The sequence below is a fragment of the Candidatus Paracaedimonas acanthamoebae genome (assembly GCA_017307065.1).
Taxonomy (GTDB): domain Bacteria; phylum Pseudomonadota; class Alphaproteobacteria; order Caedimonadales; family Caedimonadaceae; genus Paracaedimonas; species Paracaedimonas acanthamoebae_A.
In genome coordinates this window covers 57,672-156,439 of record JAFKGL010000011.1, presented here as the reverse complement: position 1 = coordinate 156,439, position 98,768 = coordinate 57,672, and the positions used below count along the sequence as shown (strand labels likewise).

The window sequence follows — 98,768 nt, the reverse complement described above, 5'->3', positions numbered from 1 at the left end:
GGTTGAAGGTTTTTCCAACTCAATAGTTTGTGAGGATGTCAAATCAACTACATTCAATTGATCGTCTTCAGTTTGAGCAACTAATCGAGTTCCCTGTAATCCTGTAAGTTCAAATTCTATATCTGGTTGCGTAGATTGAACCTCTGAACCTAGCCCCATAATTAAAGAACACATGGCTATTGATAATATTTTTAAAAACCGACTTTTCATTTTAACTCCTATTTATTTGAAGTGTATGCATGTACTTTTGGCAGCAGAACAGTTTACTTTATTTATTCCAAAAACATAAATTAAAGTTACTTTTGGGTCAAACAATTTTGACACTAGTTTTGAAACAAAATTTTCATATTCTCTACTTAAAAAACAAATTATTTTTTAACGTGTCAAAAACACATGTTTTTGGAACGATATGATCAGGAAAATACCCAATTAGCATAGCATTAAAAAAGATCGTTGGATTTTACAGAATATCTAAGCGAACCCCATATTAAGCAGTATATAGCCGTTCATCTTAAATATATTGCTGAAGGGGCTGAGATACAAGATGAAGAAGAATTTAGGGAGATCATTAGAAAAGGTCTCACCAATTTGATGAGGACAGTATCATGACACTTGCAGAAAAATGGAAACTAGAAGGTCTAGAAAAAGGTCTTCAACAAGGACTCGAAAAAGGTCGTCTTGAAGTTGCTCGTTCTATGTTATTAGAAGGTATCAATAAACAAACTGTTGTTAAAGTTACAGGCCTTAGTGAAGAAGATCTTTCTCAACTCCTTAACTAGGTTTTTTCTACATTATTTTACTTTTGAGAGCTCTTGCCACTTTGTATTTGTATTTGAGGTCTCGAAATGTTCGTATTGGTGAAAAGTCGCCAAAATTTTTAGCGGTCTAATTCAAAACGAACACTTTTGAGGGTTCTTCCACAGGATACCAAGAAATTTGATTTTGAGCCTAGTCCTCTAGATAGCAAGCATTTATTTCTATTATTGAAAGTTATAACTTCTGCAACAATTAATTCCTATCAAAAATTAGAGAAGGTTTCTCCTAATTCTTATTGGTAGATACGTACCTTTATGGGATTTAACCCCTTATTCCCAAAAAAGAGCCCTCTGATGATCCAGAGGGCTTACACGGGGAAAGTTACTTAGTTAAAGCTGTTTGAGCCTTACATTTTAGATATGGAGACTCAAAAATATATTTCAAGGGGAACCAGATAATATTTTTTGAAATTGTTTATTGCCTGGCGATTTGCCTTAATGCAGCCTCAACAGTATTTTCAAGTAATGAAGCAACTGTCATGGGACCAATCCCCCCGGGGACAGGCGTAATGGCACTTGCGACATGAGAAACATTTTCGAAATCAACATCGCCTACTATTTCCATTTGGCCCTTTTGGCCTTGAATATGATTAATTCCCACATCTAAAACAATTGCGCCAGGCTTAACCCATTCTTGTTGAATAAATTGAGGTTGACCAACAGCCGCGACGAGGATATCGGCTGTTTTTGTAATATCAGAAATATTGCGACTCTTTGAATGAAGAACTGTCACGCTACAGTCTTCTTTCAACAAGAGCATTGCTAGAGGCCGTCCAACCAGAATAGATCGTCCCACAATAACGGCGTGGCTACCTGTAATATCCTTCTTATGACTTTTAAGGAGAGTTAAGATCCCTTTGGGTGTACAAGGAATAACTGTTGGCTGCCCAAGACTAAGCATCCCTAAATTTTGCGGATGCAAACCATCAACATCTTTAACAGGATCAATTGCTTCAATCAGTTCAAAAGCATCCAAATGTTGAGGAAGAGGAAGCTGCAAAAGGATTCCATGGATAGTCTCGCTCGCATTTAATTGATAAATAAGCTCAAGGATGGGTTCCATTGGGGTTAGAGGCGGAAAATAATATTCCTTGGAATAAATCCCAACCTCTTGGCATTGCCGGCATTTTGAGGCAACATAACTTTTGCTCGCCAGATTGTCCCCTACCCGAATAACGGCCAATCCAGGCGTAAGATTTTTTGTCTTTTGTATTTCTGTAATTTGAACTTTAAGGTTGTTCTTAAGCTGTAGCGCCAAAGAACGACTGTCCAGCAAAACCGGTGTCATGGGCATGTAAAAATCTGCTTAAGCTACTCCTATAAATTTCAAGATAAGTCTTGAGACAACATTTTGGATAAAGACAAGAATAAAAATAGCAACCATCGGACTGAAATCAAAACCCCCTAGGCCCGGAATAAGGCGCCGAATTGGAGTCAACATAGGTTCAGTCAATCGATAAAGGGCTTCACCTATTACAACAACAGCACGATTATATGTGTTAATAATTTGAAATGAAATGAGCCAACTTAAGATAACGCTCGCAATAAATACCCAAATATAAAGCTGAAGAATAGTCCGCAAAAGCTCAAGCATTGGAATAATCAAAACATCCATGGAAAACCTCTATTTATTTTACTTAAAAATAACGTCGCTATCTCATAATAACAAGAAGAATCTCATTTTGAACCTCTCTTTGTATAAGAAAGTTAGGGGGAAATTTCTATCTCAGACTCAATGAATCTTTTTAAGGCTATGACACGACGTTTTGTTTCTTCTTCTTTTTGACGTCGTTCTTCAGCTGCTTGCTCTTTTTTAGTTTCAATCTCTTTTTTACGTTGCCACAAATTTGGTAAAGTTAAAAGAATGTCAAATGCACTTATTGTTTCTTCTGTTTCAATTTTCTTTTGTCGATCGTGAGGACTCGACATCACAATTTTATGTTTTCTCGGCTCATTTCTGAAGATACCTAACTGGTTAACAAGAAGATGAGAAAATAAAGTGGCGCAATGTGTACTCTTTTTAAGAATATCTTGACTATTATTCGCTAAAGACGGAGAAAAAGCTAAATAACGCTCTACAATCACTTCTTTAAATATTTTAAGTGTGTGTTCAGTAAAAATAATTGTCTTCTCTTTGTTTTTAGTAGTTTCATATTTGTGTTTCTGTAACTTTAAAGAGGTCAATGTATCCTCTATCAATAAATCCAATTGTTTTGGAGTCATATTAATTAAATTAGTTACTTTGTCCTCTTCACTCCCTCCTTTTAAAATGTCAAACGCAGTGTTCAAAAAAAGATCTCCTAAATAAGGAAGAATCTTAGAAGGCTTAATTTCTACATCTTCTTCATATTCTGGAACATTAACAAGAGGATGTGTATTTCCAAATTTTTTGCTAATCACCTCATTTAAAAATTCGAGCAAAGTAACTTTGGTCGATTCAATATCCAAGATAAACTGACTATTTCCTTGATCGGATATTTTTAACTTAAAATCTGGATTTTGTTCAATTTCATTTAACACACGAACAAATGTTTCAAAGACCAATTCAAATTTTTCTTCATTCGTAAACTTAAAATGAGATTCTGATAATTTTTCTTTGAGGAAAACTACTAAAGTTTGAAAATTTCTACGAGCAACCGGGCTTTCAACTTTAAAGTTCTTTAGTGTTTCTTGAAAATTTTCTTCCAAAAATTCGGTTATTATTTCAGCAAATTTAGCCTGGAATTTTCTTGATGCATCCTGAGTTTGTATACCAAAAGTTAAGATCGAATTTATATTCTCTACAGTTAAAGACTCTAAAAAATATTTCTGAAGTTTTTCAGTGATCTCTTTCATTAATCTTTGAACTAAATCACCAGAAACAATTATTCCCAATTGAGTTGCAAAGCTTTCATGAAGTTGTTTCTCATCAGCAACCTTCAAAACATCATAAAAAACTGCAATGAATTTTTTATGGAATTTCTTCACAATCTCGGGAATTTCTATATGTTTATTTTTCAGCCTAAAGCGAAGAAGAAATTCCACGATTAAACTTGTTTCCTTAACAACGAGCCCAGAATCTTTCAAAGATTTTTGGATATCTTTCTGAATGCCTATCACATTTAAGTTAGAACTTTCTTTTTGAACCAGAGGAGGTGGGGGCGGCGGCGGAGGGGGCCCACTACTACTTTGCGCGGAGATAGACACAGGAGGTTGCGGCTGCCTTATGGCTGGAGGCTTTATTTCTTTTTTTAATAATTCTTCCAAAGACTTATTAAGATCTTTAAGTTCTCCGTCAAAAAAAAGTAAATTAAATTCTTCAAGTAAAAGTTTTTTCTTAAGTTGCTTTTTCTCTTTTATCTCTTGTTCAAGTTTTTCTCTTTTTATGAGTCGTTCTTTTAATCCGACCCAATAAGGAAGCGAGAAGAAAAAAACAAATTCTGGAACTTTTAATGGAGATGTTTCTACACGTCCCTTTCCATCAATACGACGTATTTGAATTTTATATTTTCTTCCCTCCATCACTTCTTTTACTAATTGATGTATTTCAAAAGTTTTCTTGGCTTTTTGAAGAGATTTTTTTAAGCTGGGCTCGGTTCTCTCAATCGCGGCAATAAATCCAAAACCGACATCCAAATAATCCTCGATAAGACATTTTACATCTCGATAAAAAGCAGGAGCTAGCTTAAGCGGGGTTCCCTTCAAATCTTGAGAGCCAAGCTCCTCCATAATGGTTTCTATTATGTTGCTATATGTTTTTTTACTGATCTTTTCTTCTTGGCTCTTCAAGGAAATCTTGTCCGCTTCAGAACAATTTTCCATCTTAGTTCTAATTTCTTCAAGTTCCTTATCTTGAGAAGCTATCTTGATTAAGAAATCAATTTTTTCCTTGTAAGACTCACCAGATAAAAGATCAAATAATCTAATAATTAACCAAGAGTCTAACTTTTTGACTATTTCTTTGATAGAAATATTTTCTTTTTCAAAGGAGTTTTCTTGTGAAGGCACATTAACTGGCTCAGACTTTGAACTTAAATCTCTCGCTCGCTCTGAACCATAGAGTTGCCCAACAGCAAGAAGAACATAAGGCTTGAGCCTTGTTTTTAGTTCATCTGAATCTATATCTTCATTTCCACGCGCATTTGTTAAAAGGGGAAACTGAAATGAAGGAACTAAAACGATTAATTTAAACACTTGGGTCAGAATTTTCTTCTTCTCTTCGGTAGAAAATTGGCCCTTTCCTCCCCAAAGTGATGCATCTTTTACATAAGAATTAATAATGATTCTCGCAGTTTGTTTTATTTGAGAATTCAGTTCAGCATGTACTTCGTGATTAAAGAGGTCATCAATAACGTTAGTTATAAAAGGATTAAGATCACTAAAAGAGGGAAGAGATTTTTCTAAGACTCCCAGCCCCTCTTTCTCAATATAATTCATTAATAACTTAGAACGCCACACTTCAAAAACATCCCGGGCAAGCCGCTCAAAGCCTGAGCTAAAATCAACAACTCCTAAAACATCATCTGTTATGATATCATGAGAAGGTTGAATTAATTCCCATATAAGTTTTTCCATTTCTTGAGGAGAGATTTTATAGGTTTTTGTAATGAGATTATCGATACGTTGAGAGAGCTTTTCAATTAACTCCGGAATCTGCGTTATCTCTAATTTTAAATCTTTAATAATTCTTTGAAGAGCGATAGTGATTGATGATTCTTTAGAAAACTTTATTTTATTCTCTTGAAGGGCTTTTTCGATCGCTTCTACATGATTTCGTAGGAGCTTATCATTCTTTAACGGTAAAACTTCACGCAGTTGATTCACTACTTTTTCTTGATCAGGGACCATTAAATCTGAAAGAGGAAGTTCTGTCCTAGTCTCCGAAAAATTTAACTCTACGGCTTTTTCTTTTTTCTGCTCAATCATTTTCTCAGCGGGATGTAGGATTAGCGTTTTAGCTTCATAATCTATTTCAACATCTGGTTCTACTGGTCTATCTTCAACTTCTTCTCTTTCTTGAAAAAGATCTGGGATTAGCGCTTCAGCTTCATGAACTCTTCCAACAACTGGTTCTACTGGTATATTTTCAACTTCTTCTCTTAGCTCAACAATTTCCTCGGCAGGTAGGATTAGCGCTTCAGCTTCATGATCTCTTCCAACAACTGGCTCTACTGGTATATTTTCAACTTCTTCTCTTAGCTCAACAATTTCCTCGGCAGGTAGGATTAGCGCTTCAGCTTCATGATCTCTTCCAACAATTGGTTCTACTAGCCTCTCTTCAACTTCTTCTCTTCGCTCAACCACTTCCTCAGCGGGATGTGGGATTAGCGCTTCAGCTTCATGATCTCCTCCAACAACTGGTTCTACTAGTATATTTTCAACTTTTTCTCTTCGCTCAACCACTTCCTCAGCGGGATGTGGGATTCGTGGCGCAGCTTTAGTATTTAAATGTTTCTCTATATTGTCTCTTTTTCTTTCAACGAATTTATCCATTTCTTGCGGTTCTTCGAATAACTTTTCTTCATCGAAATATTCAGAAGAGATTACAGATTTGATGAAAGTATTTACCTCAGAATAAGAGGTCACTGGAAATCTTAACCCTCTTGGCTTATGGGGAACAATGTCAATTTTTACAGTTTGAAAAACTCGTCCTGCATATTCTTGTTTCCATGCGGAAGAAACTTTCTTGGCTTCTAAAGAATAAAGCGCTCTTGATACACGGGGAAATCTTACGTGTTGTGCTCCTCTTTCATTTTCTTCTTTAAAATTTAAATCGGGAAAAGAAGGCATAAAACGAGGTTTCTCTAAACTTGAAGCTGCTAAAACTGACGGATGAGCGTGCCATGAATATGAGATCTGAGAATTTTTATATCTCCTGCCACCATAGGAAGATAAAGAAAAAGATGTTAACGATTTATTCCCAATACCCATCAGATTTAAAGGGAGCTGATTCTCCTTACTCTGCTTAGGCAATAATTCTTCCAAAATGCCATGTAATGAAGGAAAAAAATGTGACAATATTTTAATTACAGAGGCAAAGGTATCAGACGACAAAGTTTGTGTCAAAAAGGTATCATTAATGGAAAAAGAGGGCTTAGAATAATGAGCCAACAGTAAAAAATATACGATGAAAACCTTGCTAATTTTTTTCATTTTTCTATTTTTTCTCTTAGACATAAAAAAGATTCAAAATTATCTAAAAATTAGCATATATTTTTATGACTAATAAGAAAAGAAGTATTTCTTGATTTATTTGATGTATAATTTATATCCCTTTGAAAGATGCCTTCCACAAAATCAGTTTATTTAAGATCCAACGCTTTATTTATGCCTTGACCACCATTTGAGTTATGAATACCAAGCTGTGCATCATCTTAATTTGATGTCATTTCCCCAACCAAGTTAGTTTTGCAAGCCTAATGTATAAATGTTATATAAAGGAACATCTTTAATGATTTGTACGTTAATAAAGGAATTAATGTGTGCGGTCTGAATGCAATTCTCACTCAAAATAGTCAGGAACATCATCTTTATTATTTAAAGGAAATGCATAAAGGACTCTATCATCGGGGGCCCGATGATGAAGGTTTTTTATCCTGGAACCAGTATGACGACCTAAAACAAAGCACTAATTTTGAGAACCTTTCAACAGGGCAAGTCTTATTGTCTCATCGACGTTTATCCATCCTAGACGTTACATCTCGCGCTATTCAACCAATGCTTAATAAGCACAGAACACTTGCCATTATTTTTAATGGAGAAATTTATAATTTTCTTGAAATTAGGAAAGAACTCGAAACACTAGGACATTCCTTTATCACTTCCTCAGATACAGAAGTACTTCTCACCGCCTATGAAGAATGGGGATCCCAAATGTTACCCAAATTAATAGGAATGTTCGTATTTATTATCTTGGATTTACGTAAATCTTATTTATTTATTGCACGCGATTTTTTTGGGATTAAACCACTCTTTATTGTTAGAAAGAATAAGACATTATTCTTGAGTTCAGAGATTAATTCATTACTTAATATTCCTGAAATTTCCAGAAAAGTTAACCCTCAAGCTCTTTATAATTATTTGCGTTTTGGTCTGACCAATAATAATGTAGAGACTCTTTTTTCTGAGATTAAACATTTTCCAGCCGCTCATTATGCTGAAGTAGATCTTAAAACTTTATCATTTACACTTACTGAATATTGGAAACCTCAGCTAGGAGTTTCCTCTTATTCACAAAAAGAAGCTGTAGAACATTTAAGAACTTTATTTTTAGAAAGTATAAAACTTCATTTACGAAGCGACGTTCCTGTAGGAGTAGCTCTCTCGGGAGGAATAGATTCTTCCGCTGTCATTATGGGAATGCGAGCTATAAAAGGCCCCCATTTAAATATAAAATCATTTAGTTATTGCGCTGAAAATTCAATTTATAATGAAGAACGTTGGATTGATATAGTCGCTACAGCAGCCCAAGCCGACTCTTATAAAACACATATTTCTTCTTATAAACTTTGGGATGATTTAGAAAAATTAATTAAGATTCAAGGAGAACCTTTCGGGAGCACTAGCATTTATGCCCAATTCCGGATCTACGAGCTTGCAAAAACTCAAAATATAAAAGTTATGCTGGATGGGCAAGGAGCTGATGAACTTTTTGCAGGCTATAGACCTTATTTAGCAAGGCGCTTAATTAGTCTCATTAAAGAAAAAAATTTCCCCGATATTTATGCCTTTATTAAAGCAATTATGAAAGTTCCAGATTTAGCAAAATCTCGTTTTTTTGCACAGGTCGCTAGTCATTTTTCCCCTACAATCTTTGAAGGACTAGGTCGAAAGATAGTAGGAGAATCTTTAACACCTCCATGGTTAAATCAAAAGTGGTTTTCCATGCGAGGAGTTGAATTTGATGTTTTACCTCATAAACGCCTCTCTACCCTTAAAGAGGCCCTTTTGGAGAGCCTAACCACAACAGTTCTACCCGCACTTTTACAATATCAAGATCGTAATTCTATGCACTTTTCCATCGAGAGTCGTGTTCCATTTTTAACGCCCCAACTCGTCAATTTTGCATATTCTCTAGATGAAGAACTCTTAATTTCTAAAAATGGTCAATCTAAATTTTTACTTAGAGAAGCCATGCAAGGTATCGTTCCAGATATCATTCTTGAGAGAAAAGATAAGATAGGGTTTGCCACTCCAGAACAAGCTTTTCTAAAACAATTGAAAGCCAATATCACAGAGAATTTTATAGGATCTTTTGCACATCGCATTCCTGCCTTAAATAAGCCAATGATTATTAAAGAATGGGAGCAATTTCAAAATAATTCTACTCCTAGTAATCCCAAAATATGGCGTTGGATCAACATTATAAAATGGTCCGAATTTTATGATGTTGATCATAACATTTAAATGGATGATCATATCCTCTCAATCAATATTATAGGCTTAAATAGATGGAACGTGTTGACTGTATTGTTATAGGAGCGGGAATCATTGGTATTGCAATCGCAAGAGCTCTTGCTATGAAAGGTCGTGAAGTTCTAGTACTTGAAAAAGCAGAAACAATAGGAACAGAAACAAGCTCACGCAATAGTGAAGTTATCCATGCAGGGATTTATTACCCAAAACATTCTTTAAAAGCTAAAAGCTGCATAGAAGGAAAAAAAGCCCTCTATAACTTTTGTCAAGAACGACATATTTCTCATCAAAATATTGGAAAACTCATTGTTGCAACGAATGAAGACCAAATAGAAACACTCTTTCAAATCAAAAAGAGAGCCGAAGAAAATAATGTAAACGACCTCAGGTATCTTAATAAACAAGAAGCTGCCGCTCTTGAACCTAATTTAAATTGTGTTGGCGCTTTATTTTCTCCTTCTACAGGAATAGTTGACACACATGCTTTCATGCTTGCCTTACAAGGTGAGGCTGAAGCCCATCATGCCCAATTCATCTTTCAAACGGAAGTACTGGGAGGTGAAATTAAAGATAATGCTATTGAAATTGAAGTTTTAGGCTTTAAGCTTCAATGCAAAACCTTAATAAATGCTGCAGGGTTATGGGCTCAATCTATTGCCCATTCTATCCGCGGCTTTCCAAAAACCACTATTCCTCTTTCTTACTGGGCTAAGGGGAATTATTTTTCATACAGTGGGAAAAGTCCTTTTCAACGACTTATTTATCCTGTCCCTCAACAGGAAGGATTAGGAATTCATATGACTCTTGACCTCGGCAACAAAGTGCGATTTGGTCCTGATGTGGAATGGGTAGAAAGTATTGATTATACCGTTAACTCCAAACTTATCGAAAAGTTTTATTTTGAGATTCGCAAATATTGGCCAGAACTTCCCGATATGAGCCTTTTCCCTGATTACGCTGGAATTCGTCCTAAACTTTTTGGGCCGCAAGACGGTAGCTTTACTGATTTTTCCATCCACGCTAAAGAAACTCATGGGTTCCATTCAATAATTAACCTTTATGGCATTGAATCCCCTGGCATTACGTCATCGTTGGCCTTGGCACAGCATGTTGCCTGTCTTGCCCAATATTAACTTAATTGAAAGTTCAACCTTGCAAAAAGGAATGGTAGAGATTAAAGAATGATTCTAATAATTATTGTCGCATTTTAGACTTAAAATTTGTAACATTATGAGGAAATCAAATGGATATTAGAGGCAAAAAACTCGTTGTCATTGGAGGTGCTGGCCTTATTGGATCTCACACGGTTGATGCTCTTTTAAAAGAAGATGTAAAAGAAGTCATCGTTTACGATAATTTTGTAAGAGGGACTCCAGAAAATCTTAAGAATGCCTTAAAAGATCCTCGGGTTAGAATATATGAAGTGGGAGGAGATATTTGCCAAATTGATATCCTAGAATCGGCATTAAAAGGAATAGATGGGGTTTTTCATTTTGCTGCACTCTGGCTTCTTCAATGTTATGAATTTCCACAATCTGCTTTTGAAACAAATATCAAGGGAACATTTAATGTTTTGCAAGCCTGTATAAATCAAAACATATCGAGACTAGTATACTCTTCTTCTGCTTCTGTATATGGTGATGCCGTTGAAGAACCAATGACAGAAGGACATCCTTTAAATGGGGATAATTTTTATGCTGCGACTAAAATAGCTGGCGAAGCAATGATGCGGGCTTACTGTGCGCGATATAAATTAAACGCCGTTGGGTTGCGATATATGAATGTTTATGGGCCTCGTCAAGATTATCGCGGCGCTTATATCGCTGTTATCATGAAAATGCTTGATAATCTCGATAAAGGATTAGCCCCCAAAGTCTATGGAGATGGAAGCCAAGCCTATGACTTTGTGTATGTTGAAGATTGTGCTCAAGCAAATGTATGCGCCATGAAAGCAGATATCACTAATCAATTTTATAATGTTGGAACAGGAAAAAGGACCTCAATCAAAGAATTATCTGAAATCGTTTTAGGTCTTACAAATTCAAATCTTTCAATTGAATATGAACCAGCTGGTTTGACGTTTGTTAAAAACAGAATTGGCTGCACTAAAAAGGCCGAAAGAGATATAAACTTTAAAGCCAAAATAGATCTCACCGCCGGGCTTCAAGAGTTGATTTCTTGGCGTAAACAACATGTGGAAGAATTAGAAGAACGTCGGAAAAAAGCTAATTAAATGTGCGGTATTGTTGGAACTTTTGACTTAAGTGGAAAACCAGCATCAACAGTCATTCTAAAATCGATGACTGACTCAGTCGCACACCGCGGCCCTGATGGAGAAGGACACTATGTGGATGGGTCTTTGGGGCTAGGACACCGAAGATTAGCTATTATTGATTTATCTCCTTTAGGACGCCAGCCTATGGCTACCTCTGACCAACGCTATGTAATATCTTACAATGGCGAAATTTATAATTATAAAGAAATAAGAACTCAACTACAATCTTTTGGACATCAATTCCATTCTCAAACAGACACAGAAGTTCTGCTTAAGGCAATTGTTCATTGGGGTACTGATGCTCTCGAAAAACTAAATGGAATGTTTGCTTTTGCCTTATGGGATACCAAAGAAAAAACCTTATTATTATCAAGAGATCGGTATGGAATAAAACCTCTTTATTATACTGTTACAAATAATCTTCTTATTTTTGCTTCAGAGATCAAGGCTATTGGGGTTCATCCAAGCTTTAAGCCTACTTTGGATGCAGAAGCTCTTTTTGAATATTTTACATTTCAAAATTTCTTAACAAACAAAACTTTGCATAAAAATGTAAAGATGCTCCCGGCTGGTTGTTTTGTTAAATTTCAATTAGGAAAATCATCAAACCCTTCCATTACTCAGTACTGGGACTATAATTTTCAACCAGATACATCTTCTCGTTCTTTAGATGAGTATGTTGATCAATTTGACTATTTATTTCGTCAAGCTGTAAATCGCCAATTAATAAGCGACGTAGATGTCGGTACATATCTCTCAGGAGGTATGGATTCTGGATCAATCACGGCTATTACTTCAGAGCAAATTAAAAACCTGAAAACATTTACATGCGGTTTTGATTTACAATCAGCTTCAGGGATTGAATTAAATTTTGATGAACGCGCTTCAGCAGAAAACATGTCTTATCTATTCAAAACAGAACAATATGAAATGGTTTTGAAAGCCGGTGACATGGAGCGTGCTATGAATAATCTAAGTTGGCATCTCGAAGAGCCACGAGTAGGACAAAGTTATCCTAACTACTACATCTCTCGCCTTGCAAGTAAATTTGTTAAAGTTGTTCTAGGTGGTGTCGGAGGCGATGAGCTTTTTGGGGGGTATCCATGGCGCTATTCTCTTGCCTTAGACTCTAAGAATTTTGAAGACTTCAAAAATCGTTACTATAATTATTGGCAACGTCTTTTGACTGATGAGGACTTAAAAAATCTATTCTCACCCATTTGGGACCAAGTAAAACACGTTTCAACAAAAGATATTTTTCTTTCCTGTTTTAAAAGTACTGATGCCCCTAAGGAAAAACTAGATTACATTAACTCATCTTTCTATTTTGAAGCAAAAACATTTTTACATGGTCTCCTTGTCGTTGAGGATAAGTTATCAATGGCTCACTCATTAGAAACTAGAGTTCCTTTTCTTGACAATGATTTAGTCGAATTCGCACAAAAATTACCCCTTCACATGAAGGTTGATGCCGTGGAAGTAGAAAAATTCGATGACAATAGCTATGCTCATCTTTACAAAGAAAAAATTCTTCGAATAGAAAATGGTAAAGTTTTATTACGAAATGCCATGCGTCGATACTTGCCTGATAATATTATCAATAGACCTAAACAAGGTTTTTCTTCGCCAGATGCAAGCTGGTTTAAGGGCGAAAGTGTAAATTACATTAAAAATGCACTTCTAGATGATCGAGCTTACATTTGTAATTTTCTTGACAAAAAAACCATTCACCGCTTAATAGGAGATCATCTTTCTGGAAACGTAAACAGACGTCTTCTTATTTGGTCTCTTTTAAGTTTTGAAAAGTGGGGAAAAAAGTTTGATACAAGTAGCTAATATGAAATTTTTATCTTTTTTGAATCCCAAATTTCTTTACTTTACAACAAAAGAATCTACTCTTTTACTCTGGAAGTATCGTTCTACAATTTTTGAGATGGCAAAAGGTACTTTGTTTCATCGATATGCTGGTCAAGTTTTGGGGCCTTTTTGGGCAATTTTTCATCCTCTTTTTATAACTTGCCTCTACTTGTTTATCTATGGTGTTGTTTTTAAAACACGCATCGGCGGAACGACTGAGATGCCCCTAAGTTACATGGCTTACTTTCTCTCCGGTCTTTTACCTTGGCTCTCGATGAATGCAGGAATGAATGGAGCTTGTGTCGCCCTCACCTCAAATTCAAGTCTTGTTAAAAGAGTCATTTTTCAAATTGAAATTTTACCAGTGAAAGAGATTTTTGCATCTTTGTTTGCCCAAGGTATAGGAACCATAATTTTTCTAATTTACGTTTTTCTTACTCATGGCAGTTTATTTGCAACTTATTTATTGTTCCCCCTTGTTCTTTCTTTGCAAATTATGTTGATGATAGGGCTTGGCAATATTTTAGCCGCTATTGGTATTTTTTTTCGCGATATAAAAGATATAGTATTGGTATTTTTTAGTATGGGTATTTACCTTCTTCCTGTAGCCTATATCCCTACCTGGGTACCCAGTATATTCCGCCCTGTATTGTATTGTAACCCTTTTAGTTACATGATTTGGTGCTACCAAGATATGTTTTATTATGGCCGTTTTGAACATCCGTATGCTTGGATCGTTTTTCCATTTATGAGTATTTTATCTTTTGTTTTTGGATTTAAGATTTTTAGAAAACTTAAACCGCAATTTGGAAATTTTTTATAATGTCTCAAGATACAATACTTATGCCAGGTACTCCTGATTTTGCAGTGCGTGTGGCAGCCCTTTCAAAACTTTATAAAATTTATGCATCTCCACAAGATTTTCTTAAAGAAATTCTAACTAGTAAAGTCTATCATGATGAATTTTGGGCCTTAAAAGAAGTTTCTTTTACGGTTAAACGTGGACAAGTTGTTGGCATCATTGGAAGAAACGGTGCCGGGAAAAGTACCTTACTTAAAATTCTAGCAGGGACCTTAGAAAAAACTTATGGAGAGCTTGAAGTTAATGGCAAAATTTCTGCTCTTTTAGAACTTGGAACAGGTTTTAATCCTGAATACTCAGGTCGACAAAATATTTATTTATCGGGTATGTACATGGGGCTCAGCAAGCAACAAATAGCCCAAAAAGAAGAATGGATTATAAATTTTTCTGAGCTCAAAGATATCATTGACCGACCCTTTAAAACATATTCGAGCGGCATGCAATCTCGTCTCATGTTTTCCTGTGCTGTCAGTATCGACCCCGATATATTTATTGTCGATGAAGCGTTAGCCACTGGAGATGGGTTCTTTGTTAATAAATGCGTTCGCCGCATGGAAGAAATTTGCGCGAGCGGAAGTACTGTTTTCCTTGTAACTCATGGTGTAAGCCAAGTTGCACAATTATGTGATACGGCGATCTGGTTAGATAACGGTGAAATAAAATTAATTGGAGACCCATTAGAAGTTGTAAGAGAATATGATTATGCAATTCACGTTGCTCTTTCTGGGGGAACAGGACGTATAGAAAAATTAGAGACTCCTCTCCCTGAACAATCCGAAATCCTCCCTCTACCAGAAAATGCCCCCGCTGAAATTGTTGTTTCTCCAGTAACTCCCCTCGAAAACAATATTATAGATACAGGAGCTACTGTCGTTGAAGGCGAGCTTACCGTTTTTAAAAGAGGCCCTGTCTATATTGATAAAGTAGAATTTTTAGATGATAATGAAATTCCTATTCAAGTGGTGCGCTTTTGGGATACTTTAAAAATTAGAGTCTGGTACTCTTGTGAAGGGGAAATACCCTCAGAATCTCTGGGAATTGCTTATGGAATTGAAAGAGAGAGCGATCTTGCACTCATATGTCAATTCAATACCGTGAATGTTTTAAGAGATGAGGATTTATTGACTTATCATGATCAACCCTACCGCAAAAAAGGTGGTAGAAAAGGATATATTGATGTCCGTCTCTCTCCCCTTCAATTAGTGCCAGGTGATTATCTTGTGTCTGTTGGACTTCTTGCAAATATTCCGTATACCTCTGACTTTTATGAATATCACCATCGTCTGTACAAGCTTGTTGTTATAAGAAATGGTTTTCCTGCAGTAGGGGCATTTTGTCCAATATCGGAATGGAATCATCAAGTTCTTGAAGAATGAAAACCGTTTGTATTCTTTCTCTTTCTCGACTTTCGATTGATCCTCGTGTCAGACGCCAATGCAAGACCTTTGAAGAATTAGGTTATAGAGTAATTGTAGCATGTCTTGATTCTGACCAAGATAATTTTTTAAATTTAACAGACTTTAAATTGCTTCCAGAACGAAAATTTACATTCACCTCAAAAATAAAGTATGCTTTAAGGTTACTTCCCTCAAACCTACACTCTAAATTAGTTTATCATATCTTTTGGTCAGAACCTTACAATCAAACAATATGGAAAATTGTTCAACATATTCAAGCTGAACTTTATATTGCTAACGATTGGCCAGTATTACCGTTCGTAAGCCGCTTAGCCGAAAAAAATAACGCAAAATTTTTATATGATAGTCATGAGCTTTCTTATCGAGAAAAAAACGATTCTTTACTATGGCGTGTAGTGTTTAAAAAATACATTGTAAGCCTTGAGAGTCGATATATTCCTTCTGCAGATTTTATCTCAACTGTCAGCCCTTCAATTGCGAATGAACTTAAACAAAAATACAATATTTCCAAGCCTATTTACCTTATTCGGAATATCCCTTTTTATGAAGCTTCAAAGTATAGAAGTGTAAAGCCACCTATTAATGTTTTATACCATGGCGCCTTTAATGAGGATCGAGGATTAGAAATGTTAATAGAAAGTGTACAATATTGGAAGAAAGAATATCATCTCACGCTAAGAGGAACAGGAAATCCTAAATATTGTTTAAAACTTATAAACCTAATTCAAAAATTTTCTCTTCAAGAACGGATTAGTTTAAAATCTTCTGTTCCGTTTGAAAAAATTATAATTGAAACGAATAAAGCAGATATAGGTATTCTTCCTCACCCTCCTTTTAAGAATGAAAATCTTGTCTGTCTTCCTAACAAATTCTTTGAATATATTATGGCTGGACTGGCGATCGTTTCAACCCCCCTGAATGATGTTCAAGAGCTCTTCACAAAATATGACCTGGGAAAAATTTTTTCGGAAACAACACCTCTCGGTATCGCAAAAACACTTAATGAACTTGATTTTGAAGAAATTGATAGATATAAGGAGAAATCTCTCCATGCTGCAAAAGAGCTCTGTTGGGAAAATGAAAAATACTTTTTTTCAAAACTAATTCAATTAATATAACAGGTTTATTTTATATAATTTGTTAGTTTTTAGGAGTTATGAATGATTCGAAAAATAAATCTGTTTTTTAAAGAAAAATTAGAAAAATTCATAGCAGAACACATACATCAAAGCATGGTCCCGACCAATAAGAAATTAAATGAGATTGATAACACTCTCAATAAAATGTCTATCACTCAAGATATTCTCTTTGATATTATTGTAAACCAAAATACGGGAATCCAAGGTTTTAGAGAACCTGTTACTGTTCCACCAAGTGATTTTTATACATTGCAACAACAGAAAGATATTTTAGAAAGTAACTTTTCTGTTGCCTATAAATATTGGGAACAAGCATCTCAAGCTGCCGAAATAGAATACTCTGGTGCTCCTGATGGTAGTTGCAGCTCTCAAAACAATCATGTTGCTGTTCTCTTCAAGTATTTTTGTCGTCAATTTCTTAAAGGTAAGGTGCTTGATATTGGGTGCGGCTCTCTTGATATTCCCGTTTATTTACAAGATTATCCTCTTAATTTTATTGCCGGCATTGATCCATTTTTACCTTTAAAGCCGCACCCTTTCATTTTTCATCAAGGATTTTCAGAATTTATTCCGTGGGGAGATGATTATTTTGATTCCATAGTCATTGCAACATCCCTAGATCATGTTTTATCACTGGACATGGCGCTTACTGAAATTAAGCGCGTTTTAAAGCCTGGCGGTACCTTGATTATTTGGGTTGCTTTCGTGCAAGGCGCACTTCCTTATAATCCTCTAGACCCTGCTTTAAAGCCCGTAGATCTTTTTCATCTCTTTCATTTTGACAAAGAGTGGTACGAATCTTTACTAGCGCAATATTTTATCCAAAAGCATATGTTAAAAATTGACGCTGAGAGTTTCTTTTATGTCTATTCAAAATAGTATTAAAATCTATATTTATAATAAGATAGACATTCTAACTAAAAAAATTCTTCATCGTTGCGCTGTATTAGGGAAAAAAAGAACCGAAGCTCGCCTCAATAAAGGTAGAGCAAGATCTTTATGGGGAGTTACACCTATTCTAACTCTTCCCCTAAAAGCAGCTTGTGATGAATTGATTGGGATAAAAGCCCGTTCATGGGTACTCACAACTTATGGTATAAGTTCAAACTTTCACGTAAATCTTAAAAAATTCACACAAATAATTCAAAAGAATCAATATTTATATCAGCCTTATTGTCGTCTTGTCTTGGCTTGGTGCTTATTAAGATATGATATTTTTCATTATTTCTATGATAGAGGTTTCTTAGTCCCCTCAAACTTTTTTGGGGTACATATTGAAGAACTAGAGGCTATAAAATTATCTGGGAAAAGATTATATTTTTACGCCTACGGAGCCGATGTTAGAACTCGTGACAAAACCCTAGCACTCGGAAAATGGAATTTTTGCATTTCATGTCCTTCTCCGAAGAGTTATTGTATTTGTGATTCACAGCAGTTCGATAATGTTCTAGAAATGATGCGCCCTTATACAACAGCTTTTGTAACTATGGGCGATATGGATGTCTATGTCCCCGACTCTTATAAAATTCAGTACTGGCCTATTAACACAAATAAAATTAAGTATGTTGGCGTTAATCGTACAAACAGCACTTTAAAAATTATACATGCTCCCAATCATACTCATTTTAAAGGGTCTCATTTTTTAGAAGATGCAATTCATTCTCTTCGACTTCAGGGTATGAATATTGAATATATTCGTCTTCATGGAGTTTCTAATGCTCAGGTCTTGAAGGCTTTCTCTGAAGCTGATCTTATAGCAGACCAGTTTATAGGGGGGTTTTATGGATACACCGCCCTAGAAGCTATGGCCTTTGGAAAACCTGTGCTGTCTTATATAGGAGAGGGTATGAATGTACCTGAAGGATGCCCAATTATTAATACTAATCCCACCACGATAGAAACAACTTTAAGGTGGTGTATTGATAATCGAGACGCGCTGATTGAAATAGGGGAAAAATCGAGAGAGTTCATTATCAATAATTATAGCTTAGAAGCTATTGCTCTTCAATTTTCTAAATTATATTTGGACACAGGATGCTTTCCAGAAAAACAAACATCAATCATTAAACAATATTCACATATGTTGCAAAATAAACTTCAAACTAGAGAAATATAAATGTTATATAAATTAAAGACTTTCATAAAAAAATATCCTTTTCTTTATAAGATATTTGTATCTTTGTATTTAAAACTTCATCCAAAAATACATTTATCTCTCCCTCATCATTATAAATTACTCTTAAAATACGCTTTTTTTCTAGAGCGTGATATTAATCCTTTAAAACACCGAAACAATAACAATAATAAGATTGTTATGCTTGCTATATCAGAAATCTTCCGTGATCCTCGGATTGAACGCGAAGCTCGGACTTTAAGAGATGCGGGTTTTGAGATAAAAATAATTTATATTGATTATTTTAGTGCTTATCATAACATTCAAGAAATAAACTGGGGAACTGGTATCACATTTAGGCCCATTCCATTTGATGGAAATGTGTTTTGGGAAATATTTCCTTACTTATTTTCTGATCTAATGATCAATGCCGCTTGTGAAGAAGAGGTTTTTGCCATTCATGCTCATGACTTAAGTACCGCTTTAATGGGCGCGATAGCCGCAGAAAAAATAGGCGCTTACTTTGTTTGTGATTTCCATGAATGGTTTTCTGAAAATGTTGGCTGGAATTATAAACTCAAGAAGTATGTCAAACATCCTTTCTTGAAGAAAAAATTATATCAATGGGCCGAAAAAATTTGCTTACGAAAAGCAAATCGCATGATTACAGTATGCGATTCTATCGCTCGAGATATCAACCTAGAGATAATGCCAAAGCCTTTCTCAATTATTCGAAATATTCCATTTTTTGAGGAAGAAAAAAATACTTCTTCTCACCCCTCTTTAAGGGATTTATTTGGTATTAAAAAAGAAAACTTTCCACTTGTGCTTTTATGGCAAGGGGGCGTAGGACCTACTCGCCTTATAGAACCTATTATAGAGGGGGTTTCTCTTGTTCCCGGTGTTTTCTTTGTTATTAGGGGTCCTGGAATGGAATATTATCAAACAGAATATGAAAAACTCATCCAAAAATTAGGTGCTGAGGATCGGGTTAAATGTTTAATGCCTATTCCATCTTCTGAAGTAGTTGCGGGAGCAAAAGGCGCAGATCTCGGTGTATGGAGTTTACCCAATTTATGTAAAAATTTTACATACTCCCTTCCTAATAAAATTTTTGAATATATGGTTGCTGGTGTTCCTATTTTAGCAGCAGATTATCCTGAAGTTCGTAAAATAGTATCTTCTTATGATATCGGCATGTTATTTGATCCTTACAGCCCTAAATCTATTGCTCAACAATTGGAAAAAGTAAAAAATAATCAAGTATTATTAAAAACTTATCAGAAAAATTTAAAAACAGCTCTCGAAGATAATTCTCCTTCCAAAGAATGGGAAAAACTCACATCGCTTTATAATGAATTGAGATCAGAAAATAATGCTTAAAATCCTACACGCTCCTGTGAATATAGGTAATCATCCTTGGGTTTTATCCAGAAATGAAAGAAAGTTCGGATGCTTAAGTGATCTCGTTATAAATTATTCAACTTGGTTGGGTTATCCTGCTGACAAAGTCCTCGGAACATATGGCGAGAAAAATTTCTTAAAAAAATTAAAAAAGATTTTCTTTGCGCTTCAATCACCATTTCGATACGACGTGATCCATTACTATTTTGGCAAGAGCATCCTTTCTTATGATAATCCTCCGAAAAATCCATCTTTTGATTTTTTAGATTTAAAGTTAGCTAAAAAATTAGGGAAGAAAATTTTTTTTACCCTCCAAGGCTGTGACGTACGCTTAGCAAGCGAATCTTCAACAAGAAATTTATTCACCCCCTGCGGAGAAAATAAGTGTTCTGCTTATCAAGTTTGTGTATCAACGCTAGATCAAAGAAGAAAAAATTTTATTAAAAATATACTTCCCTTAGCTGATCAAATTTTTTATTTAAATCCTGAGCTCGGACATTATTTACCTAAAAGTCTTTTTCTCCCTTATGCCAATATGGAAGTTAATAATTTTACAAAAATTCCCCCCAATATAAAACGCACGCCTAAAATCGTTCATGCCCCTAGTGATGCAACAATTAAAGGCACGGACCTAATCTTGAAAGCCTTAGAAAGTCTTAAAGCAAACTATGAATTTGAACTCATTCTTGTACAAAATAAATCTCATCAAGAAGCTATGGAAATTTATCGTGATGCAGATCTCGTAATTGACCAAGTTTTATGTGGATGGTATGGAGGATTTGCAGTTGAAATGATGGCGATGGGAAAACCTGTTATGTGCTATATAAGAAAAGAAGATTTAAACTTTATTCCCAAAAAAATGTCTTATGATCTTCCTATCTTAAATATTCATCCTGCGACCTTAGAGAAAGACATTGCCTCTTTTCTTGACCGCAAAGAAGAATGGAATAAATGGTCAGATTCATCCGTAGAATTTGTTCGAAAATGGCACAATCCCGCTATTATTGCAGAAATTTTAGTCGAAGCCTACCAGCAAGATGCTCCCTACGAGTTTCTCAAAGAAAAATTTAATCAATAAATAAAAGGAATTTTAATATGTGTGGGATCAGTGGTATTATTCATTTTGGACGCATACATGACGCTCCTGAGCGCATAAGATCAAGCATTAATCACATATCTCATAGAGGCCCTGATGGGACGGGTTTTTGGCATAATCAAGATGTAAGCTTCGGGTTTACAAGATTATCTATCGTTGATCTGGAACATGGCACTCAACCAATGAGTAACGAAGATGGTCAAGTAATGGTGGTTTTTAATGGAGAAATTTATAATCACCGCGAATTAAGAAGAGAGCTTGAGAAAAAAGGGCATTTTTTTAAAACAGATCATTCTGATACTGAAGTCATTGTCCATGGGTATGAAGAATGGGGCGATGAGCTTCCCTCTAAATTAAATGGGATGTTTGCTTTTGCGGTATGGGATAATCATAGAAAGCGTGTTTTTTTAGCGCGCGATCGGTATGGCATCAAGCCACTTTATATCACTGAAATACAAAAGAACACATGGATTTTTTCTTCTGAAGTTCGAGGGATTTTCGGAAGTAATCTAGTTGAAAAAGAGGCTACCTCTGATGGTGTCTTAGAATATTTTTCTCTCCAAAATTTTTGGGATGGCCGCACTCCATTTAAAGGTATTCGTTTATTCCAACCCGCAAGTTATGAAATTATTACAGCAACTTCGGTAACGCAAAAAACATATTGGGACTATAATTTTTCAAGAAAAAGCACGTTAACAATTGAAGAATCATCTCAAAGACACTTAGAAATTTTATCTCAAGCTATTCATCGTCAATCAGATACTGACGTTCTTCTTAGCAGTTATTTATCAGGCGGCATTGATAGTACTGCAATCACGGCAATTGCAAAAAACATTAAGAATTTCCAAAGATCATATTCTTGTATCTTCAATCTTAATGAGGTTGGAGATGATATTATTGTTGATGAGCGAGAATATTCTAGAACTGCTGCTGAACATTTTAATATTGAAAGAATCGAGCATGAACTTCCACAAGATGTGCTCATTAATTCTCTTGATAAAACAATTAATGCCTTAGAATACCCACGCATGGGTATGGCCTATGTAAATTATTTAATTTCAGAACGTGTTGCTCAAGACAATAAAGTTGTTTTATCCGGGATGGGGGGAGATGAGCTTCATGGTGGATATCTAGGAAGATATCAAGTAATTCGTCAACTCCTTCTAAACAATAATATCTCCTTCATAGACAAAATTTTCAAGCGCAAGAAGAGACAAATGCATGAAGCTCTTGTGCCATATTATAACATGCTCAACTTTCCTATTCCTGAGAAAGAATACCCTTTAGCCTTTACGCCAGAATTCTTAAGATCGACAAATTCTTTTTCAGCCAATCAAGTTATAACAGATAAAATTATGACTGCACCATATGAAGATACTTGGGATATTTTAATGTATGTGGATGCCAAGACATATATGCATGGCCTTCTTGTTCTTGAAGATAAACTTTCTATGATTCATTCTTTAGAAACGAGGGTACCTCTTTTAGATAATGAATTAGTTGACTTCGTTTCTGAACTGCCTTGGAATCATTTATGTGATGGTAAAACAGGAAAGATAGTTTTTAGAGAATCAGTGAAATCGATTGTCCCTCCTTCAATTTATAATAAACCAAAAATGGGTTTTGGCCCTCCAGATGCTTCATGGTATAGAGGAACTTTAAAAGAATGGATCTCTACAGAACTTTCAAAAGAGAGAATTGCAAAACGGGGCATCTTTAGGCCCGAATATGTTTTAAGAAAATTAGAAGAACATTATACAGGTCAGTATAATCATGTGGCTCTTATTTGGTCATTTTTGAGTTTTGAAAGCTGGTGTCGTGTTCAAAATGTATTTGGAGGAGATCTCTCCAAGCCTATAATTTAAAAGGATAAAAAATGAGATTATCGTCAGTATCTTCGCTTGTTAATATACAAAATAATAATGAAAAACTTGATATAAAAGTTTTTTTACAGCATCAAGATCATATCATTGATGGTCTTCTTTTGACAGAAGATCGAAATACTTGGTATCCAATCATTGATGGTGTTCCTTGTTTTCTTGAAGATAAATCCACGCCGAGAATCCATTCTTTTGCGAAAAAATATTCTCTCGATTTCTCTATCGATCAAGAAATTATTAAAACTGGGCAAGAAATTACGAATGAAACATTCTCAAGTAAATGGACTAAATTTAAAAATTATGGTTTTGATGAAAAACATCAAGATTTTCTTTTTGACTGGTATCAAAAGAAACTAGGTGTGGAAAATCGCACTGAATTGAAAAATTTTTATAAAAATTTTTCAAAAATCCTCGAAGTTGGTCCAGGGTCAGGCTTTAATACGAATTTTATGGCAAATGCCACTGAAGGACATGTGTATGCTTTAGATATTTCAGAGGCTGCTTATACTACCTACGAAAACACGAAGAATCTTGAAAATTGCTCTGTTGTTCAGGCTGATTTAATGAAAGCACCATTTCAAGATGCTTATTTTGATTTTATTATTGCTGATGGAGTTTTACACCACACTCCTTGCACAAAATCTGCGGTATTTTCATTATTTAAAAAACTAAAACCAGGTGGTAAATTCTTTTTTTACATTTATAAGAAAATGGGAGCTGCACGATATTTCTGTGATCAATTTATTCGTGATTCTTTTAGTAAACTCACCACCGAAGAATGCTACCAACAATGTGAAGCTATTACGGAATTTGGACGTGCATTAAGTCATTTAGAAGCCAAAATTACACTTGAAAAACCTATTCCTATTCTTGGTATTCCAGCCGGAGAACATGATGTACAACGTTTAATATATTATAATTTTGTAAAATGCTTCTGGAATGATAATTTTGACTATGAAACCAATAACATGGTTAATTTTGACTGGTATCATCCCCATCATGCATGGCAGCATACTGAAGATGAAGTTAAAATTTGGTTAGATGAGCTTGATTGCGAGAAGTATCAATTTAATAATGCGAATCCAAACGGAATTTCAGTTCTTCTTACAAAGTCAGAATAATGATGAAGAAGATATTACTCACAGGCGCAAACGGGTTTATTGGCCAGGCATTTTTTCATAGCCTTAAACAAAAATATGAAATATTTTCTGTTGTACGTCATAAGCGTCAAGAAGATGAGCAAAACTCACATATTATTGAGTGTGACTTTACATCACCTATTTTTGATCATTTTCCCTCTGACATAGATGCTATAGTTCATCTAGCTCAATCTAATGAATATAGAAATTTTCCAGAAAAAGCCCATGACATTTTTGCAGTAAACGTCGCAAGTACAGCAGCCTTATTGGAATGGGCTACAAAAGAAAAAGTTAAAAATTTTATTCTCGCTTCAACGGGAAGTGTTTATGAACCGTATACAGAATCACTTATCGAGAGCATCTCTTCTGTCCCAGAGAGTTACTATAGTATCACGAAACGATCTGCTGAACTTTTATGCAAACCTTACGAAAAATTTCTCTCTATATGTATCTTCCGCCTATTCTTTCCATACGGTGAAGGACAAAAAGATAAACTCATACCAAATCTAATTGAAAGTATTCAAACTGGTAAAGAAATTACTCTACATGGCACAGAAGGTATGCTACTTTGCCCCACTTATATAAAAGATCTTATCGATATTTTTGACGAAGCATTAATGAAAAATTGGAATGGGATTTACAACCTAGCAAATGCTGAATTAATCTCATTAAAAACTTTATGTGAAAAAATAGGAAAGATTTTAGGGAAACAACCTAAGTTTTTAAGGGGATCAGGCACATCCCTTAAGATACAACCTTCATTAAAAAAGCTAGAAAATGTTTTTGATTTATCAAACTTTCATTCAGTAGATAATGGGCTGAAAAAAATGCTTAAAAATGATACGAAAATTCATTAAATATTTACTTAGCTTCCTTGCTTTTGTAATTTTAGGAAGCGCTAGTTTTTTAGCTCGTTGGCGAAAAAATCCCAAAAAACCAGCTCTTTTATGGGGAACAACACCGCTTAAAAGTATTCTTTTGTGCTCAGAAGCTCTTAAAGAAGAAGGTTATGTAAGTCATACTGTTATTCGGGAAATTTATCCGATTTTGGATAAAAAAGCTTTTGATTTTACTTTATTTTCTTCTAAGAAAAATTTTTTAAGGTCAATTATTAACCAAGTATATCCGTATTATTTCTTTATAATCAGTCTATTTAAATACGATATTTTTCACTTTTTTTTTGATGGAGGAATTCTTGCAAATACACCATTGGTATTTTTAGAATTCCCTTTACTAAAATTTGCAAAGAAAAAACTTGTTCTAATACCTTATGGAAGTGACACTTTTGTTTTTGATAAATTACAAAATCCACTTTGGAAACATGCGCTCCTTATTAATCATCCTCACCTTTCAAAAAAAACAAAACAAATTGAAAATGCAATACACCAAGGTACAAAGTATGCTGATACAATTATAGGATGCCTTGTGCATCTTGCTTGTCTACCTCGTTGGGATATTTTACCTTTAGTTCCCTATCCGATTGATTTGAATCGCTTAGATCCTGCTTTACCAAAAACACAAGGTAACATTTGTATAGCTCATGCACCAAATCATCGAGGCGCTAAAGGTACTGAATTTATTATCAAAGCCATAGAACAACTTAAAACCGAAGGCTATCCCATAAAATTTCTATTAATTGAAAATAAAACAACTAAAGAAAGTTTAGCTCTTATCAAACAAGCCGATATTTTTATAGATCAACTCATCTTTGGTTTTGCACTCGCTGCATTAGAAGCACTTGCTTACTCTAAAATCGTTATCACAGGGGTTGATTTAAAAGATTCTCATTATAAGTTATTCTCTTATTATTCTTATCTGAATGATTGCCCTATCATTCCAACTTCTCCAGAAGATATTTATGAAAAATTACTTAATTTGATTAAAGAAAGAGATCAATGGACCCATTATGGTCAAAAATCCCGCCAGTTTGTTGAGAAATATCATTCATATAAAATCATTGCACAAATGTATAAAACTATTTATCAAAAGGTCTATCATGGAAATGATTCCGTAGACCTTATTAATTATTTTTCTCCAAAGTAATACAGGAATAAAAATGAAAAAAATTCTAACAATAATTGGTGCACGTCCTCAATTTATCAAAGCAACAGCTCTTTCCCGAGCCATTTCTAAAGAACATAATTTATCGGAAATTGTCGTTCATACCGGTCAGCATTATGATAAAAATATGTCTGATATATTTTTTGAAGACTTAGAAATGTCTCCTCCAGCTTATCAACTAAAGCTTCAAGGGACGCAGCACGGCCATATGACCGCAGAAATGATTATTGAAATTGAAAAAATTATCCTTAGAGAAAAACCAGATTTGATGGTCATTTATGGCGATACAAACTCAACACTGGCAGGCGCAATTGCAGCTTCAAAACTAGAATTACCAATTGCTCATATAGAGTCTGGTTTACGTTCATTCCTCAAACATCAACCCGAAGAAATTAATCGACGTGTCAGCGACCATTTAAGTACTTACTTGTTCTGTCCTACGCAAAAGGCGGTTGATAATCTTTCCAATGAAGGAATCTCTAAGGGTGTCTATCATGTCGGGGATGTGATGTATGACGTTTCACTTTTAGCGAAAGAAAAATCTAAAATAAATTCAACAATCATCAATGACCTTGGTTTAAAATTCAAAGAATATCAAATCGCAACTATTCATCGCGCTGAAAATACAGACTCTGAAGAGGCTCTTTTAAAAGTTATCACGTATTTAAAAGAAAGAGCTGAAGACCACCCACTTATTTTTCCAATTCATCCTCGTACTCAAAAGGCTATCTCGAGATTGTCTCTAGATTTAGGTAAAATAGTAGTTATCCCTCCTCTCGGTTATTTTGATATGGCTCAATTATTATCAGGAGCCACTTGTGCTTACACTGATTCTGGAGGCCTTCAAAAAGAAGCTTATTTCCTCAGCGTACCGTGCGTAACTTTAAGAGAAGTTACTGAATGGGAAGAGACTATAGATTGTGGTTGGAACCGTTTATGGCATGTAGAACAATACAAAGAACGACAGACAATTACAGACTATGGAATAGGTAACGCTGCAGAGAAAATTGTTAGTCTTTTTAAATAAATACAGGACGATATTCTTTCTAATGTGTGTGAAAAAATTAACGATTTATCTTTCTTTAATACAAAATTATATTAAAGCTATTTTAGCATCTCATCATTTGAGCCTATTGCTGTGTCGTTTCGTTTTTATAAGTGTTTTAACGTACACTGTCTCAGCAAAAACAGTAGAGAATGATGCTACTCTAAATAATTTCCCACAAAATTATATTGAGCTTAAACCTAGTGAGACTTTTGTTGTTAAAAGAGAAACCCAACCATCTCAACTTTTTCCTACTTTTTTAACAAGCATAAATAACCAAATTTTAATATCAAATTATCAAGACATTTATGTCCTTGATTATGAACAAGCAACTCTATCTAAGCTTAAAAATGCAGATCAAAAAAATTTTAAGTCTTGGACTCCTTCTGGAATGCATTACAATGAAAAAAACAAAGAATTATTTGTTTCAAATGAATTACTTAATAGCATTATTGTCTTTTCATTTTCTGACAAAAAGCAGTTAACTACAAAGTATGTTTATTCAGGATTTAATGAACCTAAAAATATTTACTGCTCAAAAACAGATGAATTAGTTGTGGCCAATTATAGCGCCAATAAAGTTTCTTTTTATAAAAGAAATTTATCAAAATTAACTTTATTATGGGAACAAGAATTGTTTGGATGTCACGGCGTTTGTATACTTGATAATAAAGTTTATGCGTGCGGTGTAGGAACAATTGCTTGTTGGGATTTTGAAGGAAAAGAACTTTATCGTTGCCAATCTATTTTGGGAAAAGATCTTCTATTTCCAACATCCGTCATGCCTCTATCTGATTCAAAAACTCTCGCTGTTTGTGATGCCAAAAGTGGCTACTGCTTCCTTGTAACACCTCAATTAAAAGGGATAAAATATCTCGGTGGAAATGGTATTGGGTTACACAAATTTAATCACCCTTACAGTATCTATTCTCATCATGATGAATTGGTTGTAACTTCAGTTTATCAAGATAGGATTGCTTTCATAAATCTAAAAACGAACAGGGTGCAATCTTACTGTCTTCACCCAAACAATTGGGAATGGCTCAAAAATGAAACTATGGATCCCAATATTACAATCAATCCAACTTCCAATAACCTATCTCAATTAAATGAAATCATGTTGTTTGAAAATCTTTGGTTTCCTGCACGTGACAGACTTCAATATAAAGAAAAGTTTTTATTTATGCCTTCGTATATCGTGCCAAAATCTCTGGGAATTATGGCTCAACCTTGGTATGCAATTTCTTATGCTGAAAACGAGAATAAATTACTCCTACTTGCAAATAACTCAAGAATTGCACTTCTGATCGATAAAAAAACAAATTATATGGAATTTATTGATCTGCACACAATAGATTGTTGGGGAAATGGAGTAGATATTTTAACCCCCCAAGGGAAACGCCATTTAGATAGTTACCATTTTCTAAGGCATACACCCGAAGAGTTTTACCAACAACTTCCTTTTCGAACTCTCCAAGAATTAGCTGAATTTATAGGAATTAAAAGTGAACAACTAGAAATAAAAAGCTCAGCTCCTCCGTTCATACGACTAAACCAGATTATCAAAGAACGCCCTCTCAACGAGAGTGAAAGAGCTGATTTATCCTCTGAGTTCTTTACTTATATGACTGATACTAATAATCCACTATATGCGAATATTTTAGAGGTATTTTCTTTCTACGCTTTAACAAAGTCCAAAAATTATTCTTTGTTGCATTGCTTTGGTGATAAAGCTTATAGAATTTTTCAAAAAATCCCGGAAGAACAGAAGAAAGAATATATTGCATATTTAAAAATTATCCTTACCGCCCAACCAAAATTAACTAAAGCACAACAAGAAAAACTGTTTGATATAATGAAAGATGCGCGATATTTAACAAATATTTTAGCGTATTCTATTGCCTTTATAAAACCAAAAACTTCTTATAAAAATCGTACTGTCTTATTAGAGACGATGAAAAAGTTAAATTTAGAAAATCGCACTCTTCTTTTTAAAGATCTTTTGTATTTTTCTCAGGGGTTGTCTGATAAAAAACTTGATCTATTCATTTACTCTATTATCGATAAAGATAAACTTATTATTGATAGAAAAATCCCGATGATACTTGCAAAACTAGTTGATCAAGGGTTCTCAAGTGTTATTAAAAAAAGTCTTCTAGTTACTTTTTTAAGTTTTTTACCATCGCAACATCAAGAAATTTTCTTAAATTTCATTTTAGATATATCTATAATATTGAATAAAAATATTAATGCAATTTAACTAACACTTTTTTATAGATAAGATATGTCAAAAGTAAGTGATAAGAAATGCAGTTCAATGACTTATAAAAAAGTCTTTCCTCGAGTTTTTCAATAATACAAAAAAAGACTGCAGATGTCATTTATCCAGCCAAAACACCAAAGTGGTGACGATTTTTTACAATTTTTTTCTCTTCTTCTTATGGGATTTTTATGAAAAAAATGGCTATTAAAATTATAAAAAATAAGTTAATGGTTAGCTTTAAATTAGGGATTAATTATGCAATATAAATCCAAATTCTTAGCCTTCTTAGTTTTCTGTTTGATTATTTTCATGGGCAGCCAATTTACCAGATTAAATTTTTATAAAAATACAGAAACTGGATTTGTTCAAATCATACCTGAGGAAATTCATTATATTAATATGATAGGAGGGCATGAGTCATTTCCACCCTATATTGGTCCTTCTATTACAAAGTATAATAATTCTTTATATTTTATGGCTAACTATAGAAATCTTTATCTACTTGATCTGAAAAATTTAGTATCTAAAAAAATTATAATAGTAGGGAAAGATAAGATTCCCAACTGGAGACCTACAGATGTTTTTTATCACCCCTTATCTAATAAGGTATATGTAGCAAATTATACAGGAAATAATATACTTATCTTCTCTATAGCAAAAGCTGAACATCCCATCTTAATTCTTGAGCAGATTATTGATGGTTTTAAAGAGCCTGAAGGAATATATCTTTCCAAAGACGGCAAAAATATGATTGTTGCCAATTATGGTGCCGGAGAAGCTTGTTTTTTTGAATATGAACAAAAAGCCTGGGTGTTAAAATGGAAAAAAAATGGTCTTCCAGCATGCCATGGATGTTTAATACTACATAATAAAGTGTATGTTGCAGGAGAAGGATTTTTAAAGTGTTATGATTTTGATGGGCAACTATTGTTTAATAAAAATGAATTATTTGGTCAAAAATTTAGATTTGTAACTAATGTTAAATCTACACTTGATGAACAAAAATTGTTAATTTCAGATACAGCTTCAGGTTATGTCTTCATAACAACACCGGATTTACAAGAAATTATGTATTTTGGTAAAAATGGTCCTTCTCTTTACAATTTTAATATGCCTTATTCAGCTTTTCAATTTGAGGAAAACAAAATATTTGTTTCTTGTCTTTATCAAGATCGATTAGTTGTGATTGATCTTAAAAATTTAAAAGGTGAATCTTTATCTTTCAGAAGAAATAACTGGGAATGGATGAATAAGAAAGTATTTCCTCAATTTAACACTAAATTATCTAATGACTCCGATAATATTATGGGGCTTACCCCTATATCACTATTCGATTTAACGCTCTCACCTGCATATGCCTCTTTTGTTAATGCAGACCGCTCTATAAGAGTATTTATGAGCTCTTATCTAAATCCTTTAAGTGACGCATATCCACATTATTGGAGTTCTTATGCTATCGATGACAACAATATATTAATTTTGTCTAATTCTTCAACAAGTGGTATTTTGTATGATCGAAAAACAAAATACATTGAATTTGTTGATATGGGTTCTTTTGATTGTTGGGGATATCAAGATAATATTTATACACCATACGGCATTAAGAAAATCCAAGATTTTAAATTTATAAAGCATCAACCATCCGAATTTTTAAAAAAATTACCATTTAAAAATATTAACGAGATTGAAAATTTTCTTGGTTTTCCAAAAGAAACATTAGAGAAACGTTATTCACAATCATTAAAATCTGGATTTCTTAGCAACAAGATGAAAATACAGGATTTCAAAATACCACCTTCACAAGTTTTAAAAGTAGATTTGGTAGAACTTTTTATTAAATATTGCTTAACTTATTCTAATGATAAAATACAATAAATAGTTTTATAGTTTCAATAAAAGTCGTTCTAAAATTTTAACTTTTTCATCCCAAGAGATCGACTTGATTAAAGACTTTGTAAATTTAGTACGCTCCTGGCTAACTGCAATTTTAACCGCTTTAGCCCAAGCATCGGGTGTTTGCTCCTTGACAATCCAACCAACTTTATTTTTATAAACGAAATCTGACTGCTCAGGTTGGTCACTTACAATTACAGGAATACCACAAGCAATTGTTTCACTTAATTTAAGAGGAGAAAGACCTTTAGAAGCTCGATTTTCAATATTTTGGATTGGAACAAGGCTAGCGATTGACTGAGCAACAATCCCTCCAACTTCCTTATAAGGAATGCGCCCTAAATATACAATTCTGGGGTTTGTTTTCGACTTCTCTTCAATAAGAAGTCTCTCTGTACCATCCCCCGCAAACACTAATTTTATATCTTTGGGCCATTCAGGATCTTCCACTGCTCGCAATAGTAAAGAAATGCCATGCCAGGGAGAAAATGTGCCAAAAAAAATTACAAATTGTGGGGGCAATTTGTACTCGGTTTTTGCTTGAGGATTAAAAAGAGAGAGATTAACTCCATTACCAATAACACTCACCCGTTTATGGTTGGCTTCGCCTTCAACAAAACTTTTTAAACCTTGTGTTACAACAATAACATGCTCCGCCCATTCAAATTGTTTACGATACAACATTCGAAAAAAAGGGCGGAAATAACTCGTCCAAGGCCAAGCAATATAAAGATCTTCATAAGGACCATTTACCTCTTGAATAACTTTAATCCCTTTTATTTTAGCCCATACTGCCGTCATAAAACTGAAGGGATGACAACGAATATAAATTAACCTAGGAGAATATCCCGAACTTATTAATTGCCATTGTGCTATGAGCATTTTAAGAATTCGTTTAGGAAGTGGGGGCAGATCTTTATTATCATAATAAGGAGAAAATAATTTAATGTTCCATCCTAATTTTTTTAAACCTTCAACTATTTCAATAACATGGGTATAAGAAGCATGTCCCTCACGTACAGGCTCTAAACATAAGTAAGAAATCTGACTTTGACTTGCATGACGTACTTTCAGCATCATGATAAAACTTCAAATAATGTTAAGATTTCACGCATTCCTTAGAAGAAATTAGAAACCAAGACATCCCTTAAGCCTTGGATATTAAGTCGCGAAAACCTTCGATTATGTAGTCTTGAGTCCTCTCCGGTAAGTAAGGATGCATTGGGAGACTTAAAACACACTCTGCCAATTTTTCAGAAATTGGCAAATTCCCATCAACACTAGGATAATGCTTATAGGCTGTTTGCAAATGGAGTGGTTTTACATAATAAACAACCGAAGGAATTTTTGCCTCTTGAAGTTTTGACATAAATTGCTTGCGATCAATATTTTCAGGTAATTGCACTGTATACTGCGCCCAAACTGAAGTTAATCCTTCAGGAACAGAAGGTGTTTTTACCACATCATGTAGTCCCTTTTGATAACGTTGCGCCACTAAATTGCGAGCTTTAATTTCTTCAGGGAAAATAGCAAGTTTTTGCAAAAGAATTGCTGCTTGTAATGTATCTAAGCGACCATTCATACCAACTCTTACATTGTCATACTTATCGCTTCCTTGTCCGTGAACACGAATTGAACGCATGACGGCAGCATATTCATCATTATTCGTAAAAACTGCGCCACCATCACCATAGCATCCTAAGGGCTTTGCAGGAAAAAAGCTTGTTGTCGTAATTTCACCCAAAGTCCCAACTTGACGCCCTTTATAAGAGGCTCCAAAACTTTGAGCCGCATCGGCCATAATCCACAAAGAGTGAGATTTTGCAATGGATTCAATAGCATCATAATCTGCAGGAAGTCCGAAAAGATCAACCGGTATAATACCTTTAGGTGTTAAAGAAAGTTTCTTTGCAAGAGCAATCCCCTTTTCGAGACTACGCGGATCCATATTGTATGTATCCTCTAAAACATCGATAAAGATAGGAGTTGCTCCAAACCAAGTCACAACTTCTGCTGTCGCCGCAAAGGTAAAAGAAGGAACAAAAACAGCGTCGCCTGGCTCTATCCCAAAGGCCATTAAACCAAATGCTAGAGCATCTGTTCCATTTGAACATGAGAGATTATGTTTTACCCCACAGAAAGTACCCAAATTTTTTTCAAACTCAGCCACTTCAGGTCCCATGATATAAATTCCATGATCAAGAACCTGTTTAATCGCCCGATCCACTTGCGACCTAATTTTTGCTTGTTGGGCTTCGAGATCAATAAAGTGAATTTGAGAACTAGGAACTTCTATTTTTGATCCAAGAGTATTATTACTCATTTATAATCTCCTCAAGCGTATCTATATCTATTTGCCGATAACGACGTCCTTCTCGAGGACAATGCAAATCAGGACCTAAAACTTCCCCCGCATGACTTACCCAGCCTATTCTTCGCGCCGGAACACCGGCCATAAGAGCATGTGCAGGAACTTCTTTTGTAACAACTGCACCAGCAGCAATAAAACTATAAGCACCAAGTGTATTCCCGCAGACAATTGTCGCATTCGCTCCTATTGTTGCTCCTCGCTTGATAAGAGTGGGCAGAAATTCTTCTTTCCGCTCGATCTCCGCGCGGGGTGTATTAACATTCGTAAAAACACAAGAAGGACCACAAAAAACCCCATCTTCAAGAATAGTCCCCTTATAAAGACTGACATTATTTTGAATCTTACAACGATTCCCAATTTGAACATCAGGACCAATCATAACATTCTGTCCAATAATAACTTGTTCCCCGATTTTTGTATCTTTTAGAATATGACTAAAATGCCAGATCTTAGTTCCTTTTCCAACGATTGCGCCCTCATCTACATAAGCTGATTCATGAGCAAAATAATCTTGAGACTGAGATTTTTTAAGTTCAATACGTCTTTCCTGATCCATCGATTCTTGAGCAGCCGTCAATACTTGCAAAACTCTTAAACCTTCTTCTCCATCAGTTATCGGAGGTATTCCTGTTTTAATTGCTTCGACAAAAGATAAACATTCCCTCTTTAGCGGTTCGTCGTTTTCCAGAGGAACAAATTTTTGTTCTCCTTTAATTATCTCAAAAATATTTTGTTTTGAGACAACATGACTATCATAAAAAGATAATTTTTGATCCCACGGCAAGCAATCATCAAAAACTGCCATTCCTTTATCCCCAATTACAACTAACATCTGTTGCTTAAAGGGATGTAACCATGAAACATGGATATGAGCTTTTACCCCATTTGAAAAATTTAGATGAGCTGTTGCTATATCATGGAGTTGAGAATTTAAATGAGCAGCGCCTGTTGCATATACTTCTGTAGGTAACTCATTAACTAACCCTAAAACCATAGAGACATCATGGGGCGCCATATTCCACCAAACATTCTCTTCTGTCCGAATTTTTCCGAGGTTAAGTCGATTTGAATAAATATATTGTAATTTACCCAATTCTCCTTTGGATACCATTTCCTTAAGCTTTAAATAAGCCTTATGATATTGTAAGATGTGACCAACCATTAATATACGTTGCTTTGAGTGAGCAAGCAAACAAAGGGCTTCTGCTTCAGCAATATCAAGCGTTAATGGTTTCTCAACAAAAACATGCTTTCCGGCTTCAAGAGCTCTTTCAGCAAGAGAGGCATGTAAACCCGCTGGTGTTGCGATAACAATACCAGAACATGAAGGATCTTTTAATATATCTTCAAATGAAAAAGCTGGAACTTTATATTCTTGAGCAAATTTTTCTGCAGTTTGTTTATCAGGATCGCAAACGGAATGTAAAAAGCCTAGCTCAAAAAAGTTGCGAACATGATTTTTTCCCCAATATCCGCATCCTAAAACTGAAATTTTAAGTGACACGCTAACTATCTCTCCTTAAGCCTTAAAAATACGCTCTCTATAATTTTTAACTTCTTTTGTTGCATTACGCGTATCAATCACTAGAGAACTATTTTCAACTATAAAATTATAATCTACATTATCATGGTCGGCGCAAATAATAACGGCATCTATTTTTTCAAGTTCTTTTATGGAACATTCAATGCTTTTCATCCCTGCAAGTTCCATATGTTCCCTTGTTTTTTCAATTTCAGGAATAAAAGGATCGTAATAACATACTTCAGCACCTCGTTCTCTTAAAATTTCCATAATTTCAAGAGCAGGGCTTTCACGCATGTCATCAACATTTTTCTTATATGCTATTCCTAAAATCAAGAGCTTAGATCCTCTTAATCCTCGAGAGAAGCGCTCATCTAGAGCTTCTGCAAGCCGCTGGACTATTCTCAATGGCATACTTGTATTAATTTGTCCTGCAAGCTCAATAAATCGTGTAGAAATTCCATATTCATGGGCTTTCCAAGTCAAATAAAACGGATCTATAGGAATACAATGCCCTCCCAATCCTGGCCCAGGATAAAAAGGCATATAACCAAAAGGCTTACTTTTTGCCGCCTCAATAACCTCCCAAACATCAATCCCCATTTTTTCAAAAACAATCTTTAATTCATTTACAAGGGCGATATTAACACTCCGAAAAATATTCTCTGTTAATTTCACGGCTTCCGCTGTTTTGACAGAAGAAACTGTCACAACTCCAGCTGCAATGGCCTCATAAAGCGCTACACACATTTCTAAGGTATCAGGATCATCTCCTCCAACAACCTTAGGGATTGTGCTAATTTTATAATTAATATTTCCAGGATCTTCTCGCTCAGGTGAGTATCCTAAAAAGAAATCTTGTCCGCATATAAGCCCAGATTTTTCTAAAATGGTCTTTAAAACTTCTTCGGTGGTACCAGGATAAGTTGTCGACTCTAAGATAATAAGATGCCCTTTTTTCAAATGAGGTTTAATCGCCTCAGTTGTACTGACCACATAACTCATGTCAGGTTCACGGTGCTTTGTAAGCGGTGTTGGCACACAAATAATGATAACATCCACGTCTCTTAGTTGTGCATGATCAACAGTCGCTTGAAATCGTCCCGTATTATTCATCTCCGCTATCTGGCTTGCAGGTATATATTTAATGTAAGATTGAGAGTTTTTTAATTTAGTAATTTTTGATTCATCAATATCGAACCCTAGAACTGAAAAAGAATTATTGACGAACGCATGAGCTAGTGGAAGTCCTACATATCCCAAACCGACGATACCAACCTTTGCTTTTCTAGATCGTATATTTTCTTTGAGTTGATTTAAATTCAAAACATTATCACTGCTTCTTGATGTCATTTTATGCAATCAGTCCTTTAAAACGATAGACGTGTAATATAGGAAATTTTCGAAATTGTCAATCATCTTGAGGCGTTTTAAGCTAAAATGTGGTGCGCCCGAAGGGATTCGAACCCCTGGCCTTTGCCTCCGGAGGGCAACGCTCTATCCAGCTGAGCTACGGGCGCGCAAAATAGCTTTTATGCATTACACAATGGATAACCCGATATTCCAAAAACGGTTTTTCGGCTTTTTTATATTCTCAATTTTTTAGATTTTCCTGGAGCTGAGAAGCAATTTTATAAAGATAATAACATACTCCCATAAAAGCTAAAATCCCGAGAAGAACTCCCATATGCTCGAAATCAGCAGGTGCGATTTTAAACACATCAGTACTTTGATAAGCGGCAAAAGGAATAGCCAGTAAAATACCAATGATAGATTCACCAGCAATTAAACCTGAGCAAAAAAGCAGTCCTCTTCTGTTAGCATGCTCTTGCTTATGAATATAATCCTCTTTCTTAAAGTTTGGCTGTTCTTTTTTCATTTTAGTTTGGCATAAAGAAGCAATAATCCCCCCCACAAGCAAGGGAATGGTAATATCTAAAGGCATATAAATGCCTAAGGCAACAGCCAAAACAGGTAGACGCCATGAAGACTCATTCACTTTCAAATAATTATCGATGAAGATAAAGATTATTGCAAGAGCCGCCCCAATGCTAAACATCGTCCAATCCAATGAATGAGTAAACACACCTTCAGCAATTGCGGCCATGATTGCGGCTTTAGGGGCTCCTAATGCTTGCGTCGGATCCATTCCTTCACGCGGCAAACTGTCACCAATTCCGTACGCTTGATATAAAACTTCAAGAATAGGAGCCATCACAAAAGAACCAGCAACAACACCCAACATTAGCATAACTTGTTGTTTCCAAGGCGTAGCTCCCACTATTTGACCCGATTTAAGATCCTGAAGATTATCGCCACTGATCGCAGCAGCCGTTGCCATAACAGCTCCGATAATAATTGCTATAGCGGCAGCAGCTAATGAATTAGCCCCCTTAGCTCCGAAATCAATATGTGTACCTAACATGACAAGCAAAATCATGGAGATGAAAAGAATTGCCATAATAGTCACACCCGACAAAGGATTATTAGAAGAACCGACCAATCCTGTCATATAACCAGCAATAGCAGCACATAAAAAGCCAACAATAATTGCAAAAATTGTAATAATAAAAACAGTTGCGAAATGAACTGTCATAGGAAGCTGCATATCTGATTGGCTCAAAATATGATGAAAAATAAATGCCAAAGGAATTGTTAATACAGCAACACCGATTAAAACATAATTTATAGGAATATCATATTCTGTTCTTAATAAAGCACCTTGTGTTCCTAACTTTGTCTTTCTTAATGTCGCAAGGGATGAACGAATAGCTTCAGAAATTGGCTTAATAAGGTAAACTAAGGTCCAAACACCTCCAACAACCATAGTACCGACACCAACCATCCTAATGTTCTTATTCCAAATAGTCACCGCTATCTCATAAGCACTTCCCCCTTCAGGAAGACCAAAGAGCAATCCATGAAGCGGAACAGCTATTACCCACGCAACAATAGCGCCAATTAGCATACTTACACCAACCTGAACACCAACTATATAACCAGCACCGACAAGAACTAAAGAGAAACCGGAACCAAATCCAAAAACAGTTCGAGTTGTTTGAAACCAATAATGGGCGCCTTCGCTCATTATCATTAAGCCAGATTGTGCAAATTTAACTAACCCAGCAAACATTCCACCCATCAATAAATCTTTAGTTCCTTCGCGAGCTTCGCTATCTCCAACTTTTAAGACTTCCCCAGTTGCAATTCCTTCTGGGAATTTAAGTTCTTCATTTTCAACAATGTAAGCACGACGCAAAGGAATTGAAAATAATACCCCTAACAATCCCCCAACAATAATAATCGCTGTTGTAATGCCAAATGGAAACTCTTTCCAATAGCCCATCATAAGAAGAGCTGGAAGTGTAAACACAACTGCCGCGGCGATAACTTCACCTGCTGATGTTGCTGTCTGCACAATATTATTTTCTAAAATATTAGAATTCCGAAAAAATCGAAGAATTGTCATCGAAATAACAGCTGCAGGAATAGTTGCAGAAACGGTCAAACCTATTTTTAATCCTAGATAAGCATTTGAACCTGCCATGATCACGGCTAAAAAGATACTTAGTAGGGTCGCTTTCCATGTAATTTCAGGAAGATTTTTTTCTGCTGAAATATAGGGTTGAACACGACTTTTCGAAGATTGTAATGAAGTTTTTGTCTGCTTCACTTTTCTTCCTAAGGGACTCATTTCAATGCTCCTTGATTCTTTTCTTATTCAATGACAAGTGCCTATGGTGCGGAGAATCTCGTTTTGGGTCAAGAAAAAGATTTAATAAATTGCTGAATTCTTGTTTAAAAATCTTCCAAACATCCAAAAAAATATGACAATTCATTGAAATGTAATGATTTTAAATTATTTCTAAGCTGCCTTAAGATATTTAAAAGTTTGCTCTTTTTGGAATAAACGCAACAGAATACGCAAAGCTTGTCCTTGAGGTCCTAACAAATGAGGATCTTTGGATAAGATCTTTTGGGCATTATCATGAGCCTGTAAAAGTAAATCTTGATGGACAATTGGATCAAAAAATTTAAAAGAAGGCATCCCACTTTGCTTAATTCCAAAAGCCTCTCCCCCACCTCTGAGTTTTAGATCTTCTTCAGCTATCTTAAAACCATCAGTCGTAGAACGCATAACTTTCAGCCTGGCTCTTGCTGTTGGATTGAGTGATTCATCATAAAGAAGCATGCAATAAGATTCCTGAGATCCTCTTCCAATACGTCCTCGCAATTGATGGAGTTGCGCCAATCCAAAGCGCTCAGCGTGTTCGATAATAATCACAGAAGCATCTTCAACATGAACTCCAACTTCAATAACCGTTGTCGCCACAAGAATTTTGATTGATCCCTCAATGAAAGCGTTCATCGTTGCTTCTTTTTTATGACTTTTAAGTCGACCGTGAATCATTCCTATTTGATTTGGAAAAAGTGCTTGCAACATTGAAAATCTTTCCTCAGCTGCGGCGAGATCAAGATTTTCAGATTCTTCAATTAAAGGACAAACCCAATATATTTTATCGCCTTTATCTAACGCACGTTTCAGACTCATCACGACTTCATCTAAGCGCGTTAAAGGAATGGTTGTCGTTGTAATATCTTTACGATTAGCCGGTTTTTGTCGCAAATAAGAACTTGCTAAATCTCCAAATGCTGCCAACATAAGGGTCCGAGGAATAGGGGTAGCTGTCATGGACAATATATCAATGTTTTCTCCTTTTTCTGATAAATAAAGACGCTGCTCAACTCCAAAACGATGTTGCTCATCAATGACTATGAATCCTAAATTTTTAAATTGAACCTCAGGCTGAATAAGAGCATGAGTTCCAACAACAACATTCGTCTCTCCTTCAGCTAAAGATCGATATATTTTTTGTCGGTGTTTAGCGGTATCTTTACTTATTAAGAGCTCAAGACTCACACCTGCCGTTCGGGCCCACTCTTCCATCGTCTTATAATGTTGACGGGCTAAAATTTCGGTAGGTGCAAGCAAAGCAACCTGATATCCCGCTTCAACAGCTTTAAGCATACATAGAAAAGCAACGATGGTTTTTCCACTTCCTACATCCCCTTGAAGTAAGCGAATCATCCGAGAAGAAGACACCATATCCTTTTGTATTTCTTCGAGCGCATTAAGTTGGTCTTGAGTTAATTTGAAAGGAAGTTTTTCGAGAACTTTTTCTTGAAGATGCGCTTCTCCTATGAGAGCACGTCCTTGAGCAACTTCAGAATGACTTCGTGTTAGAATAAGAGCCAATTGATTTGATAAAATTTCGTCGTAGGCTAAACGACGGCGACAGGTATGTCCCAGATGAAGATCGTCCCTCTGAGAAGGAGAATGCAATTTTTGAAGTGCCTCTCTCCACGATGGCCAATGGTATTTTTTAAGAAGCGCCCCAGATAACCATTCTGGCAATTGAGGGCACTTTAAAAAAGAAGTTTTTATGATTTTTTGTAATGTTTTCTGAGATAAGCCTTGAGTAAGAGGATAGACAGGTTCAGCCCCTTCCCAAAAAACTCTAGAAGTTAATGGACCTATATGATCAGGATGCGTCATTTGGAAACGCCCCTTATACATCTCAAAGCGACCACTTATAATCACATCGCTTCCGACAACAAGACTATTTTTAAGATAACTCAGATTTGGGTTAAAAAATACTAACTCAATTGAATCATCAGCATCCGAACAAACCACACGATATGGAACAGAACGTCCCCTTTGTTTACGAAGAGTAGAATGGCTGACAACTTTGACCTGCAAAGTGATTAATTCATGAGGAGATGCAAATTTTATTGAGGGCAAAAATCTTCTTATTTGGACTTCGTGAGGAAGATGCCACAAAAGGTCTCGGATTGTCGTACAATCAAGTTTTTCAAGAAGACGAGCAGTTGTGGGACCCACCCCTTCTAATGTCGTTACAGAAGAAAGTAACGACCTTAAAGGATCACTATCAGAATAAATAGAAGAGCTTGACATATTTTAAATCTAACATAACAAAAAACCCAGCAAAAAGTTTTGCTGGGTTTCTTTAATTATCTAAGATAACGAGATTACTTTGTCTCTTCTGTCTTAGTTTCTGCTGATGCTTCAGGTGCTTGCTCAGCTGGAGCAGCTTCAGGAGTTGCTGGAGCTTGTTCTGCTGGTGCTACTGGAGCTTGAGCTTCTTCAGTCTTTGCTGCTTCTTCTTGTGACTTTTCTTCTGCTTTTTTCTCACAAGCTGTTAAGCTTAAAATAGAAGATACGGCTAATACTGAAATAAGATTAAACTTCATAAATTGGGACTCCTTGTTAAATAAAAAACAATGAAAAATATCACGCTTTTTAAGAAAGCGCAATATCATTAAGTTTTTATGTGGATATAGTGGCCCGGCGCCTCCATGATAGCTTGATACGCCCCTTTTAAAGCCCCTAAAAGAGGCGGTTTTTGCAATTCTTGGGTAGAATTCTTCTTAAGCCAGTCAAACCATAAAAACCACCAAGAACCTTTATTAAGGGGGGTCTGTTGTTCCCATAGATCTGGATCGACATAGTTTTCATGATGGGCCCTTGTTGTCGTTTTATAAGTACGATAAGGATGACCTGGCTCACTTATAATTCCCGCGTTATGCCCTCCATTTGTTAAGACAAAAGTTATTTCAGATTTTGTTAACAAATGAATTTTGTAAACAGAACGCCAGGGAGCCACATGATCTTTTGAAGTCGCTACAGAGAAAATTGGCGTCCTTATATCATAAAGAGTTATGTTTTCTCCTTCAATTTCATATTTTCCCAAAGCAAGCTCATTATGCAAATAAAGCTTTCTCAAATATTCACTATGCATTCTATAGGGAAGTCGCGTTTTATCACTATTCCAAGCCATTAAATCATTCATAGATTGCCGTTCTCCTAAGAGATAGGTTTGAATAATTTTTGAAAATATAAGATCTTGGGAATTTAAAAGTTGAAATGCGCCTGATAAATTATTAGCGTCCAAATATCCTTTAGACCACATATAATTTTCAAGAAAAGTTAATTGACTCTCATCAATAAACAAGCCCAATTCACCTGGTTCCATAAAATCAGTTTGGGTTGCTAATAATGTTAAAGTTTTTAATCTTGTGTCTTTATGTTTTGCCAAATAAGCTTTTGTTATTGCTAAAATTGTTCCCCCTAAACAATAGCCAACGCCATGAATTTGTTTCTGTTGTGTAATGTTCTCTATTGCTTTTATGGCTTCAAGAACACCTAATTTCATATAATCATTTAAACTTAACTGCGCATCTTCTTGCGAGGGATTCTTCCATGAAATGATAAAAACTGTGTGCCCCTGTTCAACCAAATGTCTTACGAGTGAATTATGAGGAGAAAGATCCAAAATATAATATTTCATGATCCAAGCCGGAACAATCAAAATAGGTTCTTTATAAACTTCTGAGGTCAAAGGAGCGTATTGAATAAGTTCAATTAAAGTGTTTTGAAAAACAACTTTACCAGCTGTAACAGCGACATTTTTCCCTGGCACATAATTTTCAGCCCCTTGGGGTAATTGATGATGCGTTTCTCGCTTTACATCTTCCACGTAATTAAGAAATCCTTGAACCAAATTCCGTCCTTGTGTTTCAAAAGTTTTTGTCAATACTTCCGGATTTGTCACGATAAAATTTGAAGGAGACACCATATCCAGCATTTGACGGACAACGAATGTCACAATTTCCGTATGATGTTGAGAAACACCACTCACATCTGTTGTCGCATTCCACCACCATTGTTGGGCTAATAAAAAAGATTGGTAATAGATATTAAAAGGCCAATAGTTCCAAGATTTATGGTTAAAACGCTTATCTTGAGGCAAAGGATCTATACAAGGAGATTTTGAATTTCCGTCATAACATCCTTTCATAAAATTCATTAAATAAACGTATTTTTTATAGGCTTTACGACAAAGATGAACTTGTTTTCCAGGAGAAAATGTGAGATGAAGCAACCAATCTGCAAAAGCATACAAAAGAGCCGCAGGAGAAATACCTTGTGTAACCTGCCCCACAAGAGACGCTAAAAGACGATCATAGTTTTTAAGAGCTTGACTTGATTGACTCTCACCTAAAGGTAAACCTTTATCTGTATTAATTCCTTGCCGAACTTTTGACAGATTTTTGACCTTAACCTTCATTATCATATTCTTCCCCAATTTTAGTTACGAGGGACAGACCTTAATTAATAAACAGAAGGTTTTAAAAAGTCGTTAACGTGTTGCTTATTTATCGTGAATTTTCTGAAGGAAAACTGACGAAAATTTTACGTCATGAACTGACTTCAAGTAAATCTTGGTAGTTCTTATAGCTAAAAGGAAGACTTCCCAGATAAATTACGATTAAAACAGAGAATGTCGCCCACGGTGCACTGACAAGAGAAGCTACAAGTAATCCCACTAAAAGAAGCATTACTGGAACACATTTAGGGGGAATCTGATACGTTTTAAATGAATAAGTTGGAATTCGACTAATAAAAAGAGCCCCTGCTGCAAATAGAAAACACATGACGATAAAAGGAGATAATAAGAATTCGTAATCAATTGCTTGATAAAGTATTAAAGGAAATAAAGCTATCATCGCCCCCGCAGGCGCAGGAACCCCAATGAAAAACTTTTTAGCCCAAACAGGATCTTCCTTAATACTCGAGGCCCGAAGCGTCGTATTAAAACGAGCAAGTCGCAACCCACAACAAACAACAAAAAATAAACTGATTGTCCACCCTAACCCTGCCCAAGCATTCATCGTTAAAATATAAAGGACAACTGCTGGAGCCACGCCGAAACTAATAAAATCTGAGAGAGAATCTAATTCAGCCCCAAAATCACTCGCCGCTCCTAGGAGTCTCGCAAGACGACCATCCATCGCATCAAAGAACGCCGCAACAATGATGGCAATAATTGCATAATCATACCTCGCCAAAAGAGCAAAACGAATGGAAGATAATCCTATGCAAAGCGCGATGACCGTTGCCATATTAGGAAGAAGATGCGCAAAAGAAAGCTTTTGAAGTCTTTCTTTTGAACGCTCAAATTTGCTTACTTTCTTCACCATGATAATTAACGTATAGCCCCAGATCGTGATGATTCTGTGGAATTAAAATCAGCGATAATAGATTCGCCGCCAATAACTCTTTGTCCTTCAATCACAAAAACCGGCGTTTCTTCAGGAAGATAAATATCGACGCGACTTCCAAATCGAATAAGGCCATACCTTTCCCCAGTTTGTACTTGTTGATTTTCTTGGACATCACATCGTATGCGTCTTGCAATAAGGCCTGCGATCTGTACAAAGGCGATTTCCCGATCTTTTTTTACTTCTAACACAAGAGATTGACGTTCATTAAATTCAGAAGCTTTATCAAGCGAAGCATTAAAAAATTTTCCGGGATAATAGATACTTTTTTTAATGCGACCATCCATAGGAATACGATTAATATGAACATCAAAGACATCTAAGAAAACGCTGATACGTTGCCATGCGCCTTCTTTTAATCCGAGTTCTGAAGGGGGTGTCACTTTAATGATCGAAACAATAAGTCCATCTGCAGGACTAACAACCAATCCTTCACGTGTCGGCGTAACGCGTTGAGGATCTCTAAAGAAATAAAGGCACCACCCCGTTAAGATGAAGCCAAGGACTCCCAAAAAGCCTGATAATTGATTAAGCAGGAGGGCACATATAAAAAACAATCCAACAAAAATCCATCCTTCACGATGAACTGGGGCCAATAATGGGGGTCTCATTCATTTTCCTTTCAACTATTTACTGCCTGTGAATCTAAGCTACTTTAGCATTATTGTAAATTTTTTTGATTCTAATAGCTACTTCTCTACAAAAAGAGCCTATTTTTAAAGAGAAAAGAGTCGTTTTTTTAAAACATCAATCCTTAAAAAAGCTTCCTCAAGTTGTGCTCTTGAAAGCTTATTTTCTTTAATCGCCTTCTTAATCACTTGATGAATCTTTTCCGCTAACGAAACAGAGACTTTAAATCCTTGCACCCCTTGGGCAGCAGCTTTATTATTTGAAAAAAGCAAAATATCATTTCCTGCCCGAATGGCCTGGAGGATGATTTCTTCTAAATTATAATGTTGACCTATAGCCCCCATATGCAAATCATCTGTAATAATGATGCCGTCATATCTTGCTCGTTCTCTTAAATAAGTTTTAAGCACACATGAAGATAACGTTGTGGGGTATTGCGCGTCCCATCCTCGATGGATAAGGTGACCCGACATCACGGTATCCACCTTTCCTTCTTGGATAAGTCGATAAAATACGTCTTGTTCCTGAGGATCCGACGTTATGGTAATATCAACCATTCCTTTATGACTATCTTGACGAGCATAACCATGTCCTGGAAAATGCTTCAAACTTGTTATAATCCCCATTTGTCGATGCGCCTTAATAAAGGCAGAAGCGTAATCAACGACCTTATTGACATCCGCCGAATAACTTCTTCCAATTTTACCAATCACAGGACATTCATGCCCCTCAGAATCTGCCTGAAGATCAACAACAGGGCCAAAATTAAGATTAAATCCTGCAGATTTAATCATCTGAGCCATTTCCAAATATGTTTGATAAGCTTGGGTCGGGGATTGAGTCTCGGCGATTTCCTTAGCAGATGGAAAATCTTGGAATCCATTCTGAGAGGAAAGTCGCTTAACTCTTCCGCCTTCTTGATCGATTCCAATTAAAAGACCTGGCTGCGCTTGATAAAATTCTGAGGTTAATTTTTTCACTTGTTCGGGAGTGACGATATTATACCCAAAGAAAATCACACCACCGATTTTACCTTCCCGAGCTAACTGTAACGTGGCTTGAACTTCAGGATCTGTTGGTTTTGTTCCATGAAATCCAACCATAATTATTTGGCCGATTGTTTGCGAGAGCTGGGTCTCATTGATCTCATTTAATGAGCTCTTAACGGGAGAAGTTTGGGACATTTGAGGCCTTTCTTGATGGCAAGCAGAAATCAAAAAACAACAAATGACAGAAAAAATTTTTACCATAATTATTTCAATGTCTTTTCGGAATCTTTTGAAGAAGCAGACTTCTTTTCTTCGTCTCTTTTCCGTTTCAAAATAATCTCTTTGTCTGAGAGGGCCTGAGTGTCCAAAGTAAGAAAATTGCGTTTAAGACGAACTTCTTCTTTTTTTACGCCACTCACTGTTTCATAAGATTTCTCCCATGGCTTCAGAGACTTTCTCTCTTCTTTATTCTCTCCCTTAAAAAAAGCCTCACTCAGTTCACAACTATTCTCACCACAACTGCAACTCACCAGTAAAAGAAAAAAAACAACATAAAAAAACTTAAAATTTCTCATTTGCGGCCCTCTTCTATTAATTACTTTTTCTTTCTACTCGATATCATGCCCGTATTCTTTTCCCAATATTCTCCCACAGTCCTATCTCCCCTTTTAGGAACGGCATGATGTAAATGGGTGTTAATATCATTTCTAGGATGATTGTTATGGGGATTTAAATCTAGGTGAGATCCCTTAGACGTTACTTCAACATTTTTCTTAAAATTAAGCTTTTTTTTATAAGCACATGTTAAATCTATCTTTTTTGACTTATCGAGAGCATGTAATGACGACATACAAAAAACAAAACCTAGAAGATAATAATAACATTTTGATTTCATTCTGTAACCTTTTAATCCGCTTCCCTCATTTTAAGCATCCAAATTTACAACTTTCAATGCATTTGCTTGGATAAATTCTCGACGAGGTTCAACAAGATCACCCATTAAGGTCGAAAACACTTCTTCAGCAGAATCGGCATGCGTAATTTTTACTTGTAAAAGACTACGAGCTTCCGGATTTAAAGTTGTCTCCCAAAGCTGATCATTATTCATCTCTCCAAGACCTTTATATCGTTGAATAGAGATCCCTTTTTGTCCTTGCTCTAAAATAGCCTCAATAAAACGAACAGGACCTTCTAGAATTGTTTGCTTTTCTTTAAATGCAAGAGTGATGGGCTTTTCGAAATATTCTTTAAGCCCTTGGTGAAGTTGAGAAAGTTGATAAGCATCGCCACCTTGCATCATGGAAGAATTGAGTTTTAAGACTTCTGTCACACCGCGAACAGTTCGCGTGACATGAAGCCCTTCTTCTGTAGCTTCCCCTTTCCATTCACCAACCTCATTAATATCTTTCATTTGATTCATGCGATCAGCTAATTTTTGAGCCAACTGAGGCCGAGAAGAAGAGTTGAAAACTGCAGGATCAAAAAGGCCTTCTATAGCTGCATGTTCAACAAGCATGGCATTTCCGACTTTATTGGCAAGAGATTCGATCAGCGTTTTTGCTTTTCGAGAAAGAGTGACTAAATTTTGCAAATCACCTGCGCCAATTTGGCTTCCGCCATTAATTGTAACTTGAGCGCCTTCACTTCCTGCATTCATCAAATAATCATCTAAAGCCCTTTCATTTTTGAGATAAAGGACTGAATTTCCTTTTTTGACGCCATAAAGAGGGGGCTGCGCAATATAAAGGTATCCTTTTTCAATCAATTGAGGCATTTGACGATAAAAGAAGGTTAGTAATAGCGTCCGAATATGGCTTCCGTCCACATCCGCGTCTGCCATGATGATGATTTTATGATAGCGCACTTTATCAGGATTAAATTCTTCGGCCCCAATGCCCGTCCCCAGAGCTGTGATTAAAGTTCCAATTTCTTGTGAACTTATCATCTTATCGAAACGAGCTCTCTCCACATTTAGGATTTTTCCTCTTAAAGGAAGAATTGCTTGAAACCGGCGATCGCGCCCTCCTTTTGCCGTTCCTCCCGCGCTGTTTCCCTCAACAAGAAAGACTTCACTTTTTGCAGGATCACGCTCTTGGCAGTCGGCTAACTTCCCAGGCAAAGATTCAATATCTAAAGCTCCTTTACGGCGGGTTAATTCGCGGGCCCTCCGAGCGGCCTCACGCGCTGTCGCGGCTTCCACAACCTTCTGTACAATTTTACGCGCCTCATGAGGATGCTCTTCAAACCATTGCTGCAGACGCTCAGCCACAAATCCTTCCACCACAGGGCGCACTTCTGACGAAACAAGTTTGTCTTTTGTTTGAGAAGAGAATTTTGGATCTGGCACCTTCACTGAAATAACACTTGTTAATCCTTCGCGGGCGTCTTCTCCTGAAAGTGTCACTTTTTCTTTTTTAGCCGTACCACTTTCATTGGCATAATTATTCACAATACGGGTTAAGGCGGCCTTAAATCCTATAATATGCGTTCCACCATCGCGCTGGGGAATATTGTTGGTAAAGCATAAGAGGGATTCGTGATAACTATCTGTCCACTCCATTGCGATATCAACGGTGATCCCGTCTTTTTCTCCAAAAATAGAGATGGCAGGTTCATGAATCGCATTTTTACTGCGATCAAGATACTGAACGAATGCTTTGGTTCCGCCCTCATAATAAAGTTCACTGACCTTAGGCTCGGCCTCTCTTAAATCTGTCAAGATAAGACGCGCACCAGAGTTCAAGAACGCAAGTTCCCGGAAGCGATGCTCAAGAGTAGAAAAATCAAATACTATCTGGGTAAAGGTTTCAGTTGAAGGCTTAAACGTAATTTGCGTCCCGGTTTTACCGACAACATCTCCGATGATCTTGAGAGGTTCGGCGGGTTCTCCGTGATGAAAACGCATATAATGCTCCTTGCCATTTTGCCAAATTTTAAGCTCTAAGGTTTCGGATAACGCGTTTACAACAGACACCCCCACACCATGCAAACCACCAGAGACTTTATAAGAGTTTTGATCAAATTTCCCTCCAGCATGAAGCTGTGTCATAATGACTTGAGCCGCAGAAACACCTTCTTCAGGGTGAATTCCCACCGGGATTCCTCGCCCATTGTCGCTGACGCTGACAGAACCATCTGCGTTGATAGTAATTTCGATGCGATCACAATGCCCTGCTAAAGCCTCATCAATGGCGTTATCAACAACCTCATAAACCATATGATGAAGACCAGACCCATCGTCCGTATCTCCAATATACATCCCTGGTCTTTTACGAACGGCATCAAGTCCTCGCAGCACTTTAATAGAGTGAGCGCCGTATTCTTCTTCTGAAGGCTGAATTTCAGGGGTTTCAGGGGTGGTCATCGCATTTTCCTTTATAAACTTTAATTCATCGGATGGATTATAGCATTTTCAATATGAAAATGTTGAAATTTCGTCGACATTGATAAAAAAACTGACGGATCGGTTCCCGTCATCCAAGCTTGCATATTTAAGGCCAAAATTTCAGTGAACAAAGCCTGCCGCCTTCCTTCATCAAGGTGGGCAACCACTTCATCTAAGAGAATAATGGGTCTTCTTTGGTCAGAATACGCCTTAAGGCGCGCAGTTGCCAAGATAATTGCGAGCAAAAGAGCTTTCTGTTCTCCGGTAGAACACTGATCAGCAGGGCGCTCTTGTGTTTTAAAATAAACTTTGAGATCCGTTTTATGAGGCCCTTCGCTTGCCCCGCCTGCTTCAGCGTCTCGCTCCCTTGAGAGGGCTAAATGATGCGTAAGGCGTTCTTCCACGGCGAGTGCAGGCTCTGTCTCAAGCCATTCTTCAACTTGTCCTTGAATATGAAGAAGAGGACGTGGGAAGGTGCCTAACGCCCAAGATTGGCTTTGTGAAAACATCTCAACAAAATTTTTCCGAGAAGCCGCTACGGCCACGCCAGAAGCCCCCATATTCTGCTCAAGAGTTGAAAGCCAATGCGGGTCTCTTACCCCTAATTTTAGAACTCGGGCTCTTTCTCGTAAATAATGTTCATAACGCGCAAGCCGGCGGGCATGTTCAGCATCAAGACTATAAATCAAACGATCTAAAAATCGCCGCCGCGCTGAACTTGCTTCTTGAAAAATACGATCCATTTGAGGCGTTAACCAAATAATATTTAAATATTCAGTTAAATTGGCTTGAGAACGGACAATTTCATGATCAATTTTGAGCACTCGACGCTCGGATTCTTGGCCAATCTCGATACCTGTTGAAATTTCATGAGAAAAATTAGGTCCTTCAACAGTCGTTGAAATTCCCCAAGAATGGCCAGATTCTCGATGTCGACTGACTTCTGAAAGCGTGGCTCGCCTTAATCCTCGCCCAGGAGAGAGAAAAGAAATCGCCTCCAAGATATTTGTTTTTCCGGCGCCATTGGGGCCCGTTAGAACAACAGGGCGCGCATCACATGAAAGCTCCGCCTCAGTATAACAACGAAAATCTTTAAGCCGAATCCGACTCAAACTACACTCGAGAAAAGGCTGAGGACTCGAAGCTTCCGATAAGAACGTCATTATACTCGCATAGGCATGAGGAGATAAAAAGCATCATTATTGTCGACTTCTCGCACAACCACAGGTGTTGCAGAATCTGACATTGAAAATTCAGCTTCCACATCATTTAATTGTTGAGAAAGATCTAAGAGATAGCGGGCATTAAATCCAAGCTCAAGCGGAGCAGCCGCATACTCGACTTCAAGTTCTTCTACAGCACTTCCAAACTCCGAATTACTTGCTGTCAGAACAATTTTGTTTGTATTGATTGAGAGCTTCACACTGCGGGATTTTTCCGTGGACACGGTTGCCACACGATCCACAGCTTCAGAAAAAGCCGCCATAGACATTCTTAATGTTTTTTCATTCTGCGTTGGAATGATGGCCTCATAATCTGGGAAAGAACCATCAATTAAGCGAGATGTTAGATAAACATGATTAAATTTGAAGCTTACCTGAGTTTCTGAAAGTGAAACTTCAATTTCACCTTCGGCTTCCCCTAAAATTTTCATCACTTCATTGACAGTTTTTCGGGAAAGAATAACCCCTGGGAAATGAGGAAGATCTTGAGACATTACTAAAGACAAGCGTGCCAATCGGTGCCCATCTGTTGCCACAGCCCGAATCTCACGCGCTTCGACAGGATGTAAATAAATACCATTTAAATAATAACGTGTTTCCTCTGTGGACATCGCAAAACGTGTCCTTTCAAGAAGATGTTGGAAATCTTTTCCGTTGACTGTAAAGCGATGAGGAAGGTCCGTTGTATTAATGGCGGGAAAATCTTCAGGGGGCAAACACGCAAGTTTAAATTCAGAACGACCAGACGTAATTTGGAGGTGAGATCCCTCATTTTCCAAAGAAAGCTGAATCGTGGAACCGTCTTTTAATTTTCGAACAATGTCATGAAGAAGTTGCGCAGAAACGGTTGTTCCGCCCGCTTTTTGAATATCGGCAGAAACGGTTTCAACGATGGCAAGCTCCAGATCTGTGGACGTCAATCGCAATTGACCACTTTCCGCCTCTAAAAGAACATGAGCCAAAATAGGAACTGTCGTGCGTTTTTCAACAACACTTTGAGCGTGACTTAAAGCCTTTAAAAATTGATTACGTTCGAGAGTCAATTGCATATTCTAAATTCCGCTTTACTTGTTTCTATGAATGTATAAATCATACCTATCATAAAAATTTGTCTGCGCCTATAGAGGATATAGCTCTCACCACAAAGCCGCCTGATCAGCTTCCTTGCTGTAACATGCGCTTCAAAAGATCTAAATCTTCAGCCAAAGTTGTATCACTTTGTTGAAGTTCCTCAATTTTTTTCACCGCATGCATCACCGTTGTATGATCGCGTCCCCCAAATTTTCGACCAATATCGGGCAAGGAATAAGAGGTCAACTGTTTCGCCAAATACATCGCGATTTGGCGAGGACGTGCCACAGAACGAAGACGCTTCGGCGAATGCATATCTGTCAGACGGACATTAAAATGTTCTGAGACTTTTTTCTGAATATCTTCAATGGTTACGCGTCGATCATTCGCCCGCAAAACATCTCGAAGCACTTCTGTTGTCGTCTCAAGGCTTATTTCACGTCCCACCAACATGGAATGAGCAATAATGCGATTTAAGGCGCCTTCAAGTTCACGGACGTTAGACGTAATTTTATGAGCTAAAAATTCAAGGACACGGCTCGGAATAGGTTTTTCAAGCTGTTCTGCTTTAGACTGTAAAATCCCTAACCGAAGCTCATAGCTTGTGGGATGAATATCAGCCACGAGCCCCCATCCTAGCCGGGATCTCATTCTTTCTTCTAATCCTTCAAGATCAGACGGCGATTTATCTGCGGAAATGATAATCTGATGATTTTGATCAACTAACGCATTGAAAGTATGAAAAAATTCCTCTTGAGTTGAATCTTTCCCGCTAATAAACTGGAAATCATCAATCATGAGAACATCGACCGAGCGGAATTGCTCTTTAAAAGCCATCACATTTTTAAATCTTAAAGCTCGAATAAAGAGATACATAAACTTTTCAGCTGAAAGATAAATAACTTTGCGTTGAGGATGATTTTTACGGATATGCCAGGCAATTGAATGCATCAAGTGCGTCTTTCCTAAGCCAACGCCCCCATATAGAAAAAGGGGATTAAAAGTGACGCTCCCCTCTTCTGCGACACGGCGAGCCGCAGCGTGAGCAAGTTCATTAGGTTTTCCAACAACAAAGGCCTCAAATGTATAACGGGGCTCAAGACGAGAAGAAACGTCGTCTAATCCTTCTTCAAAAATAAGGGGAGACTCTTCAGAAAATGTTTCACGTGAAACATTTTCCTGAGCCGGTTCAGGCTCAGCAGATGGTGCCTCAACAATGAAATCTAACGCTAAAATTGTTTTATCATGTTGTTGTAAAAAACTTAAAATTTTCTGTAGACAGTTTTTTTGAACCCAATCACGAACAAATCTTGAAGGAGCTGCGACAACCAGACGACCTGTCAAGAATTCTTTAACCCGAAGCGGGGCAATCCAATTTTGATAGGTATTTTCCCCAAATGCTTCTAAGCAACGTGGTTGAATTTGTTTCCAAAGATCTTCCAGGGTTGTGGACATCAAGTCCTCGTATTAGTCGCGTTGAGAAAGATAGAGATAAAAAAAGGCTCTCTCATTTAACTCTCTACAATTACAAAAAGGTCTTTAGGCCGACCTTTAAAAGCCTTTAGAGAAAATGAAAAGCGCCTCTTTAGAGACTCACAAAAATATTTTCGTGAGCTATTTAAGATGCCAGCGCATTAACTCGGAGAGCGAGTCTTGAAACTTTGCGAGAAGCTGTTTTGTGATGTAATACACCTTTGACAGCGCCACGAATAATTTCAGGTTGAGCGACTTTTAACGCTTCGACAGCTTCGGCCTTATTGCCTGTTGCAATTGCTTCTTCAACCTTACGAACGAAGGTACGTACACGTGAAATGCGCTCACGATTGCGTTCTGTCCGAACGATACATTGAAGAGCTCTTTTCTTTGCTGAACGAATATTTGCCATAATACTTTATCTTCTCATATTAAATTTATCTAGGTGCTTATACCTGACTTCTCGGGAATCGTCAATATATGTCTTTACCACAACTTTTCTAAAAGTAATCTAATTTTTCCTAAAACCGTTCTACGTCTCTGAAATTGCTGATTAAATTTTATCTGCTCGTGTTTAACTTTTTCATCTTGGAGATAATCACGCAATTCTCTCGCTTGAGGCTGTCCTACATAAGCACCATACTTCCTTAATAATCTTTCCCCTGCCTCAAATTTTCGCATAACAACACAGGATTGTAGGGCCTGCTGAAGAGTCAGAAAAGTTGGATGTACTTTTAAAATTTTAAGCCGAATTAAGCGCTCACTTTCATATCGACCCTCATCAAAATATTCTGTGGCTTGGCTTTGCAAGCGGATAAGTTTTTTTTGGTCATCCGACGAAAGGTCAGAAGCAGATGCAGTATTAAAGAAAGAAAATATAACAATTAGACATAAAACATTTAGGATTTTTATCATTATTTAAGTCTTTATTTTTATTGTTTTTATTGTTGTTTTACGCCCCCATATAAATAATAATTTTTCTAACTGTCAATGGAGAAAAATTATTAATTTTTAATCCTGCAAAAGATTAACTTTTCTTGAGAGCAATTTTTTTCTTAATCTCGCCAATTGCCTTGGCGGGGTTTAGGCCTTTAGGGCATGTATTGGTACAATTCATAATCGTATGGCACCGATAAAGCTTAAAGGGATCTTCTAGATCATCCAGACGCTCTTCTGTATAGGTATCGCGACTGTCTGCAATCCACCGATAAGATTGTAAAAGCGTTGCTGGTCCCAAATATTTATCGCCATTCCACCAATAAGAAGGACAACTTGTCGAACAACACATACACAAAACACATTCCCACAATCCATCCAATTTTGCCCGTTCTTCAGGGCTTTGAAGGCGCTCTTGACTACCTTCTTTAGGGAGAGGAGCCTTTAACCACGGCTCAACAGACGCCAATTGTTCATAAGCCGTTGAAAGATCAGGAACAAGATCTTTAATTACGGGCATATGGGGCAAAGGATAAATCGTTATATTATCTTTAATGTCTGCGATGGGTTTAATACATGCCAAGGTATTGATACCACCTATATTCATAGCGCAACTTCCGCACACCCCTTCTCGACAAGATCGACGAAAGGTCAACGTTGGATCTATCTTATCTTTAATATAAATCAACGCATCGAGGATCATTGTGCCACTTTGATCCAAATCAATTTCATAATAATCCAAGCGTGGATTAACTTCAGGATTTTCAGGGTCCCATCGGTAAATCGCAAAAATTTTCTTATTTTTAGCTGAGGGTAAAGCCTTATGCGTCTTTCCCGGTGTTATTTTTGAATTTTTAGGTAATCTAAAGTCAACCATCAGAAAAACTCCTTAATAGACGCGTTCTTGCAAAGGAACGACATCAACCTCATCTGTCAGCGTAAACATATGCACAGGACGATAGTCCAGCTTGATGGTGGCCTTATCATCCACCCAAGAAAACGTATGCTTAAGCCATTGCTGATCATCGCGCTTGGGGTAATCATCTCGAGCGTGACTTCCGCGGCTTTCTTGACGTGCTAACGCTGACGCCAACGACACGAGAGATTGCCCCATCATATTTTCAAGCTCAAGCGCTTCCATCAAATCAGAGTTCCAAATTAAAGAACGATCAAAAAGGGCAATATCTTGTAGGGACGCATGGATGTCTTTCATCTTAGAAAGGCCCGCTGCGAGAATATCTTCACGCCGAAATACCGAGCAATGCGCTTGCATTGTTTTTTGCATTTGTAGACGGATTTCAGACGTTTTAAGAGACCCTTTGGCATGACGAAGACGATCTAATCTGGCAAAAGAGGAGTCCCCTGCGCCTTTAGAAAGCGAGCGATGGGGCGTATTTGGTTGAATAAGAGATTGCGCTCTTAACGCCGCAGCTCTTCCAAAAACAACGAGATCAAGCAAAGAGTTGGTCCCTAATCGATTCGCGCCATGCACAGAGACACAAGCCCCTTCACCAATCGCCATTAATCCTGGCACAACGGCTTCGAGATCTCCACCGCGCGGACTCACGACTTCTGCATGATAATTGGTCGGCACGCCCCCCATATTATAATGGACGGTTGGTGTCACGGGAATTGGCTCTTTGGTGGTATCCACCCCCGCAAAAACCCGGGCCGTCTCTGAAATTCCCGGCAAACGCTCATGAATGGTCGTGGGATTAAGATGCTCTAGATGAAGATCGACATAATCTTTATGAGGCCCACATCCGCGGCCTTCTTGAATTTCAATGGTAATCGCCCGACTGACGACATCGCGAGAAGCTAAATCCTTAGCATGGGGTGCATATTTCTCCATAAAGCGCTCGCCCAGACTATTTGTGAGATAACCGCCTTCGCCGCGGGCTCCTTCAGAAATCAAACATCCCGCGCCATAAATCCCTGTCGGATGAAATTGAATAAACTCCATATCCTGGAGCGGTAGACCCGCGCGCAAGACCATTCCATTACCATCGCCTGTGCAGGTATGGGCCCCTGTGCAGGAAAAAAATGTTCGTCCATGTCCGCCGGTCGCTAACACAACCATATGAGCTGCGAAACGATGCAATTTCCCATCTTCAAGACTCCACGCCGTTACGCCCCGACAAACTCCGTCGTCATCCATAATGAGATCAAGCGCTAAGTATTCAATAAAGAAGCGTGTTTGATGTTTTAAGGATTGTTGATAAAGCGTGTGTAAAATGGCATGACCTGTTCGATCTGCTGCGGCGCAAGCTCGCTGAGCCATTTTTTCGCCTTTATTAATCGTGTGCCCGCCAAAAAGACGCTGATAAATTTTTCCCTGGTCTGTCCGCGAAAAAGGCACCCCATAATGTTCAAGCTCAACAACCGCGTCCATGGCATTGCGGCACATATATTCAATAGCATCTTGGTCGCCCAACCAATCAGAGCCCTTCACGGTATCATACATATGATGACGCCAATGGTCGCCATCTTCCATGTTGTTTAAGGCGGCACTAATGCCCCCTTGAGCAGAAACTGTATGACTGCGTGTTGGAAAAACCTTTGTAATACAAGCAGTTGAAAGGCCGGTCGCACTCATTCCCAAAGCCGCGCGTAAGCCAGCTCCTCCGGCCCCCACAATCACCACATCATAGTTGTGATCAATAATTTCATAGGCTTTTGTCATTGTATAATAAGAACTCCTGTGAGGCTAAAGGGGATGAAAATGGATCTTAAGGACACAAAAACAAGCCAAAATAAAGAGACTTAAGGCCACGGCCTTCAGACTATAAACAAGGCTTACGGTAAGCGTTGGACGATGGATATAATCCTCAATAACCACTTGAATCCCAAGTTGAGCATGATACAGAAGAACCCCTATCAGCAGAACGATCCCTGTCGCTGACAGAGGCGACTTCAACCACATTACAATGGCTGCATACTCACTGGGAGAATAAATCAACAACGACCCCAAAAACCAAAGACTCAAAGGAAATAAAGAGATTGCCGTCAAGCGTTGAGCTTTCCAATGATCACTTCCATGAGGATTAGAAGCCATGGTTTCCTCCTTGAAATAAAATCCAATAAAGCAAAGTTAAAACAAAAGAAGCCCCAACAACAAGCCATCCTGTGCGATATGTTGTTTTAAGATCAAAGCCATATCCAGCATCCCACATCAAATGGCGAAGGCCATTCGCGAGATGATAGAAAAAGGCATACACCATTAAAAAGAGAAAAACTTTTCCCCAAAAGGTTTGCCCCATCGCAACCAGCCAAGAAAAGCATTTAGGCTCATTGGCGACCCCATAAAGCCATAGAATAATCCCCCCCACGCCCATACATAAAAAGGCGCCGGAAAAACGGTGCATGATGGAAAGAACAGACGTCAATTGAGGTTTGTAAATTTGAAGATGCGGTGACAGCGGTCTTTTAGACGGCATCATGATAAAATCTTCCCTCCTCACTTTATAATTGAGTGATTTTGAAACAAATTTTTGCTTTGTGCAAGTTTATCAATAAATTTTGATAACTTCATAAATTTCTCGCCTTCTTTCCTGACTTATCAAGAGGATTTCATATTTCCATGAGATGATTAAAATTTTATGAAATTTTTAAGTCATTTTGACCCTAAAGTAGCAATACTCAAATAAAGTACTCACTTTATAAAATCCATCTTTCTTGACTTAATTTTTATTATCTATTATTATTTACTTTTGAAATAATTATCTTCAGCAGAAATTAATGCGAAAATTATTACTTAATATTTTAATTATTTTTAATTTATTAACTTTTCTCTCTCATGCAAGCGCGCCTCTTATTGAAGAAGATAATTCAGAAATTCCTTTAAAAAATTCTATTCTCAAAGGCTTAGATGAGACGAGATTTAAAATTTTTGGGCAATTTATTATTTCGACGCCAATATTTTTATTGGATGAAAGAGGATGGTCGGGAAATCTACCAGAACTTAAGGAAAGAACCCTTGTTGAATTTCGGGAAGAGGGACTTCTTTATCACCATAATGAAATTTTAGATTCAAATGAAATGGGGTTATGGGCTTTAAGCTCAAAAGGGGACCTGTGCATTTACTTTCCACATAAACATCCCGATATTACAGCTGTCCATCATACTTTTTTCTTCAAAAAGGAAGGGATAGGTCAAGCGATTGCCTGTGTCGGTCACATCGAAGTTCGCAACGGTAAAATCACAAGCCTCAGTAATGATAGTGGAAGATATCAACCTATAGATCTTCAGTTGCTATTAAGTGTAAAGTATCTCCATTCTAAAAATGTTTTAGACCCTCAGATTAAGGTCAAAACATACGCAGAAGAGGACAAACAACTCTCATTAGATAACGCCTTAGAAATCGCAAATTCTATAGGGTTAAATAGCTAAAAATCAAAAGATGGTTCTTTTAATGAATTTCTCTTTAAGAAAAATAGAGATCTTATCTTCCTGAAAATGTTTCACGTGAAACATTTTTACTTTCTTTTTTTTCTTCCTTTACCATCCTGGTTTTTATTTGTTTTTTTAGGGTTTTCTACCGGAGTTCTTATTCTCTTATCTTTCTGAGTCATAAATTGTACCTTAAGCTCTCCAGAGGATGCTGTAGGCCCATAAAAGCTAAGGTTACGCGCATTATCCTTTTTATTTCTTAAAATTCTTTTTCTATTTTTTAGGGTAACCCTCCATCCGCCTTGCTTACTAATAGAATGAATCTCTTGAATATAAGGGGAAAATTTTTTTCTTATGAGATAGTCGTGACATATATTCCACAAAGTCCCCATCTTTCCTTGTGGGTTATGCAGACCTCTTCCTGTGATAATTTCAACACTGTGAAGATGCTGATAAAAAGATTTTCTAATAAACTCTTCAATCCATTTATACTTAAGAGGTAAGGAAACTCTTGCATGAAGATCAAGCGACGGATGATAAGGGTTCCATCGGGGTAACATTAAATCTTTATTTTCTAAAAAAATAATCAAACCTTGATTATCTGCGATTGGAAGAGTGCTTTTAACGATACTTTTAAAAAGAGGGGCTTTCAAAAAAACTAAGGGGCTGATCTCTTGAGAAAAAGATTCGGGGACCCTAAAATCTAAAAGGGTATATTCTTTTCCATTATTTGCCAAATCATTTAGATATATATGCGTTTTCTTGGCAGAGGAAGAGACATCAATAGGAATCGAGGATTGTTTTTTTTCACAAAATTCCCGCTCAATTCTCTCAATTTTTTCTTCATATGCAATCTTTTTTTGCATTTCTTTTTTATCTTCAAACAACGTCCCTTTTGCAGAGCGGATCTTATGGTATTTTATACCCAACAAACGTGCTTTTTTAAAATGGGACCCATTCAGAACTGCATCTTTTAACTCGACTCTTGTGAGGTTGGCCCGCTGAAAATTAACTTTTGTAAGAATTGTTCCTTCAAATACGGCGTCTGTCAGATCTGCATCCGAAAAATCAGCACCCCTTAAGTTTGCCCCAGAAAAATCTGCTCTTTTGAGATCTAAACCTTTAAGATTTGCCCTTCGTAAGTTAAATCCGACAGCAGAAATTCGTTGACCAGACTCTAATTGTTCATGAAAATTTCTTAAATGCTCCCGATTAAAAGCGTATGTAAGCTTTAAGGGGATTACGAAGAAGAGAAAAAGTATATACTTCATACTTTACTGTAAAATTAAAAATCGGCTAAATCAATATTTTAAAATCAACTATTTTCAAGTAGTTAGACTATTAAGCCTTAAAGAAAGAGCTTCAGCCATATCAATTTTACGAATGGTTTCGCTTTCCCCCAAATCGGCAATTGTCCGCGCAACCCGAAGAAGGCGATGATAACTACGCGCGGAGAATCTCAATTTTTCAGCGGCCTGATTGAGTAATCCTTGGCTTTCTTCCTCTATCTGAAGAATGGCTTCCAACTCCTTTCCTGAAGCTTCTGCATTCACGCGACTTGAACTGTTGGGTATCTTCTTTAAAAACCGTTGACGCTGCCACAACCGCGCTTTTGCAACACGTTCAGCCACCGTTTCTGTCGATTCTTTTCCTGACAGTAAAGCAAGCTCTAAAGGTTTTACAGCCGGCGTAAAAACATGAAAATCGATTCGATCTAAAAGGGGTCCAGAAATCTTTGCTTGATAATCAACGGCACATTTTGGCGCCCGAGAACACGCTTTTGAGACCTCATCTAAATAACCACATCGGCATGGATTCATCGCCGCAATCAATTGAAAACGGGCGGGATACGTAATGTGGGCATTGGCCCGCGCAATCGTCACTTGTCCCGTCTCAAGAGGCTGCCGTAAAGATTCAAGCGTGCTTCGTGAAAATTCTGGGAGTTCATCCAGAAATAAAACACCGCGATGGGCGAGCGTAACTTCGCCAGGTAAAGCTTTAAACCCTCCCCCAACCAGAGCGGGCAACGAAGCCGAATGGTGGGGATCTCGATAAGGACGCTGCTTAATCAGCGTTCCTTCGGGGAGCTTCCCGGCGATACTATGAATCATCGTAACTTCAAGCGCTTCTTCCGGTTCAAGAGGTGGAAGAAGGCCTGGCAAACGAGCCGCTAACATTGATTTTCCTGCCCCAGGCGGCCCCATCAGGAGAAGATTGTGCCCTCCCGCCGCCGCAATTTCAAAGGCTCGTTTTGCTGTTTCTTGACCCTTAACATCGATGAGATCGAAAGCGTGGTGAGAATTCTCCGTCACCCCAGGCGACGGCCGAGGCAAAAGCTGAAGCCCCTTAAAATGATTGATGAGGGCCAATAAAGTTGACGGCGCTAAAATATCAATCTCCGGGGCCCAGGCTGCCTCTTTTCCACAGGGTTCAGGACAAATGAGCCCCTGTCCTTGGCTTGAGGCATGAAGAGCTGCTGGCAACACACCAGAAATAGAGGAAATCCGGCCATCAAGTGCCAATTCACCTAAGGCTACATACTGATGGACTTCCTCAAAAGGAAGTACTTCCAAAGCCACCAAAAGCCCCAATGCAATGGGTAAATCATAATGGCTGCCTTCTTTTTGGATATCCGCAGGAGAAAGATTCACGATAATGCGCTTTGGGGGCAAAGCCAGGCCCAACGAATGAAGAGCAGCCCGCACTCTTTCTCGAGATTCTGCCACCGCTTTATCGGGCAATCCTACAATGGAAAAAGATGGTATCCCTGTGGTGATCTGCACTTGAACATCAATTGCAAGAGGCTCAATTCCCTGAAAAGAAACAGTATTAATGCGCGCGACCATCTTATTTTCTATTTTTTAATTTTAGTGTCTAGATATAGAGATAATCTTAAAAATCTTGAGCTTTAACAGTCAATTATTTTCACTCCTTTGGGCTAAAAATTCTTCTTTAGAGGAAAAATAAAGGTGTCGGCTCAAGCGAAGAAAGAAGAGATAAGTGAGTCCGCACCTGATGATTATCTCACGTTACGTGGTGCAGCCCATAAAAATAAAGTTCATACCTTCAGTGGACGCCTTAAATATCAACGCGACTGTCGTATCCGCCGCCTCATTTAAAGAAGACAGCGGATCCATTTGCAAGGCGACTTTAAGCGTCATCTTTCCTCTCCTCCCATCGATCTTTTTATTGGAAAGAAGAGCCCGTGTTGGGTTCATCGAGCGTTTGAGGCGTTAACGACTCACCTGATGCTTCTACACTTGGAAAATCTTCTAAAGTCACTTGTCCTTGGGAATGAGGGGTTTTCTCTTGAATCTCCCCAGACGTCTGTGACTTAATCGTCACATAACTTGTTACTTTTCGGACTCCGCCGATATGGCGTGCATAATTAGTCACTTTATCAAGTTCTTGTTGGTTTTGGGCAATCCCCATGAGATACACCGTTCCATTCTCAGTATGCAAATTGTAATTCAATGACCGAATGTCATCATCTTTTAAAATCTTTGTCTTGAGTTGCGTTGAAATCCATGTATCGCGGGCATATTGTTGAAAAGAAGATGTTTTTCCCACAGTTGTTTCATCTACAACTTCTTTCACACCGGGCACTTGCCACGCATATCGAACCGCATCAATTTGTTGTTCAGTTGTCTCAAGTTCTCCCGTAATCAGGACACGTCCTTGTCGCACAACTACATTTGTGGCCATCACAAGCTCTGGCCTTTTATCCATCCATTTAGATTGAAGATGCGCCTTAATTTTAGCATCTGAGAAGACCCCTTTCACACCACGTTCTTCAGAGGCACTGGTCGTAACAGATGTCGCGCCCCCCATAAAAGCAACAGGGGCACATCCTGAGAGCATAAAAAGCCCCATGAGTGTTGAAGCAGAAACAAGCATCGTTTTCATATTAATCTCCGTTTTATATAATCCACATATTTTGAAGATGAGTCCATCGCCATGGAAGAACTAAGATTATATCGAAGCGAACCTGAAGACCAGTAAGTTTTGGATTTTTTGTTAAAAACCACGTGGCGGCGCGCTGAATTCTTTGTTGTTGAGTCTTTTGCAGCGATTCAAGGGCTAAGGCTTCAGTCGACCGAGCCTTAACTTCAATAATAGCCAAAATTTTACGGCGTTTTGCGATAATATCAATCTCTCCAACCGGAGTTTTATAGCGAGTTTCTAAAATCTGATACCCTTTTAGGCGTAATAAAATCCGACTTATTCTTTCGGCCCACCGCCCTTTACGTTCAGCTTGAATTTTGCGATGAACTTTGTTCGTATGTTTACAATGGGAAGAAGAGCCATTACTGTTTGTTTCACGTGAAACATTTTTGTGAAGGATGTCCTGGAATGAAACCATGCTTTAAAGCCTTTGTTATCAGTCTATTATTTGGCCTTACCTCTTGCCAAACCACCATAACTCAAAATCAAGCTGATCAACAAGTCCCTCTTTCACTTCAGGGAGAGCCTCTTGAGGCAGAAATCTCTTCTCCAACGCAACGCCGTAAAATTGGCGTTCTCCTTCCTCTTTCAGGATCTCATGCTTCTCTTGGAAAGTTCTTAAGGCAAGCGACCGAGCTTAGCTTCTTTGAGCATCCTATGGAAAATGTTGAACTTGTGTATAAAGATACAGAAGGAACTCCGCAAGGGGCCTTTAAAGCCGCGCAAGAGGGCCTTCATGAAAATATAGAAGCTTTTATTGGCCCTGTTTTTTCCTCAGAAGTGAAGGCTTTAAAGCCGTTGATTAAATCTCGTCAAGTGCCCATGCTTTCCTTTTCAAATGATATCAAAGTCGCCGAGCCAGGGATCTTTATGCTTGGTTTTTCACCACAAGCCCAAGTTCGCGAGGTTTTGGCGTATGCCGCTCAGCAAAATATCCGAAGAATCGCGGCTCTTGTCCCCAGGACAGCCTATGGAGATAGCATCAGCTATGAACTTAAAAAAGAGGGCGCAGCAAACCATATGACTCTCGTGGGATTGGTTCCTTATGAAGGACAGGGCGAAAATCTTAAAACAGAATTAAACCATCTCAAGCACATTTCCTATGACGCTCTTTTTATTCCGGTAGGAGGAATAGATTTAACAAATCTTTTCAATAACTTAGATTATTATGAATTTAATTATTCTCAGGTTCAACTTTTAGGAACCTCGTTATGGGAAAGCAAAAAAGCGCCCGCCCCCCTTTTAGGGAGCTGGTATGCCGCAGCGACCCCTGAAACGTATCAGGCATTTGAAGATCGATTTGAAAAAATCTATGGCACGGCGCCTCAACGAATGGCAAGCCTTGGGTACGATGCCATCGTCGCCTTATTTTATGCCTTTCAACAATCATCTGGCAAACGACTGAATTTTCATGATTTTATCAAAAAAGAAGGGTTTTATGGCGCCAATGGTTTCTTTTTCCTCAAAGACGATGGCACCGTTGACAGAACCTTTTTCATTTTTAAATGGACGGACCAGGGGCCAAGACCTATAGCTTCGGCCTTTTAGACAGGTTGTTTTTATACATTTTCACGGGGATAGAAGTATTTTACTATTACAATAACCATGCATAATAGAGCCGATTTATTAGGGAAGGACATTTAATGAATAATAATAAGACTGCTATGTACTACAAAATAGTACATATTTTTGCTTTATTTTTTATAGGAAGTTATTTTTCAGCCCTTCAAGCCTCAGTTGAAGGTGTAACTGAAGTTCTTTATATGCGCCCAGCAAAAAGTTCTGATCTAACTTCACTCACTGCAGATCAAATAAAAACAGCAACATTATATGTCGAAGGAGCAGAAGATAAAATTGAATTTATTTCTGAAAAAACCAAATTTAAATTTGATGGTAAAGCCGTAAGTTTCAAAGAGAAGCCTTCTGATTTTTTAGAGAAAATAAGTATATTATACCAAAGGGTTAGAGAGACTAAAGTTAATAAGAACAGTAAATTTAATCACTTATGTTTAACATTATATGCTGTTTACAAAAAGCCCGCTGTACTTGGTGCTTCTGAAACTTTTGAAATAGTTGAGTCACCTCTTTTTGCCAGAAAATCTAAAAAATATATCCTAGATGCTAACGGAAATTTAGTTATGAATCCGAATAGAAAAGTAATTTTCTACACACAAACTAGGGTACGAGATAATGATCGATGGGCCTATTTCACAACACAAGATGGATTAGCATCATGCGTCAAAAAAGATCCTCACGTTTTTCCCATATCAACAGATAGTTATGAATGTGATGGGGATGAATGCAACGTCGTTTGCAAGCAATTTTTCCATACGGATGGAGATACTGATTGCCCTCATACTACAAACGACTGCAGGCACACCGAGCCTCATGCTTTATACCATGTTGTCAAGCATAGTAAGAAGCTTTTTTCTCCGCTGTTCGATAAAGCTGGCAACGTTGATCGCATTAAAAGTATAGGCCTCAGATTTTTCTCTTACTATCAAACATGTCCAAGTTGTATAAAGCTTCTTTCAAAAGTTCAACAAATTAAAATAGCTGAAAATAAAACTTTTAAACTCAACTATATGTTTTATTTCCATCATATGTACACAAGTACTCCTGCTATTAAAATTAAGATCGACGAGCATACCGAGAAAAAGATCGAGCTATTTGACTGTTTATTTCGCGAATTTCTTGAGGATAATGTAATTTATGAAAATAATCCTGATGTGAATGAAGACCCGGATAATAAGCGTGGAGATGTTAAAGGTTATTTTAAATTAGCTGAAGAGAAGGATTTAAAAGCTTTATCGGAAGCTGATAAGAGTAAAATTGTTTCCATTTATTATATGGGACTAAAAAGGTTTAGGATTTATTTGTTAAAATAAAATATTTTAAAAACCATCCTTCTGTTGCAAAAAATTCTTCTATAAGTGTCAATTCAATTTTTACTACCTAGGTAATTTTTGCCTATGGATTAAGCATTTAAAGACCTTTTAGGATTGCCTCATCAGAAAAATGATGGGGAAAACGTCTCATGAAACTAAATGCCTTCAAATGCTTCTTATTGGTGATCACTCTCTTTACGTCGACGCTGACGTTCGGTTCCAACAATATCGGAGATGATAAAGAAAATACCCCCCCATTGAGTAATCAAGCTTATGCTTCTGGAAGCTCTGAGGACGAAAATGGCTGGCGGACTAGACATACAAAAGGTTATGAAGGATATTATAATTCCGCAGAGAGTGATGAAAATACATCCCAATATAGTTATGACGACGCTGATAACTATACTACCTCTGACTCTGATTCAACTATAGAGTATGAAGACTGGAAGGTTGAAAAACTAAACGATATGTTGTCTTTGGAGTTTGAAGCTTTTGATGACTTTACGCCAGAATCTATTCGTCCTCCTGCTATTAAAAAGTTCCTAGAAAACTATGTCGAACCTCTAAATGGTACAGATAGCTCTGGATCCCCAATGATGAAATTAGCCTCTCAGAAATTCCTTTATTAGCAGATGGAACCCGAGATCCTTCTCAACGCTTTTTTTATGAATTTGTCGGTAAAGATGTTCATACCGATCCAGCCTATAAGCCTAAAAACAAGCCTTCCACATATCAAGGAATTGTTTTTTCAAGTGGGAGTTAAGAAAAATAAGCTCAACTCTCAAGATCGTACTTTTTTAGATGAATGGAGATGCTCCTTCTCTTAATCTTCCGTTGCAGAGCTTTCTGCTTTGATGGCCTTCAGCTTGATGAGTTTGCACGCTTCTAAAATTTGAGGACGTAAATAATGCGGCACGATCTTTTCCCATTCTGGGAGGGTTAAAGCGCCTCCCATATCACTCAAAATGGTGATTACTTCGCCCTCTTTTATGATTTGTAATAAATGAGGCAATGAAACTTTTTCGTGACTCCCTTTACCTGATTTTACATCACATTGCATATTTCTAAAGTATTCTGCCAATTGTCCTCGTGTAAATTGCCAAGTGCCTTTTTCAATGGCTGTATTAACTGTCTTATTTGCATGAGAAAATTTGAAAAAATCGGAAAGCGTGCGCGGATCTCTATCTGACTCTGCAAGACGCCTTTGTCGAATGTCATAAAAGGTCAGAGGCTTATGATCTGGTTCATTGGAAGATGAAGCGCATTCAGACACAGGAAATGAGGTGTCCCTCACATCCATCTCCAAACGGTCTTTGATCGCCTGTTCATGACGGGCTCGCTTTGCCGCCTTTTCTTCCTGCCTTGAAGGATCAGCTTCACATCTTGAAGATGAAGCTACATACATCGCCCCATGCTGTTTTTCAGAACGAAGACGCTGATAAGTCTCATCTCGCTTCTGCTGTTCTGCTGCTTTTTTTTGATCTTCTTCAACCTTTTGTCGTTCTACTTGTTTTATCTGAGCCACATGCGCTTGGGTTGCGCACACCACTCTAGAAATTTTCTTATTTTGTTTTGCTTTTTCTATTCTTTCCTGCTCTGCTTCGAGTTCTAACCAGTCTGCATGATCTCCCAGAAGATTTTTTAAGCTTGCAATAAGGAAACGCGTTTCGAAACTTACCCCATCTTTTGATTCATTTTCTAATTTCCTTAAGATTTCTGCACGCTCCAATGCTTCTTGGATGCGACCTTCTCCCGTATAAGCAGAAAGTACTTTTCTAAGGACGAGAGTAAAAGTTTTACCAGGAACGGTATCTCGATAAATTTTATAAAGATAAATTTGATAAATCTCAAAAAGAGATGTTGAGGAATCTTGCGCATAATTTCGCGCTATTTCTTCAATCTTCTCAAGCGTTTCAATGATCGTCCTTCGCCAACTTGTTTCTTTACCTATAGTGGTTATTTGCTCAAGGCTTGTATGCAGAAATGGTATAGTTGTCCCAACTTTTGACGCTCCAGGAATGGATTCAAATTCTTTAATTTCAGCCCCATGAGAAAACGATAAGGTTTCTAATTTCCTAGAACTTTTTACTTTTTTTCTCGATAGATTTTTTTCAGTCTTTGAAAATTCTCCCTCCATCCCTTTGATCTTTAAATACTGAAGGGCCACTTTTTGATCTTCAGGAGAAAGCCTATCAAATGCCTGACGCAATTTTTCATTCTGTAATGATAACATCCTAATCTCTACGCATGCTAACAATCCATAAAATAAGCTGCCATTGACTTTTTCACGATAGGAAGAAAGATATTCTTGAATACTGCTCTGTGCTTTTTTTTCTAAGCCATCATAAAGAACGATAGGCGCCTCTAAAAATTTTATAAAATCCTCTAAATTATGTTTAAAATCATTTTGCGTAGCACAGCTGTTAAGAAATTCTATTTTTTCATTCTTTTCAAAGGCATATTTTTGATAAATACAGTCTATATACGCCTCGAGACTCTTTTGATGTACGTCATCCAAAATATTATCAACACCTATAGGCCCCTCAATATGTCGTAAATAAACTAAAGTAAGTTTTATTTTGTCTTCTTCTGGTATTGCATCAACACTCAAAAATCGACGCAAAAGCGCTTCACGCTTCCAAGGTGTAAAGCTTTTTTCATCTATGACTAAAGATCTCAGATTATCTAAAGTTAAATAGAGTACTTGAGAAGATGATGCAGCCGGATCATCGGATACAGAAGCATTTGATGACGTTGCTTGATGATCTTCTGATTCTTGAGAATGAATCAATATTTGAGGATCACTAGCAGTAGGCGCTAAGAGAGATGAAAATTTTTGTTTGCCCCATTCCCATAAAGAGTAAAGACCCCATGATGATACAGCTTCACTTTTGGGAGTCGCTTGTTTTGTAGTAGAGTGAAGATCTTCTTCGATAACAAGGGAGGCGGTTATGGTTTGAGCACAAATGTTATAGAATATCAAAATTGTTAAAATCTTAATATATTTCACCATTTAGGAAATCTTCCTTTAAATTAAAGTCTTTATCTTTATTATATAAGCACCCTTTATCTCATTTCAAAGGTTGAATTCTTGAAAAGTTGACGAAGCCACAAGGCGTTTACTTTTTCTTGAACTCGATTCTGTCGTAAGCGTCCAGAAAGGCTTGCATAATCCACTTTTTCAAGAGGTTGATCTTGGGTTCGACAGGATAAAACCATGCTTTCTTGCCCTGTTAAAGGGTCTCTATGGCGTTGTAAACATTGCCCACAGACGCCCTTCATCATGCATTGCATCGGTGCATTGACACTCGCAATCGCCTGACATTTTGTCTTCACGAAAGAAGCCTTCATTTGATCAATCGCGGCCATAGTTGTTGCAGAAGCCATAATAAAAAGACGATCGATCTCTCTTATTTTCTGTGTTTGCACAAGTGCTTCCAATGCTTCCACAACAGTCCTCTGAAAAAGCTGATCTTGAGGGCGCAGAGACCACGCCTCAGGGGTTTGAGAAAAGGCCCAATAAAGATAATCGGCCGCCTGTTCAACTCTTTCTTCTTGATAAATAACATCGGTTGGCTGTTCATAACCGACCACGTAATGAACTTCATTACCGGCGGCTTTCATCGCGCGGGCAATTTCTACTAATCCCGCATTTCCATGCCCCTCACCAATGAGAAGAACCTTTTCCCCTTGAGGAATTTCTGTTGGCGACCCCGTCGGCCCCATCAGGAGAATAGGATCATGTGGCTGAAGGTATTGGCTGACCAAAGAAGACGCACCGATCTCAAAAACAACAACACCAATCAAGCCTTGCTCTTTATCAACCCACGCCCCTCGGACGGCGATCCCTTCCATGAGAAGAGGATACCCTTTGTGGCGCGGCGCATTGGTTTCATAATTTTGGAGACGAAAAATTTGTCCTGGTTGAAAGTGTCGCGCTGCAGCCGGAGAATGAATAATTAATTCAATAGCTTGCTCTGTTAATCGCTTCACAGACTGAAGCGTAGACGTAAAAGCTTTCTCAACTCTCTGGATCAAGCTTGACGGATTTTCAGGCTCTAGAGAGAGCTGCTTAAGAGCCCCTGTGATCAAGGGTACCCCGTGCTTTGCGCTTGCCATGGCCTTTACCACACTTCCGGCGTAGCGCGCATCGAGATCTCCAAAAAAGCTTATTGTTCTTCCTTGCGCGTCTTTTGCGGCCATACAACTGTCTTCTGAGAGGGATTTTAAATACCCATCCTCGATTTTAAAAATGTCTGGAAACTCTTCAGCAACCTGCGTATTTGGCGTTGTTCCCGCCGCTATTAAAATTGTGCGAGCAGGCCTATTTTCGTCTATAGAGCCACGCCTTATTTTTACGCCATTTGCCTGGCCTTTTTCATCCGTCAAAATCTCTAAAAGAGAGGCATCTGGCAGGAATTTAACGCCCTCTTGCAAGGCTTTAAAAACTTCCTCATGATTCCCCCGATAACTGGGAGCCTCTGTTAAATCTTTTCGATAAAGTAGGGTTGCGCCCCCTAATTTTTCAAGGATGTCCGGTAATTTTTCTTTAGAGTGAGCGAATAAGTCTGCATGACTCAAGAATTCTTGAGCAATTGCATGATCTTCTTCTGACCACCCAGCTGTGACTTTCTTCTCCCCCAATTTTTCAACCAACGCCCGATACCGTTTTGCGAATTTTTCAACTTGCAGTGGATAATAGGCGAGAGCTTCCGTCGCCGCATCTATAGCCGTGAGACCGCCTCCAATGACGACGATCGGCAGCCGAATCGTTAAAGAGGATAAAGTCGTTTCACGGCTTGCGCCCATCAATTGTAAGGCCATCAGGAAGTCTTGAGCTAAACGAACCCCCGGGACCATGCTATTTTTAAGAGGTAACCACCGGGGACTTCCGGCGCCACAACAAAGGGCAATATGATGAAATCCGAGCTCCCAACTTGTCTCAATAGTAATTTGACTTCCAAGCCTGACCCCCCCAAACAGACGGAAATGGGCCTGTCTCTCCAGCAAAATTCGAATCAACAAAAGATAATTTTTCTGCCATCGCACGGTAATTCCATATTCAGCCACCCCACCAAATCCCGCGATAAGACGCCGATCAAGATCATCAAAATGAGCTTTTATCTCATAAATAGGCTCATGATAAACGGACGGCAGAGGCTCAATTTTAAGCCCATCAATACCCACGACGGTATGGCCTTCTCTTAAGAGATAATGGGCCGCTGTGAAGCCTGCTGGCCCCATCCCAACGACAAGAGCATTGCGGCCTGTAGGAGCTTCAGGAAAAGGCTTTTTAAGATTTAAAGGATTCCATTGTACTAAAAGCGCATAAATCTCAAATCCCCATGGAAGCGAGAGAATTTCATCCAAAATCTGAGTTTCTATCGATGGGACGTCCACCGGTGTTTGTTTTTGGAAAATGCACGCCTTGGCACAGTCATTACAAATTCGATGCCCTGTGGCGGCGACCAATGGATTATCCACGAGAATAATTGCAAAAGCTGCGAGGCTTAGGCCTTTTGCTTTTAAATCATTCATTTCCGAAATTTTTTGCTGAAGAGGGCACCCTGCAAGCTTATTATCGAGAGGATTGATTTGAAGGTGAGAACTCCCTTTTTCATAAAGCCCTTTTGCGCAAGAATCCTTGCCTTGGGGATGGCATTTAATACAGTAGGTTGCTTGATCAAGCGCATGCTCTCGAAAAACACCCGCATCCGTAAGATCAAATCCTTTTCGCTCTCGTCGTTGGTCACGCTCAAGGGTGAGACCGTTGTCCTCCTCAACAACAGTGATCAAACGAGAGAAGTCCCAAGGTGCAGGAAGTTTAAAAAGAAGGCCTTTTTGATGCTTTTTCTGGCCTTCTGGGTGGGTAAGAGCCCATTCGGCATAGTGACGTGCCTGATCAAGATTTTCAGAGTTCAGGGACTCGTTGTCGAGCCATTTTAAAATCTGATGCGCAAAATGAAGCTCTTGGGTCACCAAATCTTCGTTACTTTGAAATTCTTTTAAAAGAGGAGGAGATGAGGCCTGCTCAGCCGTCCTCTTTTTTTGAAGAGAGACCCGCCGCAAGATGAACTGTTTTTTACACTGCCATAATGGTCCTAAAAGCGCATGCTGTTCTCGAAGTGCCTCAATCTCGTCTTCAATTCCAAATAAAGCCGCAAGATAATCCTCAAGAAAACACGCTACTTTCAGAAGCAGAAAGCTTTCTTCTTTTATCGTTAAGGCTTCTGGCCTTAAGCGGGCTTGCTGATACTCGGCACTCAACAACGCATCTTGCTGAGTTAGAAAATGGATAAAAGAAGCCTCAACCTTTTTAAGACCTTCTATCGTCTTAAGATCTTCAAAAGAAACGCCATTTTTAAGGGAAAATTTTTTCATTCACCTACGAAGAAGTCCAAAAAATTAATTGGGGTTAGCTACCATTCGTCCTAAAGGTTTCCCTCCCAGCAAATGAACATGAAAGTGAGGGATTTCTTGTCCCCCATAAAGCCCGTGATTTGTAATCATACGATAGCCATACTCTTTCAACCCTAACAAATCAATGACATTTAGAATGGCTTCTGAAAAGCCTTTCATCTGGTCAGGGGTAGCCTTTTGATAAAATTCGTATACATTTTGATACGCGGCTTTTGGAATCACAATGGCATGGATAGGGGCTTTAGGATACGCATCATGAAAGGCAAGAGCTTCATTATTCTCAAAGATCTTTCGGCAAGGGATTTCGCCTCTTAAAATTCTTGCAAAGATGTTTTCTTCATCGTATGACATTTTTACCTCCAAAGAAGATGGCCTGGTTGAAAATCCAAGGTATTTTGGAAATACTTTAGGGGTAAAAGTCAAGGAGACTTTAAAATGACACAAGAACAATCAACTTCATGGCATGGTACCACCATCCTCAGCATCCGAAAAGGAAACGAGGTTGTCATCGCTGGCGATGGTCAGGTGACAATGGGTGCGATTACCATTAAATCCCAAGCCCGAAAAGTCAGAAGACTCGGCAATGGCCAAGTCATTGCAGGTTTTGCGGGCGCCACAGCCGATGCTTTCACGCTCTTTGAGCGGTTGGAAGCTAAACTTGAACAATACCCTTCACAATTGACGCGAGCCTGCGTTGAGCTTGCAAAAGATTGGCGAACAGACAAATATTTACGACGTCTTGAGGCCATGTTGATTGTGGCGGATACAAATACGTCTCTCACCTTAACAGGAAATGGAGACGTTTTAGAGCCTGAAGATGGCGTCATTGGCATTGGTTCTGGCGGAGCTTATGCTCTTGCGGCCGCGCGGGCGCTTATTGACGTTGATCATCTCCCTGCGGAAGAAATTGCCCGAAAAGCCATGAAAATTGCGGGTGATCTTTGCATTTATACGAATCACAATATTACAGTAGAAAAGTTAGCCCTATGAAATCTTTTACCCCTCGTGAAATTGTCTCAGAATTAGATCGCTTTATCGTCGGTCAAAAAGAAGCAAAACGTGCGGTTGCTCTTGCGCTGCGCAACCGGTGGCGTCGTCTTCAAGTCAGTGAAGATCTGCGAGAAGAAATTCTGCCTAAAAATATCTTGATGATTGGCCCGACAGGCGTCGGTAAAACAGAAATTGCGCGCCGACTGGCTAAACTTGCCGATGCCCCCTTTTTAAAAGTGGAAGCAACCAAATTCACGGAAGTTGGGTATGTGGGCCGCGATGTCGAACAAATTGTACGGGATCTCATTGAAATTGCGATTCATACGCAAAAAGATCGCCATAGAAAAGAAGTTCAAGCAAAAGCGGAAGTCAATGCCGAAGAACGGATTTTGCAAGTGTTGGTCGGCGAAAATGCCTCAGAAGAGACCCAAGAAAAATTCCGTCGCATGTTGCACGATGGCAAACTTAATGAGCGCGAAATTGAAATTGAAGTCTCAGATACCGCGGGCCTTCAAATGCCCACGGTTGATGTTCCAGGAATGCCAGGCGCTCAAATGGGGATGCTCAACCTCGGAGACATGTTCGGAAAAGCCTTTGGAAATAAGACAAAAACTCGAAAAATGTTAGTGCCTGAGGCCCTTGACCTTTTAATTGTTGAAGAAAGCGATAAACTTATTGATCTTGAAAAAACAGTTCAAGAAGCCATCACCGCAGTAGAGCAAAACGGAATTGTTTTCCTGGATGAAATTGATAAAATTTGTGCGCGGTCAGACCGCCAGGGAGGAGATGTCAGTCGAGAAGGGGTGCAACGCGATCTTTTGCCGTTGATTGAAGGAACGTCTGTGGCAACCAAGCACGGAACCGTTAAAACAGATCACATTCTTTTCATTGCTTCCGGGGCTTTTCATCTTTCAAAACCGTCAGATTTATTGCCAGAACTTCAAGGACGTCTTCCAATTCGTGTGGAATTAAATGCCCTCAAAAAAGAAGATTTTGTTCGAATCTTGACAGAACCAGAATCCAGCCTCATTAAGCAATATGAAGCACTGCTGGCGACAGAAGGTGTGATTTTAGGCTTCCAAGCGAATGCTATCCAAGAAATTGCCGCTCTGGCTGCTGAAGTTAATCAAAATGTTGAGAACATTGGAGCACGTCGTCTTCATACGATTCTTGAGAAACTTCTGGAAGAAATTAGCTTTACGGCCAGCGATCGAGCCGGAGAGACGATTGATATTACACCTCAATATGTTCGAGAAACTGTTCAAGCGCTAGCCAAGAACACCGATCTTTCAAAATTCATTTTATAAAATAATCTGTATTTCACTAGGCATGTTGGTTAAAACCCAACGTGCCTGTTTCTTTAAATGCCTTATGTTCTCTAGAAAATAATGCATCATCTCTTAAAATGTTTCACGTGAAACATTTTTAAACAAGTTATTGATTTTAAGCAAAAAAAATAGATTATTATTTTTAGATTCTATGATTTTTCTTCATATCCCTGATCTCAAAAAGATATAAAGCGCCCCTTCACCGCCATGCTCAGGGGAAGCTTTTGACCAAGAACCGACTAAAGATTTTAAAGGAGGTTCTTGAAGCCATAAAGGAACAGCTTCTTTAAGCGTCATTCGAAAATTTTCCCCGTCATCAAATGACCGAGAACCTCTTCCTTTTCCGGTAATCACAAGAACGGTTCGTAAGCCTTGTTGAGAAGCTTTCCATAAAAAAACAGACAATTCACGATGGGCTTCTTTTAATGTCAGGCCATGTAAATCAAATCTTCGCTCAACAGTTGCATTTCGGATTTTTTTGCGAGAGAGAGCTTGAGAATGTGACGAGATCAAAAATGTTTCACGTGAAACATTTTCAAAAGAAACGTTATTTAAAAAGGACTTAAGAGGATTCGGCGATCGACGTTGACGCTTTTGAGGTTTCTTTTCAACCTTCGTCGGAAAAGAAAGAGCTTTGACATCTCGTAAATAAAGCTTCCAAGGATCTTGAGGCCCCTCCGTCATCTATTGAAGCCTTTAAATTCCACTGTTTTTGGGATCAGAAAATAAAGCTCACCAGTCGATTTCATATCACCAGCGAGGCTTCCGGCTTGATCGCCGGTTCCCCAATAAAAATCTCCCCGAATAGGACCTTTAATCGCGCCACCCACGTCTTGAGCGACCATAAACCGCTGCAAAGGCCGTTCAGAAACACAAGGTGATTCTGCCGATAGCCACAGTGGCATCCCAAGAGCAATCACGCGCGGATCCACCGCCAAACTTCTTTTAGGTGTCAAGACAGCGCCTTGTCGCCCAAGAGGTCCTTCTTTAGCTCCTAAATTCTTAAAAAAGACAAAGGAGTCATTCTGATTCAAAATATCATCTATTTTTTTGGGATTCTCCTGGAGCCACGCCTTTAATCCTTTCATGGTTGCATTTTCAGGCGTCAAAAATCCTTGAGCCACCATATATTTTCCAATGGAGGTATACGGATATCCATTCGTTCCATCATAGCCCACTCTTATCCAATGATCTTCAAATTCAAGTTTTCCAGATCCTTGAATATGCATAAAATAAAGGTCAATTTTATTTGCGACCCAAGCAATTTCGAGATGATGTCCTTCCAAACATCCAGAGGATAATTCTCGTCGTGAATAATAAGGCCTTAAGGTCTTTTCTTGAAGAGTGCCCGCAATACGATATCCCGCTAACGCCGAATGAAATTGACCTAAATCTTCAATGACGACAAGATTTTGAGGACGCCCGTAAACTGGATAAGGAAAATCAGCAGATGGTACCATCGATGCCTTTATAGAAGGCTCAAAGTAGCCTGTAAACAACCCTGTCGAATCCCCATCATAAGAAAGATGATAAGCTTTAAAGTGTGACGTTAAAAATTCTCGGAACTCGGTTTCTTTTACAGGATTCCTTAAAACTTCCTCCCATTCTGTTCGGGTCCCTGCCACCCCCAAAGAGGTCTCAGGAGAAAGGCTTTTTAGAACAGCCGCAGACCGATTCCAAGCTAAACATGCCTCGTCAAGCGTATCTGTTGAAAAGCCAGGAAGATTGGTGATTTCAACATTTTGAAACGAGAATTTTTGAAAGGTGATCGGGGCAATAGGAGCCGTCATTATTGTTCGACCTTTATCAAAGTCCACTGAAAATCTTTAGAACGAAGATCTCGTGAAAAAGTCCAGATATCAATGATTTGCTCACTTTGTTTCGCCGTACCTTCAATAATTTCGCCAGCCTCATTTCGGATCACATGCGTTTGCTCAGATATAAAGCGCACCGTCATCATCGCTTCCGTTTCCTGTAATCGCATATCCGTAATTTGAGAAGATTCAATTTTTGCTATAGTTGTCTCAAGACTTTCCCTTTTTTGCTGCCTTTCTTTAACTGCTACTTCAAAATCCTTATAAACTTCCGATGATAATAACGATTTCAAACTTTTTAAATCTTCTTTTGCATAGGCCAGCACAATCATTTCAAACGCGCGTGTTGCCCCTGCCAAAAAGCGACTCAGAGAAAATCGTGAATCTACGGATAGCATTTGGGCATAAATTTTACGAAGCCCCGGACCAATAAGCTCTTCTTCCGAAGAAGAAAAAGTAGTTTCTTGTTTTTCACTCGGATTTAAAGGATCTCGAAAAGTTTCTCGGCGACCTTCCGAGGGATCAAATCCTGTTCGTTGGCCTAAAACCGAAATTAATTTAAAAATAATCATCGCTGCCCCAAACGCGAGCACCAAAATCTCAATCAAGGTTCCCATTTATTTCTCCTTCAAAACGTTCTTTTTATCCTTATATTGTCATACTCTGGGAAACCATGATAGAGTCCCAACACCTAAAAAAGATTTAAGGAGATCATAATGGCCCAAAATGAAACTCAAAAGCCAAAAAAAATAAATGGCACCCCAGAAATGGAACCTAGTGCCAACATTCCGGCAATGCCTCTCATCGTTAATGCCCAATATGTCAAAGATATTTCTTTTGAAAATCCGTCTCCTTTAGAAAGCTTGAGCGAAAATGACGAGCATGCGCCCGAAATTGAACTCAATATCGATATCCAAGCTCAACCCGTGAGTGAACATGTGTATGAAGTGACGCTTCATTTAACCGCAAAAGCTCAAAAAAATAACCATCTGATGTTTTTAGCCGAACTTCAATATGCCGGAGTGTTCACTTTAGCCAGTAATCTTCCCCAAGAAGCTGTTCATCCCATTCTCATGATTGAATGTCCTCGATTACTTTTCCCGTATGCCAGAAGTGTTCTTTCGACGCTCACGCGAGAAGGCGGATTCCCAGCCCTTATGTTAAGCCCTATCGATTTCCTTGAGCTTTACCGGAATCAGTATGGTTCCCAAGAGAACGCCACGCAGGATTCTTAAGCTTATCTAAAAAGACTTCATGAAGCTGGAGATCTGCTTCATGAACTTCAAAAGGACGCGCAGGATAGAACTTCTTTTCGGCTGCTGTAAGGCTTGAATTCGTTATTTTTGTGGCCAAATTAAGGGTGGGTTGGCGCCCCCCTTTAAGCTCCAAATAAACTTCAGCAAGAAGCTCTGCGTCTAAAAGGGCACCATGTTTAATACGATTAGAATTGTCGATCTCAAACCGTCGACATAAAGCGTCCAGACTCGCAGGAGATCCTGGAAATAAACTTTTGGCTAATGCAAGCGTATCAATCGCTCTTTCAGAAGGAAGAACAACAGAATTAAGGCGCCCCAGTTCCGCGTTCAAAAATTTCATATCAAATCGAGCATTGTGAATAACTAAAGGGCTGTCTCCAATAAATTCCAGAAATTGTAAGTGAATATCTTCAAAGAGGGGATGATCTTTCAAAAAACTATACGAAAGACCGTGAACATTAAAGGCTTCTTGAGGCACCTCTCGCTCGGGATTAATATATTTGTGAAAGACTGCCCCTGTCGGTACAAAATTGATAAGCTCTATACACCCAATTTCAACCAGCCGATGACCATCCGATGGCTCAAATCCCGTTGTTTCCGTATCCAGGACAATTTCACGCATGACTTGAACAAACCTTCTTGAGATGCCTTAAAAGATCTTTAAAGATATGAACGCGTGCTTGCGAAGTATCAAGTGTAAAATCTGCGCAATTGATTTTCTCTTCTTGAGGGAGTTGTCGCCTTAACATTTTTAAGAGTTTTTCTTCCGTCATGCCGAGGCGCCTGAGCACGCGCTCTCTTTGCAGAGCCTCCGACGTATGAACGACAAGAGTAAAATCACACACCTCATCTAATCCCACCTCAAAAAGCAAGGGGACTTCAAGAACCAAGAGGGGTATTTTTTCTTTTTTTGCGACCTCAATGGCATCTAATAATCGTTGCTTCACAAGAGGATGGACGGTTTCTTCAAGAAAAGGCAGAAAAGACGGATCGTTAACAACAAGCTGCGCCAGAGCATAACGATCCACTTTTCCTTCATTGATCAGAGAGTCTTGATACGCTCCCACCTTTTCGATCAAGATCGGAGACGTCTCATAAAGCTGATGAACGATTTTATCCGCATCGACGACTGGTATTTTTAAGGATCGAAACATTTTGGCAACTGTTGATTTTCCGGTACCAATCGACCCGGTGAGCCCTAAGACCTGAGGTAATTCCATCACTGTCCCTTGTCTGAAAACTTGTGGATAACTCAATAATAGTCATCCCGAAAAAAGAAAACAATCATCTCTTCCCCAAAAATGATTCACAAGCGAACTATCTTGTTCTCTTGTTATCCACAAGTGAATAAGCTGTGAATAAGGGAAGAATAAGACAGGGATAAAAATAAAAAATATAATCATTTGCTTCTTAAATCACTTCCCTATACAAAAACATGAAGGGTTGTGAACAACTGTTATCCCCATGACAACATCAACAACTATCATTTATTAATAAATTATTAATATTGTAATATGACACTCTTAAAACTATTCGATGAAAAAAAGAATTCTCAGCCCCTTTGTTGGATTATGCGACAAGCGGGTCGTTATCTTCCAGAATATCGAGCTCTTAGAGCCAATGCTCGATCTTTTCTAGATTTATGCTTAACACCGTCAGCAGCCGCCGAAATCACCTTACAACCGTTAAAGCGCTTTGACCTTGATGCCGCGATCATTTTTTCAGATATCTTGATTGTTCCTTACGCTTTAGGGCTCAATTTGACGTTTATAGAGGGGCAGGGGCCTCATCTTGATCGTATTGAAGCCACGACCTCACTTTCTCGATTAACCCTTCGTGAAGACCGTTTTGGCCCTACGTGTGAGGCGATAAGTCTGGTCAGGGCAGCCCTCTCTCCCTCGGTGAATTTAATTGGGTTTGCTGGCGCTCCGTGGACAGTTGCGTGCTACATGTTAGAAGGGCAGTCTTCGAAAAGCTTTGATCGTGCAAAAGCTTTTGCTTTTCGTCATCCTCAAGCCTTTCAGGATTTGCTCAAAATTATTACAGAAGCGACGATTGTTTACTTGATTCGACAAGTTGAAGCAGGCGCTCAGGTTTTGCAACTCTTTGAATCTTGGGGCGAAGCTGTACCTGATCGATTGGTGAATCAAGCCATTTATCAGCCCACACAAGCCATTGTTAAAGCTTTAAAAACCGCCTTTCCTCATGTTCCTATCATCGGTTTTCCACGGGGATTAGGGGAAAAAACGAAAGAATACCAAGAAAAAACAAACGTGGATGGGGTTGGCCTTGATTCCAGAATTTCTTTAGAGTGGGTGAAGAAAAACTTTACGCACGAGGTGGTTTTACAAGGCGGAATCGATCCTCAAGTCTTGGTGGCAGGGGGGGATATTTTACGACAAGAAGTCGAAAGATATCGCACTTTACAAGCTCAAGGTCCTTATATTTTTAATCTAGGCCATGGTATTGTTCCGGAAACACCGATTGATCATGTGGCTGATTTTATTCACCTTGTTAAAGAGGCCTAAAAAAAATGAACCGAAAGGCCGTTATCCTGTTTAATTTAGGGGGGCCTGATGAGTTGAAGGCCGTTCAGCCTTTTTTGTTTAATCTTTTTAATGATCGGGCAATTTTACCTGTTTTTCAGCCATTCCGAAGCCTTTTGGCGTTTTTAATTGCAAAACGGCGCACGAAAGAGGCCCAAGAAATCTATGCTCAAATTGGGGGGAGATCGCCCCTTTTGCCGAATACGCAACAACAAGCAAAGGTTCTGGAAGCCTCTCTGGGAGAGGGATGGCGTGTTTTTATTGCGATGCGGTATTGGCATCCTTTGATCGATGAGGCCGTAAAAGCGGTGAAAGCTTATGACCCCTCAGAAATTATTCTCGTGCCGTTATATCCTCAATTTTCGACAACGACGACAGCATCTTCGCTGAAGGCTTGGACGGAAGAGACGAAGAAAGAAGGCCTTGAAATTGCGACAAAAACGATTTGTTGTTACCCCCAGAATGAAGGGTTCATAGCCGCAAATTGTGACCTTATTCATGAAGTTGTTAAGGGTGAAAAAAGGCCTTACCGAGTGCTTTTTTCGGCCCATGGGCTACCGCAAAAAGTCATCGACCAGGGGGACCCTTATCAACATCATGTTGAGCTTTCAGCCCAAACGATCGCGCAACGTCTTGAGATTAAAGATTTTGTAGTGTGTTATCAGTCTAAAGTCGGCCCTCTTAAATGGTTAACCCCGTCCCTTGAGACTGAAATTAAACGTGCCGCTCAAGATCGTGTTGGTGTTATTGTCGTTCCGATCTCGTTTGTTTCTGAGCATTCTGAAACGCTCGTTGAGTTGGATCTTCAATATCAAGCAGTTGCACAGCGTGAAAACGTTCCTTTTTATGTCCGGATTCCCACGGTCAGTACTCATCCTGCTTTTATAAATAGCTTAGCACAGATGATAAAATCTTCTCAAGCTGGGCTTGCGTCCGGGAATGTTGATTTTCAATGTGGCCCTCAATTTACTACCTGTATGTGTCGGAGATCGTCATGAGTGATTTTTTAGCAGAGCATTATCTTTTTCTTAAAAGCCTTCATATTGTGTTTGTTATCAGTTGGATGGCAGCTCTTTTTTATCAGCCTCGTCTGTATGTTTATCATGCAACAGCGACGCCAGGGTCCGAACTTGATACGACATTATGTGTGATGGAAAAAAGACTCGCGCGCATCATTATGACGCCCGCCATGATCTTAACCTTTGTGACGGGAATTTCCCTTTTAATGGTGCCCGGAATTTTAGTAAGTCCTTTGGGGTGGATTCATGCTAAATTGTTTTTAGTGTTTCTTTTAGCCGGGTATCATGGGATTCTGATTCGCTGGATGAAACTTTTTCAGGCCTCAAAAAACCAGCATTCTCAACGCTTTTATCGCCTTATTAATGAAATAGCCCCTATTTTGATGATTTTTGTTGTCTTTCTTGTTGTCATGAAGCCTTTTTGAGAGTATAGCTAGTGACGGATCAAGATTCTTCAGGTCCAAAATCCCTTATAAAATGGTACGTATTAATTCATTCAATGAGAGTATAATAATTTATGAACATCCAAGAGCTTAAGCTTAAGTTGCCTTCTGATCTGTTGGCAATCGCAGAAGAACACGAAATCGAAAACGCAAGTTCTCTAAAAAAACAAGACCTTATTTTTGCCATCTTAAAGCAACTCGCCAGTAAAGATATCCCCATCTATGGTGGTGGTGTTCTTGAAATTCTTCAAGATGGGTATGGTTTCTTACGCTCTCCTCAAATGAATTTTTTGCCCGGCCCTGATGATCTTTATGTATCCCCCAGCCAAATTCGTCGTTTTGGATTGCGGACAGGCGATGTTCTTGATGGACAAATTCGGGCTCCGAAAGAAGGTGAGCGCTATTTTGCTCTCTTAAAGTTAAACACAATTAACTTTGAAGATCCTGAGCAAGCAAAACATCGAATTAACTTTGATAACTTAACGCCTCTTTACCCCAATCAACGCCTTAAAATGGAAATTGATAATCCTGAAAATGGTGATTTAACGACTCGGGTTGTGGATTTAGTTTCTCCTCTTGGAAAAGGGCAGCGTGCGTTGATTACAGCGCCGCCCCGAACAGGTAAAACTGTGATGTTGCAACAAATTGCGAATGCTATTTCCATCAATCATCCTGAAGTGTATTTGATTGTTTTGCTCATTGATGAGCGTCCTGAAGAAGTCACAGATATGGCTCGTTCTGTTAAAGGCGAAGTTTTAAGTTCCACCTTTGATGAGCCTGCAAGCCGACATGTTCAAGTGGCTGAAATGGTTATTGAAAAAGCCAAGAGGCTTGTGGAAGGAAAACGAGACGTCGTTATTCTTTTGGATTCTATCACTCGTCTTGCGCGCGCTTATAACACAATCGTTCCGTCTTCTGGAAAGGTTCTTACAGGCGGTGTGGATGCGAATGCGCTTCAACGTCCTAAGCGTTTCTTTGGAGCGGCTCGTAACATTGAAGAAGGGGGATCCCTTACAATTATCGCCACGGCTTTGGTCGAAACAGGCTCGAGAATGGATGAAGTTATTTTCGAAGAATTCAAAGGCACGGGTAACGCAGAAATTATTCTTGATCGTAAACTTTCAGATAAAAGAATCTTCCCAGCAATTGATATTACCCGTTCAGGCACCCGAAAAGAAGAATTGTTGGTTGATAGGGGCGAGCTTTCTAAAGTATGGGTTCTTCGCCGTATTTTGGCACCGATGGGTCCCAATGACGCGATGGAATTCATGCATGATAAATTAAAAGCCACAAAAAATAATCAAGATTTCTTCACGTCAATGAATTCATAAGTATATGAATTTTAAGGATTTTTTAACATCTCAGGGCAAAAATGTTTCACGTGAAACATTTTTAGCCTTGGGAATTTATCACGAAGAACTTATCAAGTGGCAAAAGGCGATTAACCTCATTTCCAATTCAACGGTGGAAGAAATTGAGGATCGTCATTTTTTAGATAGCGCTCAGCTGCTTAAGTTTATTCCACCTTCGGCTCAAACGATTGTGGATGTGGGAAGTGGGGCCGGATTTCCTGGGCTTGTTCTCTCTCTTCTTCAAGAGCTTCCCGTGAGTTTGGTCGAGTCTGATCATCGGAAAGCGACTTTTTTAAATCAGGTCATCTTAAAGACGAAATCAACGGCACAAGTCATCTGTGATCGTGTTGAATCACTTAATGGCTTAAAAGGCGATGTTATTACGGCGCGAGGATTTGCTCCCTTGAGGCGTCTTTTTGAATTGACCGTTCCTTTATCCTCTTCTTCAACGACCTTTTTATTGCTTAAAGGAAAAAGTTATTTAGAAGAAATTACAGAAGCTCAAAAAGACTGGGATTTTAATATCATGGTTCATTCAAGTATTACAGATTGCCAAGGAAAGATTTTAGAGGTAAAAGAAGTAAGCAAGAAAGTAAAATGAGGACGAAATGACAGTCATTGCGATTGCAAATCAAAAAGGTGGGGTTGGCAAAACAACGACGGCAATTAATCTTGCGACGGCCCTCGCGGCAAGCCTTAAAAAAGTCTTAATGATCGACCTTGATCCTCAAGGAAATGCTTCCACAGGCATGGGGCTCTATGGAAGAGAAAGAAAAGCTGGAAGCTATGAAGTTCTTTTAGGTATTGAAAAAGCCTCAGACTGCATCATTAAAACACGCATCCCTTATCTATCGATTCTCCCCGCTTCTCCTCATCTTTCCGGCGCCGAAGTTGAACTTGTCTCTCTTCCACAAAGAGAATTTAAATTAAAACAAGCCTTAGAAGAAGTTGAAGAAGAATACGATTATATTTTAATTGATTGCCCTCCTTCTTTGGGCTTTTTAACCCTTAATGCATTAACTTCTGCAACCTATATTTTGGTTCCTTTACAATGTGAATTCTATGCTCTTGAAGGATTAAGCCAACTTATGAATACGGTTCGTCGTGTCCAAGGGCGACTTAATTCTCAGCTTTCTTTGTTGGGAATTGCCCTTACGATGTATGATAAACGAAATGTTCTTTCTGAGCAGGTTGCCGAAGATGTACGGACTCATTTCAAAGAGCTTGTTTTTAAAAATCCGATTCCTCGCAACGTCAAGATTTCAGAGGCGCCTTCTCATGGGACGCCGGTTTTGCTTTACGATGTCAGAAGTTCGGGTTCTCTTGCTTACATGAAGCTTGCCAGTGAGGTTTTGCAACAAACTCAGGAAAGAAAATATGTCGAATTCGCCAATTAATCGCTCATTGGGACGAGGATTAGATGCTCTTTTAGGGCCCGATCCGGCATTTATATCTCAAGAAGGGACTCATATTCAAAAGATTTCTCTTTTTGAAATCTGTCCTGGAAAATATCAACCGCGTGAACATTTTGATCAAGAACCTTTTGACACTTTGGTCGAATCGATCCGTGAAAAAGGCGTGATTCAACCGATCTTAATTCGTCCTCTCCAAAATGGAATGTCAAATTATGAAATTGTGGCAGGAGAACGTCGCTGGCGCGCGGCAAAGCAAGCAGGCCTTCAGGAAATTCCTGCGCTTGTAAAGCAGCTTAATGATCGTGAAGCCCTTGAGCTTGCGTTGATTGAAAATATTCAACGCCATGATTTAAGTATTTTAGAAGAAGCCCAAGGCTATAAGAGACTTATGGAAGAATTTGATTACACACAAGAAGATTTAGCAAAATCTTTGAGCAAAAGTCGAAGCCATATCGCCAATACCTTAAGGCTTTTAAATCTACCCGACAATCTTCGAGACTATATTCGTTTAGGAAAATTGACAGCAGGTCATGCGCGTGCACTATTGGGCGCCAAAAACCCTTCTCTTCTTGGGGAAAAAGTTGTTAAACAAGGCTTAAATGTTCGTCAAACAGAGCAATTAATCCAAAAACAAAATAACCCGTCTACACCAAAGGCTCAAAAACCTTCTGCGTTTATAGATCGAGCCTATAGCGTAGATGATAAAGCCATGCTCGAAAATGAGCTCAAAGGGGCTTTAAATCTAGCGGTTGCCCTTGAATTAAAAGGGGATGGCGGACATCTTAATATTCATTTTAGTAACCTGGAAGAACTTGATTATCTTGTTTCAAGGCTTTTAGCGGGCAACCACTGAAGTAATTTCTGTAAAAGATAATTGTCAGGTAAATCAGCTTGCCACTTTAAGGTGGTCTCAAGAGTTAAGAGAAGAGATAACAACGTGGAAACTTGAAGAGGCGTTAAAGGAGGGCGCGCCTGATAAGGTCCATTCCCAGGGCCTTTTAAGCTGCGAAAAGCTTCTGCTTGAAGAAAGCGGATCAGAGCGATATCTTGAAAGTCATCTTTCTTTAAAATATTCCATAATTGAGTAAATGCAGCCACATCCCCTTTAAAGAAGGCATCTTTCATTTTAAAAAGATCACCTTCTTCTTTTGACACAAACAGGGATTTAAAGTCAGTGTCTGAGAAATTAGAAGAATCTTCCGGATAAAATAACGCGGCTTTTTGGAGTTGGCTTTCAAATGTTATAGGGTTCGTCATCAAGTTTTCAAACAAGATCTTTTTGGCTTCTTGAGGAAAATTTAGAGACATTTCTTGGCAAAAATCATGAATGACTTTAGTAATTTCTGCCTCTTCAGTTGTATAAGAAGGAATTGCGGCAACAGACGGATGTTTGAGCGCAAAATCCACCAACTTTGATTTCGAGGTCAATTGAGGAGAGGCAAAAATATAATAATTCTGATCTTGGGTAAGACCTTTTTCAATCTCTTTTAACAGACGATCGCTCGCACGGCGATAGAGATAGACAATAGACGACGGTTCAGCCTCAAATAAGCTTAAGGAAGGAGCCTCAGGAAGAATAAATTCTTCTAAAGGATGAACTTGAAGCGAAGGAATTGTTTTTTTTAGCTGATTCAGGAGGACTTTTTCACGAAAATAAACAAGATTTTCATTATTGCCATAAATTAAAAAGCATTTGCACTGCGGGGGCCTTTTCGCCAAAAATTGAGAAAATGAAGAAATTTTCATAAAACGTCCTTTTTTAAGCCGCTTGAGGGAGAGATAAATCTCTCCAAATTTCGGTGAGGGCTTCAACTAACTCATCACTCATCGCGGGCGTATGGAGAGCTGAGGGCGTCAAGCGCAGCCGTTCTGTTCCTACTGGCACTGTGGGATAATTGATCGGTTGGACATAGATCTTATAGTCGTTTAGAAGGCGATCTGTAACTTCTTTACATCTTTGGGCATCGCCCACAATAAGGGGAACAATGTGGCTCTCATTTCGTAAATAAGGGAGGCCACATTCTTCGAGTTTTTTCTTTAAATAAGTCGCATTTAATTGATGTTGATTCCGAAGATGAGGACTATTTTTAAGGATATTAATACTCACCAAGGCACCAGCCACAATGGCTGGAGGCAATGAGGTCGTAAAAATAAAACCAGGTGAAAAACTTCTTATAAAATCAATGAGTTCTTTTGTTCCTGTAATATAGCCTCCGATCAATCCAAAAGCCTTCCCAAGAGTCCCTTGGATAATATCAATGTCGTGAGTAAGGCCAAGGGCTTGAGCGATTCCACCGCCATGAGGGCCATAAAGTCCTGTACTATGAACTTCATCTAAATACGTTAAAGCATTATACTGTTTGGCGAGGGCGCAAATTTCTTTGAGAGGCCCTAAATCACCATCCATGGAATAAACAGATTCAAAAACAATCACTTTAGGGACATGAAAAGGGATCGATGATAAAAGTTCTTTTAGATGAGAAACATCATTATGGCGAAAGATTTTCTTTTGAGCTCGACTATGACGAATTCCTTGAATGATGGAAGCATGGTTCTTTTCATCAGAGAGAAAAACACACTCAGGTAAACAAGAACCTAAGGTTGACAGTGTTGTTTCATTGGCGACATAGCCTGAGGTAAAGACGAGTGCTGCTTCTTTTTGATGAAAATCACCTAAAGCTTCTTCAAGGGCAACATGGGAAAACGTATTTCCTGAGATATTGCGCGTCCCGCCAGAACCTGAACCACATCTTTTAAGAGTCTCAATCATTTCTGCAAGAATTTGAGGGTGCTGTCCCATCCCTAAATAATCATTACTGCACCAGATGGTGATTTTTTCTTTCGAGGTTCGACTGATTGCTTGAGGAAAATCCCCTGCGCACCTTTCAAGATCTAAAAAAGTTCGATACCTCTTTTCGTGCCGAAGGCGTTCAAGCTCTTTTATAAAAAAATCTTGATAAATCATTCTGGAAATAAATTACCTCTCTCGAGAGCCTTTAAAAAGTTGCCCTTAATTTTGGGTGCTCAAATAGCTTGCTACTAAAGATTTGATATCTTGGGCCAAAATTTCCATGGCGCGAAGGCGTGCTTTCTCTTCGCTGACAAGCGCAGGAATAGAAGAAAAATCCGCATGAGACCCAATGGAAAAGCCCGCCATTAAACTCACTTGATCTGATAAAATAACTTCATGAGAAATAGCATGGCTTAAGGTCACATAAGCTGTGTATTCAAGTTGCGCGCGTTTGGCGGTCGCATCTTTACGAAGAGCTAAATCGGATCGTTGCTCATTGAGGGTTACTTTTAAAATATAGTCTGGATTTTTAGGTTGACCATAAGGTGTTAAAATATCCAGTAAATGATTGTGCAAGACCTGGCCCACTCGATCTGGAATTGGCTTAATTTTTATATGAGAAAGTTTTTCAGTCGCTTGCGTGGTGGGCGCATACAACGGTTGAAAACCGCATCCACTTAAAGTCAAGCCACTTAGAATCAAAAGAGTATTAAGCCACAACAATGTTCACAACCTTATTTGGGATAATAATAATTTTACGGACGTTTTGACCTGCTATAACTTTCTGAACATTTTCAAGAGCAAGGGCAGTCTTTTCAAGATCTGCTTGTTCTTGATCCTTTGCACAGACAAAAGTTCCTCGAAGCTTTCCATTAACTTGGACGGCAATTGTTACAGAAGATTCTTGCGTCAATGCTTCCTCAAAAAGAGGCCATGCCGTATTCACGAGCGGGGTTGTATATCCTAAAGACGCCCATATTTCTTCAGCAAGGTGAGGTGTTGCGGGGTTTATCGCAATAATCAAAAATTCAAGAGCTTCTCTTAAAACGGCTTCATTCATCTGAGAGAGATCTTTCAAGTTTCCAAGGTAATTACTGAATTCTCTGAGATAGGCCACATAGCGATTGAGATGAAAAGCCTGAATAGAAGCTGTCACATCTTTTAAGGTGCGATGTGCCATTTGGCGGAGATTTTTTTCTTCTTCTGTGAAGGTCTCAGGCATCTTCGCCATAAATGGGCCTAGAAAGGGTTTAAAGCTATCAGCCAGGGTCCAAACACGATTGAGGTATTTCCAGATGCCCTGGGCGCCTAAATCCGTCCATTCTAAATCTCGATCGGGGGGGCTGTCAGAAATTAAGAATAAGCGTGCGGTGTCTGCTCCGTAATCTTGCGTAATAACTTCCGGCGCAACCACATTCTTTTTTGATTTACTCATCTTTTCTAAGCGACCTTTGATGACGCGGGCGCCATCACTTACCCGAATAAGCTCGCCTTGTTGATTGGTGCCAACTTCTGAAGGGAAGACCCATTCCTGGTCTTCTGTCTGAAAAGTTTCATGTGTGACCATACCTTGAGCCAAAAGGGCTTTAAAAGGTTCTTTGCATGTTAAAAAGTCACTTTTAGCAAGAGCACGACTGAAAAAACGAGCATACAAAAGATGAAGGATGGCATGCTCAATACCACCGATGTATTGATCAACAGGAAGCCAATAAGCTGTTTCTTCCGGCGAAATGGGCTGATCAAACCGAGGCGCACAAAAACGAGCAAAATACCAAGAAGATTCAACAAAAGTATCTAAAGTGTCTGTCTCACGTTCTGCGGGCTGATGGCAAGAAGGGCAAGTGGTGAACTTCCAAGAAGGATGCCTATCTAAAGGATTGCCCGGCGTATCAAAATCCACATCTTCGGGAAGCGCAATTGGAAGCTGATCTTCAGGGACAGGAAGAATGCCACAGGAAGGACAATGAATCATAGGAATTGGACATCCCCAGTACCGTTGTCGAGAGATTCCCCAATCGCGTAAACGATAGGTGGTGATTTTCTCGCCAAGCTTTAAGTCAGATAATTTTTTAATCGCACATTCTTTTGCTTGTTGAACGGTGAGCCCATTGAGAAAATCAGAATTAAAGAGAAGGCCCTCTTCTGTAAAAGGCTCAGTTGTAATCTTGAAAGAATCTGCTGTTTGATCTGCAGGATGAATGACAGGAAGAATCTCTAGATGATATTTTTGGGCAAACTCGAAGTCGCGGGTATCGTGAGCAGGGCATCCAAAAATAGCCCCTGTTCCATAATCCATGAGAACAAAGTTTGCAATGTAAAGAGGTAAAAGGCGCCCTTCAACGAAAGGATGTTCAACATGGAATCCCGTGTTAAAACCAAGCTTTTCAGCTTTTTCAATGGCTTCTTCGTTAATGCTTGTCTTGTTACATTCTTCAATGAAAGCCTTCAGAGTGGGATTGTTTTCGGTGAGTTTTTCTGTCAGGGGATGATGCGGAGATAAAGCGCAAAAACTTGCCCCAAAAAGAGTATCTGGACGCGTAGAAAAGATTGTGATCGTCTCGGAAAGCTCTTTTACTTTAAAGGTGATTTGAGCGCCATCTGAGCGGCCAATCCAGTTGCGTTGCATCGTGACAACTCGTTCGGGCCAATCTTTAAGGGTATCAAGCCCTTCGAGGAGTTCTTCTGCGTAGGCGGTAATTTTTAAATACCATTGAGATAACTTACGACGCTCAACCTTAGCTCCAGAACGCCATCCACGTCCCTCAATCACTTGCTCATTGGCCAAGACACTGTTTTCAACAGGATCCCAATTCACAAAGCTTTCTTTGCGATAAATAAGCCCTTGTTTATAAAGTTCAAGGAAGAGTCGTTGTTCATGACCATAATACCCTGGATGACAGGTAGCAAGTTCACGATCCCAATCATACGCAAGCCCCATTAATTTTAATTGGTCTCGCATTATTTTTATATTGTTATACGTCCAATGAGCGGGATGACTTTTTGTTTTGATCGCCGCATTTTCGGCAGGCAAACCAAAAGCGTCCCATCCCATAGGGTGGAGGACATTGAAGCCTTGCGCTTTTTTAAAGCGAGCAATCACGTCACCAATTAAATAGTTCCGAACATGCCCGATATGAATATGGCCCGAAGGATAAGGAAACATTTCAAGCACATAATATTTAGGCTTTTCTGGATCCGTAATAGCCTTAAAGGAACCTAAATCGTTCCATCGTTGTTGCCATTTAGCCTCTGCGACGCGATGATTATAGCGCTCGACCATGAAATTCCTCTATTTACCACTATCAATACGTAATTGACGGGCACGCGTCAGAATTACATTTTCAAGTTGAATTGCTGTTTGTGTATCGACGGGTTGATCAATCCATTCAGTGCCTTGACGTTTTTGTCTGAAAACGGAAACTTTTAGTCCATCTGCGCGCAATTGGCGATCAATGATGAGAATATCAACTTTAAGGCGTTCATTTGATGTTGGGCTTGGTGTGTACCACTCTGTCAGGATAACACCACCAAAAGGATCGGCACTTTTTAAAGGAATGAAAGAAATTGTATCGAGAGAAGCTCTCCATAAAAAGCTATTAACGCCAACACCAACTTCGCCTTTGTTTGAGGATTCGCGATCGCCGCCAAATGAAAAATTATCTTCTCCAAACAGTTTGTCCATATCGCGATATTTTTGCTCGCGTCGAGTTTCGATTTTTTCATCATTCGAGACTTTTAGGCCTTCACAAGAACTTAAGAAAAGGGCACTACTCAAAATGGTCAGCAAACTTTTTCTAAACATCGTTTTTCCTTTTGAAGATATGCTTACAGATATGCGGCGTTGTTAGGCCATCGTCAAGACAAAAAAAAGGGGAGCCGAAACTCCCCCTTTAAGATGTCTTCTTTACAATTAGAAGCGGACGCGGCTTCCGATAATAAGAGCTTTTGTATTGCTGTTGCCAACGCCATCATTTGTCGCTTTAAAGCTGTCATTAGCCAATTTAACGTTTTTAATGAAGGTAGCATAGTTTGCATCTGTTTTTTGCTTCGCAAAGTTCCCTTCAATGAAGCCTTCAAAGCCGGGGGCAAACTTGTGATCATATGTAAGGGTGTAAACATCAGCTTTAGCTTTATTATAACCTGTTCCAAGTTTACGGACTGTATGGCCGTATCCTGCAGCCACGCTACTAACGTTCCAGCTATAACCAAGCGCAGCGGTGTAAACGCGCCCTGCATTATTGCCTTTTAATGCGTGTGGTTCACCAGATTTACCATTGTTGACATACTCTCCTGCGATTTTCCAGCCTTGGAAACCAAGCATCGCACCAAGAGCAAATCCTTTTGTATTTCTAATTTTACCTGAGTCTTGTTCAGAAACGGTGCCAGGGTTCAATTCACTTGGGAGATATACTTTAGTTTCGCCTGGTGTAAAGCGCTTACCGAATTTTGTATGACCAAAGAGTCCTGTGAAAGACGCTTGAGCATTCAAACCATTTTGGAATGTATTTTTATAGTTAACACCGACGCCCACTTGGCTATGATCAAAAGGTTGTGCACTGAAGAAATGTTGTGTCACTCTTCCACCATTGGTATGTGAAAAAAGCTTTGCAGAACCATCATGTGCAGAATTTGGTGTATAAGTCACACCGATTTGGAAACCTGCAACGCGTGGTGTAATATAGTTAATCTTTGTCGCATCTTTTGGTGTATGGTGGATGTCACCTGAAAAACGAACACCTGATGTTGGTTGGTAAGAACTTGTCATGTTACCATAAATACCGCCACCAGTACCGCCCATGACTTTCCAAGGGCCAACTGCCATAAAGTCATCAACACCACGTGTGTCACCAATCATGACAGTTCCGTATTGGTTTTTGAAGCTAATGCGAGCTTCTTCAACGTTATTTGATTGATCTGTATCTGCGGCTACACCGACGAGGAAGCCATATTCAAGACCTCCTAATAAATCTGTGCTTCCAAGAACGTCAAAGTTAATACGTGAATCTTCAAGCGCTAAATGTTGACCGAAGCCTTTACCTTTATTTGCTTCACGATTCTTATTTTTTACGACGTGAAATTGAGGGGATAATTCACCAGATAATTGTAGGCGAGGGGTTTGTCCTTCAACTTTTGCGGAAGCTTGCGCAAGAGGCAAAGCAAGAGCAACAGCTGTGCTTGTTAATAATATTTTCTTCATTTTTATTCTCCTAAAAAGTGGTCAATTATAAGGAAACTTGATCAAATTTAATCTTTCCTAAAAACAATTTAGGTGGGTATTAAACAAGCAACCTTAAAATTTGTTACAATATTTTTCAAGTTTCATAAAATAGATCCTTGCTTTTAAAGGCAATCTAGAAAAAATAAAGTTGCCTGATTTGCGAAGACCTGTGGCGCAAGTGCAACAGGGAGACAAAATAAAAGTTTATTTGTTTTTTTATTGAAAGGCCTCAATTTTAGGAGGTCTTTTTATATTCTGAAGTCAATTGAGCCTTTAGCTGCGCTTGAAAGTGAGAATTGTTTAAAATGTCATTTGCACATTTTCCAAGGTTTTTTAGATACTCTGAAAAATGGTGAGAATCGTCAAAGAAAGGGACATTTTGCCGGGCAATTTTTTCATAAACCATCGCTTCAAAAAGAAGGGTTATCGCTTTAAGACCTATAGGGCGTGTCACGCCAAAAGAGATATGTAAAGAATGATCTGTGAGCGCAAGCGCATCATGATACATGCCTCGAGGAATATATAAAAAACTTCCTGGTTTTAAATGGATTTCTGTTAAAAGAGGGCCTTTTTGAGCTTCATGCATTTCTTGGCTAAGATGATTAAAGAGAGGGTGCTGGATAGGGGCAACAGCTTTTCCTTCATAAAGGCGCCACTTTTTTTCTCCTTCAAGATGAAAAACAAAAACGTCATGGACATCAAAATGACTTAAAAAGCCCGGCTGAGCCTTCACAGAATAGTAAAGATTTGCTTGGACAGGCGCTTCTAAGTTCTCGGCAAGTTGATGCGAAATATTTCTTAATCCAGGTGTTAAAGTTCCAATATCATTGGCGACAAGAGTTGCCCCTTGAGCTAAGTGAGAAAGAATAAGATCAAAATCCGGTCTTAGAGTAATTCCTTGATCTAAGGTTGAAGAAGGTTTGCAAAAATGGTCAGGAAGAATAGCGTGTCCTTGGTGATAAAGCCTTAAGGTCGCTTCATTCCATAAAGGGGAAATTTTAATAAATTCTTTTAACTGATCTGAACTCAAAAGATCTCTAAATCGACTGGCTTCTCCTTCATGATAGAAGTGCTTTTGATCGAAAAAATCCTGCAAAAATTTTGAACGACTTAAGGGGCGAATAATATCTTCAAAAAAGATTCCTGAATTCATGATTGATTCTTTCAACTTAAACACTTTAAAATGAGTCGTATTAAAGAGAATTTTGGAGGAAGGGTCAATGGGCCCTCTAATTTTATGGTAAAACCTGTTATTGGAATTGTTTTAGATTGGGATGATCGACCGACCTATTCGGCTTATCCTTGGTATGCTTTACGAGAGAATTATGCGCGCGTGATTGAACAGGCCGGCGGAATTCCGATCCTTTTACCTCATCATTGTGACCAGATTCCTGACTTTGTAAAGTTGATCTCAGGGCTTTTAATTCCCGGGGGCGATTATGATATTGATCCGGCTCACTATGGAGAGAAGATTTGTCATGAACGGGTGGTTTGTAAAGCATCTCGAACAGCTTTTGAATTAAAACTCGCCCAGGCCGCCTATCAGAAAAATCTTCCTATTTTAGGGATTTGTGGAGGGCATCAACTGATTAATGTGTTGATGGGGGGAACTCTTATCCAACATATTCCTGCCACGGTGGAGTCATCTATTTCGCATGAACAAACAGAACCAAAACACCAAGCAACTCATTGGATTCATGTTGAAAAAGAGAGTCTTTTATTTAAGTTATGGGAAACCTCAGAAATCCAAGTAAATAGTACTCATCATCAAGCGATTAAAAAACTTGGAGATAACCTAAAAGTGGTTGCGTCCGCTTCGGATGGCGTTATTGAAGCGATTGAACATGTCGGAGAGCGATTTTGTTTAGGTGTTCAATGGCATCCAGAACATCTTAGTACGTCCTATGATTATAAAATCTTTGAGGCTTTTATTTCGGCTTGCCAAAAATGACCGAACGAATTGCTAAATTGATGGCTCGTTCTGGGCTGTGTTCTCGTCGTGAAGCTGAGAGATGGATTGAAAGTGGCCGCGTCCAATTGAATGGGACTCTTTTAGATTCTCCAGCTATTACTGTCTCCGAACAGGATGTCATCGTTGTAGATGGGAAACCCTTACCGTCTAAGAAATCTTCCTGTCTTTGGCTTTATCATAAACCAAAAGGACTTATCACCTCTCACAACGATCCTGAAAACCGTCCGACGATTTTTGAAGCTTTACCCAAAGATTTGCCGCGCGTCATTTCTGTGGGACGTCTCGATAGAATGACTGAAGGTTTATTGCTGTTAACTAACGATGGTGAATTGGCTCGCAAATTAGAACTTCCGTCGACTCATTTAAAACGTGTTTATCATGTTCGAGTGTATGGTCATCTTCAGGAGAGTAAACTTAAAGAAATTGCCAAAGGAATTACCTTCGAAGGCATACACTACCAAGGAGCGGACGTGACGATTTTAAAACGTTCTGGCCTTAATACATGGTTAGAAGTCGCCATTTTTGAAGGGAAAAATCGCGAAGTGAGAAATTTAATGACTCACTTAAATGTTCAAGTTTCACGACTTATTAGGGTGGCGTATGGACCGTATAGTCTTGGAGATTTAGCTGTTGGTCAAGTTAAAGCATGCCTCATAAAAGGAATCGATTAAAAAGGGAAAAAATGTCATCGACGATTCTTCATGAAATTCAAGAACAAGCAATTTCTTCTCATCTTGCGCGTGTCTTTATTCAAAAAGAAAACGACGTTCTTCTGAATTGGGGGAAACCCCATTCTTTATTGCAATCATATTCAATTACAAAGTCGATTATGGGGCTTGCGATTGGTATTTTATGGGATCAAAAAAGGATAAAAGATCTTCAGACACCAATCTATCATTTCTTCCCAGAATGGGATCAAGGACATAAGCAACAAATCACGTTATGGCACTTATTAACGCATACCTCTGGGCTACAAGATGATCCGACGTATGAAGATATCATCAGAGCCCCAGATGCTGTTCAATTATCTTTATGCGCAGAACTTACCAGCCTTCCAGGCGAAAAATATAACTATAATAATAAAGCTACAAATTTGATTCCTGGGGTGATTCAAAAAGTAACAGGAAAACCAGCCGACGAATTTATCAAGGACGTTCTTTTCACTCCTTTAAAAATACAAAATTTTGAATGGCGCTATGATCAAGTGGGTCATATTTATGGGGCTTCAGGCCTTAAAATCTCTGCTGAAGAACTCATAAAAATTGGACAGCTTATTTTCGATCAAGGATCCTGGAAGGGAGCCTCTGTTTTGAGTCAAGAATGGATTTCATTCATGACCACAAAAACATCGATAGGGACGCCAGCTTGTGGACTTCTTTGGTGGATTTATGAAAATCCTTATATTATTGCGGCACAGGGTCATCTGGGGCAGCGTCTTTATATCTACCCCGAAAAGAAAATTATTGCTGTGCAGCAATATGATCGAGTCGGAGATTCTTCAAGCCAACCTCATCCTATCGTGGATCTCAGAGAGCTTATTATAAATCTTTAAGCGTCTTGACCATGGCAATGCTTATAGCGTTTTCCAGAACCGCAAGGGCATAAAGAGTTACGCGTTGGCGCTGCTTCATCACTTTTTTTTGGAGCATCTTTTTTTGATGTGGCTTTTTTCTCTTTAGAAGATCCACTAGATGAAAGTGTTTTTTGTTTTCTTTTTGCATCTGTGAGGCGGCTTTTCAGAGATTGAGGCGCTTTTTTTGTAGCTTTTATCTCTGAAAACTCACTTTGCCCAAGTTTTATTTTTTTATTTTGTTCTTCAAGATCCTCAACAGCATCCTCAAAAATTTCTTCTTCTGTTTGTTGATAAAGTTCAAGGTGAGAAAGCGCAGAAACGACCATTTCACGGGCTCGAGAAAGCATTTCTTGGAACATAAGGAAAGCTTCATGTTTATATTCGTTCAACGGATCTCGTTGAGCATAAGCGCGTAAATTGATTCCTTGACGCAAATGATCAAGCCCATGGAGATGATCTTTCCAGGCTTGGTCTAACACTCTCAAAAGGATGCTTTTTTCTGCCATATGCATCATGCTTGTTCCATACAAAGTTTCTTTGGCGGAAAGTTTTTCAGAAACAGCGTTAACAATTCGTTGTTTTAAAGCCTCATCGGCAATGCCTTCTTCTTGAGCCCATTCTGAAAGAGGTAAATCAAGATTAAAAAGCCGTAAACATTCTTCATGCAGGCCTTTAACTTCCCATTGATCGGGATAAACGTTGGCAGGAATAAAAGTACTAATTAATTTGTCAATGACATCTTCACGCATATGTTGAACAAGCTCAGAAACATCATCTGTCTCCATCATTTCACGACGTTGTTCATAAATAATTTTGCGCTGATCATTCATGACATCATCATATTTCAGCAGATGTTTACGAATATCATAGTTGCGCCCTTCAACTTTTTGCTGGGCTCTTTCAAGGGCTTTATTAATCCAAGGATGAATAATGGCTTCACCTTCTTCAAGGCCCAGTTTTTGCAGCATATTATCCAGGCGATCAGACCCAAAAATGCGCATTAAGTCATCTTCAAGGGATAAGAAGAATTTAGATTTTCCAGGATCACCTTGGCGTCCCGCACGTCCTCGCAACTGATTATCAATCCGTCGGCTTTCATGACGTTCCGTTCCAATAACATAAAGACCTCCAGCAGCTTTAACTTCCTGTTCTGCCTGGAGCAGTTCTTCACGAATTTTTTGGGTGAGGCGTTCTCGTTCTTTGGCATCTGTCACATTTTCTAATTCTTGGGAAAGGCGCATTTCAAGGTTGCCGCCTAACTTTATGTCAGTTCCTCGGCCAGCCATATTTGTGGCAATTGTAATGGCCCCTGAGCGTCCCGCTTGAGCCACGATGACAGCTTCTTGTTCATGGTAACGCGCATTCAAAACTTGATGCGGAATTTTACGTTGCTTTAAAAGTGTTGAGATCAACTCAGATTTTTCAATGCTTGTTGTTCCCACGAGAATAGGTTGTTTTTTCTGGCGACATTCCTCAATAAGAGTGATGATCGCATTGTATTTTTCTGTTGCTGTTCGATAGACTTCATCATCTAAATCTTGTCGAGACATTGGAAGATTCGTGGGAATTTGGACAACGTCAAGTTTATAGATATCGCTGAATTCTGCGGCTTCTGTTTTGGCTGTTCCAGTCATCCCAGAGAGTTTTGAGTAAATTCGGAAAAGATTTTGGAAAGTAATTGATGCAAGTGTTTGATTTTCCATCTGAATAGAGACGCGTTCCTTGGCTTCAAGCGCTTGATGCAGGCCTTCTGAATAACGGCGTCCTTCCATCATACGACCTGTAAATTCATCAATGATAATGACTTTATCGTCTTTCACCATATAGTCGACATCTTTAGTGAATAATTTATGGGCCCGTAAGGCTTGGTTGACGTGATGAACTAATGAAATATTTTGAATTTCATAAAGAGATCCACCTTTAAGTAATCCAATATTTTCAAGAAGTTGTTCAATTCTCTGAGACCCTTGTTCCGTTAAAGTAACGGAGCGAGATTTCTCTTCTTTTTCATAATCAGTAGCGGTTAATTGAGGAATTAAAGTGTTTACCTGTTGATAAAGTTCAGAAGAATCTTCAGCGGGTCCTGAAATAATCAAAGGAGTTCGAGCTTCATCGATTAAAATACTATCAACTTCGTCCACAATGGCATAATTAAAGGACCGTTGAGCCATATCGCTGAGACGGAACTTCATATTATCTCTTAAATAATCGAATCCAAGTTCGTTATTAGTAACGTAAGTAATGTCACGATTATAAGCGTCTTGACGCTCGGCATCACTTAATTCATGTTGGATACATCCAACACTTAAGCCAAGAAATTCATAAATTTTCCCCATCCAATTCGCGTCACGTTGGGCTAAATAGTCATTGACCGTGACCACGTGTACCCCTTTTCCTTCGAGAGCATTAAGGTAAGCAGGAAGAGTTGCAATTAAAGTTTTTCCTTCACCGGTTGCCATTTCAATGACGTTTCCTTTGTGAAGCATGATTCCGCCCATAAGCTGGACATCAAAGTGGCGCATGTTCATAATGCGTTTACTTGCTTCTCGAACAGTTGCAAAAGCTTCTTCCAATAAAGTATCTAAAGATTCTCCTTTTGCAAGGCGCTCTTTAAACCATCCTGTCCGAGCTTTAAGTTCTGTATCACTGAGTTTTTGAAGATCAGGTTCCAAGGCATTAATCGCTTCAATTTGGGGTTTCAGCTTCTTAATGGTGCGCTCATTAGCGGAACCAAAGACTTTTTGGATAAAACTGACAAACATCAAAAGACCTCGAACCTTAAAATTTACTTTTACTTACTAAATGGTGATTTACCCATGCTTACTAGAGATAAGCAAGCATAAATGCTATAAACATAAGATTTTTGTTGCGTTCTTATGAATTCCTCGTACCATATGCAACATTACATAAATAAATTATCTAAAAAAACGTTAAGAAAGGAATATAAATGTTATCTCGTTTTATGATCACGACAGCCTTTGCAACATTTCTTGCTTTTGGTTCCCAAGTCA

General features: G+C 38.5%; 84 protein-coding genes and 1 tRNA gene. 36 read left to right on the top strand and 49 right to left on the bottom strand.

The window, feature by feature from the left end; genetic code table 11:
- Positions 1-210 (bottom strand): hypothetical protein (locus tag J0H12_01760; GenBank protein ID MBN9412639.1); only part of this gene is annotated, 210 nt, incomplete at its 3' end.
- Between the two features lie 395 nt (positions 211-605).
- On the opposite strand from J0H12_01760, the gene J0H12_01755 reads away from it, so the two are divergent.
- On the top strand, positions 606-779 hold the full coding sequence (locus J0H12_01755; GenBank protein MBN9412638.1) for a hypothetical protein: 174 nt from the start codon (positions 606-608) through the stop codon (positions 777-779).
- A 451-nt stretch (positions 780-1,230) separates the two neighbouring features.
- Here J0H12_01755 and folD read toward each other — a convergent pair whose 3' ends face one another.
- From folD to J0H12_01740, 3 genes are all read right to left on the bottom strand, one after another.
- On the bottom strand, positions 1,231-2,109 hold the full coding sequence (gene folD / locus J0H12_01750; GenBank protein MBN9412637.1) for a bifunctional methylenetetrahydrofolate dehydrogenase/methenyltetrahydrofolate cyclohydrolase FolD: 879 nt from the start codon (positions 2,107-2,109) through the stop codon (positions 1,231-1,233).
- 12 nt (positions 2,110-2,121) lie between these two features.
- Positions 2,122-2,430, bottom strand: a complete 309-nt coding sequence (locus J0H12_01745; protein MBN9412636.1) for a YggT family protein — start codon at positions 2,428-2,430, stop codon at positions 2,122-2,124.
- Positions 2,431-2,522: 92 nt separating this feature from the next.
- On the bottom strand, positions 2,523-6,947 hold the full coding sequence (locus tag J0H12_01740) for a hypothetical protein (GenBank protein MBN9412635.1): 4,425 nt from the start codon (positions 6,945-6,947) through the stop codon (positions 2,523-2,525).
- 303 nt (positions 6,948-7,250) lie between these two features.
- On the opposite strand from J0H12_01740, the gene asnB (J0H12_01735) reads away from it, so the two are divergent.
- The 18 genes from asnB (J0H12_01735) (at position 7,251) to J0H12_01650 (ending at position 31,636) form a co-directional block, all read left to right on the top strand.
- A complete protein-coding gene (gene asnB / locus J0H12_01735) occupies positions 7,251-9,200 on the top strand; it encodes an asparagine synthase (glutamine-hydrolyzing) (protein ID MBN9412634.1) in 1,950 nt (649 codons plus the stop codon).
- 44 nt (positions 9,201-9,244) lie between these two features.
- Positions 9,245-10,342: an NAD(P)/FAD-dependent oxidoreductase gene (locus J0H12_01730; protein ID MBN9412633.1), complete on the top strand. Its 1,098-nt coding sequence runs from the start codon at positions 9,245-9,247 to the stop codon at positions 10,340-10,342.
- A gap of 110 nt (positions 10,343-10,452) precedes the next feature.
- On the top strand, positions 10,453-11,442 hold the full coding sequence (locus tag J0H12_01725) for an NAD-dependent epimerase/dehydratase family protein (GenBank protein MBN9412632.1): 990 nt from the start codon (positions 10,453-10,455) through the stop codon (positions 11,440-11,442).
- Positions 11,443-13,320, top strand: a complete 1,878-nt coding sequence (asnB, locus tag J0H12_01720) for an asparagine synthase (glutamine-hydrolyzing) (protein ID MBN9412631.1) — start codon at positions 11,443-11,445, stop codon at positions 13,318-13,320.
- A complete protein-coding gene (locus J0H12_01715) occupies positions 13,304-14,164 on the top strand; it encodes an ABC transporter permease (GenBank protein MBN9412630.1) in 861 nt (286 codons plus the stop codon). Before asnB (J0H12_01720) ends, J0H12_01715 begins: the two co-directional genes overlap by 17 nt.
- Positions 14,164-15,579, top strand: coding sequence for an ABC transporter ATP-binding protein (locus J0H12_01710; protein ID MBN9412629.1), 1,416 nt, complete (start codon positions 14,164-14,166; stop codon positions 15,577-15,579). The genes J0H12_01715 and J0H12_01710 overlap by 1 nt, the downstream gene beginning before the upstream one ends.
- Positions 15,576-16,739, top strand: coding sequence for a glycosyltransferase (locus J0H12_01705; protein MBN9412628.1), 1,164 nt, complete (start codon positions 15,576-15,578; stop codon positions 16,737-16,739). The genes J0H12_01710 and J0H12_01705 overlap by 4 nt, the downstream gene beginning before the upstream one ends.
- Positions 16,740-16,781: 42 nt before the next feature.
- Positions 16,782-17,639 (top strand): class I SAM-dependent methyltransferase, encoded by an 858-nt coding sequence (locus tag J0H12_01700; GenBank protein ID MBN9412627.1) that lies wholly within the window; start codon positions 16,782-16,784, stop codon positions 17,637-17,639.
- Positions 17,623-18,876, top strand: coding sequence for a hypothetical protein (locus J0H12_01695; GenBank protein MBN9412626.1), 1,254 nt, complete (start codon positions 17,623-17,625; stop codon positions 18,874-18,876). The genes J0H12_01700 and J0H12_01695 overlap by 17 nt, the downstream gene beginning before the upstream one ends.
- Complete coding sequence (locus J0H12_01690) at positions 18,877-20,256, top strand: glycosyltransferase (GenBank protein ID MBN9412625.1); 1,380 nt, start codon at positions 18,877-18,879, stop codon at positions 20,254-20,256.
- On the top strand, positions 20,249-21,355 hold the full coding sequence (locus J0H12_01685; GenBank protein MBN9412624.1) for a glycosyltransferase: 1,107 nt from the start codon (positions 20,249-20,251) through the stop codon (positions 21,353-21,355). The genes J0H12_01690 and J0H12_01685 overlap by 8 nt, the downstream gene beginning before the upstream one ends.
- Positions 21,356-21,372: 17 nt before the next feature.
- Positions 21,373-23,238: an asparagine synthase (glutamine-hydrolyzing) gene (asnB, locus tag J0H12_01680; protein MBN9412623.1), complete on the top strand. Its 1,866-nt coding sequence runs from the start codon at positions 21,373-21,375 to the stop codon at positions 23,236-23,238.
- Between the two features lie 11 nt (positions 23,239-23,249).
- Positions 23,250-24,374, top strand: coding sequence for a methyltransferase domain-containing protein (locus J0H12_01675; GenBank protein MBN9412622.1), 1,125 nt, complete (start codon positions 23,250-23,252; stop codon positions 24,372-24,374).
- 2 nt (positions 24,375-24,376) lie between these two features.
- A complete protein-coding gene (locus J0H12_01670) occupies positions 24,377-25,249 on the top strand; it encodes an NAD(P)-dependent oxidoreductase (protein MBN9412621.1) in 873 nt (290 codons plus the stop codon).
- Positions 25,230-26,435, top strand: a complete 1,206-nt coding sequence (locus J0H12_01665; protein ID MBN9412620.1) for a glycosyltransferase — start codon at positions 25,230-25,232, stop codon at positions 26,433-26,435. Before J0H12_01670 ends, J0H12_01665 begins: the two co-directional genes overlap by 20 nt.
- Positions 26,436-26,448: 13 nt before the next feature.
- The gene (wecB, locus tag J0H12_01660; GenBank protein ID MBN9412619.1) at positions 26,449-27,480 is read left to right on the top strand and encodes a UDP-N-acetylglucosamine 2-epimerase (non-hydrolyzing); all 1,032 of its coding nucleotides are present in this window, start codon (positions 26,449-26,451) and stop codon (positions 27,478-27,480) included.
- A 22-nt stretch (positions 27,481-27,502) separates the two neighbouring features.
- The gene (locus tag J0H12_01655; protein ID MBN9412618.1) at positions 27,503-29,758 is read left to right on the top strand and encodes a beta-propeller fold lactonase family protein; all 2,256 of its coding nucleotides are present in this window, start codon (positions 27,503-27,505) and stop codon (positions 29,756-29,758) included.
- A 258-nt stretch (positions 29,759-30,016) separates the two neighbouring features.
- Complete coding sequence (locus tag J0H12_01650; GenBank protein MBN9412617.1) at positions 30,017-31,636, top strand: hypothetical protein; 1,620 nt, start codon at positions 30,017-30,019, stop codon at positions 31,634-31,636.
- Between the two features lie 6 nt (positions 31,637-31,642).
- Here the strand turns inward: J0H12_01650 and J0H12_01645 are convergent, their stop codons facing one another.
- The 24 genes from J0H12_01645 to sdhC form a co-directional block, all read right to left on the bottom strand.
- Positions 31,643-32,734: a glycosyltransferase gene (locus J0H12_01645; GenBank protein MBN9412616.1), complete on the bottom strand. Its 1,092-nt coding sequence runs from the start codon at positions 32,732-32,734 to the stop codon at positions 31,643-31,645.
- Positions 32,735-32,801: 67 nt separating this feature from the next.
- On the bottom strand, positions 32,802-33,977 hold the full coding sequence (locus tag J0H12_01640) for a DegT/DnrJ/EryC1/StrS family aminotransferase (protein MBN9412615.1): 1,176 nt from the start codon (positions 33,975-33,977) through the stop codon (positions 32,802-32,804).
- On the bottom strand, positions 33,970-35,529 hold the full coding sequence (locus J0H12_01635; GenBank protein MBN9412614.1) for a Gfo/Idh/MocA family oxidoreductase: 1,560 nt from the start codon (positions 35,527-35,529) through the stop codon (positions 33,970-33,972). Before J0H12_01635 ends, J0H12_01640 begins: the two co-directional genes overlap by 8 nt.
- A 15-nt stretch (positions 35,530-35,544) precedes the next feature.
- Entirely contained in the window at positions 35,545-36,900 is a 1,356-nt protein-coding gene (locus J0H12_01630; protein ID MBN9412613.1) for a nucleotide sugar dehydrogenase, read from the bottom strand.
- 90 nt (positions 36,901-36,990) lie between these two features.
- Positions 36,991-37,067 (bottom strand) — tRNA-Arg (locus J0H12_01625).
- A gap of 74 nt (positions 37,068-37,141) precedes the next feature.
- Entirely contained in the window at positions 37,142-39,241 is a 2,100-nt protein-coding gene (locus J0H12_01620; GenBank protein ID MBN9412612.1) for an oligopeptide transporter, OPT family, read from the bottom strand.
- Positions 39,242-39,412: 171 nt separating this feature from the next.
- On the bottom strand, positions 39,413-41,524 hold the full coding sequence (gene recG, locus J0H12_01615; protein ID MBN9412611.1) for an ATP-dependent DNA helicase RecG: 2,112 nt from the start codon (positions 41,522-41,524) through the stop codon (positions 39,413-39,415).
- A gap of 74 nt (positions 41,525-41,598) precedes the next feature.
- Complete coding sequence (locus J0H12_01610) at positions 41,599-41,820, bottom strand: hypothetical protein (protein MBN9412610.1); 222 nt, start codon at positions 41,818-41,820, stop codon at positions 41,599-41,601.
- Positions 41,821-41,888: 68 nt separating this feature from the next.
- A complete protein-coding gene (locus J0H12_01605) occupies positions 41,889-43,703 on the bottom strand; it encodes a polyhydroxyalkanoic acid synthase (protein ID MBN9412609.1) in 1,815 nt (604 codons plus the stop codon).
- 124 nt (positions 43,704-43,827) lie between these two features.
- The gene (locus J0H12_01600; GenBank protein MBN9412608.1) at positions 43,828-44,610 is read right to left on the bottom strand and encodes a phosphatidylcholine/phosphatidylserine synthase; all 783 of its coding nucleotides are present in this window, start codon (positions 44,608-44,610) and stop codon (positions 43,828-43,830) included.
- Positions 44,611-44,615: 5 nt separating this feature from the next.
- A complete protein-coding gene (locus J0H12_01595; GenBank protein ID MBN9412607.1) occupies positions 44,616-45,302 on the bottom strand; it encodes a phosphatidylserine decarboxylase in 687 nt (228 codons plus the stop codon).
- A gap of 105 nt (positions 45,303-45,407) precedes the next feature.
- On the bottom strand, positions 45,408-46,571 hold the full coding sequence (locus tag J0H12_01590) for a hypothetical protein (protein ID MBN9412606.1): 1,164 nt from the start codon (positions 46,569-46,571) through the stop codon (positions 45,408-45,410).
- 2 nt (positions 46,572-46,573) lie between these two features.
- Positions 46,574-46,885, bottom strand: a complete 312-nt coding sequence (locus J0H12_01585) for a hypothetical protein (GenBank protein MBN9412605.1) — start codon at positions 46,883-46,885, stop codon at positions 46,574-46,576.
- A 20-nt stretch (positions 46,886-46,905) separates the two neighbouring features.
- The gene (locus J0H12_01580; protein ID MBN9412604.1) at positions 46,906-47,205 is read right to left on the bottom strand and encodes a hypothetical protein; all 300 of its coding nucleotides are present in this window, start codon (positions 47,203-47,205) and stop codon (positions 46,906-46,908) included.
- Between the two features lie 30 nt (positions 47,206-47,235).
- A complete protein-coding gene (gyrB, locus tag J0H12_01575) occupies positions 47,236-49,674 on the bottom strand; it encodes a DNA topoisomerase (ATP-hydrolyzing) subunit B (protein ID MBN9412603.1) in 2,439 nt (812 codons plus the stop codon).
- Positions 49,675-49,694: 20 nt separating this feature from the next.
- Positions 49,695-50,858 carry a DNA replication/repair protein RecF gene (gene recF / locus J0H12_01570; protein MBN9412602.1) on the bottom strand — a complete coding sequence of 388 codons (1,164 nt, stop codon included), beginning with the start codon at positions 50,856-50,858 and terminating at the stop codon, positions 49,695-49,697.
- Complete coding sequence (locus J0H12_01565) at positions 50,858-51,967, bottom strand: DNA polymerase III subunit beta (GenBank protein MBN9412601.1); 1,110 nt, start codon at positions 51,965-51,967, stop codon at positions 50,858-50,860. The genes recF and J0H12_01565 overlap by 1 nt, the downstream gene beginning before the upstream one ends.
- Before the next feature lie 106 nt (positions 51,968-52,073).
- Positions 52,074-53,444, bottom strand: a complete 1,371-nt coding sequence (gene dnaA / locus J0H12_01560) for a chromosomal replication initiator protein DnaA (GenBank protein ID MBN9412600.1) — start codon at positions 53,442-53,444, stop codon at positions 52,074-52,076.
- 163 nt (positions 53,445-53,607) lie between these two features.
- Complete coding sequence (gene rpsT, locus J0H12_01555; GenBank protein MBN9412599.1) at positions 53,608-53,874, bottom strand: 30S ribosomal protein S20; 267 nt, start codon at positions 53,872-53,874, stop codon at positions 53,608-53,610.
- A 74-nt stretch (positions 53,875-53,948) separates the two neighbouring features.
- The gene (locus tag J0H12_01550) at positions 53,949-54,377 is read right to left on the bottom strand and encodes a hypothetical protein (protein ID MBN9412598.1); all 429 of its coding nucleotides are present in this window, start codon (positions 54,375-54,377) and stop codon (positions 53,949-53,951) included.
- 112 nt (positions 54,378-54,489) lie between these two features.
- Positions 54,490-55,275, bottom strand: coding sequence for a succinate dehydrogenase iron-sulfur subunit (locus J0H12_01545; GenBank protein ID MBN9412597.1), 786 nt, complete (start codon positions 55,273-55,275; stop codon positions 54,490-54,492).
- A gap of 12 nt (positions 55,276-55,287) precedes the next feature.
- Entirely contained in the window at positions 55,288-57,081 is a 1,794-nt protein-coding gene (locus J0H12_01540) for a succinate dehydrogenase flavoprotein subunit (protein MBN9412596.1), read from the bottom strand.
- A gap of 24 nt (positions 57,082-57,105) precedes the next feature.
- Positions 57,106-57,453: a succinate dehydrogenase, hydrophobic membrane anchor protein gene (gene sdhD, locus J0H12_01535; GenBank protein MBN9412595.1), complete on the bottom strand. Its 348-nt coding sequence runs from the start codon at positions 57,451-57,453 to the stop codon at positions 57,106-57,108.
- Positions 57,443-57,838: a succinate dehydrogenase, cytochrome b556 subunit gene (gene sdhC, locus J0H12_01530; protein MBN9412594.1), complete on the bottom strand. Its 396-nt coding sequence runs from the start codon at positions 57,836-57,838 to the stop codon at positions 57,443-57,445. Before sdhC ends, sdhD begins: the two co-directional genes overlap by 11 nt.
- Positions 57,839-58,136: 298 nt before the next feature.
- Between sdhC and J0H12_01525 the strand changes: the two genes are divergently transcribed.
- Entirely contained in the window at positions 58,137-58,787 is a 651-nt protein-coding gene (locus J0H12_01525; protein ID MBN9412593.1) for a hypothetical protein, read from the top strand.
- Positions 58,788-58,873: 86 nt separating this feature from the next.
- Here J0H12_01525 and J0H12_01520 read toward each other — a convergent pair whose 3' ends face one another.
- The 5 genes from J0H12_01520 to J0H12_01500 form a co-directional block, all read right to left on the bottom strand.
- On the bottom strand, positions 58,874-60,058 hold the full coding sequence (locus J0H12_01520; protein MBN9412592.1) for a pentapeptide repeat-containing protein: 1,185 nt from the start codon (positions 60,056-60,058) through the stop codon (positions 58,874-58,876).
- Between the two features lie 54 nt (positions 60,059-60,112).
- Positions 60,113-61,633: a YifB family Mg chelatase-like AAA ATPase gene (locus tag J0H12_01515; GenBank protein ID MBN9412591.1), complete on the bottom strand. Its 1,521-nt coding sequence runs from the start codon at positions 61,631-61,633 to the stop codon at positions 60,113-60,115.
- 183 nt (positions 61,634-61,816) lie between these two features.
- A complete protein-coding gene (locus J0H12_01510; GenBank protein ID MBN9412590.1) occupies positions 61,817-61,948 on the bottom strand; it encodes a hypothetical protein in 132 nt (43 codons plus the stop codon).
- Between the two features lie 25 nt (positions 61,949-61,973).
- Entirely contained in the window at positions 61,974-62,693 is a 720-nt protein-coding gene (locus J0H12_01505; protein MBN9412589.1) for a BON domain-containing protein, read from the bottom strand.
- A gap of 13 nt (positions 62,694-62,706) precedes the next feature.
- Entirely contained in the window at positions 62,707-63,150 is a 444-nt protein-coding gene (locus J0H12_01500) for a YraN family protein (protein ID MBN9412588.1), read from the bottom strand.
- Between J0H12_01500 and J0H12_01495 the strand changes: the two genes are divergently transcribed.
- The 3 genes from J0H12_01495 to J0H12_01485 all read left to right on the top strand — a co-directional run bounded on the left by J0H12_01495 (position 63,141) and on the right by J0H12_01485 (position 66,249).
- Entirely contained in the window at positions 63,141-64,280 is a 1,140-nt protein-coding gene (locus tag J0H12_01495) for a penicillin-binding protein activator (protein MBN9412587.1), read from the top strand. The two genes, J0H12_01500 and J0H12_01495, sit on opposite strands and share 10 nt — an antisense overlap.
- Before the next feature lie 95 nt (positions 64,281-64,375).
- A complete protein-coding gene (locus J0H12_01490; protein MBN9412586.1) occupies positions 64,376-65,620 on the top strand; it encodes a hypothetical protein in 1,245 nt (414 codons plus the stop codon).
- Between the two features lie 149 nt (positions 65,621-65,769).
- Entirely contained in the window at positions 65,770-66,249 is a 480-nt protein-coding gene (locus J0H12_01485) for a hypothetical protein (GenBank protein ID MBN9412585.1), read from the top strand.
- A 194-nt stretch (positions 66,250-66,443) separates the two neighbouring features.
- Here the strand turns inward: J0H12_01485 and J0H12_01480 are convergent, their stop codons facing one another.
- Genes J0H12_01480 through J0H12_01470 form a run of 3 tightly spaced genes read right to left on the bottom strand, consistent with a single transcriptional unit; the run spans position 66,444 to position 72,391 of the window.
- Positions 66,444-68,633 (bottom strand): hypothetical protein, encoded by a 2,190-nt coding sequence (locus J0H12_01480; protein ID MBN9412584.1) that lies wholly within the window; start codon positions 68,631-68,633, stop codon positions 66,444-66,446.
- A 53-nt stretch (positions 68,634-68,686) separates the two neighbouring features.
- Positions 68,687-72,001: an FAD-dependent oxidoreductase gene (locus tag J0H12_01475; protein MBN9412583.1), complete on the bottom strand. Its 3,315-nt coding sequence runs from the start codon at positions 71,999-72,001 to the stop codon at positions 68,687-68,689.
- 24 nt (positions 72,002-72,025) lie between these two features.
- Entirely contained in the window at positions 72,026-72,391 is a 366-nt protein-coding gene (locus J0H12_01470) for an HIT domain-containing protein (GenBank protein ID MBN9412582.1), read from the bottom strand.
- A gap of 84 nt (positions 72,392-72,475) precedes the next feature.
- On the opposite strand from J0H12_01470, the gene hslV reads away from it, so the two are divergent.
- Both hslV and hslU read left to right on the top strand, forming a co-directional pair.
- On the top strand, positions 72,476-73,030 hold the full coding sequence (hslV, locus tag J0H12_01465; GenBank protein MBN9412581.1) for an ATP-dependent protease subunit HslV: 555 nt from the start codon (positions 72,476-72,478) through the stop codon (positions 73,028-73,030).
- On the top strand, positions 73,027-74,337 hold the full coding sequence (gene hslU, locus J0H12_01460; GenBank protein ID MBN9412580.1) for an ATP-dependent protease ATPase subunit HslU: 1,311 nt from the start codon (positions 73,027-73,029) through the stop codon (positions 74,335-74,337). Before hslV ends, hslU begins: the two co-directional genes overlap by 4 nt.
- A 183-nt stretch (positions 74,338-74,520) precedes the next feature.
- On the opposite strand, the gene J0H12_01455 is transcribed toward hslU, so the two are convergent.
- Genes J0H12_01455 through J0H12_01445 form a run of 3 tightly spaced genes read right to left on the bottom strand, consistent with a single transcriptional unit; the run spans position 74,521 to position 76,789 of the window.
- Positions 74,521-75,042 (bottom strand): Smr/MutS family protein, encoded by a 522-nt coding sequence (locus tag J0H12_01455; GenBank protein MBN9412579.1) that lies wholly within the window; start codon positions 75,040-75,042, stop codon positions 74,521-74,523.
- Positions 75,039-76,175, bottom strand: a complete 1,137-nt coding sequence (locus J0H12_01450; protein ID MBN9412578.1) for an MltA domain-containing protein — start codon at positions 76,173-76,175, stop codon at positions 75,039-75,041. Before J0H12_01450 ends, J0H12_01455 begins: the two co-directional genes overlap by 4 nt.
- A complete protein-coding gene (locus J0H12_01445; protein ID MBN9412577.1) occupies positions 76,148-76,789 on the bottom strand; it encodes a Tim44 domain-containing protein in 642 nt (213 codons plus the stop codon). The genes J0H12_01450 and J0H12_01445 overlap by 28 nt, the downstream gene beginning before the upstream one ends.
- A gap of 99 nt (positions 76,790-76,888) precedes the next feature.
- Here J0H12_01445 and secB point away from each other — a divergent pair, with 99 nt between their 5' ends.
- On the top strand, positions 76,889-77,407 hold the full coding sequence (gene secB, locus J0H12_01440; GenBank protein MBN9412576.1) for a protein-export chaperone SecB: 519 nt from the start codon (positions 76,889-76,891) through the stop codon (positions 77,405-77,407).
- Here the strand turns inward: secB and dnaQ are convergent.
- The gene (gene dnaQ / locus J0H12_01435; protein MBN9412575.1) at positions 77,340-78,050 is read right to left on the bottom strand and encodes a DNA polymerase III subunit epsilon; all 711 of its coding nucleotides are present in this window, start codon (positions 78,048-78,050) and stop codon (positions 77,340-77,342) included. The two genes, secB and dnaQ, sit on opposite strands and share 68 nt — an antisense overlap.
- Positions 78,043-78,684 carry a dephospho-CoA kinase gene (locus J0H12_01430; protein ID MBN9412574.1) on the bottom strand — a complete coding sequence of 214 codons (642 nt, stop codon included), beginning with the start codon at positions 78,682-78,684 and terminating at the stop codon, positions 78,043-78,045. The genes dnaQ and J0H12_01430 overlap by 8 nt, the downstream gene beginning before the upstream one ends.
- A 258-nt stretch (positions 78,685-78,942) precedes the next feature.
- Between J0H12_01430 and J0H12_01425 the strand changes: the two genes are divergently transcribed.
- The 7 genes from J0H12_01425 to J0H12_01395 all read left to right on the top strand — a co-directional run bounded on the left by J0H12_01425 (position 78,943) and on the right by J0H12_01395 (position 85,056).
- A complete protein-coding gene (locus J0H12_01425) occupies positions 78,943-79,956 on the top strand; it encodes a uroporphyrinogen decarboxylase (protein MBN9412573.1) in 1,014 nt (337 codons plus the stop codon).
- A gap of 5 nt (positions 79,957-79,961) precedes the next feature.
- On the top strand, positions 79,962-80,972 hold the full coding sequence (gene hemH, locus J0H12_01420; GenBank protein ID MBN9412572.1) for a ferrochelatase: 1,011 nt from the start codon (positions 79,962-79,964) through the stop codon (positions 80,970-80,972).
- A complete protein-coding gene (gene hemJ, locus J0H12_01415) occupies positions 80,969-81,418 on the top strand; it encodes a protoporphyrinogen oxidase HemJ (GenBank protein MBN9412571.1) in 450 nt (149 codons plus the stop codon). The genes hemH and hemJ overlap by 4 nt, the downstream gene beginning before the upstream one ends.
- Before the next feature lie 92 nt (positions 81,419-81,510).
- The gene (rho, locus tag J0H12_01410) at positions 81,511-82,767 is read left to right on the top strand and encodes a transcription termination factor Rho (protein ID MBN9412570.1); all 1,257 of its coding nucleotides are present in this window, start codon (positions 81,511-81,513) and stop codon (positions 82,765-82,767) included.
- Between the two features lie 4 nt (positions 82,768-82,771).
- The gene (gene rsmG, locus J0H12_01405) at positions 82,772-83,389 is read left to right on the top strand and encodes a 16S rRNA (guanine(527)-N(7))-methyltransferase RsmG (GenBank protein MBN9412569.1); all 618 of its coding nucleotides are present in this window, start codon (positions 82,772-82,774) and stop codon (positions 83,387-83,389) included.
- 7 nt (positions 83,390-83,396) lie between these two features.
- Positions 83,397-84,185, top strand: coding sequence for a ParA family protein (locus tag J0H12_01400; GenBank protein MBN9412568.1), 789 nt, complete (start codon positions 83,397-83,399; stop codon positions 84,183-84,185).
- On the top strand, positions 84,166-85,056 hold the full coding sequence (locus tag J0H12_01395) for a ParB/RepB/Spo0J family partition protein (GenBank protein MBN9412567.1): 891 nt from the start codon (positions 84,166-84,168) through the stop codon (positions 85,054-85,056). The genes J0H12_01400 and J0H12_01395 overlap by 20 nt, the downstream gene beginning before the upstream one ends.
- Here J0H12_01395 and J0H12_01390 read toward each other — a convergent pair.
- From J0H12_01390 to J0H12_01360, 7 genes are all read right to left on the bottom strand, one after another.
- Complete coding sequence (locus tag J0H12_01390) at positions 85,020-85,949, bottom strand: hypothetical protein (GenBank protein MBN9412566.1); 930 nt, start codon at positions 85,947-85,949, stop codon at positions 85,020-85,022. The genes J0H12_01395 and J0H12_01390 overlap by 37 nt on opposite strands.
- 13 nt (positions 85,950-85,962) lie before the next feature.
- Entirely contained in the window at positions 85,963-87,168 is a 1,206-nt protein-coding gene (gene hemA / locus J0H12_01385) for a 5-aminolevulinate synthase (protein ID MBN9412565.1), read from the bottom strand.
- A gap of 45 nt (positions 87,169-87,213) precedes the next feature.
- Entirely contained in the window at positions 87,214-87,717 is a 504-nt protein-coding gene (locus tag J0H12_01380; protein ID MBN9412564.1) for a hypothetical protein, read from the bottom strand.
- Entirely contained in the window at positions 87,704-90,274 is a 2,571-nt protein-coding gene (locus J0H12_01375) for a leucine--tRNA ligase (protein ID MBN9412563.1), read from the bottom strand. The genes J0H12_01380 and J0H12_01375 overlap by 14 nt, the downstream gene beginning before the upstream one ends.
- A gap of 9 nt (positions 90,275-90,283) precedes the next feature.
- The gene (locus J0H12_01370; protein MBN9412562.1) at positions 90,284-90,796 is read right to left on the bottom strand and encodes a DUF3576 domain-containing protein; all 513 of its coding nucleotides are present in this window, start codon (positions 90,794-90,796) and stop codon (positions 90,284-90,286) included.
- Between the two features lie 108 nt (positions 90,797-90,904).
- A complete protein-coding gene (locus J0H12_01365) occupies positions 90,905-92,191 on the bottom strand; it encodes a porin (protein ID MBN9412561.1) in 1,287 nt (428 codons plus the stop codon).
- Between the two features lie 256 nt (positions 92,192-92,447).
- The gene (locus J0H12_01360; protein MBN9412560.1) at positions 92,448-93,365 is read right to left on the bottom strand and encodes a hypothetical protein; all 918 of its coding nucleotides are present in this window, start codon (positions 93,363-93,365) and stop codon (positions 92,448-92,450) included.
- Positions 93,366-93,395: 30 nt separating this feature from the next.
- On the opposite strand from J0H12_01360, the gene J0H12_01355 reads away from it, so the two are divergent.
- From J0H12_01355 to J0H12_01345, 3 genes are read left to right on the top strand one after another with little or no spacing between them, the layout of a single operon-like run.
- A complete protein-coding gene (locus J0H12_01355) occupies positions 93,396-94,163 on the top strand; it encodes a gamma-glutamyl-gamma-aminobutyrate hydrolase family protein (protein ID MBN9412559.1) in 768 nt (255 codons plus the stop codon).
- A complete protein-coding gene (locus J0H12_01350; protein ID MBN9412558.1) occupies positions 94,160-94,855 on the top strand; it encodes an rRNA pseudouridine synthase in 696 nt (231 codons plus the stop codon). Before J0H12_01355 ends, J0H12_01350 begins: the two co-directional genes overlap by 4 nt.
- Before the next feature lie 11 nt (positions 94,856-94,866).
- Positions 94,867-95,736, top strand: coding sequence for a serine hydrolase (locus tag J0H12_01345; GenBank protein MBN9412557.1), 870 nt, complete (start codon positions 94,867-94,869; stop codon positions 95,734-95,736).
- On the opposite strand, the gene secA is transcribed toward J0H12_01345, so the two are convergent.
- On the bottom strand, positions 95,733-98,519 hold the full coding sequence (secA, locus tag J0H12_01340; protein ID MBN9412556.1) for a preprotein translocase subunit SecA: 2,787 nt from the start codon (positions 98,517-98,519) through the stop codon (positions 95,733-95,735). The two genes, J0H12_01345 and secA, sit on opposite strands and share 4 nt — an antisense overlap.
- Between the last annotated feature and the right edge of the window lie 249 nt (positions 98,520-98,768).

What these genes read in the sequence shown, in the direction of transcription:
- J0H12_01510 (MBN9412590.1), bottom strand. Translation starts at nt 61,948, where the DNA reads ATGACGCTTAAAGTCGCCTTGCAAATGGATCCGCTGTCTTCTTTAAAT.
- J0H12_01545 (MBN9412597.1), bottom strand. Translation starts at nt 55,275, where the DNA reads ATGGTTGACTTTAGATTACCTAAAAATTCAAAAATAACACCGGGAAAG.
- J0H12_01600 (MBN9412608.1), bottom strand. Translation starts at nt 44,610, where the DNA reads ATGGTGAAGAAAGTAAGCAAATTTGAGCGTTCAAAAGAAAGACTTCAA.
- J0H12_01670 (MBN9412621.1), top strand. Translation starts at nt 24,377, where the DNA reads ATGAAGAAGATATTACTCACAGGCGCAAACGGGTTTATTGGCCAGGCA.
- J0H12_01455 (MBN9412579.1), bottom strand. Translation starts at nt 75,042, where the DNA reads ATGACGGAGGGGCCTCAAGATCCTTGGAAGCTTTATTTACGAGATGTC.
- J0H12_01725 (MBN9412632.1), top strand. Translation starts at nt 10,453, where the DNA reads ATGGATATTAGAGGCAAAAAACTCGTTGTCATTGGAGGTGCTGGCCTT.
- J0H12_01665 (MBN9412620.1), top strand. Translation starts at nt 25,230, where the DNA reads ATGATACGAAAATTCATTAAATATTTACTTAGCTTCCTTGCTTTTGTA.
- recG (MBN9412611.1), bottom strand. Translation starts at nt 41,524, where the DNA reads ATGTCAAGCTCTTCTATTTATTCTGATAGTGATCCTTTAAGGTCGTTA.
- J0H12_01705 (MBN9412628.1), top strand. Translation starts at nt 15,576, where the DNA reads ATGAAAACCGTTTGTATTCTTTCTCTTTCTCGACTTTCGATTGATCCT.
- J0H12_01495 (MBN9412587.1), top strand. Translation starts at nt 63,141, where the DNA reads ATGAAACCATGCTTTAAAGCCTTTGTTATCAGTCTATTATTTGGCCTT.
- J0H12_01485 (MBN9412585.1), top strand. Translation starts at nt 65,770, where the DNA reads ATGAAACTAAATGCCTTCAAATGCTTCTTATTGGTGATCACTCTCTTT.
- J0H12_01470 (MBN9412582.1), bottom strand. Translation starts at nt 72,391, where the DNA reads ATGTCATACGATGAAGAAAACATCTTTGCAAGAATTTTAAGAGGCGAA.
- J0H12_01515 (MBN9412591.1), bottom strand. Translation starts at nt 61,633, where the DNA reads ATGGTCGCGCGCATTAATACTGTTTCTTTTCAGGGAATTGAGCCTCTT.
- secB (MBN9412576.1), top strand. Translation starts at nt 76,889, where the DNA reads ATGGCCCAAAATGAAACTCAAAAGCCAAAAAAAATAAATGGCACCCCA.
- J0H12_01400 (MBN9412568.1), top strand. Translation starts at nt 83,397, where the DNA reads ATGACAGTCATTGCGATTGCAAATCAAAAAGGTGGGGTTGGCAAAACA.
- sdhD (MBN9412595.1), bottom strand. Translation starts at nt 57,453, where the DNA reads ATGGCTTCTAATCCTCATGGAAGTGATCATTGGAAAGCTCAACGCTTG.
- folD (MBN9412637.1), bottom strand. Translation starts at nt 2,109, where the DNA reads ATGCCCATGACACCGGTTTTGCTGGACAGTCGTTCTTTGGCGCTACAG.
- J0H12_01445 (MBN9412577.1), bottom strand. Translation starts at nt 76,789, where the DNA reads ATGGGAACCTTGATTGAGATTTTGGTGCTCGCGTTTGGGGCAGCGATG.
- J0H12_01425 (MBN9412573.1), top strand. Translation starts at nt 78,943, where the DNA reads ATGACACTCTTAAAACTATTCGATGAAAAAAAGAATTCTCAGCCCCTT.
- dnaQ (MBN9412575.1), bottom strand. Translation starts at nt 78,050, where the DNA reads ATGCGTGAAATTGTCCTGGATACGGAAACAACGGGATTTGAGCCATCG.
- wecB (MBN9412619.1), top strand. Translation starts at nt 26,449, where the DNA reads ATGAAAAAAATTCTAACAATAATTGGTGCACGTCCTCAATTTATCAAA.
- J0H12_01480 (MBN9412584.1), bottom strand. Translation starts at nt 68,633, where the DNA reads ATGGTGAAATATATTAAGATTTTAACAATTTTGATATTCTATAACATT.
- J0H12_01630 (MBN9412613.1), bottom strand. Translation starts at nt 36,900, where the DNA reads ATGACATCAAGAAGCAGTGATAATGTTTTGAATTTAAATCAACTCAAA.
- sdhC (MBN9412594.1), bottom strand. Translation starts at nt 57,838, where the DNA reads ATGATGCCGTCTAAAAGACCGCTGTCACCGCATCTTCAAATTTACAAA.
- J0H12_01370 (MBN9412562.1), bottom strand. Translation starts at nt 90,796, where the DNA reads ATGTTTAGAAAAAGTTTGCTGACCATTTTGAGTAGTGCCCTTTTCTTA.
- asnB (MBN9412631.1), top strand. Translation starts at nt 11,443, where the DNA reads ATGTGCGGTATTGTTGGAACTTTTGACTTAAGTGGAAAACCAGCATCA.
- recF (MBN9412602.1), bottom strand. Translation starts at nt 50,858, where the DNA reads ATGACGTTCTTATCGGAAGCTTCGAGTCCTCAGCCTTTTCTCGAGTGT.
- J0H12_01695 (MBN9412626.1), top strand. Translation starts at nt 17,623, where the DNA reads ATGTCTATTCAAAATAGTATTAAAATCTATATTTATAATAAGATAGAC.
- rsmG (MBN9412569.1), top strand. Translation starts at nt 82,772, where the DNA reads ATGAATTTTAAGGATTTTTTAACATCTCAGGGCAAAAATGTTTCACGT.
- J0H12_01505 (MBN9412589.1), bottom strand. Translation starts at nt 62,693, where the DNA reads ATGAAAACGATGCTTGTTTCTGCTTCAACACTCATGGGGCTTTTTATG.
- J0H12_01590 (MBN9412606.1), bottom strand. Translation starts at nt 46,571, where the DNA reads ATGGTAAAAATTTTTTCTGTCATTTGTTGTTTTTTGATTTCTGCTTGC.
- J0H12_01585 (MBN9412605.1), bottom strand. Translation starts at nt 46,885, where the DNA reads ATGAGAAATTTTAAGTTTTTTTATGTTGTTTTTTTTCTTTTACTGGTG.
- rpsT (MBN9412599.1), bottom strand. Translation starts at nt 53,874, where the DNA reads ATGGCAAATATTCGTTCAGCAAAGAAAAGAGCTCTTCAATGTATCGTT.
- J0H12_01700 (MBN9412627.1), top strand. Translation starts at nt 16,782, where the DNA reads ATGATTCGAAAAATAAATCTGTTTTTTAAAGAAAAATTAGAAAAATTC.
- J0H12_01655 (MBN9412618.1), top strand. Translation starts at nt 27,503, where the DNA reads ATGTGTGTGAAAAAATTAACGATTTATCTTTCTTTAATACAAAATTAT.
- J0H12_01675 (MBN9412622.1), top strand. Translation starts at nt 23,250, where the DNA reads ATGAGATTATCGTCAGTATCTTCGCTTGTTAATATACAAAATAATAAT.
- J0H12_01375 (MBN9412563.1), bottom strand. Translation starts at nt 90,274, where the DNA reads ATGGTCGAGCGCTATAATCATCGCGTCGCAGAGGCTAAATGGCAACAA.
- hslV (MBN9412581.1), top strand. Translation starts at nt 72,476, where the DNA reads ATGACACAAGAACAATCAACTTCATGGCATGGTACCACCATCCTCAGC.
- dnaA (MBN9412600.1), bottom strand. Translation starts at nt 53,444, where the DNA reads ATGTCCACAACCCTGGAAGATCTTTGGAAACAAATTCAACCACGTTGC.
- J0H12_01345 (MBN9412557.1), top strand. Translation starts at nt 94,867, where the DNA reads ATGTCATCGACGATTCTTCATGAAATTCAAGAACAAGCAATTTCTTCT.
- rho (MBN9412570.1), top strand. Translation starts at nt 81,511, where the DNA reads ATGAACATCCAAGAGCTTAAGCTTAAGTTGCCTTCTGATCTGTTGGCA.
- hemJ (MBN9412571.1), top strand. Translation starts at nt 80,969, where the DNA reads ATGAGTGATTTTTTAGCAGAGCATTATCTTTTTCTTAAAAGCCTTCAT.
- J0H12_01645 (MBN9412616.1), bottom strand. Translation starts at nt 32,734, where the DNA reads ATGATGCTGAAAGTACGTCATGCAAGTCAAAGTCAGATTTCTTACTTA.
- J0H12_01500 (MBN9412588.1), bottom strand. Translation starts at nt 63,150, where the DNA reads ATGGTTTCATTCCAGGACATCCTTCACAAAAATGTTTCACGTGAAACA.
- J0H12_01540 (MBN9412596.1), bottom strand. Translation starts at nt 57,081, where the DNA reads ATGACAAAAGCCTATGAAATTATTGATCACAACTATGATGTGGTGATT.
- J0H12_01350 (MBN9412558.1), top strand. Translation starts at nt 94,160, where the DNA reads ATGACCGAACGAATTGCTAAATTGATGGCTCGTTCTGGGCTGTGTTCT.
- hemH (MBN9412572.1), top strand. Translation starts at nt 79,962, where the DNA reads ATGAACCGAAAGGCCGTTATCCTGTTTAATTTAGGGGGGCCTGATGAG.
- J0H12_01360 (MBN9412560.1), bottom strand. Translation starts at nt 93,365, where the DNA reads ATGAATTCAGGAATCTTTTTTGAAGATATTATTCGCCCCTTAAGTCGT.
- J0H12_01490 (MBN9412586.1), top strand. Translation starts at nt 64,376, where the DNA reads ATGAATAATAATAAGACTGCTATGTACTACAAAATAGTACATATTTTT.
- J0H12_01640 (MBN9412615.1), bottom strand. Translation starts at nt 33,977, where the DNA reads ATGAGTAATAATACTCTTGGATCAAAAATAGAAGTTCCTAGTTCTCAA.
- J0H12_01395 (MBN9412567.1), top strand. Translation starts at nt 84,166, where the DNA reads ATGTCGAATTCGCCAATTAATCGCTCATTGGGACGAGGATTAGATGCT.
- J0H12_01620 (MBN9412612.1), bottom strand. Translation starts at nt 39,241, where the DNA reads ATGAGTCCCTTAGGAAGAAAAGTGAAGCAGACAAAAACTTCATTACAA.
- J0H12_01710 (MBN9412629.1), top strand. Translation starts at nt 14,164, where the DNA reads ATGTCTCAAGATACAATACTTATGCCAGGTACTCCTGATTTTGCAGTG.
- asnB (MBN9412623.1), top strand. Translation starts at nt 21,373, where the DNA reads ATGTGTGGGATCAGTGGTATTATTCATTTTGGACGCATACATGACGCT.
- J0H12_01610 (MBN9412610.1), bottom strand. Translation starts at nt 41,820, where the DNA reads ATGAAGTTTAATCTTATTTCAGTATTAGCCGTATCTTCTATTTTAAGC.
- J0H12_01730 (MBN9412633.1), top strand. Translation starts at nt 9,245, where the DNA reads ATGGAACGTGTTGACTGTATTGTTATAGGAGCGGGAATCATTGGTATT.
- J0H12_01550 (MBN9412598.1), bottom strand. Translation starts at nt 54,377, where the DNA reads ATGATAAAAATCCTAAATGTTTTATGTCTAATTGTTATATTTTCTTTC.
- hemA (MBN9412565.1), bottom strand. Translation starts at nt 87,168, where the DNA reads ATGATTTATCAAGATTTTTTTATAAAAGAGCTTGAACGCCTTCGGCAC.
- J0H12_01580 (MBN9412604.1), bottom strand. Translation starts at nt 47,205, where the DNA reads ATGAAATCAAAATGTTATTATTATCTTCTAGGTTTTGTTTTTTGTATG.
- J0H12_01685 (MBN9412624.1), top strand. Translation starts at nt 20,249, where the DNA reads ATGCTTAAAATCCTACACGCTCCTGTGAATATAGGTAATCATCCTTGG.
- J0H12_01605 (MBN9412609.1), bottom strand. Translation starts at nt 43,703, where the DNA reads ATGATAATGAAGGTTAAGGTCAAAAATCTGTCAAAAGTTCGGCAAGGA.
- J0H12_01390 (MBN9412566.1), bottom strand. Translation starts at nt 85,949, where the DNA reads ATGAAAATTTCTTCATTTTCTCAATTTTTGGCGAAAAGGCCCCCGCAG.
- J0H12_01745 (MBN9412636.1), bottom strand. Translation starts at nt 2,430, where the DNA reads ATGGATGTTTTGATTATTCCAATGCTTGAGCTTTTGCGGACTATTCTT.
- J0H12_01740 (MBN9412635.1), bottom strand. Translation starts at nt 6,947, where the DNA reads ATGAAAAAAATTAGCAAGGTTTTCATCGTATATTTTTTACTGTTGGCT.
- J0H12_01355 (MBN9412559.1), top strand. Translation starts at nt 93,396, where the DNA reads ATGAGTCGTATTAAAGAGAATTTTGGAGGAAGGGTCAATGGGCCCTCT.
- gyrB (MBN9412603.1), bottom strand. Translation starts at nt 49,674, where the DNA reads ATGACCACCCCTGAAACCCCTGAAATTCAGCCTTCAGAAGAAGAATAC.
- J0H12_01755 (MBN9412638.1), top strand. Translation starts at nt 606, where the DNA reads ATGACACTTGCAGAAAAATGGAAACTAGAAGGTCTAGAAAAAGGTCTT.
- J0H12_01520 (MBN9412592.1), bottom strand. Translation starts at nt 60,058, where the DNA reads ATGAAGTATATACTTTTTCTCTTCTTCGTAATCCCCTTAAAGCTTACA.
- J0H12_01365 (MBN9412561.1), bottom strand. Translation starts at nt 92,191, where the DNA reads ATGAAGAAAATATTATTAACAAGCACAGCTGTTGCTCTTGCTTTGCCT.
- hslU (MBN9412580.1), top strand. Translation starts at nt 73,027, where the DNA reads ATGAAATCTTTTACCCCTCGTGAAATTGTCTCAGAATTAGATCGCTTT.
- J0H12_01690 (MBN9412625.1), top strand. Translation starts at nt 18,877, where the DNA reads ATGTTATATAAATTAAAGACTTTCATAAAAAAATATCCTTTTCTTTAT.
- J0H12_01525 (MBN9412593.1), top strand. Translation starts at nt 58,137, where the DNA reads ATGCGAAAATTATTACTTAATATTTTAATTATTTTTAATTTATTAACT.
- J0H12_01595 (MBN9412607.1), bottom strand. Translation starts at nt 45,302, where the DNA reads ATGAGACCCCCATTATTGGCCCCAGTTCATCGTGAAGGATGGATTTTT.
- J0H12_01475 (MBN9412583.1), bottom strand. Translation starts at nt 72,001, where the DNA reads ATGAAAAAATTTTCCCTTAAAAATGGCGTTTCTTTTGAAGATCTTAAG.
- J0H12_01565 (MBN9412601.1), bottom strand. Translation starts at nt 51,967, where the DNA reads ATGCAATTGACTCTCGAACGTAATCAATTTTTAAAGGCTTTAAGTCAC.
- secA (MBN9412556.1), bottom strand. Translation starts at nt 98,519, where the DNA reads ATGTTTGTCAGTTTTATCCAAAAAGTCTTTGGTTCCGCTAATGAGCGC.
- J0H12_01650 (MBN9412617.1), top strand. Translation starts at nt 30,017, where the DNA reads ATGCAATATAAATCCAAATTCTTAGCCTTCTTAGTTTTCTGTTTGATT.